The sequence below is a fragment of the Oceanobacillus halophilus genome (genome assembly GCF_003628505.1).
Classification (GTDB): domain Bacteria; phylum Bacillota; class Bacilli; order Bacillales; family Amphibacillaceae; genus Oceanobacillus; species Oceanobacillus halophilus.
Map to the genome: position 1 here is coordinate 115,343 of NZ_RBZP01000004.1, position 91,801 is coordinate 207,143.

The following is a 91,801-nucleotide window of genomic DNA, read 5'->3' on the forward strand; positions in this document are numbered from 1 at the left end:
GTGTGTAGCCTAAACGTATAATGCAGTGATGCAAGTGATCTTTATCTGGCGCAGATATTGGTTTCTTATGAATCAATCGACGCACAATTGCAAAGGTTGTATCCAGTATCGGAATAGCGAGAATCATAATTGGCACAACAAGTGAAACGATGGTTACTTCCTTATACAGCCCCATCACTGCGATAACACTTATCATATACCCTAAAAAGAGAGAACCTGTATCTCCCATAAATATTTTAGCTGGATAAAAATTATATACGAGAAAGCCCAGCGTACTTCCTAACATGATGAGACTAATTAGCGCAATAAAATAATCTCCCATCGTTATGGCTAATCCAGTAATTGTTATAAATGCGATAGAAGATACACCTGCTGCCAAACCATCCAGTCCGTCAATTAAGTTAATTGCATTCGTAATAGCTACAATCCACATAATTGTTATCGGCACCGCAAAGATGCCAAATTCAAATTTTTCATCTGTAAACAATGTAATAAAATCAATGGTTACTCCTCCTGACACTGTTACCACAGCAGCGATAACCTGACCTAACAATTTAAACTTTGCAGGGATATTATATAAATCATCTAGCAGCCCAGTTATAATAATTATAGTTGCCCCTATTACCATTGGCCATGCCTCTGTAGTACTTGGGAGGAAAAAGACCGTTCCAATTAAGAAACTAATAAAAATAGCTAGTCCACCAAGCCTAGGCATAGCTGTTTCATGTACTTTTCGTTGGTTTGGTTTGTCAGTTGCTCCGATTGTTAGTGCAAGCTTCTTAATTAGTGGGGTTATCAGGATAGCTGCTGCGAAACAAATGACAAGAGCAATATATTCCATACTTATCCTCCTGCTTAAACACGTAAATAATCTCGTTTAACTTTTAGACGAGTTTCTCTATTATGAGGTTACATTCAAATAATTAGCTGCTCCTTTTTTACCTTTAGATGAGGATAAAAGTGATTTCTGTATTTTTCTAATTCATCTGTGGTGTTTAAGATGGATGGATACCTTTGAACATTTATCATCTGTTCTTTTGTATTTACCGTCCATGCAACAAGCTGTATTCCTTTTTCCTCACATTTTTGAATGTATTTTTCTTTGATTCCATCGTACCTCACCGCTACATATTTCGCATTTAAATTTTCCATTAATCGAAAGTGTGTGCGTTTGATTTTATTTACTAATGGACCCAATTCCGCTTCCGTAGATAATTTTCTTATTTTTACAAGTGATTTATAATCAAAGGAAATGAAATATACTTGATCCATCATATTAAGGCTTTGAACAACCTGAATTACTTTTTCTTCCACTCCTTTATAAAGGTTAGGATTCTTTAATTCAATGGAAACAATTATTTTATCTTTAGCTAATCGCAGAACTTCCGCTAGCGATGGTATCTTTTCTTTCCCTTTTATTAGAAACTTACGCAATTCTTGAAATGTATAATGACGTATTTGACCTTGCCCATCTGTCATCCTGTCAATCTTGGCATCGTGCATGACAACAGGTACACCATCTTTTGATAAATGTACATCCAATTCCATATGGGTAAATCCCATCTCTATCGCTGCCTGAAATGAAGATAACGTATTTTCCGGATACTCTACTGGATAACCTCTATGAGCAACACCTCGAATATTCATTACATTTCTCCCTTCCAATAATTGTTTTACATCTTCAGTATAATTCCTCAACATTAATTCCCTGTTAATTTGTTTTGAATAGTTTGTAAATTAAATTAGGTAATATAACTTAGCTAATTTAACTCATACTAGTAGTAGAAGAACTATGTTATGGAGGAATTATACGATGAAAAAAGTAATCACCTATGGTACATTTGATTTCCTTCACAATGGTCACATTAATATACTGAGGCGCGCAAAAGAGTATGGTGACTATTTAATTGTTGGTATATCATCAGACGAATTTAACGCTTTAAAAGGAAAAAAAGCTTATTATAGTTTTGAGCAACGGAAGGCTATTCTGGAGGCTATACGCTATGTAGACAAAGTTATCCCGGAACATACGTGGGATCAAAAGGTAGAAGACATAAAAAAATATGATATTGATGTTTTTATTATGGGAGATGACTGGAAAGGTAAATTTGATTTTTTAAAAGAATATTGCGAGGTTATATATTTACCGCGAACCGTCGGAATTTCTACTACCAAAATTAAGACTGATTTAAATCAGTTTTTGAAAAATGGTTAGAGAAGCTGCTATATCCATTTATCTTTTTGCCTTTCGTGTTCTCTTTGAGTTTTTTAAACTATTTCCGCTTCAAGAAAAAACGACCTTCGTTGCTTCTTTTGGGCGAAATATTTTATATACTCTAAGAGAAGTAGAGAAACAAACCAATCATGAAATTGTTATATTAAAAACTCATCCTTGTAATATCCAATTTAAAAAGCGGCCAAACAGACGAATGATAAACTTTAAAACGGTTCACTTACTAAATTGGATGCGTTCCATCTATCATTTAGCAACTTCTGAAAAAATCTTTGTAGATAATTATTTTGGGTTTTTAGCTGTCACCTCTTTCAAGTCCGAGGTAACTTGTGTACAGCTGTGGCATGCTGCTGGGGCTATTAAACAATTTGGACTTAAGGACTTATCCATTGAAAAGCGGCCCGAAAGTGCTTTTAAACGATTTAAATCTGTCTATCAGCGGTTTAATTATGTTGTCGTTGGTTCAGAAAAGATGGCTCATATTTTTAAAGAAGGATTTGGAATTAGGAATAAGCAGATATTACGAACTGGAATTCCCAGGACTGATTTCTTTTATGATAAAGAGACGACAAAAAAAGCTGCACAAGCTTTATGCAGTTACTTTCCTATCATTAAGGAGAAGAAAGTCATTTTGTATGCACCGACCTATCGGGATAATGAATTAGATGTTCAGGAGATCAAATTAAATATGGATGAAATGTACAAACATTTCAAAGAGGACTATGTGTTATTTTTAAGTCTTCATCCTGCGGTCAAAGCGGATATTAACAATGCGTATCCTGAATTCGTCTATGATGTTAGCAGCTATAATATTAATCATATGCTTATCATTGCGGATATTTTGATCACTGACTACTCTTCCATCCCTGTCGAGTATGCCATTTTAAATAAACCCATGGTGTTCTTTGCTTACGATATCGATGAATACGCAGAAGCTCGCGGATTTTGGGAAACCTATGAGGATATGGTTCCTGGACCTATCGTAGAAAACATGAACCAACTCATTGAAGTAATCAAAAAGAAAGATTTTCATATGAAACGTATTAAGGATTTTTCAAATGAATGGAACCGATATTCCAACGGTCAATCGAGCGAGAATTTAGTCAAAGCGATCTATATGAAATAAATCCCGGAGAAAATGTCTTCTCCGGGATTTTTCATTCAGATTTATTCTTTTTTGGTGTTATTCATTACTGTAGATAGAAAACTTATAAGAATCGCTAAGTATATACTAACTGCAGGTGCTGTTAAAACATGCCCAGCAATAAAAGCTGTACCCAGCCCTAAACCAATTCCTACACCTACAAAAAATATGGTAGAATCAAAAACCTTTAGTGGGGATTTTATTAGATTGGTTAGAATTTTAATGACAAAATAAAGTAATGGGATTATCAAAAGAATCATCCCTATAAACCCATAACTAAAAAACCAATCAAAAAAATCCATCTCAATTAATTTAGCTGAATCCTCATAAATTCCAGCTGCACCCATTCCGAATGACTGTTGTATCAATGGTGCTTTCTTATAATCTTCTTGCTTTTCTTTTAAAAAGTCATCTCTTCCACTTAATGCTTCTTTCGTTAATTGTCTATCATTACCTATGTCTTCCTTTGGTGGTGTTTCTTGTTCGATATTTTTTACCGTAGGACCAAAGGATAAATTAAGGTTCTCCCCAATCGCTGTACCTGGTGCGATAGCGATCGTTCCTACTAGTAATAATGTATAAACAAGTAAATCCATCCACCCTCTTTTGTTCTTAAAGATTTTAATGACAGAATAGACTACCGTTAAACCAAGGACAACTAGAACGGCACCAAATGCTACCTTCGTTCCAACGGCCATCATAGACCAAATCGTTAGAATAATAAGTGGTAAAACAGCTAATTTCCTGCTTTGCACTTTTTTATTTATCATATATAACACCATAACGCTAAACCCCATTGCCAATATAGCACTCAATTCGTTCCCAGCATAAAACCAGCCTGATGACCCAGCTTTATTAAAATGAACATAACTAGGTTTACTGGTGTTTGTAACTTCAGAGATAAACATAACGAGAGCTATTAAGGAAATATTAATAAATATAAATCGCTCGATAAGTCCTTTCCAATGAGGCTTAATAGCATATGATTGGAATACAAATGCATATACAATTAGCATTTCTATAAAAAAGAAGTTTTTTACCATATAGGAAATTTCAAAGGATGGATAGAATGGATCTTTTACCATCCAACTCATTAGTAAATTACTAACCATAAAAATACCTATAATAAATAATATATAGAAAGCTATCGTTTTATGCTTAGATTTAGGGAGCATTACTATGTATATTAATCCAATTCCCAATGCCATAACTCGTACTAGTAATGATATAGGAACCCCTAGATAGGCCACTACATCTAAAATAGGCTGGAACAAAATAAAGTAAATAAAAAATTTCTCTAACTGACTAGTAACTTTTACATTTGAAACCATATAATATATCCTCTTTTATCAAATTTAAGTTCACACTTGATTTAGTATAGACAAAATAGATTAGATTTAACTAATAAAGTGGAGTTATTTCTAAAGTAGTTCCAGTCAGATTTCATAAATCAAACGTTTGTTTTAATTCCCCAAACAGATAAAAAGGCTGGCCAAATGAGAGCATCCCCAAACTGGACCAACCAAAGTAATCTTACTTTATCATCTTAAAAATCTAATAAGCAAACACATGCCCCCCTATCACCGTCGAAACCTCACGACTCCTCAAATAAGCACTCGACGTCTTCTTCGGATTATAAAAAAACAACGCCCCATTCGTCGGATCCTCCCCATTCATCGCCCGTCTCGCCGCTTCCCTATTTTGCGCATTAGGAGTAGCTGAGTTGATCGCACCAGTTTCTGCTGGTGTAAACTGATAATACCCGTAACTTTTCTCAAACAACACATCCTTTACTTTGTTCGGAAACAACGGACTTTTCACCCGATTCATAATAACGGCACCAACCGCAATTTGACCTTCTAGTGACTCCCCTCTCCCTTCACTGTATATCATTTTCGCCAACCACTCGAGGTCTTCTTGGTTCACTTCTGATGGTTGTTCTGCTTTAGGAGTAGCTATCTCACTAGAGGCTTCCATTGCTAAGGAAGCGCCAGAAGGGATAGTTAATGTTTGTCCAATTTGTAAGTTATTCGACGTTAACCTGTTCGCTTGTTTAATTGCATCGACAGTCGTTCCATTTTGCGTGGCTATCTTATAGAGAGTATCTCCTGGAACTACTTGATAGGTTGTACTTTTGCTTTGTACAGGAGCTGTACCTCCAGTAGGAATGGTTAACATTTGACCTACTTGCAAGTTATTTGTCGTTAATCCATTTGCTTGTTTAATCGCATACACAGTCGTTCCATTTTGCGTGGCTATCTTGTAAAGAGTATCTCCTGGGACCACCTGATAGCTTGTACTTTTGCTTTGTACCGGAGTTGTTGTCCCTCCAGTTGGAATGGTTAAGGTTTGTCCGATTTGTAAGTTGTTCGACGTTAATCCGTTTGCTTGCTTAATCGAATCTACAGTCGTTCCGTTTTCTGTAGCAATTTTGTATAGGGTATCTCCTCGGACTACTTGATAGCTTTTACTTTTGCTTTGTACCGGAGTCGTTGTCCCTCCAGTTGGAATCGTTAACGTTTGACCTACTTGTAAGTTGTTCGACGTTAATCCGTTTGCTTGTTTAATCGCATCTACAGTCGTTCCGTTTTCTGTAGCAATCTTGTATAGAGTATCTCCTGAGACTACTTGATAGCTTGTACTTTTGCTTTGAACCGGAGTCGTTGTCCCTCTAGTTGGAATCGTTAAGGTTTGTCCGATTTGTAAGTTATTTGACGTTAATCCGTTTGCTTGTTTGATGGCTTCTACAGTCGTTCCGTTTTTTGTTGCAATCTTGTAAAGGGTATCTCCTGCCGAAACGCGATAGGATTGACTCATCGTTTGTGATTGACTGACCGTTGACTCTGCCGCAGAAACCTCACTTGTAGTTAGTGTTCCAATTCCAAAGGTTGTTAGCAACATAGCACCAGCCATAATTTTAACGGACTTAACTTTTAATGAAGGAAACATTCTTTTCACAAAACTAACCGCTTCCCCTTTCATATTCGACTCTGCCGATTTAGAGACATTCCCTAATTCATCCGAGAACTCAGCTAAGTTTTGATCAAGATATAAGACTATCTCTACTCCGTTTTCTGTTTGCTTTATGTTGTAATGAGTAAATGGCTGCATCTTTTAACCATCCTTTTTTTACTCATTACTATCCCCATAGATGGGATTTTTACAAGTTATTTTGTAGTGGTGGATAAATTGTCCATACTTCGTTCATTTAAGGAATAAAATGCTATGGATGGTTGGTCGATAAACAGGAAATGGACTTATTTTATTTGCTGTATTCTATTCATTTGTTGCTTTTTGTTAAGTAGTTCGGTTTGGGTGTACAAAAATGTATTTAGAAGACAATATATCAACAGAACTCACACAGAATAACAAGGTAAAGTACATTACAATTGATAAAGAAATACGCTTGGATATTAAGTTATCCAAGCGTTCTTTTACATTGTTTTGCAAGACTAAAGCACCCTATTATGAAAGAACTGCAAACTAGAATGTTTTTTGTTTGACAAGATTAGTTTAGTTTATCTTCTTTTTACTTTATTAAAATACATTTTCGTATTGTTCGACCCGTATCTATCCGCTCGTCGCTGGGACTCTCGTTCTTCTTCCCTTTCCATAAAAAAGGCAGTTTGTGACCAATAGACATTATAAGTTTTGTTCACTTTCAAATTCCCTGATTTTATGTTGAAGATACTTTAGTCCCTGCTCTTGATTATAAACACGTCCATTTTCGCGATCTTCACGACTTTTCTGTACTTGCTTGATGAGTTCCTTATCCTTAGAAAACAGGTCTAAATCCATTTGCTCAATGGCTTCTCTTTCCCTTTTCATATTTAAATAACCAATAAAGTCATAAACCTCAGCCGTATCTTCTTCGTGGATTAAGTCACTTAGCCGTTTTAGTTCTTCACGATTAACACTCATCTCAAACACCGCCTTATTATTTATTAACACCATTATACCATTGAAAGAATCATTTTTAGAACCTATCCTTATTTCAATAGAAAATTCACTCCAAAATCTAACTCCATTAGCCTCCCATTACTTTAATAAGAATTATTTACATCTATATTCCATCTTTATAAACGCAAAGGTGCAACCATTTGTATCTTGCATAAAAGTTTTTTACATCGTTAAATCCAATTTTTCTATATACTTTTATCGCTCTTTGATTAAATGTTGCCACTGATCATGTAATGCTTTCAGGTTTATATTCTGATTGAATAAAATTAATACTATCAACTGCGACAAATAAATAGCATATAAATACAAAAATAAAATTAACATTCAGGTTTAACACCCAAAACAAAAGGGAAACTAAAAGAATAACCCTCCCTTAAAGTATCAGCATATAAATTCTCTCTAAACCATCAAAAGGAGGAGTAAATCAAACGTTTGTTTAATCAAAATCCTTTATTACCAAGGATTCTGTTCAAACAACTGTTTGAATTTCATCTAATTCCTCTGATTTGATCAAACGTTTGTTTGAAATATTTATCCCGCATATTTTAGATCAAACGTTTGTTTGAATCCTTTTTTAGGCAACACATCGGCCGACACACAAGAATTCCCCTATCTGTCGGCCGATGTTTTTTTAATATACGCGAATATCTTTTGAAAAAATAAGTTCCTAATATTATCGGAAGAACTAGGAAATAAATACATTTCCTATACGGATGGACGGCTTTTCCTTTATTCATACTTACTTCCATCTATTATATCCACGATTCTCATTATGTGTTTTTATCTGATCTTTGATGTCTTTACCATTCATATACCGCAACAGTTCCAGAATCTTTATGCGCAGCTACAAGCAAGGCTTTTTTTCGTTGGGCTATCTTCCACTAGGATAAATTCTAACCCTTCAGGCGATACGTCACCCGCTACGCCTTCTGTAAAGTCACAACTAGATAGTAAAGATACGAACTTTGGACCGACTGGTTCGAATAAATCGTAGACCATCATCCCACTGAACCGTTCAAGCACGATAAAGGCGTAAGGCACCCCATCCATTTCCCCTTGAACAACCGTTTCCGGCTCCGGACCTTTTGCATCGCTTCTGCCATCCAATTTTAATTCGTATTAAAATGCTCTGGCATTGCTTCTGCTATTATTTTTCCTAACTCATTTCCACTATCAAAAATGAGTTCCATTGTTTCTGCATCATAAATAGAGAAGCAACGGCCTCCGTATGTATAGAGAGATTCATAGGTGCCCTCTTCACTTTTTCCATTTTTAATGGTTAAATCGGTCTTCGCTAATTTTTTAGGAAGTCCTTTTTCTACTGCTTGATCCAGTTCTTCTTGCGTTTAGCCTGCATAGTGGTCTGCATTTAACTCGATTTAATCGATGATTTCTCCTATACTAGCCTCCTCGGAATAACAATCAAACCACGGGCATCCCCTTCATTTGGAGTAAGAAGATAGGTTCTTCCATTTGCTGTATTAATTGAATAGTAAAGTGGTGTAAGAATCACGTGAATTTTCTACAGCTAACTATACAGCCACCCCCTAATTTCGACAAAGTAAATATAACCTTTGTCAATATTCCCCGGGAAATGGAAATATTACGTGAATATTCCCGAAGAGTAGAACTTCCACCAGATTATAAAGTAGCTCTTCACTAAATGAGACTAAGGTGAACTTGACCGCAAAAACTTAGTACTCCGATAAAACATCCAATCCACCCTCTTAAAGCACAGACAATGCTTAAGCTATAGACCTATTGAACAAAAAGAATGTAATATCTTCGAGAAATAAAAGCACCAAACCAGCGAAGGAAATACACGAAGACTCCTTGAAAAAAGAAGACCACTTTTTTCTGCGTGCGATGTTTCGCTGCCGAAGCGTTCCTTATCCTGCGGGAAGAAGAGCATAGGTGAGACCCCGGAGTGAGGGGACTACTTGATTAATCTTCTTCGTTCCCTTGCGCCGAGAAAGCCCACTTCGAAGCGTTACTATAAGACGCAGGTGCACACGCTTTTAAGCACCAGGAGGCTCACCAGCTCCCCGTGGAAAGCGAAGTGTATTTCCGCAGCGGTAACTATTCCACAAATTCTATTTTTCTTGTTCTTATATAGCAACAAACAAAAAGCAATTTCAGTCAAGTTTCCCCAAACAATCAACTATCTCAGACATAGACTTCCTCCCCTTTTTCACCTAAAATAAAACGTAATCAAAGAAGTATATCTAATAGAACTCAGTGTATCCATTATTCATTCCCGCTTATTTGAAAGGGATTACAACCAGATGCACATCTAGCAATCTATAAAAAGGAGGTAATGAACATTTGACTGAAAAGCTTAATCTTACAATAGAAAAAGTAGTAAATTCGGCTAACGATACATTAAAAAACAAATGGAATTTCAACATTGGATGGAAGTTTAAAAAAGCAGATATACCCGGTGCCGATAAACCTGCCTTTAATGATTCCGACTGGGAAACGGTTAGTGCACCACACACCTTCAACGATATCGATACCTTCGATAATTACATGGAAGGCGGACATAATGGGGAGCGCAATATGTTCACCGGGAAAACGTGGTACCGCAAGTATTTCAAGCTGAACAAGGAAGATGAAGATAAGAAAATATTCATTGAATTTGAAGGCGTTCGACAGGCTGCAGATGTTTATATCAATGGGAAGAAACTCGAAGGAAAATACGAGAATGGTTTTATCCCATTTGGCTTTGATTTAACACCATATGTAACCTTTGGGGACACAGAAAATGTGTTAGCGATCATGGTAGATAACACGTTCCCCTATAAAACAGAAGAAACAGGAGATATCTTAAGCTGGCATGATTCGCACTGGCATCCAACGCATGGTGGGATTTATCGAAACGTTTACCTTCATATCAAAGATAAATTGCATATCACCTTGCCACTGTACAGCTTTTTAAAAACTCAAGGCACCTACGTGTATGCAACAGATATCAAAGAAGATTCCGCCGATGTTCATGTAGAAGCCGAAGTAATTAACGGACATGACACGTCCAAAACGACTGATTTTGTTACGGAGGTACTGGACCGGGATGGAAACGTTGTCTTAACGATGAATGAAAGCCGGGAATTAGCAAGTGGCGAAAAGGTTATTTTCCATACAGCTGGTCATTTAACAGACATCCATCGTTGGTTCCCAGTTCATCCCTATGTTTACACGGTTCGCTCCAAATTAGTTGTCGATGAAGAAGTAGTCGACACTCAAGAAACGCCATTCGGAATCCGGACGTTTGAATTTACCAATAATCAAGGCTTCTTTATCAATGGTCAGCCTCTGAAGCTACAGGGCTGGGGTCAAAGACCAACCAATGAATGGGCGGGCCTCGGAGCTGCTTATCCGAATTGGATGCATGGATTTATTTTCCAACAGATGAAGGATGCTGGTGGAAACTTCATTCGCTGGGGACATTCAGCTGGCGCTCCAGTGGATGTAGAACTGGCGGACAAATACGGATTGATTACCGTTCAACCTGGTGTGGATGGAGAAGGAAGTACGGTTGGCGGAGTTTATAGTGATGTTTCGTATACCATTCGTGCCAATGCCTATCGCGATATGATTATCTATTACCGAAACCACCCTTCTATTTTAGTTTGGGAAGGCGGAAATCAGAGTGTACCTGAGCAAGAAGCACAAACGCTTAAAAATATGACAGATACGTGGGACCCCCATGGAAACCGTGCCTATGCTCATAGAAGATGTAATTTAACCATGAGTGATTATGTCGATGTATCAATCGGGACAGAAGGTAGCTGGGAGTTAAAGAGCAAGGGAAAACCGGTTATCGAGGGAGAATACAACCGGGAAGAAGCTGCAAGACGAGTGTGGGACAGATTCACTCCAGGATACGAAGATTACGAGACGGCAGCTGGTTCCGCATATAATTTAACATCGGAAGAGTTTGCCCGGAATCAGGCGAAACATTATGAGAAAATTAGTCATCCAGCGCATGGTGGCGGAGCGAATTGGATTTTTTCTGACTCGACCAGTCATGGACGTGTTTATTCAGAAGTATCCAGAGTAAGTGGTGTCGTGGATGGGGTCATGCTTCCAAAAGAAGCCTACTTTTCCCTTAAAGCCATTTACAGAAACGACCCACAAGTTCATCTCATCGGCCATTGGAATTATCCAAAAGGTACGGTGAAAGATGTTTACGTGATGGCCAATGCTCCCAAAGTAGAATTATTTATCAACGGGAATTCCCAAGGTTTTGGCGCTCTCAGCCATGACTACTTATTTACATTCGAAAACATTATTTGGGAACCTGGAACTGTGAAAGCTGTTGCTTATGATGAAGAAGGAAACACCGTTGCCGAACAAGTAAAGAAAACGGCAGGAGATCCAGTATCTGTCAAACTTTCCGTTATCACAGGACCAAACGGCTTTCGTGCAAACGGGTCGGATGTGGTACTGATTGATGCAGAAGCCATCGATGGAGATGGTAATCGCTGTCCAACGTTTGAAGGTCGAATTGATTTTCAAGTAGAAGGACCAGCCATTTACAGGGGCGGTTATAACAGCGGAAAAGAACATTCAACCAATAATCCGTATTTGGACTTAGAAGCAGGCGTTAACCGAGTCGCTATTCGTTCCACCCAGACACCCGGCTTGGTAAACGTAACAGCAAAGGTTGCCGGACTACAGTCAGACTCGGTCGAAATCGAAGCAAAACCTGTGGCTGTTTGGAATGGATTGACTGAAGAAATGCCGGTTGTACCGGGAATTACGCTTGGAGAAGAGCCACCAGTAGGAGAAGGGCCAGACCCTAACCTAAAGCTTACAGATGAAGAAAACGCTGGACCTACGCTTATTAACGATTTTTCTTATTCGGGAATTGCTGTTCCTGGCGGCGTTAAAGGGAACGCACATATCGGAGCACTCATTTTCAGTGATGAGGAAGACGAATTTCCATACCTGCCTAACCATCTGATTGGCAGTGAGTATATCCAAGTGCCTAACGAGGACAGGAATTATAAAGCACTCGACTTAATGCATTTTTCCGTAGAGCAGCAAACAGAGGTCTGGATTGCACACGATGATCTCTTGGAACGTCCAGAGTGGTTAATCGAAGAATACGAGGAAACAGAAAGCAAACTTTTCGTTAAAAATCATTCACACACACTGTTCAAAAAGACGGTAGATGCCGGAACCGCCCTAACATTAGGCGGAAACCAGGACGAAACGAATGTCAAAGACTGTAATATGTATGTCGTATTTGCGAAGAAACAGCAAAACTAAGAGGCGCATCCCCTCTTGTGTATGAGGGGGGATGACATATATTTTTTAATTTCAAAAATGTAAGGGCTTTAAACATTTGTTTGTTTCATTTACAAAGTAAAGTAAGACAAAACACCTATTTCAAGGAGGCGAAAGGCATGGAAACGAGCACCGTTCAGGAAGTACAACAGCAGCAAGAGCCAGAAAAAAAGACCACAACTAAATATGATACATCCAAGCGCCCTTTTGGGAAACGCGATATTATTGGGTATTTCACAGGAGATTTAGGCGGGAATTTCAGTTTTGACCTTATCAATATGTTCATGTTTATTTACTTCACACAGTTCATAGGCATTGATCTGGTTCATTATGCCGCTATTATATTAATCATCAAAATATTTGACGGAATCAATGACCCAATTATCGGAATGATCATTGACCGCGTTCAATTGAAAACAAGAGATAAATTTAAACCATGGATTATTCGAATGGCTCCTCTTTTGGCGATTACGATGCCGATCATGTTTTACGATGCTTCCGAATGGTCCTATGGTGCGAAAATAGCGTTATTCCTAGGAAGTAATTTACTATGGACCGTTCTTTACACATTTGTCAACGTTCCATACGGGGCCTTAAGTTCGGTTATGACTACCAAGCCATCACAACGAACTGCTTTATCTACTGCCAGAAGTATTGGCGGATTTGTCCCAAATATTCTTTATATGCTATTTATCCCGATGTTTCTTTATTCAGACGTGGTGGTTAACGGAGAAACAAGAAGTGTTTTCCAAGGTGAATTGATGTTCCCAATTACCTTGATCACGGTTGTCTTGACGATTCTTTGTTACTACATTCTTTATCGAAATACGGAAGAACGAATCATTCATACCAATAAAAAAGAAGCAAAAGGAACGTACAGTTTCTTTGGCACACTGAAAGATTACTTTAAAAATCGAGCGATGATTGGACTTACGCTTGTCGCTTTTGCACAAATACTATTTATCAACGGTTCCCAGCAGCTGAATACCTTAACATTCCAGTTGTATTTCCAAGACGGAAGATTGAATTCGTTTACAATTATTATTACGATTATCCCAACAATGATTATTGGAGCGACCATTGGTAATAAACTTGTTAAACGATATGGTAAAAAAGAAATTGTTGCTTACCCGATGATTATTAGTATCGCGATTAATATCATGATGTTACTTTTACCGATAAGTAACCCATTTGTATGGTTAGCCTTACTTGCCCTTGGTAGCACCTTCTCCTTTGGTCTCGTTATGTACACATGGGCGATGGTTGCTGATGCTATCGACTATCAGGAATGGAAAACTGGCAAACGAAATGAGGGCTCCGTTTACTCCATGTATTCCATGATTCGAAAACTCGGACAAGGTTTCGGCGCAGCTATCGTTCCAGCTGCAATCGCCTTCCTCTTGCCAGGATTGGATTTGAAAGAAGCATCCACATGGACAGTGGAATATGCGACTGGTGTTAAAAACCTTTCTGTCTTATTCCCGATTATCGGTCTATCTCTGGTAATGGCAGCGATGTTCCTCGTCTATAACTTAGACAAGAAGACGCTTTACCATATGCAGAAAGATTTGGGGAATGAAACAGAATAATTGATTGCTAGAATAGGGATGGGGAAAAAGCATGCGGTGCTTTTCTTCCATCCCTTCCCCTGTTCATGAAACTTGTATAATACAGAAAAGGAGTAGTTACTGTGGAACATAACGGACAAACACCAAGCTCATACAAACTCTTTGTTACCACGCACCAAAAAGGGGTTCATCGAAATATCGACATTCACACCCATTTCCATTATGAACTATTCATCTTTCATTCTGGGACATGCAATTATTTAATTGATAACAAAGTATATCCCCTCGTTTCCGGTGATATAATCCTGATGGACGGAAGCAAATTGCATAAACCCTCGATCCAAGGTGACCCTTCGCTATATGACAGGAGCATCATCCAATTTTCCATCGACTGGCTCGCTCCCTTGCTTCAATTTCTGGATAGCTATCATTTGGTAGAACCATTTGAACGCAACCACTATTCTATCTATCGAACAAATAACACCGGCATCGATGAAGTCATCCAACTGATGAAAAGAATGGAAAAACTACTATTATCACAAAACTTCTTTGACGTGGAAATGCAACTAAAAATAGAGCTAGTCGATTTGCTCTTTACCATACAACGTTTCCAAAACAAGAAGCTCACTGAATTCGAAAACCTCGAAAATGATAAAAGTGCCTATATCCAGCAAATTGCAACCTTTGTACAGGAGCATTTCAAGGAGAAAATCACCCTGGATGATATCGCCGATCAAATTAATTTAAGCAAATCATATCTCGTACACCTTTTCAAAGAACAAACAGGTTATACGATCATGGACTATCTCATGCAATACCGCTTCACCCAATCACTTCATCTGCTTAAAACGTATCCCGATTGGACGTTTAAAGAACTATGCCAGGCTTGTGGTTTTAAGAGTGAAGCCCATTTTAGCCGTTTTTTTAAGGAACGTGTAGGAGTGACACCTAGGGAATATCGGAAGTATTTGGGGTAGAGTGGTGTTGTGGGATGGTGGGGGCGGTTGATTGAATGCGCGAGACGAGCGATAGAACGTGCGGGGGCGGTTGATTGAATGCGCGAGACGAGCGATAGAACGTGCGGCGCGGGTGATTGAGCGCGCGGGGCGGTTGATTGAGCGCGCGGGGCGATCGATAGAACGTGCGGGGCGGGTGATTGAACGTGCGAGGCGGGTGATTGAGCGCGCGGGGCGGGTGATTGAGCGCGCGGGGCGATCGATAGAACGTGCGAGGCGGTTGATTGAATGCGCGAGACGAGCGATAGAACGTGCGAGGCGGGTGATTGAGCGCGCAAGGCGGGTGATTGAATCCATGAAGCAGTCGATAGAAAGAGTGTGCTTATTTATTTTTCGATAAGTTCTAGTAAAAGAACAGATAATAATGCACAAAAACCTGCTGGCAACCATGTACCGGATATTTTCCAATTTATCAACTTTTATTTTTCAGATTGTCCCTCACTTTTTCTTGCTGTCTTTATTTAAACGCGTCTGGAGATTCTTCAAACTGTCTGATACATCTAGCTGCTTTAGAATAAGATGATTATGAAGAAGGTATCTTTGATGGGGAGATATAAGTGTAGAGAATATTCAAGAGGATGGACTCACTTTTCTCGGGGAAACTTGATAGCTACAATTATAATCTGGTTATCTAGCTTTTCATAATAAATCTTAAACTTATTAAAAACCACTCGAGATAAACCTTTATATTTCCCTTGTTCTTCTGTATAACGCGTGCTTAAATGGGGATTTAGAAGAATATTTTCTATACTGTTCATTAAATAAGCTATATAGGATCTTGTTTCCACTATCGTAAAATATTTACTCTCATATGTGAGCATTTTTCTTTCAGCTGATTCGGACCAATATACTTTCTCCATTACTTCAAATAATCCTCATTGAACATTGATTTAATAATTTCACTAGTACTTTTATATTTACCTTCTTTATATTCTCTTCTACTCTCTTGAATCATCCGTTTTAATTCTTCATCTTCATCTACTTCCTCCTTAATCGTTTTCTCTCTTTCTTCATATACTAATGTAAATCTCCCCTTCCCCGGCACCGAAAATCGGGAAATTTTATTTTCCTTATTGAGTGTTTCTAATTCCTTATACAGTTCTTCTGGGGAATTAATATTTTTCATCATAAACGCCTCCTAAGTCCATTTTTTGAAATTCCCACAACTTCACAGATGCGAGTATTCACCTTTATTATACATCTTATCATTTAGAAAGAAAGATAATGAAATAAAGTTTAATAAAGTTTATTAAACTATTTCTCCCAGGTATAAGGCGGTTGATTGAGCGCGCGGGGCGGTTGACAGAACGTGCTTCGCGGGTGATTGAGAGAGCAAGGCGGTCGATAGAATGCGCTTCACGGTTGATTGAGCGCGCGGCGCGGTTGATAGAACGTGCTTCGCGGGTGATTGAGCGCGCGGGGCGGTTGATTGAATGTGTTTCGCGGGTGATAGAACGTGCGGGGCGGTCGATAGAATGCGCTTCACGGTTGATTAAGCGCGCGGGGCGGTTGATAGAACGTGCGAGGCGGGTGATTGAACGCGCGAAACATTCGATAGAACCCCCACCCCCAAAACAAAACAAGCTGGCGCCCCAAGCGCCAGCTCATTCCACTCTTACTTATTCCCTTTCAACTTACCCTTAGCTTTTCCTTGTGGTCCCATCACAACATCTTCTGCTACATTACCTGCATGGTCCACTGCTACGACTTTCACCACTTGGCTTGGATGAATGCCATCTAACTCAAGCTCTGTTTCGCCCTCAATTGGACCGTCTGATTCGCCGTCAATGAAGACTTCCCAGTAAGCGATTCCGCTGCCGTTTTCATCGGCAACTTCTAGGGAAACTTCGCGCTTTCCGCGGTTGATATCCGCTTCTACTTCTGGTGCTTGTTTATCTAGCATGACTGGCAATTCAAATGTTTGCCATTCTGCACCTTCATAGTCGATGACTGCTTCTACCTGCAGATAGTACTGACCATCATCGGCAGGTTGTCCATTGATGGTGCCGTCCCATGCCCAGTCTGGAGACAAGGTATAATGCAGTGCTTGTCCACTATCATAATAATTTTTTCTGAAATACGAATCACTATATAGGGTTTCTACTACATCACCGTTCTCGTCCAGTACATGGAAATTAGCTTCTTTGGCATTTCGCATGAAGGATAGAATCATCATCGCATCATCTTGTATGCCGTCCCCATTTGGTGAGAATGCTGTTGTTTCTGGGTCTTCGCTTAGGAAACCATAACTTTCATCTTCGAGGGATGTTCCCACACCGGTCATTCCGTAGTAACTCAACGGATCCCATACTGGTGTATCGAAAATTGGTGCTGCATCCCATTCTCCTTTAAAACCAACATACGGAACGGTTAATTCAGGATTCGTGTCTGTTGAGTCCGTTAACGTCACAAACCCTTCTAACCAGTATCCATTTTCAAAATATGACCGTAGATCTGCATCCCACTCACTGACGTCGATACTTACTTCAAAAGTGGTCTGCCCATTGGCAGGTACTTCGATAGTACTCGTTGCTTCTCCGTTCACGGTTGCCACTTCTTCTAAATCGAATGCAGGGAAAAGATTTGGTGCAGCTACAAACACTCCGCCACCGTCAACAGGAGAATCTGTCTGTGCATTTGCCGCAACTTCATACGTCACTGCATCATCAGAAAAGTTTTCTGCCGTTAATTCAAAGCTCACTTCGTTTTCGGTTACTTCTTTCAATGCGACTTTTGCTTCACCAGTTGCTGGATCTGTTACCATTACTGGCGTAGAAAGTGCGCTGTGCAATTGCATCATTCCAGCCCCTTGACGGCGTGGAGAAACAAGAGCTTCTTCAAATTCTACTTGTTCTGACGTGTTCATTAATAGATTTTTCGTTAATAGAACGCGATCGGCTCCTTCATAGCCAAATTCCTCATTCACACGTTCTAACACTAACGCTCCACCACCTGATACGTGTGGGGCCGCCATGGATGTACCACTCATTAATCCATACTTGTTATCATTTAAGGTCGAGTAAATTTGTCCACCTGGTGCGGTAATTTCTGGTTTGAAATCTAAGTTTGGTGTTAATCCCCAGGAACTGAATGCACTCATTTGCCCTGCCTCTGGGTTTTCAATCGTTGTCTTATCCCCTGCAAATTCCAGTGTTACTGCCTGTCCATCTATTAATGCTTCCGCAAGTGCCTCTCCATCACTTTTCGCCATGAACAATTGCGGAATCACAATCGCAGCCTCGGTCGCCATGCTGACCATACCATCTTCATTGTTATAAATAATCACACCTGCTGCCCCTGCTGCTTGTGCATTCAATGCTTTTTCTGTAAAGGCTAATTCTCCACGTTGGATCAGCGCATATTTTCCTTCGACATCTTTTCCTTCTAGATCTTCCGGATATCCTAACCCTGCTTCTACGACTTCAAAATTTTTCTCATCCACATCATTCGGATGCACATTTCCCGCTGAGAGGAATGCTGCAATCTCTGGTTCCGACCCATCCATGGTATATTGAACGGAGTCTACTTCCATATAGGAATTTTCAAAAGACGCTACCTGTAAAGAGTCATAAGCAACACCTGGTGACCCATTCACTCCATAATCTGGATTGAATGCATATGGGTAGAAAAATCCGTCACCAAACATCGCCGAGTTCCCAGCAGAAATGGACATGAGGATGCCATTATCCACCGCACGTGTGACAGCCGTTTGCTCCGGAGACTCTGGATCAACAAACCCAGACGGAGAACCAAGACTCATGTTCAATACATCCGCTCCAAGCTTAATGGCATCATCAATCGCTTTAATATAAACATCGCCATATGTGGATTGGAATGCAGGATCATTACCGAAAACTTTCAAGGCAAGTAATTGTGTATCTGGTGCAATACCTTGAATTCCACCATTTTCTTCCTCGCCATTTGCGCCTACCGTACCAGCCACATGCATTCCGTGGTAGGATGCCTCTGCATGAATTTCACGCACCTCGTCATTTTCATCCATGTAATTATATCCGTATGGAACTTTTTCAGTGTAAAATTGACCAGGCAACTCATTATCTGCAATCACTTCATTTACTTCCGCCTCCGTTAATGCAGCTGTTTCGCTGTCATCAAGGACCATATCGTTATGGTTATAATCAATTCCTGTATCAATAATTCCAACTACCATGCCTTCCCCTGTATAACCATAATCACGCCAAGCTTGCTGAGCCTGTACGATTTCTTTGCTGTAATTCATATCTGGCGTTTCGATTGGCTGCTCGTATGTATTAACTACGTAAACACCTTTTACCTCAGGGATCGATTCAATTTCCTTCATGTCCCCTTGTTTCACTTCCGCACTAAATCCATTAACAACTGCCGTATACTCATTTAGGAATTTAGCCTTTACGTTTTTGCCTTTCATTTTATTCTTTACACTTTTTTGTTTCTTTTTCGCCGCTTTTTCTAACTGCTTCTTTTGGCCTTTGGAAAGTTCTTTAAATCTTTTCCCTTTTTTTGTGGCGCTCTGAATGGCTGCTTCTCCATCCATTTCCACAATAACCCTTACTTCTTTATTCGGATCGACCGATTCCTCGAATGTATCTGCTGTTAGTGTTTCTTTTGTTTTGTTTAATTCTGGTACATGAATCGTCTGCGCACTAACTGCAAACGCAAAGTTACCAAAAACTAATAAAATTGCCGCTAATAAAACGGTGACTTTTTTCAGCATGTTTCTCCCCCTTGATTTCATTTACTAGATTGCTAGATTAATTTTGACAAAAAGCCTCCTTCTTCATATTTTTCTGAGTCTTAATATTCAGATATATTCATTCTAAAGAAATTTAGGGACTCGAAAAAGTGCTAAAAGTCATAGGCAAATAGATGTGCGTTTGTTGCAGGATTCCACAAAAAGTGAGGAATTTCGTGGTTTTGGGATGAGTCTATGGGAGTGGGTAGAAAAAAACCTATCACACAAGAATATATAAAAAGAAAACCATCAGTAGGCTTATTAATAAACTACCGATGGTCATATTACAAACATTTGTCAGCTAGTATATCAGTGATATCAAATGTTATTCTGTTCTTCCAATTCTTAAAGGATTTATTATACAAACAAGTTCAAGATTAACACACCAATTAATCCGCAAACTGCAAGAATTGTAGTATAGGTTGTTCTTGATATAATTGCGTCTTTAACAGATAGGTTAAAATATTCTTTGTACAGCCAGAAACCAGTATCATTAACATGAGAGAATGCAACACTACCGGAAGTTGTAGCCAATACCATTAATGCTGGTGTAGCACCATTCATTCCTAATAGTGGTAAAACAATACCGGAAGCTGTCATAACTGCAACTGTTGCAGAACCAACAGCAATTCTTAGAACAGCGGCGATAATCCAGGCTAAAATCAATGGAGAAATCGTCCAACCTGCCATAGCCTGTTCGATGTATTCGGTTACACCACTTTGAATAAGTACTTCTTTAAAAGAACCACCAGCACCTGTTAAGAGCAGGATTACAGCAATAGCTTTTAAAGAAGAAGATATTGATTTTCCAATGTCCGTCATCTTTCTGCCGCAGCGAATTCCAAATGTATAGATTGCTAGAATAACAGATAGTAATAGTGCAATTGCTGGTTCACCAATAAAGGATAGGAAACCAAACAGTGCCGTATTTTGATCCATTGTTAACTCCGCAACTCCCAAAGTTGCCATTAGAATCACTGGAATTAATGGAGTGATAATACTTATAGCAATTCCTGGCATTTCTTCGTCTGTAAACTCTTTTGGATTATACAGTCCTTCTGGAAGGGTCGGATTCATCTTTTTAATAAAACTAGCTTTTGGGAAAAGATACCCGGCAACAAAAATGGATGGAATCGCAATAATGATTCCTAATACTAATACTTGTCCAATACTTGCTTCATAGATTCCCGCAACAGCAGTTGGTCCTGGATGAGGCGGCAAGAAGCTGTGTGTAGTCGATAAAGCAACAGCCATTGGTAAGCCGATTTTCAGCAAACTCACGCCTGTTTTTGCTGAAATGGTAAATACAATTGGAACAAGTAGTATAAAGGCAACATCGAAAAACAACGTAATACCAATTAAAAAGGCAGTGATCATCATCGCAATATGGACATTTTTTGTACCAAACTTTTGCGTTAATGTTGTTGCTATTCGTTGAGCAGCTCCACTATCTGCCATCAACTTACCTATCATTGAGCCAAAGCCAATGACTAGTGCTAAACCACCTAATTGGTCACCCATCCCCGTTTGGACAGCTTCAAAGGCATCCATTGGAGTCAAACCACTTATAAGACCAATCACCAAGGAAACTAATATCAATGAGATAAAAGCATCTAATTTAAATGCAATAATTAATACCAACAATAGTACTACACCGATAGCAACATATACTAATGGCATAATTTTGGACCTCCTTTTATTTCATCTATTTTCTTATCTGTGTATATACGAGACCTTGGAATCTATTAAAATTCCTATCGTCTTTTGTTTCGTTTCGTACTTTTAGGTTTTCCACTTTGAAAAGCCACACCAAGCAACTTTTGAATTGGAAAAGAGCAGATTGCTTGATGTTTTTCACTATTTCCATTATGATTACATTACCTAATTATTTTTGAGAAGCTGCAATCCAAGCGTTCTACCTCTATAGCGCGCTCTGGATTGTCTTTTTATAATCATTGAGCATTAAAGCTACTTTGTATTTAATTTAAATGCTCGATATGCCGACTCTCCTGCAATATTTAATAGTTTCTCTACATTTGAAATCGCTTCCACTAATGGCATTGGTTTAATAACCGTATCTAGAATGAAGTCAATTCCGTGTTTGTACACTTCATGCAAATCATAATCAGCACTTCCTACAATCGCAATAACTGGAACATCCTTACGTTTTGCCAGAGTCGCTACACCGATTGGCGCTTTCCCATAGAGGGATTGGCTATCCATTTTTCCTTCACCCGTAATAACTAAATCCGCATCCTTTAATTGGTCTTCCAACTTAATCAGTTCCAAGATTTTGGTAATGCCATTTTCTAATTTCACGTTACAAAATGCCATTAATCCAGCACCTAAGCCACCTGCAGCACCTGCTCCAACATTCTCTGCTATATCTAATTTCAATTGCTCTTTAATGAGCATGCCATAGTGAAATAAAATCTCGTCCAGAACCTTCACATCTTCTTCAGATGCGCCTTTTTGTGGCCCATAAATATAGGATGCTCCATTCTTACCACAAAGAGGGTTCGTCACATCTGATAGCGCGATGATTGGAACGCTTGCGAGTCTCTTATCTATATTCGTTGTATCAATCGTAGCAATGTTACGGACGCCGTTTGCACCATATCCTACTTCTTGGCCGTCTTTATCTTTAAAAGATACTCCTAAAGCTTGTGCCATACCAATACCACCATCATTGGTAGCACTTCCGCCAAGTCCGATGTAAATTTTCCTAGCACCATGGTCGAGAGCAACTTTAATTAGTTCACCTGTACCATATGTCGTTGCCTCAAAAGGATTCCGTTCCTTATCTTCAATAAGCTGCAACCCAGATGCTTCTGCCATCTCGATCACTGCTGTATTTCCTTCGATCATGCCGAATTTTGCATTTAACCGTTTCCCTCTAGGTCCTACAACTTCCGCATACTGATATTCGCCATTACAGCCTATCACTAGGCTATCAACGGTTCCTTCCCCACCATCTCCAATGGGAAATTTCACAACATCTACGTTTTTGTCTACTTTCTTGATTCCCTGTTCAATGTAATTTCCCACTTCAATAGTCGTTGCGCTTCCTTTAAATGAGTCACAAGCTATGATAATCCGTGTATTTTCCATATTCTCACCTCTATGTCACCGTTTTATGGGGATGAATCATAACTTATCGACTAAGCAACTCTGATTCTTCAATTTTATTTTTCATATTTTCTAAAACCTCACCCTGTGAGCTTTTAATAGGTAATACCGGGTTTCCTACATCTAACCCTAACAAATTGGACATATCCTTGGTAGCAGCAGGAAAGCTCGCATTATCTTGAGAGATACGGATAGGATTCAACGTGAATTGTGCTTCGAGTGCTCCTTGCACATCTCCTTGTACATATTTGTTATAGATAGATGTGACAAGTGGCCCAAACATATTTGCTGTGGAACAAACAGCTCCTGTCGCGCCCATGCATAATCCAGGGAAAATAAGCGTATCTTTCCCAGCTAATACGTTAAATTCTATATCTCTTGTACGACGAATATACTCACTTAATAGAGAAAAGTCACCACTTGAATCTTTCATACCAACAATATTCGGGAGATTATGCGCTAATTGATCCACCAGATTAGCTGTCATGGTGTAACCTGTTTTTCCAGGGTTATTATAAAGCAATACTGGTGTATTTGGGATTGCTTCACTTACTGCCTTAAAATGATCATATAACTCCTCATACGTTGGTTTGACAAACATTGGTTGTAAGATAGAAACTCCGAATGCTCCGTGAGCTTCCGCCATTTTAGCTAATTGAATGGCTTTCCTGGTACGAATAGCGCCAATACCGAAGTATACAGGGACACGTCCATTCGTCTGATCCATAATAATTTCAAATGCATTCTCTAATTCCTCATCATCAAACATGTAAAATTCCCCATTACTGCCAAATGCTAAGATTCCGTGAACTCCATTTTCAATGACATGGTCCACCATAAATCGTAATTTTACTTCATCAATATGTTCATTTTCGTCAACAGGCGTAATAATAGGAACAATAATACCTTTGATTTTATCTATATTCATCATTAGAATCTCCTCTGCGTCATTCTTCTTGGTACATTATCTTACCAGGGCAGGTTTTTTATTATCGAAAGTCCATCCTGGTATTAGATATTGCATAGCTAGAGCGTCATCGCGAGCACCTAAATTATTATCTACATATAGTTTATGTGCATCTTCGACCCGTTCCATATCCAATTCTACACCTAAACCATGGATGTCTTTAGAAACGGTAATTTCCCCATTTTTAATTTGATATGGTTGTTTCGTTAAATGTTGTCCATCTTGCCAAATCCAATGACTGTCAATGGCCGTAATTTCGCCAGGTGCTGCTGCTGCAGTATGACTGAACATAGCTAGAGAAATATCGAAATGGTTATTGGAATGAGAGCCCCATGTTAAACCAAAATCATTACATAACTGCGCCACTCGAACAGAGCCTTGCATTGTCCAGAAATGTGGATCTGCCAATGGAATCGATACACTTTGAAGAGCAACTGCGTGCTGCATTTGTCTCCAATCTGTTGCAATCATATTCGTTGCAGTTGGTAAACCGGTTGCTTTTCTAAATTCGGATAAAATCTCTCTTCCAGAATAACCTCCTTCAGCTCCACATGGATCTTCTGCATATGCTAAAACACCATGCATGTCTTTTAGCAAACTAACCGCTTCATTTAATGACCATGCTCCATTTGGATCCACTGTGATACGAGCTTCTGGGAATGCTTCATGCAAAGCTTTAATTGCCTTAACTTCTTCCTTTCCGTCTAAAACGCCACCTTTAAGCTTAAAGTCTTCAAAGCCATAGCGCTTATGGGCAGCTTTTGCTAATGCAACCACCGCTTCTGGAGTCAATGCTTCTTTTCGTCTCAATTTACCCCAATCATCGCTATCATCGTCATCTGAAAGATAAGGCAGATCTGTTTTATCCTTATCCCCTACATAGAATAAATAGCCTAGCATTTTCACTTGTTCCCGTTGTTGCCCATCACCAAGTAATGCCGCTACTGGAAGTTCAAAGAATTTTCCAAGTAAATCAAGTAATGCAGCTTCAATAGCAGTCATTGCATGGACAGTCGTTCGCAAATCAAAGGTTTGTAATCCTCTTCCACCTGCATCTAAATGTTTAAAATTATCTTGAACACTTTTTAAAATATTTTTATAGTCTCCAACGGACCTGCCTATAACTAAGCTTTTTGCTTCTTCAAGGGTTTTTGTGATTTTTTCTCCACCTGGTACTTCTCCAACACCGGTTTCCCCATTGTCTGCTTTTAGGATAATAATATTCCTTGTAAAATACGGACCGTGGGCTCCACTTAAATTTAATAACATGCTATCATAACCCGCTACTGGATATACCTTCATTTCTGTTATCTTTGGAATCATTTTTCTCGTTCCTTTCTAAGGTAAAATAGTTTTAATAAATTTCTATATCAAATATTCCCATTACTTGTTGCCTGGCCTGTCCCCCACTTGTCATTTTTATTTAAAAAGTGGGGATTACTGACAGGTAACCGGCAATCAATTTCCATTTTGTGAACTATTAAACATGATATTGGATAACTATTTATTCAATTATTAGATTGTTTATTTTTTCATAATATTTAGCTAAACTTGCATGGTCATCTTTTTCATGGCCATCTATTTTAAGAGCTTGCATCATTTCCATTACTTGAGAAGTCAATGGTAGGGATGTATTGATTGAATGTGATGTATCTAACGCATTTTGTAAATCTTTGATATGCAGTTCAATACGGAATCCTGGCTCAAAATTTCTAGATAACATCATTGGAGCCTTTGCATTCATCACATTACTTCCTGCTAAGCCACCTTTAATTGCTTCAAATACTAGATTTGGATCCACACCTGCTTTTTTTGATAATGTGAACGCTTCACTTACTGCTGCAATATTAACTGCTACAATCATTTGGTTTGCTAATTTCGTAATATTTCCAGCTCCAACTTCACCAACATAAGTTACAGAACCTGCCATAGTCATGAGTAAATCATAGTATTTATCAAATTCCTCTTTCTTCCCACCGACCATAACTGCAATGGTACCTTCTATTGCTCCAGGTTCCCCACCAGATACTGGTGCATCAAGAAATTCAACACCTGATTGTTCCAACTCCTTAGCAAATTCCTGGCTGGCAACTGGTGAAATAGAACTCATATCAATGACTGTCTTTCCTTCTGTCAAACCTTCTGCTAGACCATTTTCTGCAAATATTGCCGATTTCACGTGTGGTGAATTTGGTAACATGGTAATAACAACATCTGATTGTTCAGCCACTTCTTTGCCACTAGCAGCCTGGTTGGCACCTAACTCTCCTAATTCTTCAATAGATGATTGGTTGAAGTCAAAAACGGTTAATTCATAACCAGCTTTTATCACATTTTTTGACATTGGTTTCCCCATAATTCCTAATCCAATAAATCCGACTTTCATTTTATCTTTCCCCTTTCTAAAATTAGCAGATTAATTTTGCCTGATTCGACAAAATAGCTTAAAATAAAACTAGTAACGATTATTGAAACCGTTTACCACTTAACTTTCTTGTAATCGGTTTCTAATTCTATTTTATACTTTTATTACTATTAATCTATATTACATGTAACATTTTTCACAAACTGATAGATTACAATTATTTAGTACCTATAACAAAACCAATCATGTGAAGAAAGGGTGTTATCATGGAGGTATCGCCAACACTAGCTCAAGAAATCGTCACCGACATGAAGGGAATTATTAATCAGGATTTAAATTTTATTGATACAAGAGGAATTGTAATAGCCAGTACCAACATAGAAAGAATTAATACAGACCATGAAGGTGCGAGGAAAGTATTAGCTACCAAAATGGATTTAATTATTGAAAGAGATGAACAATTTAAAGGTGCGAGAAAGGGCATCAATATACCTATCTACTTTGAAAATAACATCGTCGGAGTAATTGGTATAACAGGAGAAAAAGAAGAAGTGACTAAGTTTGGTCAAATCATTAAAAAAATGACCGAGATTCTAGTTAAAGATGCATGGTTAAAGAATCTAACTATCCAACGTAGAGAAAATAACCGAATGATTGTCGACTATTTATTATTTCAACCAGAATCTGAACAAAGCAAAACAAATATTAACAAACTTTTCGAAGTTGACTTAAACAAGCCAAGGATTATTATTATTGGTAAGTTTGTGAAAAAAGTTCAATCTAGTCATCATCTAGTAGATAGGTTGAATTCAATCTTTGAAAAATATGTGCTATTTAATCAGGAAAACTTCTTCACCATAAAAGGTGATGAGATTATCCTTATCCTCGACCATCGTTTTGAAAACGATATGGAACGGACATTAAATCATATTACAAAAGAAACTAAAGAAAATCTGGGTATTGAATTAAGCTTTGGAATAGGCAGTTCCACCATTCATACAAGATCGATAAAACAGTCTTATCAGCAAGCCAAATCGGCTATCAACTGGGCTAATTCAACAAATAATCAACGTATCAATTATTTTAAAGATCTTGATATAGGACTTATTCTAAACAGGGTATCTACTACCAGCAAACAATATTATGTGGATAAAGTCCTATCCAATTTATGTCCAAAAGAATTAAGAGAGTACGGTCAGATGATAGAAGTTTATGGAAAGAATAATGGCAGCATTAACAAAACTGCAGAAGAATTATTTATTCATAAAAACACGCTTCAATACAAACTAAACAAACTAGCCAAACTTACGGAATACAATCCAAGAATCCTCAACGATTATGTCATTTTAAGAATAGCCTTTTTGTTGATTAAAAAGGATGTAGGCTGGTAGGTGAAGAGCGGTACCTAATCCAAAATTTCTCATTGATCCTGTACCGCGTCCTTCTTCTTAACTTCTTTCTCTTCTCATCTTCCGAAACCCTTTTTTAAACGTATCAATCACTGGCTTCTTCCCACCTAACACAATGCCTGCCACTTCTGCAAAAAGATGCAGGACAATTAACACAAAGACCGTCACAATGATTAATGCGGATAAACCAACATTGGAAAAGATAATGGCTAAGGCACCAAACAAGGCACTAAAACCATATATAATCAGGACGGTCTGTCGATGGGAATACCCTGCTTCAATCAGTCGGTAATGCACATGCTTATTATCCGGTTGCATGATTTTTTCCTTATTCCACGCCCGCCGAACAATCGCAAATAACGTATCAAAAATAGGCACCGCAAGCACAATTAACGGAATGATAAAACTAAAGAAGGCAATTTCCTTAAACAGGCCAAGAATTGATACAACAGCAATCATGTAGCCAAGGAAATTCGATCCACTATCCCCCATATAAATTTTTGCCGGGTAAAAATTATGAAATAAAAAGCCCATATTTGCCCCGATCAATGCAATGGAAAGAAAAGCAACAATGACCTGTGTATCCATAATGGACATGATAAAAATGCTAATCAGAGCAATGCTTGTCACACCAGTAGCCAGTCCATCCAGCCCATCAATCAGGTTAATGGCATTGGTAATTCCAACCACCCACAGCACTGTAATAAGTACACTGAAAAACCCCAGATCTACCATCCCAATTAGTGGAATGGTGATTCGCTCAATGATCAATCCGGAATTCACGAGAAAAGAGGCAGCAATAAGCTGACCCGTCAATTTTGCAGCAGGACGTATACTGTATTTATCATCCAAAGCGCCCGTAATAAGAATCACAATGGCACCTAATAAGATTTCAGGCAAATGTTCATGGTATGGCTGCAAATACAACGCACCCAAAAAAGCCCCGATAAAAATGGCCAGTCCACCAAGCCTGGGTGTAACGATTTTATGTATTTTACGATGATTCGGAAAATCCACCGCTCCAATTCGCATTGCCAATTTTTTTACAGGATATGTAAATACTAACGTTGCAAAAAAAGCGATAAAAAACGCGATGATTAAATCGACATAGTTGAACATAATATTCTCCTAATGTTGGTATGTCTTGGTCTTAGTCTTTACCTTATTCTACTAAATTATAGCGAAAAAGTAGATAGCTTACCAAAGCGAACTACTTTTAATACATTTTATTAAAGGGTCATTCGTATTGTTTGTTGCTTGTTGAGGTTGTGCGGTTGATGGGAATTGTTAATTTATTGAATTAAAAGTAAATGTCTAATATAGTGCATTGTTGATTTCCGCTCCGGTCAGTCGCTTTCCGCGGGCACGGCTTCAGCCTCCTCGGAAGAAAACCACTTCCTGCGGGGTCTTCAGACACGTGCTATTCCCGCAGGAGTCGACTGCCCTCCGCTCCAATCAACCTGCTTAATAGCGGGGATATTTCAATAGATCCTTTAACATGCTAGGAAGTTAAAAAGCACTAAATTAGCGAAGAAAATACACGGGAGACTCCTTGAAAAAATAAAACCACTTTTTCTATTTGCTGTGTTTCGCTGTCGAAGCGTTCCTTGTCCTGCGGGAAGAAGAGCATCGGTGAGACTACTGAGTGCATGAGCACGAAGGAGGCTCACCAGCTCCCGGCGAAAAGCGGAGTGTATTTCCGCAGCGGGGACAGAGCAGTATTCTGAATTAAAGATATTAGAACTCTATGTAAAATGTAACGTAAAGTCATGTTAATTAGTAACAACCTTTCAGAAAAGATGCTTATTAGAAAACTCTGCACACAGAAATTGTGAAAGTACTATTCCTTCCAGTCATTTCCTATGATATATTATTCACAGGAAAGGGGTTGGGAAAATGCAATACATACCAGTTTTAGCCGCTGTCATTGCCGTAATCGGGATTTTGGCAGTTTTCAAAAGAAGTGTCTCGCAATTAAAAGAGAATCCAGACAATCTGGAAAAAATTCAAACCAAATTATTTATCGGGGTTGCTATTAGTGAATCCATTCCAATCTTACTTATTATTTATGGATTCATCAACATGGAAACCGTCTCATCCATTGATGAGCTATTCGTCCCAATGGTTATCGTTATAGCACTCATGGTCTTTTCTATTTTCTATGTTTTCACACAGTCAAGACTCGACGTCGAGCCAGAACACAAACCAATGATCCGCACATTTGGATTCATGGGAATGGGCTTGGTTAATGCAATTCCGATTATTGCACTTGTCATGCTGTTTTTGATGGTACCTTAATAGTTTAGAGCCTTTGCTTAGTTGAAGTAAAGGCTTTTTTTGTGCGTAGTGTGAGTGTGTAGATATTTGGTTGTTTCGTGTTGATATATGCTTGGTATTCTTTGATTTCCTATCTTTATTGTAGATATAACCGCTTTTTCCGTTGATATCCTCTGCCATTGTCGATATCCTGCCTCTTTTCGTATATATATGCACCTCTTTCGTTGATTTCCTACCTCTCTTTGTTGATATATCAGCTTTCTCCGTTGATATATTCTGCTCTTGTCGATATCCTGCTTCTGTTCGTAGATATACGCACTACTCTCGTTGATATATGACATTCCCCGTAGATATATTTCCATCCCACCTCCAAATCAGTTCTCCTCCATTCCGCACACTACCCAAGCTATGCATATTTACGCTTTCTTTCCACCTTCACAGCCTTTATAATATAGGAAGATTACGACATGGATTGGCAGGCGAGGTTTGATGGAACAGGCGATGATTGAGAAGGTTTGTATGCTGGCAGGGAAAATTATGCTTGTTAGTGGTGCGGAAACTTATCGGGTAGAGGACACGATGAGTCGGATTGCGGATGCATTTGGGGCGCCGGATGCTCAGAGCTATGCCACGCCTACTGCGATTAACTTTTCTGTTGATTTTGCATCCGAGACGAAGTTCCTAAGGATTACCAAAAGGTCTACCGCAGATTTACATAAAATCGCAGAAGTGAATAGCATTTCGCGGAGAATCACTGCTGGAGATTTAGATTTAGGGAATGCGTACACTTTATTGAAAAACGTGGAAAATGACAAGCATTATCCTGCTTGGCTGCAGATTTTTGCTTCCGCCCTTGTCAGTGGTTGCTTTTCTATTATGTTCGGTGGTACTTGGAATGACTTTCTCCCCGCCGTCATTGCTGGTGGTATTGGGTTTACTGGCATGCTTGGATTTGAACGGTTTTTGGAAATTCGCTTTTTAGCTGAGTTTTTCGGAGCCTTTTTCATTGGTTTATCATCTTTATTGTTTATTAGCTATGGCTTCGGAGATTCGCTGGACCTTGTCATTATTGGTGCGGTGATGCCACTTGTTCCCGGACTCTTAATTACAAATGCGGTTCGTGATTTGTTGGCTGGTCACTTGATAGCCGGTGTTTCTAAAGGGATTGAAGCGCTGCTAACGGCATTTGCCATCGGGGCTGGGGTCGCGATTATTTACACGTTTCTTTAAGGAGGTTTTCTGCCTATGACTATTGTTGCGCAGCTTGTTACCAGTTTCATCGCATCCGCAGGCTTCGGAATCATTTTTAATATCCCAAAGAACGCCATCATTCAAAGTGGACTCGTCGGCATGTTTGGCTGGATTTTGTATTATCTATTGGTTGATCAAGGTGTCGATGTTGTTCCGGCAACACTTTTCGGAGCCATGCTCGTTTCTATATTGAGCTACATTAGCGCAAAAGTGTGGAAAACTCCCATTATCATCTACACCGTTTCCGGCATCATCCCCCTTGTCCCGGGTGGAATCGCCTACAATGCCATGCGGCAATTCGTGGAAAATAACTATGATTTAGCCGTGCAATTATCCGCTCAAGCGATGCTGCTTGCCGGTGGAATTGCAATCGGACTGATGTTTTCGGAAGTAGTAAACCAAATTGTGAAGAAAGTTTTTGTGAGGAAGTAGGCTGGAAAAAAGCTCTATAATATTCAAAATAAACTTTTTACCGTCTTCGAACCCACAACATTTGATATAAAATTCTGTTTTCTATATTATAGAAGATATATATTTTATTAAGTGAGGGGATCTGAAATGAGTGAAAAACGACAACCTAAAGCTACAATTGTAATATTCGGGGCAACAGGAGATTTGGCTAAGCGAAAATTGTTCCCTTCCATCTATAACTTGTATAAAAAAGGAAAATTAAGTGAGAATTTTGCTGTAGTTGGACTAGCACGCCGTCCTTGGACAGATGAGATATTAAGAGAGAATGTAGAACAATCAATTAAACAGGCTTCTTTCTCTTCTGCAGACGAGGATTTACGCGAGTTCACCTCCCATTTCTACTATAATTCCTTTGATGTAACCGATGACTCTACCTATGATGGATTAAATAAATTAATGATAGATCTGGAAGATAAGTATCAGACAGAAGGAAACCGTCTCTTCTACTTGGCCATGGCTCCTAATTTCTTTGGTTTAATCGCAAAAAAACTGAAAGAATACGGATTAAAAGAATCCAGCGGCTGGACACGCTTAATCATTGAAAAACCATTCGGAACCAATTTAAGTTCCGCAAAAGAACTGAACAATGAAATTCGAGAGGCGTTTGATGAAGACCAAATTTATCGTATTGACCATTATTTAGGAAAAGAAATGGTACAAAATATTGAGGTTATCCGTTTTGCCAACGGGATTTTCGAGCATTTGTGGAACAACCAATATATCTCCAACATCCAAATCACAGCTAGCGAAACACTCGGCGTGGAAGAGCGCGCACGCTACTATGATGAATCCGGCGCTGTCAGAGATATGCTGCAAAACCATATCCTACAAATGGTTGCACTGCTCTTAATGGAGCCACCAATTAAGTTAACAACCGATGAAATCCGTTCGGAAAAAATCAAAGTACTCCGCGCCTTACGTAAAATCGATTCAGAAAAAATCGATAAATACTTTGTCCGAGGACAATATGATTCAGGCGAAATGAATGGAGAAGCCCTTCCAAGTTACCGTGAAGAAGATGAGCAGCTTGCCAATTCTACCACAGAAACCTACGTAGCCGGCAAACTCGTCATCGACAACTACCGCTGGGCTGGCGTTCCAATTTATGTCCGAACCGGTAAGCGAATGGCTAAAAAGACCATCGACATCACCATTCAATTTAAAGACTTGCCAATGAACCTATACTATAAATCGGAAAAAGAAAGACATCCAAATCTGTTGAGCATTAAAATCCAGCCAGACGAAGGTATCACGCTGTCGATTAACGCCAACAAAGCCGGAGCCGGTTCCTTAGCAGAACCAGTTCAACTATCATTGAATAATAATGACGTACCAGGAATCAACACTCCAGAAGCATACGAAAAATTATTGTATGACTGCACCATCGGCGACGCAACCAACTTCACACACTGGGATGAAGTAGCCCTCTCCTGGGAATTCGTAGACCCAATCCTAGAAACATGGGCAGAGCAACAACCTAACTTCCCAAATTACAAATCAGGATCCATGGGACCAAAAGAAGCCGATGAACTATTAGAACGAGACGGAAACCATTGGTGGGACGTTTAATAAAATGATGTGATGAGCACCACACGCTTTGGGGCGTGTGGTGTTTTTGTGGGTTTGTTAACTGGTTTGGGTTTTGTATTGTATCGAGCTCCTGGGGTTTCTATCGATTGACTTGGACTCCCTATCAATCGACTTGAGATCCCTATCAACCGACTCGAGTTCCCTATCAACCGACTCGAGTTCCATATCAACCGACTTGAGATCCCTATCAACCGACTTGAACTCCCTATCAACCGACTTGAGTTCCCTATCAACCGACTTGAACTCCCTATCAACTGACCTGAACTTCCTATCAACCGACCTGAACTTCCTATCAACCGACCCGAGACTCCTATCAACCGACTTGAGTTCCCTATCAACCGACCCGAGACTCCTATCAACCGACTTGAGTTCCCTATCAACCGACTCGAGTTCCCTATCAACCGACTCGAGTTCCCTATCAACCGACTTGAGTTCCCTATCAACCGACTTGAGATCCTTATCAACCGACTTGAGATCCTTATCAACCGACTCGAGTCCCCTATCAACCGACTCGAGTTCCCTATCAACCGACTTGAGATCCCTATCAACCGACCTGAACTTCCTATCAACCGACCTGAACTTCCTATCAACCGACCTGAACTTCCTATCAACCGACCTGAACTTCCTATCGACCGACCCGCAATCACTCCTCTCCCTCTATCTACTCACCCGCTCTTTTAATGCTTTCCGTTTCGTATCTAGTTTCAGTTTCCTATAATCCAACTGGTATCTTCTCCACCTATTTTTCCCCTCCGCTGTTTTACATACCTTTTTTAATATCCTTTGTACCACAGTTGGGGAGGCAATAAGCAAAAATTCCCTTGCAATTTTATTGGTTATCCAGTCACCATAAAACAGCCGATAATCAAGTAGGGCATATTTATAAGCTTCATCAGAACTGTATTCACATTGCTTACAATGCCATTTTGTATTGATTTTTGTCATCAGAACAGTGCCACATTCTGGACAAAACACACCTTTTATTAGGTCACTGTCGGTAAAATTATATTTTGACAGGATATTTTTTGGCGGCACATGGGCATCTGCAAGGGTTTTGGCTAATCTTTTTAATTGACCCATGTTGCGAATCTGCTTATCATATTTGGATACTATTTCCTGGACTCTGAAGATTAATTTGCTATTGTGTATGACTTCGTGTGGGATTGTTACATTTGGGGAAGATGGTTTAATAATGGTCTTTGGGAAGCTGATTACAACCAAATACTCAAACGGGATGTCAGAGAGGTTATGCTGGAGAAGCCATTGTTGAAGGCGATAGCTCTGGGTTTCTGCTTGGTCAACCGGATTTTTATACCCTTCTTCACTACCATCTGGTGGAATTCTTGTTACTTGTCCATTTTCAGAAAAAATGACGGTTCCCTGCCAGTTTTTCACTTCTACGACAAGAAAAACTTTCTCCGTAAGAATTAGCGTATCAATTTGAAAGTGACCGTTATGATCGGGGAGCCGCAAATTGTGCATTACTACAAATTTACTTTTATCCAGAAAATCTAATGTATATGCTACCTCCCTTTCCCCTTTTAATTCTGCATACTTAATTTTCAAATCTGATCTTACTTTTTCCTTTTCAGGATGATCTGCCCTTAGCCTTATATCCAAAACTTTTAGACTAAGTAATTCCAAAAACTTACTTCGTGGATGTTCCATCATACCTACCACTCCTTTTCTTTAGTCTATATATAAAATACGACACAATATGACAAACTCCTTTTATTTTTTATAAAATATAGAAGAATAATTGAGAAACAGCTAGGATATCCAATGAAATTTAGAGGTATCTCTTCCTCCTATCGACTGACCTGATCCTTCTATCAACCGACTCAGCCATCCTATCAACCGCCCCACTCCTTCTATCAACCGCCTCACTCCTTCTATCAACCGACCCGCTCCTTCTATCAACCGACTCGCTCCTTCTATCAACCGACTCGCTCCTTCTATCAACCGACCCGCTCCTTCTATCAACCGACCCGCTCCTTCTATCAACCGCCACGCTCCTTCTATCAACCGCCTCACTCCTCCTATCAACCGACTCATCCCTTCTATCAACCGCCCCGCTCCTCCTATCAACCGCCTCAACCCTTCTATCAACCGCCTCACTCCTTCTATCAACCGCCTCGCTCCCTCTATCAACCGACTCACCCTTTCTATCAACCGCCTCATCCCTTCTATCAACCGACTCATCCCTTCTATCAACCGACTCATCCCTTCTATCAACCGACTCAACCCTTCTTTCAACCGACTCACCCCTCCTATCAACCGACTCACTCCTTCTATCAACCGCCTCAATCCTTCTATCAACCGACCCGCTCCTTCTATCAACCGACCCGCTCCTTCTATCAACCGACCCGCTCCTTCTATCAACCGCCCCGCTCCTTCTATCAACCGCCCCGCTCCTTCTATCAACCGCCCCAACCCTCCTATCAACCGACCCGCACCACATCACACCCCCACTCCCACCAAAAAAAGGCCAAATCCCTAAGATTTGGCCTTTTTTCTACACACATTTCATTACGCTTCTTTTTTCTTCTTCCGTTTCCTTCTTCCAGTTACCTTTGCAGTTAAATCATCAAACAAGGTATAAATAACTGGTACAAAGAACAGTGTAAACAGGGTTGATACGCTCAATCCAAAGATGATGGTTACAGCTAATGGCTGTTGCATTTCGGCTCCTTCGCCTAGTGCGAGTCCTAGTGGAACCATGGCTAATACGGTGGTTAGTGTGGTCATTAGGATTGGGCGCAGCCTGTTTCGTCCTGCTTCGATAATGGCTTGTTTTCTGGTCATGCCACGGCGCCGGAGAATGTTTATATAATCCACTAGTACGATTGAGTTATTCACGACTATACCGGCGAGCATGATGATCCCGATAAAGCCTGGGATACTTAGTGGTAATCCAGTTACAAACAGTCCGACCAATACGCCGATTACGGTTGTTGGTAATGCAAACATGATAATGAATGGGAACAGGAAGTTTTCAAACTGAACCGCCATGACTGCATAGACTAGGAAAATCGAGAATACAAGGGCTAAAGCTAATTGCCCAAATGATTCTGCCATGTCTTCTGCCTGGCCACCCATGGAATAGCTGTATCCTTCAGGAAGGTTCATCGCCTCCAATCGAGTTTCCACATCTGCTACTACACTTGCCAAGTCACGTTCTGCAATGGCACTTGTCACATTGGTTTGTGGTTGCTGATTTTCCCTTGTTAGTGTTGCTGGTCCTTGAACCTCTTCAAACGTTGCAACTTCTGTTAATGGAATAGTTGCTCCGTTTGCTGTTTGGATTTTCAAGTTTTTCGCATCACTTATGGTACCTTGTTGATCATCAGGATACGTAAGGACAACATCCATCTCACGCCCTGCTTCACGATATCTTGTTGCGGTTTGGCCATTAAATTGCATTTGGATTTGGCCGGTAATTCCTGACTCCGTCAAACCGTACATAGCTGCTTTATCTTCAATAATGTTAATTTCCATTTGTGGAATACCTTCTGATGCAGAGGAAGTTGGATTAAACACTCCTTCTACCGTGGAAATTTCATCGACGACTTGTTCCGATAATTCCTGTAATACGTCATGTTCTGGCCCGGTTAACGCAATTTGAATCGGGTCACCCATACTCATGGTGGCACCCATCGAACTGGCCGTAATTTCCGCGCCCGCTATTTCACGGAACTTTTCATCCATTTCCTGAACGATTTCATCTGTTGAACGATCTCGTTCTGTCGCTGGGATGAGCTGTAAGGTGTACGTTGCTCCACCTGAACCTCCACCCATCATCGCGTTTCCGTCAGAACCACTTACTGTCACATAACTAACGTCCAATACATCTTCATAATCCACTAATACTTCGTTCACTTGTTCGGCAATGTCATAGGTGTATTCAAACGTCGTTCCAGGTTCTGTCTCAACCGAAATTTGCGCTTGCCCTTGATCAGATGCCGGAATGAACTCTGCTCCAATCATTGGAATGAGCGCCAAACTTCCGATAATTATAGCAATAACTACTGCAATGGTTGTTTTCCTAAATTTCACTACTGCTTTTAATACGCTCGTATAGCGATCTCTTAACCAATCAAGGAAACGGTCAAACCAGTAACGGCGTCCGTGGTCTTCCATTGCTTTTGCAAGTAATTTAGAGGAAAGCATTGGCACAAGGGTAATTGCAACAATTAAGGAAGCAATTAAGGAAAAGACAACCGCTAAGCCAAGTGGCATGAATAATTCTGCTGCCATTCCTTCCACGAATACCATTGGCAAGAACACAACCAATGTCGTCGTTGTTGATGCAATAACGGCTGGCGCAAGTTCGGATGCACCTTTTGTTGCGGAATCAAATAAGCTGTTTCCTCGTTTTCGGTAGGAATAAATATTTTCCAAAATAACGATGGAACTGTCGACCATCATCCCGATACCCAACGCTAACCCGCCTAATGTCAGTACGTTCAATGTTTCGCCCGTAAAGTACATCAAAGCGAATGTGGTAATCAATGCAATTGGAATCGATAGTCCGATAACAAGAGTTGCCCGAATACTTCTTAGGAATAATAGCAAGATAAAGACGGATATGATACCACCGATGATGATATTTTTCATCACGGAATCAATCGACATCTCAATAAATTCCGACGTATCAATCAGTACCTCTAAATCAATATCCCCAAGCTCTGATTGGATGTTTTGCAGGTTATCCCGAATGGTTGAGGCCACTTCCACCGTGTTCGCATCGGTCTGTTTCATAATTGATAGAACGAGGGATTCCTCGCCATTTACCAGAGATGCAGAACTCGCTTCCTGGAATGTGTCCTTCACTTCTGCAACATCTTCTACATGAATTGTTGCTCCTGCTTGTGTCTGGATAATGGTTTCTCTAATATCATCAAGGGACTCAAACTCTCCAGAAACGCGCATTTGCAGATCCTTATTTCCTTTATCGACCGTCCCAACACTTGCAGACTGATTCGTTTCATTTAATGCCTGCATGATCATTTGTGACGAAACCCCATATTGCTGAAGCTTCGCCGGATCTAGTTCCAGCTGAATTTCTCGATTTTTTCCACCTTCAACAGTGACAGAAGCAACGCCCGCTTGTCTTTCAAAGAAAGGAACAATTTCGTCGTTTGCAACGGCTGTTAGGGTGGCAGCGTCTTTTCCTGTTACACCAACATACATAACAGGCATCGCTTCAGGGCTGAAACGTAAAATGCTTGGATCTCCCGCTTCTTCTGGTAACATGCCTTTTACTTGATCCACTTTTTCCCGGACATCAAGTAACGCCTGGTCCAAGTCGGTCCCATTTTTAAACATCATAATAACTAGTGAAGCACCAGATTGTGACTGAGACTGAATGGTATCAATCCCTTCTACTGTGCTCACAGCGGATTCCACGGGACGGGAGATTAAATTTTCAATGTCCTCTGGCGCTGCATCCGAGTAACTGGTTGCGACCACTGCGACGGGTAAATCAATTTTCGGAAAAAGATCAACTGCCAAATTTCGAACGGACATAATCCCGAGCGCTAAAATGGCCAGCACTATCATGATGACGCCAACAGGACGTTTGACGGATGTATTTACAAGTTTCAAGTTCTATTCGCCCCCCGTAACATCTACCTGAATGCCATCAGTTAATGTGATTTGACCAGAAGTGACAACCTGATCTCCTTCTTGAATTTCACCTTCGATAGCTGTTACATCTGATTGGGTTTCTAAAATCGTAACTACCTGTTTGGTTGCTGCATTATCCTTTACGATGTAAACAAATGATTCCTCATTTTCCTCCACGATTGCTGCGGTAGGTACGATTAAGGCAGATTCATATTTTTCTTCTGGAATGAGAACTTCACTAACCATACCAGGTATGATTTCATTCTCATCATTTTCTACTGTTGCCACAACTGGATATAATCCTGTGTCATCAGGCAATGTATCTATTTTTGTTATCGTTGCTTCATATTCTTCACCATCTATCCTTGTATCCACGGTATCTTCCAGAGAAATCAATGAACGAACATCTGCTGTTACGGAAAATTGAACTTTCACCGTATCCAAATCTGCAATCATAGCGATAGGCTCTTCCGTACTTGCCATGTCCCCCTCACTAACCTGTAAGTTAATGATTTCTCCGTCTTTAGAAGCACGGATATTTTGTTTTCCAGCAGGAGTTGAAAGTCTAACAAGGATATCGTCTTCTTCCACTTGCTCCCCATCTTCTACTTCCAGTTCATCCACTTCACCGGGTGTTTGGACCATGATTGGGGTGGAACTGTTTGGTGCTGTACGTCCGAAAACAGATCTCTCCACGGTCATATCTTTTTCTTCCACCTCAGCAACTTCTACGGTTACCACTCTTTCTTCTTCCTCTTCGCTCGAAGTATCATCTTCCTCTGCACAAGCGGCAAGTAATGTCGTCAGCAAAATAATGAACATGATTAAGCTCCATCTTTTCTTCATTCGAAAAAGCTCCTCTCCTTTTATCGTGCATTCGTCCTACCAATATGTGATAGATATAGTTTTTTACGAAATATATTCCTTCATGCAAAGAACGATTTTTATATGTAAGTATCCCTAACTGCACATCTGTTTAACGTTTCCTATTATCCCACGTTTACTCCTCGCTTTCCACTTTGATGCAGTAATTTGGATAAAGAAAAAAAGAGGACAAATTATCCTCTTCCTGTCTATATGCTATACGATTTTAGTATGTGATTGGTTTCGTTATTTTTAAGTTTCTTTTTGTAGTTTTTTTGTTTTTGCGCATTCGCTCTCTATGGAAATACACTCCGCTTTCCGAGGAAGCTAAGACCGTGCCCATAGAAAGCGTCGTATTCTTCCGGAGCAAATTGTAATCAACCTAAATCTAGAACAAGCTAGAATCAATAATAACCGATTTTAACTACCTCAGACTTTCTACTCCTAAAAATCTCACCACAATTTCGGTCCTTTCCCGAAGAGTGTGTTTCGGTTAAAGTAGACGATAACTTGGCTTGCGCGTTTATACTGTTTGTCGAAAATGGCTTTGGATGTATGTATGATTTTGCTAGTGCCATCTATGAAGGTGACGATGGTTTGGTTTTTGTTATACTCTTCATAATTTTTTATGTGTCGATACGATAACCAAATGCAATTTTTATTTTTCGAAGATGTAGTTGGGAAGATATATATACCTTGCTGTGGGATGATTGGGATAGGTATTTTACTGGAGGATTTTAATATATCCTTAACAACTTCTTTCCTTCCGCTAAGAGTGGAACCTGAAAGTTTACAGTTAAAAGAAATGATTTGCAGTGGCTTTAATCCGGTGTAAACTTCTTTCGTCTCCTGCGCCTTGTAACCATAACTCTCTTCAATAATACACGATCGATAAAAGGTTGAATCGTTTGACATAATCATCTTCGTCCTTCTAGTTATTTGATAATAATGCTTCATTACAAAAACCCCTTTTCCATTTTTTAGTTTTTTTATGGTTCGTATTTTGCTGCATTTTGTCATTTCGCGCGTTTTCTAATACTATTTTACTATATTGAACAAAAAATTCAATATATTATTTAAAATTGTTTTAAAATTTTTATTTATTGGAAATTTTTAGGAATACTAGTCTAACGGGAACAAGGGGGAATCTTTTTAGAAAAATACGCTAATTTCCTTGAGAAAATTCAGATTCACAACTAGGTAATTAGTCGCATTTTACTTCCATTTCATCCTAGCAACCAAAATAGGATGTATGCTATACTAAAATCAATCGAGGAGGGATATTTTGGATATTGCAGGACTTTCCGTAGTGATGGCACAAAGTGAAGTACGAGCGAATGCTGGTGTTGCATTGATGGACAAAGTAATGAATATGGCCGATCAGCAAGGTAGTCAGTTAGCTAACATGCTTGGAGAATCAACCGAGTCAGCCAGTCATCCGACATTAGGCAAAACTATCGATATACATATATAAAGCAGAACCCCCTAATAATCGAATAGGATGTTCTGCTTTTTTTTGCTTAATTAAGTATAACTGAAGCTATCGCCTGTAATTTCTTGCGATAGCCAAGTTTTTCTCATATGTTCATTATTCTTCTTCGTCTTCACCAATGTCATTTGGTTCTTCTAATACTTCATCGTCGCCATTATTGTCGGCACCATTTTCTCCATCATCTTCCATGATATTTTCATTGCCATTGTCATCTTCCTGGTTTAATGGCGCTTCATCTTCATCCGTTAATGGAGCTTCTGTATCACCATTTTCTCCATCAGGAGCTTCATCCTCAACTGGTGCATCATCTTCAATTGGATCTGGATCATCGTCATTACCACATGCAGCAACTAAAGATAATGCCAGGATTGGCGCACCTAACTTAAATAAATATTTTTTATTCACATTAGTTTCCTCCTTTGATGTACGTTTCTCCATTAGGTTGTCCATTCTGAGGGAACTAATACGTGTTTTTTGTAAGTTTTTGTAAAAATTTCTCGTTAACTTATGTATTAGCTATTTGATCGCAAAAGTAATCTCTGCCTCACAGGCAAGCTCACCGTCAACCGTGGCGATTCCTTTTCCTTTTCCGATAGGTCCTTTCATGCGAGTAATTTCCACTTCGAGCTTTAATTGATCGCCCGGTCTTACTTGGCGTTTGAAACGGCATTTATCCACGCCAGCTAAAAATCCTAGTTTCCCTTTATTCGCTTCGATATTTAACACCGCAATCGCTCCAACCTGTGCAAGTGCTTCGATAATCAAAACTCCCGGCATTACCGCATATTCAGGAAAATGTCCTTGGAAAAAAGGTTCATTTGCGGTTACATTTTTCAACCCCACAACGCGCTTACCTTCTTCCATCTCCGTCACCTTATCCACTAATAAAAACGGATAGCGATGCGGAATAACTTCTTTAATTTGTTCGATATCCATCATCATTATCGTACTCCTTCTCATTGGTATTTACTTGGAGTTATTATATCATTTCAGCAGTTGGGAAGGAAGTTGGAGTTGTAGTTTGGGAAGGTATGAAAGATGATAATGGGAATGGGTAGAGGTATATCATCGACTGAAGGGAATATCGACGAACTTGAGGTCGATATCAACGAAACTTGCTTTTTTATCTACACGAATTAGCTTGTTATCAACGTTCACTTGCACCTTATCTACGTTCTGGGCAGTTATCGACGAACTTCAGGCGGATATCAACGAAACTTGCACACTTATCTACATGAAACAGCATATTATCAACGTTCACTTGCAACTTATCTACGTTCAAGGTAGATATCGACGAACTTGAGGCGGATATCAACGAAACATCCATTAACAAGTAGATCGCTTTACCCCATCACACACCCCAATACCTTCTCCCTCCCATAAACACGAAAAAGCACAGAATATTCCTTTTCCAGGAACATTCTATGCTTCTTTAAATACGATATCGATTATGTGTTGCCAGGTTTCAGTTTTTAAAATATCTGTTGGGTTGCCATCTCCCATAATTCCATACCCGACCATTAAACCTGCAACTAACGCTGCGGCTGCAAAAATGATAAGAAGAATGATACGGAGCCAAATGGGAAAGATACGCCTTCTAGGACGTTTGTTTTCACGCTTGGCCGCTTTTCGTTTCTCCTTTTGCTGCTTTCTCGTTTGTTTATCTGTTGCTTGAGATTCTTTTTCCACTGATTTTTGCTTTTTATCCTTTAGCAATTTTCGTGATGGTTTCTCAGCAACTTTTTCTAATTGGTTTGTTGACATGGCAGTTAACTCCTTAATCCCTGACAAACAGTCCTATTAGTTTTTTCAGGACAATCTTATTATATAAAAGTTTATCACAAGATAGTCATATATATCTAGAATTTTTTCAATTTTTTACTGGTAATTAACGGAATTCCCCATTCTTTTTTTAGTATATTCGTCTTATTTTTAGTTTAGAAGTTAATTTTTATTGCTTGTTTCTTAAGAGTTTATTTAATCGCACTTTTTACAGAAGGCTCTTTTCACATAGTTTGTTGCTTTTGAAGTTTTACAGTTGACAGAAACTGTTGATAATCTGAATTCATAGTAATGTGCTTAACCCCGCTACGGAAATACACTACGCTTTCCGCGGGGAGCTGGTGAGCCTCCTTTGTGCTGACGCACAAAGCAGTCTCACCGATGCTCTTCTTCCCACAGGAGTCTCCGTGTATTTCCTCCGCTGTGCGTCTGCTCTACTTGTATAAACAGGAAATAAGCTATTTTCAAGAATAAAAATGATCTTAAACGTGATTTCAAGAACTTTCTCTCAAATATATCTTGTGCATCTATCTTAGCGGAGGCAGAATACGGAGTCTCCTCGAAAATAAAAGGCAATTTTCTTCGTGCGATGCAATGCTGACGTAGACTTCCTAGTCCTGCGGGAGAAAAGCACGTGTCCCAAGACCCCCAGTAAGGTGACTACTTGATTAATCTTCTATGGCCCTTGAGCTGAGGAATCCTACTTCGAAGCGGTACTTGTGGACACAGGTGCAGTTACGGTTTTCAGCGAGGAGGCTGAGGCCGTGCCCGCGAACCACAAGTATTCTGCCGGAGCGTTTCACCGCACAAACTAATCATAAGAGTGAGCGAGAGCAATACTATTCTTAATAAAAGTAACCCACAGTCTATACAAGATGTAAGGTAAAGTCATGTTAAAAAAAGCAACAATCTTTTTGAATAGAGCTTTACAGAAGAATCAAGTTTAAGTCATCAAGATCTCAATTGATTCACAAGCCCCATCATTTGATCACTCATGGAAATCGTACGAGAATTAAACTGGTACGATCTTTGCGTTAAGATCAAATCAGACATTTGCTTAGCGACATCGACATTGGATTGTTCCAATGCTTGGCTCTGTACAAGTGCACGATTTTGTTCTGGATTTTGAATAATCTCTTCAAAATCAAGGCCAAGTTCTGCTAAGTCAGGAAGCCGAAACATGTTTCCCCCAGTTGCTTCTAGCAAATTAGGACGAACTGCTTGTACAACCTCGATTGTTCCAGCAGTTTCCGTCTGATTCCCACGTTTCACTTGTACTTGTCCGTTTTCCCCAATCGAAATAGCTTCAAATCCATCTGCTATGACAATTGGACCATCAGCACCCAGAACGGGATGTCCGTCACTTGTTGTGAGCATGACTGTTTCATTATCTTCCATCGGACTCAAATAAAAGGCGCCATCACGTGTGTATCTTGTTTCGGTCACATCATTCTCGGTCACTTGAATCTGGTAAAGGTAATTTTCCTCCAGCAATGCTGTATCCAACGCCCGACCAGTGTTTTTGATTGCTCCTTGAGTCAGATTCATGTTCTCAGATCCCAGCCGAGCGCCGGAGCCAATTCGAATACCATCTGGAGTCATACGCACTTCATCATTTTCCGGATTTTTCAAGTTATTCATCTGCTGAAATAGTAGCGAGGAAAATTCTGCTTCTCGGGTCTTATATCCAGTAGTCTGACTGTTAGCCATGTTATTGCTGATTAAATCCAATTTATTTTGCAACTGATTCATCGTAACTGCAGCTTGTATCATCGTTCGTGACATTCATTCCCCTCCAATCAACAAAGATAGCAAATGTTAAGTTCCCGTTCGTTCCTACCATTTGCCTCCTGTTTTTCTATTACCCTAGTTTCCCTATGTCATTAACCGCTTTTCCCATACTCTCATCGTATGCCTTCAGTACTCGCTGATTCGTTTCAAATAAACGGTACGCAGTCATCATATCTGTCATCGTTTGCATTGCATCTACATTGGATCCTTCAAGAAAACCTTGCTTCACCGTAAATGTCGTTCCCTCTGGGACAGCAGCTGCTTCCCCGTTAAACAAATCATTACCCTCTTTTACCATGTCAAGAACGTTATCCGTGTAGGAAATTCCCAGTTCAATTGTTTGTCCATCTGCCGTTTGCAACGTTCCATCTGGATCCACGATAAATTCCATTCCATCTGTTTCAATTGGGTTACCTGCATCATCTAACACATAGTATCCTTGACCAGTCACAAGAAAACCTTGTCCATCCACCGTGAAATTCCCGTTTCTTGTATAACGCACTTCACCATCTTCGTTTTGAACGGTAAAAAATAAGGCGCCATCTTCATCCGGAACATTTCCTGGAACAATTGCCAAGTCTGTTTTGATAGATGTTTCCCTTATATCTCCTTGGGAAAAGTTCGGAATCATTTCCTGTACATACACACCAGTGTTTAAAGAACCGATAGTTTTTTTCGAGGTGATATTCGACCCATTTGAAGCAGGAATTTGCTTCGAACTCATCTGCTGAATTAACAGTTCCGGAAAAGCTCGTTTAGCTGCTTGATCTGCTTTGTAACCAGGAGTATTCATATTCGCGATATTATTAGACAATGCTTCCTGAGATCGCTGCTGGGCAATCATCCCACTTGCAGCTGTATAAAAACCTCTTAACATTTGGATTCCTCCGTTACTTGAAAAAAATGTTTATGTAAGGATCATTTCTTTATTTCAGCTTATCAGTTGATAGAAATTAATATGAATTCATAGTAATGTGATTAACCCCGCTACGGAAATAGAAAAGAACCTTATAAAAGAGCAAAAGGATAAAAAGGGCACGTGAAATTTCGACGTTAGCTGTGCAACCCGCAAATTTCTCGTTCCTTTTCATCCTCCTTTTGAACCCTATTTAGATGGCTTTTCTTTCCACTTTGTCAATGTTTTCAAGCATAATGCCTGTACCTTTTGCAACACAGTTCATTGGCTCTTCCGCAATAAACACAGGGACTTTCAATTCTTCTGCAAGCAATTGATCGATTCCGTGAACCAATGCTCCACCGCCTGTTAGAATAATTCCGCGATCAATAATGTCTGCAGATAGTTCAGGTGGTGTGCGCTCTAGTACGGATTTTGCAGCTTGTACAATTAAATAAACGGATTCGCGCAGTGCTTCTTCAATTTCTACCGAGTTTACAGTAATGGTACGTGGAAGCCCGGAAACCATGTCACGACCGCGAATATCAATCTCTTCGTTTCTTGAGCCTTCAAAAACCGTTGCAACTTCGACTTTGATATCTTCCGCCGTACGTTCACCGATTAGAAGTTTATATTTTTTCTTGATATATTGGAGAATTTCGACATCGAATTTATCCCCAGCCATTTTAATCGATTCAGAAGTAACAATTCCTCCCATCGATAACACAGCTACATCCGTCGTACCGCCACCGATATCTACAACCATATTACCGCTAGGCTGGAAGATTTCCATTCCTGCCCCAATTGCCGCTACTTTCGGTTCTTCTTCTAAGTACACTTTTTTCCCGCCAGATTTCTCCGCTGCTTCCTTGATCGCTTTTTGCTCCACTTTGGTAATGTTTGTTGGGCAACAAATAAGCATTCTAGGTTTAGAAAGAAATCCTTTCACATTGATTTTATTGATAAAATGCTTGAGCATTGCTTCTGTAACATCAAAATCAGCTATTACGCCATCTTTAAGAGGGCGAATTGCCTCAATGTTCCCTGGTGTTCGTCCAACCATGCGTCGTGCCGCTTCACCAACTTCAAGGACTTTCCCTGTGTTACGATCCATAGCAACAACGGATGGTTCGTTCAAAACAATTCCTTTACCTTTAACATGAATTAAAACATTCGCCGTTCCAAGGTCAATTCCAATATCCCTAGAAAACATGTGTGTAGATCCTCCTAAGCTTAACTATCTTGCATCTGTCCGAAAACATAATGCTACTAGTACAATATTTTACCACAAATTTCAACAATTAACTGCTATAATGAAAAGTTTTTTGTCGAATTTTTGTGAACTGCGGCAAAGGTGGTGATAGGTATACAAAGTAGATTTCCCACTGTTTGATGTTGATACAAATATTTCTCGTTGATAGGTGCTTAGAAGTCGTTGATTTAGCATTTGCTTTCGTTGATATCTGGCTGAGTTCCGTTGATATCCTGGGCGTCCGTTGATTTACCACTTTTTATTGTTGATATAATCTCATCGAACGTTGATATACGCTTAAGTATGGTCGATATCTGGCTGGGTTCCGTTGATATCCTAGGCCTCCGTTGATTTACCACCATTTATTGTTGATATACTCTCATCGAACGTTGATATACACTTAAATATGGTCGATACCTGGCTGAGTTCCGTTGATATCCCGGTCCTTCGTTGATTTACCACCTTTTTGTGTTGATATAATATCATTTAACGTTGATATACAACTAAATATGGTCGATACCTGGCTGGGTTCCGTTGATATCCCGGTCCTTCGTTGATTTACCACCTTTTTGTGTTGATATAATATCATTTAACGTTGATATACAACTAAATATGGTCGATATCTGGCTGAGTTCCGTCGATATCCCGGGCCTCCGTTGATTTACCACCTTTTTATGTTGATATAATCTCATCGAACGTTGATATACACTTAAATATGGTCGATATCCGGCTGGTTTCCGTCGATATCCATCCCCACACACTTCCATTAACACCCATCCACCAAAAACCCGCCCTCCCACACTACCTTACCATTCCACACCCCCAAAACCACATAAAAAAGCCAGCCTCCAACTTCAACAGGCTGACTTTTTTCACCTATGTTTTTCCTCCTACCTTATCCTACTGGTTTTGCGGTGTCTTCGCTTTTGGGATTAACTTTGTATTTTTTCCTCGTGGCCTCACCTCCTCTAAGATGTCTAATTGCTTTGTGGTATTCCAGGACTTCTTTAACTTGATTGGCTAATTCGGGGTTAATTTCTGGTAAGCGTTCTGTAAGGTCTTTGTGGACGGTACTTTTGGAAACGCCAAATTCCTTAGCTATCGTACGTACGGTTTTCTTCGTCTCTACGATATGTCTTCCTATCCTAAGCGTTCTTTCTTTGATGTAATCGTGCACACCGTTCGCCTCCCTAAGTTGATAACTTCCGAGGTGCATAATTGAGACAAGGTGTTCAAGTAATGCGGCTTGTTCATTCATCGGAGAATCGTTCGGATCTGCAAATGTGTCTATGTACAATATATATTTAAAGTTCTTTTTTATAAAATTAATTACAAGAATTTTCTGTATTTTCATCGAATAAATATAGAAAGGTAGCATTCATTTTACATATGTCCTACCAGCCACATGAGCTCTCACCTCAGATGTTGCTAAATGACTGATTTGTAATCATTTTATTACACTTAACTCATGTTTATGATAAAATTTGAACATTTAGGACAACGGACAAGAAGTATTTTTAAACAATTTTTAGATAAATCACCGCCAAACATAAAATCATGAAAATAGGATGCCGCATTTTCGTGCAGCATCCTTCGTTTTTACCTATGAAAATAAATCCCCTAATCCTGGATCATAAGCTGTATCCCAGGCTCCAGTCACAACTATAACTCCTACAACTACCATCAGTAAAAGAAATTTGTTTCTTTTCATGAAACCTCTCCTTTTCCATTTTTAAATGGACTTTTTATATACAAACCCTTTTAGAAAGGACTTGCAAACTCTCATACATATAACTTTCTTAGCTCATTTAGCGGCAACCTGCTGAAAAAATAGTCGCTGCGCTTATGGACAAAATCCTTATATGATTGTACTAATAAGGTTCTATCCTGTTTTGCTTTTCCCAAATAGTATTTGCGAAATGGTGTATTTAACGGGATATTTTCTAACAATTCAATCGCCTTTTGTTTATTTCCTTTGGCTATTTCAAGGTGGGCTTGTTCGCTTTTTTCAGTGGTTGATATATGTTCTGCTTTATTGAAGTGGGCTGCTAAAAATGGGATATTTTGTTGTTCAATTAAGTAAATAGCAGATTTTATATTATATTTTTTGGCTATGCTTAGCGCTTCTTTCATATGAAACATAGCTTGAATATAGGATTCAAAAGTATAGGATAATCCAATTTTTATGTGAGTATCCATGCGTACACTTGGGTTACTAGTTTCATTAAATATTTTATAGGCTAGCCTGCGAGCGACAATGATTTCATTCCTCATTAACGTATAGACGAGTGCTACTTGGTTATATCTGATTTTTAGACTTTTTAAAAAGAAAAAGTCATCTATTTCCTTTATTAATTCTTCATATGCTTTTAAGGAATTTCCGAGATTATAATAATACTCCATATTGTATTGTACGTTTACTTTTGCAAACTCCAGTAAGCAAAGAAGTTCAGGTTCACTCGTATGGATCCTTTCCATCTTATCAATGAGCTGGTTAGGTTCGTAATCACGACGCTTTAATGCTAGAAAAATTTTATATACCTCTGCCCACTGTCGATTGGACCATTCCGGAGATTGTTCATTTATTTTAATTAGCTTTTTCAGATCTTCATAATAACCATTCATCAGAAGAAATTCCATGCCTTTTTTCTGAATGTCGTTAGAAGAAGATTGTAAGCAAAAATCTTTTATTTTATCCAATAGTCTATCTTCGTCATGCTCCATTTCAAGCGCAACTATAAGCTGTTCAAAGGTTAAATCATTGGTATCTGATATTAATTCTACAGCTGACAACTTCATTCCTATTCCCCTTTCCTACACGATGAAAAATGATCTCTATCTTCTCTATTTATCATTTGTGTAAACTTGACTGAGATTCTGCAAAAAAATGAATAATAAATCATTTTCTGACATCTTTATATTATCATAATTATTGCTCAAAAATAGAATAATCGTTCGACATAATTTGATGTTCAGACTTCTAAAAGCCTGTAACCATGCACTTTGAACAGGTCTATACAAGTGAAAAAATATTTAATAAATAAAAATACTCTAGCAAGAGATTGCTAGAGTATTTTCCTCCTATCTAGTAAAATTTAGGAGTTATCTGAAGAATCTTCTTCTTCCTTGTCAGAATCTGTTTCTTCTTCATCCGCAGATTCTTCAGTTTCATCTGTTGATTCTTCATCGGTCACATTTTCAGAGTCCGTTGGCTCAGAAGCTTCTTCGGATTCTGCTTCTTCACTTGCTGCAGATTCTTCGCTTCCTTCTGATTCTTCACTAACTTCTTCGCCTTCAAGCTCATCTAGAGCACTAACTGGCTGATTGAAGAAGCTTTCTGGATTGACTCCTTTGTCACCTTTTCTTAGTTCAAAATGTACATGCGTTCCGTTATCTTTTCCGAAAATATTCTTCCCAGCTGTTCCTAATTGGTCCCCTTGTTTTACTTCGTCACCAGCAGTTACGGCAACTTCACCAAGGCTTGCATAGTATGTTGTTACATCATTTTCATGCGACAATATGACAACATTACCTAACAATGGATCTTCTTTCACTTCCGTAACCGTACCACTTAGTGAAGCTTGTACTTCAAATGGTTCTTCTGAAGCAAAGTCAACTCCTGTACTTTGGTAATATCTATTATTATAGAATACCAAAGCATTTTCTTGATCTTCTTCTGATGCATTGTAATCATAAAATTTAGTTACGATTTCTGCTTGATCTGGATCTGTTAATGGGAACTTAATAGTTTCTTGCTGATCGAGTACTGGCTGTGCTTCTTCCCCATCTGGAGTTGGCTCGTAATTATCTGTCACTTGCTCGTCTTGCACTTCTTCATCCGCACTTGGTACTTGATTATCTAGATTTTGGTACCAAACGACAACTGCTAATAGAAGAGCTGCAATGGTTAAATATAATGCTGGGAAAAACCATTTCTTCCGGAAAATACGACTCCATTTATTTTTTGGAGTTCCTTGTTTTTCTTCACTCATTAGAACATCACCTCAAAAACCATTGTTATCAGAAAAGAAGAAATATATACATTTCCGCAAAAAAATTATGATATTTTATGCATTTTTTTATAAAACATGGGTAAATTAAGGGTTTATATGGTTGTGAGAGGGTGTGTTTTTATAGAAAAGATTATCCTCTAATAGATTATTGCTCCTCCAAGACTGTAGACTTCATTTAGAATAGTGGAGTTCTCGCTCGCACTTATGATTGTTTTGTGCAGGTATTCGCTCCGGCAGAATACTACGCTTTCCGCGGACACGGCCTCAGCCTCCTCGCGGAAAGACCATCGCTGCGGGGTCTTCGGACACGTGCTATTCCCGCAGGAGTCTTCGTATTCTGCCTCCGCTTTGATAGGTGTTCATGTTTAGTTTTATAACTCATAAGATCACATTTAAGATTATTATTCTCCTTAAATATATAATGTAGAGCAGACAACATAGCGGAGGAAATACACGGAGACTCCTGCGGGAAGAAGAGCATCGGTGAGACTGCGTAGTGCGTTAGCACGGAGGAGGCTCACCAGCTCCCCGCGGAAAGCGGAGTGTATTTCCGCAGCGGGGTTATGCACCTTACTATGAATTTAAATTATCAACAATTTCTACCAACTGTAAAACTCAATAAAAAGCCTCCATCTCAAAAGACAGACAAAAAAACCCCCCGCCTTATTTCGAGACGAGGGTTGGTGCGGTTTCATCTACGGAGCTGATTTGTACACCTTGGTAATAATGATTGATAATGTCTTCATATGTTTTTCCACTTTGCGCCATATAATGGGCACCGTACTGGCTCATGCCAACTCCATGGCCATAGCCTTCTGTCGTGATGACAAAGTGTCCATTGTTTTGTTTAATGGTAAAATCACTTGATTTCAATTCTAATTTCTCCCGTATTTCTCTCCCTGAGAAATTATTTCCTTCAATTCCTATTTCTTTTACCCGACCGCTATCTGTGCGAGCCTCTTCTATATAGGAAGGTTTATCATTAGGCAGATCGATTTCTAAAGCTGTTTCAATTTGTTCTACTGTAAAAGTATCCTGGCTTAGGAATTTAGGGGAATCTTCATCCCACGGACTTTCCACACTTCTTAAGTAAGGCAATTCGTTTTCCCAATAGTCTTCCGAGTTTTCCGTGTAGCCATTGCTTGTTGAAAAAAATGCTGCTGTTATTGGTGACTCTTCATACGTTAGTATCTGTCCTTTGGTTGCATTCACCGCTTTTTTTATCTTGTTCATTTTCTCTGGGTATTCACTGCCCCATTGTTTAATTAAATCTTCTTCACTTAAGTACACTTGATGAGTAACTGTATCGGTAACATCATATTCAACTGCTTCATCTCCATGAAGCAAGTGATTAACTGTATACGTTCTTGCCGCCAGCGCCTGGGCCTTTAAAGCTTCTAATTCAAACTCCGCTGGCATCTCAGCAGCAACTACCCCAGCCACATAATCTTCTAGCGGAATATTCTCCACCGTATCTGTCGATGAACGCATCACCTCTACCGCAAATGGCGAAGATGCAGTTTCTACCGTTGTATCCATTGTTTTGGTGACTGTAGCCGCTTCCTGTCCTTTACTGCCAAATGGAACGACAATCATTGTCGGGATAACTAGAATAATTAGTACGAGCACCATTATAGTAAATGCCGTCGGAAGACTCCATGGTCGTGATGTGTTTGTCGTTTTCATTGGAATGACTTTTTTAAAATTTGCTTTCGTGTTTTTCGTTTTATAGTATGTTTTCCCATAAGATGAGTGTTTCTTCTTTAATTGCTTGATCAATATCGAGTTTTTTCGTTTCCATCGTCTGACTGGTTTGTATGGATATTTACGTCCGTTCACAGCTTACCTCCTCTTTTGTCTTATGAATTTTGTCTAATCTAGCATCCCTATTAAACAATTTATTAAGAAACTCATTTCAATAGAACCAAAAAATGAAAAATGTTTTGCAGGAACGAATGAGCTCCTATGTAAGAATATGATGCTGGAGGTATTTGCAGAACTTATTTTTGCTAGAAGTGTATAGGCCAATGTTCCCAACATAAAAATACCCATACATCGCGCAAGCTAATGTATGGGGCACACTTATTTAATTCATAACCGGTTCCACTTTTTCTTTTTCCTTTTCATCTAATGTATCATCGTATAAATGACAAGCAACATAATGGTTTTGTCCCACTTCCTGCCATACTGGTTTAACCTTGGAGCAAACTTCCATTGCCATCGGACAACGCGTCCGGAAAACACAGCCACTTGGTGGATTAATAGGGCTTGGCAATTCGCCCTCCAGGATAATCCTTTCCCGTTTTTCCTCCATATCTGGGTCTGGTATCGGAATAGCAGAAAGTAATGCCTTCGTATAAGGATGAAGTGGATTTTCATACAACTGATTGCTGTCCGTTAATTCCACCATATTCCCTAAATACATCACACCGATTCGATCAGCAAATTGACGTACCATCGCCAAATCATGGGCAATAAATAGAAAGGTTAGGCCCTTTTCCGTTTGCAAGTCCTTTAATAGATTCACCACCTGTGCCTGCACAGAAACATCCAAGGCAGAGATTGGCTCATCAGCAATAATAAATTCTGGATCAAGCGCCAGTGCTCTGGCAATGCCAATCCGTTGTCGCTGTCCGCCACTGAACTCGTGAGGATAGCGATTCACATGATCGCGATTTAAGCCTACCTCTTCCAACAATTCATATACCCGATCCAATTGTTCTGTTTTCTCTTTATACAGACCATGGATTTCCATCGGTTCTGAGATAACTTCTTTAACCGTCGATCTTGGATTGAGTGAAGCATAAGGGTCTTGAAAAATCATTTGCATTCTACGGTGAAATTTAAACTTTTCCTTTTCATTTAATTCATGGATATTAACGCCATCAAAAATAGCATCTCCGCTTGTTTTATTATATAGCCCCATGATTGTTCGGCCAATGGTGGATTTACCGCATCCAGATTCCCCCACCAAACCAAACGTTTCCCCTTTGTTCACATGAAATGTGACATCATTTACCGCCTTTAAGACTTTCCCTTTCCCCATCTCAAAGTTTTTGGTTAAGTTTTTTACTTCCAAAATCTTTTCATTCATGAATATTCCCCTTTGCACCAGAAATAAGAAAACAAAATTTCACCGGATTCCATGTTATATCTATTTAAAAATCTTGCTATACGGCGGTGTCCAAGTTACTTCCAATACCGTCTTGCTGCACAAAGCTCTTTTTCATATTTTGTTCCTGCAAGTGGCGTAATCTCGATGCCTTTTCCAGTTTGAGGCGAGTGAAGCATTTTGCCATCTCCATAATAAATCCCTACATGATGGATTTTCCCTTTTCCTTCTTCATAAGCAAAAAAGAGCAAATCACCGATTTCTAAGGAATCTAACGGTACCTCGCTTCCCGCATTTGCTTGATCACCAGCATCTCGAGGAATCTTGTAGCCATTAGCTTTGTGGGTTGCATAGGCCAAGCCAGAACAGTCATAGCCAAACGCACTCATTCCACCCCAGAAATAAGATAGGTTAAGATACGGTTCTCCAGCTTTTACAATATTTTCTCCGCTGCCCGGTTCGATTCCTTCTTCGGTTTGAAAAATACGAACATCTTGTAATGGCAGAAATCTGTTTCCATGGGCTGTCTTCACTTCCACACGATTATCCCCAACCGCTGCTACTGGTAATAACGTTTGGTAACTAAGCTTCATTACTTTTTCGCCTGTTTCAGATTCCAGCCAGGCTTTCCCTGTATTCACAGCTGCCGTCTTAGGTTGAACCCAATCCGCTTTATTTACCTTTTTCAATTGACTCAAAGGTACCCAGCCTGGATAACCTCTCTCATCCTTTTTCGATGGCTGACTTGGAATAATCACATGCGCAAAGTCATCTTTTATTTCCGTCACGAGGACTGGTTCTCCATATAATAACTGGCTTTGCACTCTATTTTCATCGCATAATGCAAGACTAGCTTGATAATCTAGTGAATCTATCCAACCTTCTATATTGGTTGGATTGGTTACTCCAGGCTGATCGATTTCCCGTACTGATTCCGGTTTCGTCCACACGGTTGCTACCTGAACAGCGGTTACCCACATCTCTTCTGGGAATAGATCAAACGTTTGTTTAAACATCATCATGCTCCTTTCCTGTTTTTCATTTATTCGATCAAACGTTTGTTTTAATGGATTCTTTAAAACAAACGTTTGACCGAAATTCGTGCTTACTATGTTTTATACCCGATACAGTAGGAATGGCTTGCACTTATTTTTCTATCAAGAACGACTCATCCATCCCGCGAATTCCAAGCCCCGCTTGACTTCCTAGCTCTATCACTCGGCCCTTATACGTAATCCCACCATCTGCTATATCCCCTGCTAACATGAGTGGCGCGTCAAAATCAAAGCGTGTAACGTTTGGCTGACTTGCTGCAAAATGTGCTGCAGCCGTAATGCCAATTTTCGTCTCAATCATACTTCCAACCATACATTCTACCCCATAACTATCAGCGAGTTTGGCTATTTTCACCGCTTGATGAATACCGCCAGCTTTCATTAATTTTATATTTATTAAATCAGCCGCACCCATTTCAAGAATTCTTTTCGCATCATAAGAGGAAAAGACACTTTCATCAGCCATAATGGCCGTTTCCGTATTATCCGTCACATACTTCAATCCATCAAAATCATGTGCTTTCACCGGCTGTTCAATTAGTTCAATATTTAATCCGCGCTCTTCCATTTTTCGAATCGCCTGAACCGCTTCTTTCGGTTTCCATCCTTGGTTCGCATCCAAACGGATCACTACCTCCGAACCTATTTCCTTTCGAATGGCTTCAATCCGCTTAATATCCGTTTCAATAAGATCCTTCCCTACTTTAATCTTTAAAACAGAAAATCCATTATCCACATATTTTCTCGCATCTCGAGCCATTTCTTCCGGACTATTCACACTCACCGTATAATCCGTCTCAATCGTATCTTGATAACCACCAATAAACTGATAAAGTGGCATATCCGCACGTTGAGCAATACAATCATATAATGCCATATCCATCGCTGCTTTTGCACTGGAATTTCCAACCATACTTCCATGAATCTTTTCGAATACCTCTTCCCGATTAGCAAGAGACTCATCCATTAATAGCGGTTTAAAAATCCCATTAATCGCAAATTCAATGCTATCTAAGCTATCTCCCGTGATTACATGTGTCGGAGGTGCTTCCCCCCATCCGACAACCCCATTATCACACGTAACTTTTGTTACAATTGTCTCAGCCACCGTCACGGTACGAAGTGCTGTCTTAAAAGGTGTATGTAATGGAATAGCCACTCGGAATGTTTGGATGTCTGTTATTTTCATTTTCTGTATCCTCCTATGTTCATTGATCTTTTATTAGGTCCGTTCGCTGTTCTGGCAACCGGCTCAGGGGGCTCTATCAACCGCGATGGCTGTTCTATCAACCGACTCAGGGGTTCTATCAACCGCGATGGCTGTTCTATCAACCGGCTCGAGATCCATATCAACCGCGTTCTCCGTTCTATCAACCGGCTCGCGCTCTCTATCAACCGACTCGAGATCTCTATCAACCGCGTTCACCGTTCTATCAACCGACCCGCGCTCCATATCAACCTCGGCCCCCTACAACAACCATCACCCAACCCCAGGCTCAATCTCCAACGTTTTCCTACTTGTTGACAACCTTGCCTTCGTTCCTAATGGCACAGCGAAGTGTGGGAAACAGTGGCCGATATTAAATCCACTCATTACTGGTATAGATAGGTCAGCAAAATATTCTTGGAAAACCTGCTCTAGTGTAAGAGAAGAGGTTAGTTCGGTCTCTGTTTCGGCAAAATCACCAACGATAATTCCGTTTGCATCCTCTATTTTACCAGATAATTTTAATTGGTTAAGCATGCTGTCCACTTGATAAGGTTCTTCTCCTATATCTTCAATTAATAGCAGTTTATCTTTCACATCAATTTCATACGGCGTTCCTAATGTGCTATTTAATAGGGATAAGTTCCCACCAACTAATTGCCCTTCTGCTTCACCGGGAGCGAGTATTTGAAGTGGGTTAAGATTAATAGAATTATTTTCCGAATAAATCAGTGTCTCAGGGTCGAAAAGTTGCTGAAACAAAGACAGGGAATATGTATCAAAATCTTCTTTTCCAAGATCGGATGCAAGCATTGGACCATGAAAAGTTACCAAGCCAGTTAATTGACGAATGGCTGTATGTAAAAAGGTAATGTCGCTATATCCCCAGATGATTTTAGGATTATTTTTAACTAATTGATAGTCTAAGAAAGGAGCAATCCGTCCCGTTCCATAACCACCACGCGCAAAAATGATTGCCTTTATAGTTGGATTGGCAATCATATCATGAAAATCTTCCAAACGTTGTTGGTCCGTGCCCGCTAAATAGCCATGAACTTTATCCACATGTTTCCCTAATTGAACACGAAGTCCAAAGCTTTCAATAAGTGGAATTGCTTGCTTCAGTTTTTCCATTTTTGGAGGCCCTGCAGGCGCAATCACACCAATCGTATCTCCCTTTTGCAATCTATTTGGTTTAATCATATGTCAGTCACTCCTTCGATGTATTTTATGTAGAAATATTTTTTCTTTTAAACTTAGTGGGGGTTTTTCCGGAGCGATTTAAAGCCCCCCAGTTACCATATAGTAAAATTATGTAACAAACAATCAGTAAAATATATGTAAAAAATCCAAATCCATTACTTCCATATAACCACGACAAATTCCTATAATCAATTAAAATATAATAGGAGGGCCCATTTGCATTCAAATGAGCCTCTCCACACAAAACTTAAATTATTGTTTATCGGCATACTTAAGATCAAAGTATCCTACTGGATGACGAAGTATTCCAGATACACCGTCTGATTCTAGAACAACGGTATTGTAGTAGCGAATTGGCATGGCAATCATTTCTTCAGCCAATAATTTTTCTGCTTCGTATAAATATTCCCAGCGTTTCTCTTGATCTGTTTCTGATTTACCATTAGCAATTAGCTCATCATACTCTTCATTAGAGAATCCAGTACGATTCATGTAAGAGTCAGTGATGAAGCTTTCCAGGAAGTTAACTGGGTCATTGTAGTCATTAATGAATGAACTACGAGAAAGTTGAAGTTCAAGGTTTTGCTGTGCTTCAACAAAAACTCCCCATTCTTGGTTTTCAAGTGTTACTTCCACACCTAAATTCTCAATAAACATATCTTGTAACGTTTCCGCTACTGCTTTATTTGTATCACTCGTGTTATACGACAATGTAATAGCTGGTAACTCATCATAGCCTTCTTCAGCCATTCCTTCTTCTAGCAATTGTTTCGCCTGTTCTGCATCAAAGGATACTAAATCTCCATTAACATCACGGAAGTCTTCACCAGTTGGCGACGTGAAACCAGGAGAGATGAAGCCGTAAGCAGGTTCTACCCCATTTTTCACTACATATTGCGCAATATCATCACGGTTTACTGCATAGGAAAACGCCTGTCTGATTTTCTTGTTTTGGAATGGTTCTGCTGTTACATTAAAGCGGAAAAATTCCAAACCACCATATGGACCAATGAAAACATCGTCTCCATCAATTAGCTGATCAGATAATTCTGGTGGAATACTTGCTGTGTCTAGTTCTCCACTTTCAAACATTTGGTACTGTGTATTGGTATCATTAACCATGGCAAAATGGATTTGATCTAATTTCACGGTGTCAGCATCCCAATATTCCGGGTTTTTCGCAAATACCATTTCTACGTCATGTTCCCAAGATTCAAGCATAAATGGTCCATTACCCACAAATGAATCTGCTTCTGCATGCCAGTCTGGATTTTCCTCAGCAACCTTATGGTTAACCGGGAAGAATGCTGGATTGGTTAATACATCTAAGAAGAAACCAGCTGGTGCTTCCAGTTTCACTTCCAATGTTTTTTCATCAACCGCCGTTACGGCTACATCATCAGCTGAACCATCACCTGCATTGTATGCTTCAGCTCCTTCTATAAAGTACCCTAAGAAAGCAGCTGGAGATGCTGTTTCTGGATCAAGCATGTATTTCCATGCATAAACAAAGTCTTCAGCAACAACCGGGTCCCCATTCGACCAGTTGGCATCCTCGCGAAGATGGAATGTATAGGTTAAACCATCTTCAGAAATGTCCCAGCTCTCTGCTGCACCTGGAGCAGCTACATGCTCTTGATCTAGACGCGTTAAGCCTTCCATTAGGTTATTTAATGGATCCCATGATACTTGGTCAAAACCAATAGATGGATCAAGTGAAGTCGGCTCAATTCCATTATTTAGACGAAGCACTTTGTCTCCACTCGATTCTTCCTCTGTACCTTCCTCTGTTTCTTCTGTTCCAGATTCTTCTGGCGCTTCTGTTTCACTCTCATCTGTTGTTTCTTCCCCTGCATCTTCACCAGTTGTACATGCTGCAAGAACAGCAATAGTTAATACGGTGAGAAGAAATACGAGAAACTTCTTCATGCTTTTTCCCCCTCTTAAAAAAATTTATTTGCTAGCTGTTTCGGCTAGTAAGTGTTTAGCCCGTTCATCCTGTAGCCAACAGTTCACTTGATGTGTATCTGATCGCTCGGATTTAATGGGATAAACTTTATCACACACCTCCATAGCAAGTGGACATCTAGCTGCAAAAGGACAACCTTGTGGAGGTGAGAATAAATCTGGTGGTGTCCCATCAATTGGATGCAGTTTGCCTTTTTCATCCAAACGTGGAACGGAGTGTAATAAACCTTTTGTATATGGATGCTGCGGGCGGTAAAAAATATCCCGCTTCGTGCCAGTTTCGATAATCTTACCTGCATACATCACTGCAATTCGATCGGCTATTTTAGCCACCACCCCTAAATCATGGGTGATTAATATGATAGAGACTCCTGTTTCTTCTTGAATTTTTGCAAAGAGCTCCAGGATTTGCGCTTGAATGGTTACATCCAAAGCAGTTGTTGGTTCATCTGCAATGAGAAGTTCAGGTTCACAAATCAAGGCTATGGCAATAACAATCCGTTGCCTCATCCCACCACTAAATTGATGTGGATACTGTTTTAGCCTTTCTTCTGGATTTGGTATTCCAACTAAGTTCATCATCTCTATCGCTTTTTGTTTGGCTTCTTTTACCGATACATCCTTATGCTGACGTAACCCTTCCATTAATTGCGTTCCAATTGTTAGCGTTGGGTTTAACGCGGTCATTGGGTCCTGAAAAATCATAGATATGTCAACACCACGGATAGACCGCATCTTTTTCTCCGATACTTTGGTTAAGTCTTGCCCTTTAAAATGAATCGTACCGTTGGAAATTTTCCCTGGCGGACTTGGAATCAAGCGCATAATGGCATTGGATGTCACACTCTTCCCGCACCCTGATTCACCAACAATGGCTAATGTTTCTCCTTTATTCAGATATAAATCCACACCTCTAACAGCCTGGACGGTTCCTCCATAAGTTGTAAACGTAACATGTAGATCTTTAATATCTAGTATTTTTTCCATGATCGTCACCTACTTCCTAAGCTTCGGATCCAGTGCATCCTGAAGCCCATCACCTAAGACATTAAATGCAAACATTGTAAAAGATATAAAGAAGGCTGGGAAGAATAACGTCCACCAATTACCGGATAAAATGGCGCCAAGTGAATCATTGGCCATCACACCCCAACTCGCATATGGCGATTGTATTCCTAACCCTATGAAACTCAAGAAAGCCTCCGCAAAAATAGCAGATGGTACAGATAAGGTCATTTGAACAATAATCGGTCCCATTGTATTTGGCAGCAGATGTTTTCGAATAATCCGTGCCGTTTTTCCTCCGAATGATTGAGAGGCAAGGACATATTCATAGTTTTTGATTTGCAGCACCTGCCCCCGAACAATTCGGGCCATTCCCACCCATCCGGTTATCGTTAAGGCGAGAATAATGGTAAACAAACTAGGTCCCATTACCACAAGCAATAGAATAGTTACTAGTAAACTAGGGATTCCATATAAAATTTCAATAATACGCATCATGATATTATCGGTACGTCCACCCTTATATCCAGAAATCCCACCATAAATAATTCCGATGAATACATCAATTAGTGCTGCTACTAACCCTACGAACAGGGAAATTCTCGCCCCATACCATGTTCTAGTAAAAACATCTCTTCCTGCAGAATCCGTTCCAAACCAGTGTTCCGATGACGGTGCTTGATACTGATTCGGCAGGTCCTGTTTATTCACTTCATAGGGTGTCATGACTGGTCCAAAAATTGCCATGAACGAGAGTATGACAAGAAAAACCAGTCCTAACATAGCCATTTTATTTTTTCGTAATCTTCGCCATGCATCCTGCCAATAGGATAAGGAAGGTCGAGAAACAACTTCAGATGCATTTTTATCCTTTTCTTTTAATTGAAACCACTCATCAGGTATCTTGGAGGAAGAATGCTGAGCCTCTACTTCAGCTGTCTTCATCTTACTCCCCTCCCTTTTTATGTAATTTAATTCGAGGGTCTATGATTCCATAAACAATATCCACTAGCAGAAGCATGAAAATCAAAAAGGTACTATAAAAAACGGTTGTTCCCATAATTACGGGATAGTCACGCTGGTTGATACTTTCAACAAAGTATTTACCCATTCCCGGAATGGCAAAAATCTGTTCAATAACAAATGTTCCCGTTAATATCCCCGCAAGCAGTGTCCCCATAATCGTCACAACAGGCATCAACGCATTTCTAAGTGCATGTTTAAATGTAATTTTCCATGGAGATAAACCTTTCGCACGAGCCATTTTTATGTAATCTTGTGTTAAAACTTCTAACATCGTAGACCTTGTCAGCCTAGCGATAATCGCCATCGGCCCCGTGGCAAGTGCCGCTACTGGAAGTACCATATGCATTGGGCTTGACCATGTAGCAACAGGGAAAAACTCCCAATCTGCTGCTAATTTTTGTATAAATAAGGTAGCTAAAATAAAGTTCGGGATGGAAATACCCAATACTGCAAACCCCATGGACAGATAATCAAGCACTCCATTATGTCTCAGTGCAGAAATAATTCCTAAAACTACTCCAGAAACAACTGCAAAAATAATCGTTATCATACCTAGTTCAAAAGAGATAGGAAATCCCCTTCCCAATAAGTCATTGACAGTCTGATTGGGTTGTTTTATGGATGGACCTAAATCAAGCATAGAAATATTTTTTAAATAAAGTAAATACTGCATATAATATGGATCATCTAAGTTGTAATGTGCCTCCAAATTTGCCTGAACTGCTTCATTGGATGAGCGTTCATCACTAAATGGTGAACCAGGCACAGTGACCATCAGGATAAATGTAATCGTAACAATAATCCAAAGTGTCACAAGTGCAATTAACAATCTTCTTAACATGTAACGGAGCATATCCATGCTCACCCCCCATATTCTACGTTGTAATACTAGCAATCTATTTTTTATACTTACTGATAGAATGAAATGAATGTTGAATATCTTGTGGCGTGAAGTAGTTTTCGAAAAGTCACTAAGAGGAGTCTTGCTTCTAGATGGATTTTTTTAGATAACATTTACCTTTTCATCTGTACGTCTTCTACATAATTTCCTATAATTGGTAATTTTCTATTAACTTTAACATGAAATTTACAAAAAGGGAATATTAATTTTGCGTTAATACAAATAACATAAATATAAAAGGGCTTACATTTTAGTTTTTATTTTTAGCAAAACATACAAAGAAGAGACACTACTATTATTGGATTAAGTCCTCTTCTATGGGTTGCATTTTGCTACCTAACTATTTAGGTCGTTTATCCAAGAAATTCTGATAAGCAAATCCCCTGACTTGCTCTTCTGTATAATGACGGAGCAGTTCATTAATTAAATTTTGATAGTGGGAAGCATTTTCCAAATCATCTACAAATAAGGAAATACCATCAAAATCCGAACCAAACCCAATATTTCTAACCCCACCCAACGAACAAATATGTTCGATATGGCGAATTAAATCGGTCAGATTAGCCTTTTTGCTGTCTTTATTTATAAATGGTGGCGTAAAAACTACATGCATAATCCCATTTTTTTTAATTAACATCCGTATTTGTTCATCATTTAAGTTACGTGGATGGTCACACAATGCTCTAGCATTCGCATGGCTATCAATGATGTAGTCAGCAATTTCCGCCATATCCCAAAATCCTTTAATGGTCGAATGTGCAACATCGGTAAATACTCGGTGCTGATTGTTTAACTTCACTACTTCTTTTCCAAGTAAAGTCAATCCTCCACCACGCGGCTCTTCAGCCCCATCAGCACATAGATTTGCATTATTCCAGGTTAAACCAATGGAAAGAACTCCTAACCGATAAAGGTGATTCAATTTTATTAGATCATTCCCAAAAGCATCAGCACCTTCTAATGTAAGAACAGCACCGATTTCACCATCCTTCAATTCATCGATATCATTCCAATTTTTGATGTGCTTGATTTCTGGATTCTTAGCAATGATCTCCGTATAAAATAAATCAATTTGTTCTAATGCATGCTGCCACTTTTCATCAGAGGGAATATCAGGCATGATAAAAATAGCATAAAACTGTACCTTCACCTGGCCTGCTCGTAATCGCTTGAGATTCGTATGTAATTCATCGGAACTTTGATAATCAAGGGGTTCCCTATTATAATATACACCTCGTTTTGCTAGTTGCAGCTTTAATAATGCATCGCAATGTGTATCGATTATTTCCATGATGTTTTCTCCTTTTATGAAAACTATAGCCAGTTACAGTATCGCAACCTAATTAAAAACAATAAAACATTTCATCATCTTTAATAATTGTTAATTTTCTATTAATTTTATCATGATTTAGTTTAAAAATAAATAATATTTTTACTAAAAGACGAAAATCGTTTCTGTTTCTGTCACTGTTTATCGAAATTTGATGTTTTTTATAGAGAGGTAAATCAGGTTTAATTTCTATTGATTCAAAAAAAATACTTGCAGGCGTACAGCTTCTGCGCTATTATATTCTATATATTCTTAAAATTGATTTTATTGCTCAACTATTTTCCCTTTTACATCCGTTACATATTTGTTGTTCCCTCAAGCATCTGTTAAATTAAACCATCCCCCAGCTGCAACGTCGCACGTTCGTAAATAAGTCCATAATAAAAATCGCACAGCTCTCATTTTCTAGAAAGCCATGCGATTTCCATTTATCTATTGTACGCCTAATTATTGTTGTTAAGATAATCTAGCTATCATTCGTTTGTTTTTTTGGTCTACTTTCACCATAACCTCACCGTCTTCATCTACGCGTTCAATATCAGCACCTAGTGAAGCTAATTTGCTTGCTAAGTCTACATATCCACGGTCAAGATGTTTCAGTTCCGTTACTCGAGTGTAGCCATCTGAACATAGTCCAGCCAATATCAATGCAGCCGCAGCACGTAAATCCGTAGCAGCAACTTCTGCACCTTGTAATTCGGATGGACCTTCAATGATAACACTGCGTCCTTCAATTTTCATTTTTGCATTCATTCGTCTGAATTCTTCTACATGCATAAAGCGATTTTCAAAAACGGTCTCCGTGATAACACTTGTGCCTTTTGCTTGCAGCATCAATGCCATTAATTGGGATTGCATATCGGTTGGAAATCCAGGATATGGCAATGTTTTAATATCCGTAGCTTTTAATTCGCTTTGTTTTGGCCCAATTACTCGAATGCCACCAGCTTCTTCTCGAATAGTAACGTTCATTTCTTCTAATTTCGAAATAACGGAACGAAGATGATCAGCTTCTGCATTTTCAATTAAGATGTTTCCACCAGTAATTGCAGCAGCAACCATAAATGTACCTGCTTCTATCCGATCTGGAATAATTGGATGATTCACCCCGTGTAATTTATCTACACCTTTAATTCGAATCGTTTCTGTTCCTGCACCAACAATTTTGGCACCCATTTTATTCAGATAGTTAGCAAGGTCAACTATTTCTGGCTCTTTTGCACAGTTTTCAATGACGGTTTTTCCTTCAGCTAAGGCAGCAGCCATCATAATATTTTCAGTTGCACCTACACTTGGCATATCTAAATAAATTTTAGCTCCTTTAAGGCGTCCATCCACATTTGCTTCTACAAAGCCATTGCCAACGTGGATTTTGGCGCCCATTGCTTCGAAACCTTTTAAGTGTAAATCAATTGGACGTGATCCAATCGCACACCCTCCAGGCATAGCAACCTTCGCGTGACCATAACGGGCCAATAATGGTCCCAACACTAACACAGAAGCACGCATTTTACGAACATACTCGAATGGTGCTTCTGTCTTTAATTCATTGGAAGCGTCTACTGTTACCGTATTTTTATCAGGATCAAAATTAACTTCAGCGTTCATATTTCGTAAGACTTCATTAATCGTATATACATCAGCTAGGACAGGAACTTCAGTAATAATGCTTTTGCCTTCACTCGCTATCAAGCTTGCAGCAATAACCGGAAGTACCGCATTTTTGGCACCTTCAACTCGAACAGTACCATTTAATTGGTGTCCGCCTCTTACGATGATTTTTTCCATGTTACAAATCTCCTTCAGATCCATTTTCACTATATTAATATTCATTTATTAGGATAGGTGTTCCTAACGTCATTTCTGGAATGCTTTTGTCATTTTTGGTTATTGCGACTTGGATGTTAATCGGGGTGTTTTCAATGGTGATTTTTTCATTCCATTTTTGTGTATACCCATAAATATATTTACTACACACAGAATTTGAAACTTTGTCTAATTGTGTAGTTTGATGTTGCAAATTGAAGTGATTTGTCAAATTATGTTCAAATGCACCTCCACTGATTATATCACTACCAGTAGTACGAAGCCAAGCAAATTCGCGTTGACTTTTTGTGAAATATTTTGCAGAAATGGAATCTTTTATCAATCGATAATCAGACTGAACAGATTCATCCCATGCTTCCCCTTCGATAACTACTGTCAGTTCAGGATAAGAAACCTTGTCCTTAGGTAGTACAACACTATATATTACGTTAAAGCTTGCTTCTTTATGAGTGTCTCTAATGTGATATTTTATTATATTTTCATCTTCGGTCCTAGTGACTTTATAACTATTTTTAAGTTCTTCTATTATTTCTCTTATCGCTTCTTCTTCCATTTTCTCTTTCATGACAACTTGCCATTTACTCACAGTTAAATTTTGACTATCAACGAAAGATACCATATCCTCCAGCTCATCCATTTCTAACCCCTGTACGGTTGCATTAGCTGTAAACAAAATGAATATTGTAGTGAAAATAATACGTAACATGAAAAAACCCCTCCGTTTATACTGTTAGTAACAGTATGAACAGAGGGGTCTATTAATATACGATTCAATTTACTAGATTTATAGAAAAGATATACGAAGAAAAACTCGTTTTCTCTCTTCTTCTCTGGGTGAACTAGTTTAAAATTATTTTATGTTTTACTAAAACCAAAGAATTAGTTTCGTTAACATAGTTGTTGCATCACTTTCAATGAAAAGAATTTTTTCAACCGAATATACGGTTTATATAACAAAACTAATATTTAACCATTAAAAAAGGCAGCTCCATCATTCAAGAAACCACCATTTAAATTCCTATCTAGAAAAGGTAAATTAAATCACTGGACCATTGTACGATTTCCAGGAAAAACCTACTGACACCAGCACCGATCACAATGGCAACAAAGAACAATAAAATCCTCGCTTCAGTAACTTTGCCTTTTCGAATAATTGGATCGAGATTAATACCTATTAATATTTTCCAAGTAATATATATAAATAGGAAATGTGAAAAAATACTAACTAACGCCCATTGCCCAATTGATAACATAAAAACCACCTTGTTTTATTTACTACTAGCTACTTTGCCATTAATGAAGTGAAAAGTCAACGGATTGGGTGCAACGACAAAATTATCACCTAATTTCGATGGTATCTCTGATTATAACCTAGCAACTTATGTAGAAAAATGATTAGATTTCCCAGGAAATACCGATAAAGTACGAAGTGTGGAAACAAATAATGTAGAAAAACGGGAAGCTTCACATGCACGTGACCTATGTAAGTCATCATTGGTCGAATATGAAAGCATTTTATAAGCCAGGTTTGCCGTATTGGGTTTACCATGTGGAGTATTTTTTGATATCTTTATTTGCTTTAGTGAAAAGGACGTACTTTGAGTCGAGTTCTTACTCGTTCGTTGATATCGGCACTTATTACGTTGATATATCCCTAATCTCTGTTTTTTTTTGTTCTTTTCTCGTTGATATGTCGTGCACTTCCGTCGATATCCTACTCGGTCGTTGATATAGCTACTTCTTCCGTTGGTATATCCCTATTCTCTGTTGATTTATGCTCTGTTCTCGTTGATAATAGCACGCTTCCGTCGATATACTTCCCACCATTAAACATAGACCTTACTCCAACTGTTATGAACCCAAAGAATCCCTTACAACATTTCTGCCATAAGGGATTTCCTCAGCTTATGCAGCATCACACTGCATATATTATTTGTCTATAACGTTTAAACGATTCGTCGCTCGTCGGAGTGCTAATTCAGCCCGTAGGTAATCAACATTATCCTGTTTGGATTGCAGGCGGCGTTCTGCTCGTTCTTTTGCCTCTCTTGCACGTTGTTCATCGATATCTTCAGGTTTTTCTGCAGATTGTGCAAGGATGGAGACTTGGTTCGAGCTAACTTCCATTACTCCTCCATTAACAGCTAAATGTCGTTCATCATTACCCTTTTTCAAACGAACAGCAGCAATGGATAAAGGAGCTATTAGCGGAATGTGATTTGGCAAAATACCAATCTCACCACTTTCTGCTCTAGCAACAACCATTTCATACTCTTGTTCTAAAACGGGACCATTAGGAGTAACAACACTCACAGTTAGTGTTTTCAATGTAACCCCTCCTATGATTGAGGAGAGGAAAGATAATAAATTATTATCCAACCTACTCCTCTTCCATACCAATTTATTCTAGCTCTTTCACCCAAAGACCTCGCACCTAACAAGCTAGCTTGGCCAGGCACAGTCTCTAACAGGGCAATTTCGCTTTTCTTATGCCATTTGTTCTGCTTTTTCAACCACTTCTTCAATACGTCCTACAAGACGGAATGCATCTTCCGGTAGGTCATCGTATTTACCATCCAAGATCTCTCTAAATCCTTTTACCGTTTCTTGTACAGGAACATAGGAACCTGGTTGTCCTGTAAACTGTTCCGCAACGTGGAAGTTTTGAGATAGGAAGAATTGAATACGACGGGCACGAGCAACAACTAGTTTGTCCTCGTCACCTAATTCATCCATACCTAGGATTGCGATAATATCTTGTAATTCTTTGTAGCGTTGAAGTGTTTGTTGTACTTCTGTTGCTACTTTGTAGTGTTCTTCCCCTACAACTTCAGGGTCAAGGGCACGGGATGTTGATTCTAATGGATCCACCGCAGGGTAAATACCTTGCTCGGAAAGTTTACGATCCAAGTTAGTCGTTGCATCCAAGTGCGCGAAAGTTGTTGCTGGTGCCGGATCCGTATAGTCATCGGCAGGTACATAGATAGCCTGAATCGATGTTACGGAACCTTTATCCGTAGATGTAATACGTTCCTGTAGGGCACCCATTTCTGATGATAGTGTTGGTTGGTAACCAACGGCAGATGGCATACGTCCAAGTAGGGCAGATACCTCTGAACCAGCTTGTGTAAAGCGGAAAATATTATCGATGAATAGAAGCACGTCTTGTCCTTGTTCATCACGGAAATATTCAGCCATTGTCAAACCAGTAAGTGCTACACGCATACGTGCACCAGGTGGCTCGTTCATTTGACCAAATACCATGGCAGTTTTTGTAATAACGCCAGAGTCTTTCATTTCATAGTAAAGGTCGTTACCTTCACGTGTACGTTCACCAACACCAGCGAATACGGAAATACCACCGTGTTCTTGCGCGATGTTGTTAATTAATTCCTGAATTAGAACGGTTTTACCTACTCCGGCACCACCGAATAGACCGATTTTACCACCTTTAATATATGGCGCTAATAAGTCTACAACCTTAATTCCCGTTTCCAAAATTTCTGTTTCAGTAGACAGATTTTCAAACTTTGGTGGTTCACGGTGAATTGGGTCTCTGCGTACATCCGTTGCCAAGTCTTCATCTAAGTCGATCTTGTCACCTAATACGTTAAATACTCTTCCTAGTGTTACATCACCAACTGGTACAGAAATAGGTTGTCCTAAACCAGTTACTTCTGCTCCACGTTGTAATCCATCCGTAGATGACATCGCAATTGTACGAACAACATTATCGCCTAATTGAAGAGCAACTTCTAACGTTAGATTGGTCGTTGTTTGTTCATCTACATCAATTTTAACAGTAAGGGCATCATAAATTTCTGGGAGCGCATCGTCATCGAACTTTACGTCAACAACCGGCCCCATTACTTGTGTTACATGTCCTTTGCTCAAAAGAATTCCCTCCTAGCTTTTAGATGGTCTTAGAGCTACTCAAGCGCTGCTGCTCCACCAACGATTTCAGTGATTTGCTGTGTAATTTGACCTTGACGTGCGCGGTTATAGGACAATGTTAAATCATCGATCAGTTCGTTTGCATTATCCGTTGCACTACGCATCGCCGTCATACTTGCAGCGTGCTCACTCGCTTTACCATCTAGTAATGCACCGAAAATTAAGCTTTCAGCATATAGTGGTAAAAGTACTTTTAAAATTTCTTCCTGATCTGGTTCATATTCGTACTGTCCAGTGATACTTCCATGTTCGTGCATATCTTCAATAGGCAACAACTTTTTCATAGTTGGTACTTGTGAAATGGCACTTACATAATGATTGTAGATAATATTTAATTCATCTATTTCTTCATCCGTAAACATTTGAACAGTAGATTTGGCAATATCTTTGATATCAGCAAACACCGGGTGATCTGCTACGCCCAGAATACTGTTAGTAACAGGAATATTCCGTTTTCTGCAATAATCGTAACCTTTTCGTCCTACAACAATAACGGTATATTCATCAGGTGATTGATGACGTTCCTGGATCGTGTTTTGCAATGTTTTTAATACGTGACTGTTATACCCACCAACTAATCCACGGTCAGAAGTAATGACCAAGTACGCCGTCTTCTTGACTTCGCGTGTTTCTAGCATGGGGTGAGATACGTCGGTACTGCTATTGGCAATGTTAGCAACAACCGCCTGCATTTTCTCACTGTAAGGGACATAACCTTTTGCGTTTTGTTCTGCTTTGTTCATTTTTGAGGCAGATACAAGTTCCATTGCACCGGTAATTTGTTTTGTTTTCTTTGTCGAATCAATTCGCGCTTTAATATCTCTAAGTGATGCCAAACTTATTTCACCACACTTTCATACCAGAGGTTAGATGTCAGAAATCGACATTTATCATCGATTTCTGCATCACTATGCTCTATTAAAAGTTACTTCTCAATTTATGTTACTATATATGACTGCGGAGTAAGAGTGTTGGGTGCGTTTACCCGCTCCGGAAATACACTTCGCTTTCCGCGGGCGGCTGGCGAGCCTCCTCGAGCTAAAGCTCTTCGGGGTCTCGCCGATGCCTTTCATCCCGCCGGAGTCTACGTGTATTTCCTCCGCTAGTGTATGTTTTTCTACTATCTTTTAGTAATAGATTTTTTTACAATGGCACTATTACTGATCAGACGGCAAGAATGTTTTCTTGAATGATTCAATTGCATCGTTCATGTCTTCTGCTTCTGGTAAGTTACCAGTTTCGCGGATGGAAGCAAGAAGCTCTGCACGGTTGGAGTCTAACCAAGTATTCATTTCTGTTTCAAAACGTAGTACGTCTTCTACAGGGATGTCATCAAGGAATCCTTTGGTTAATGCATAGATGATCATTACTTGTTTTTCAACAGCTAATGTTTGATGTAATCCTTGTTTTAGTACTTCTACGGTACGTTCCCCACGATTCAGTTTTGCTTGGGTTGCTTTATCCAAGTCTGAACCGAATTGACTAAATGCTTCTAGTTCACGGAAAGAAGCAAGGTCAAGACGTAATGTACCGGCAACTTTCTTCATCGCTTTAATTTGTGCGGAACCACCAACACGAGATACGGATAAACCAGCGTTAATAGCTGGACGTACACCTGAGAAGAATAGATCAGATTGCAAGAAGATTTGTCCGTCCGTGATGGATATAACGTTTGTTGGGATATATGCTGAAATATCCCCTGCTTGTGTTTCAACAAATGGTAGTGCAGTTAAGGAACCGCCACCTTTTGCATCACTCAATTTCGCTGCACGTTCTAGTAAGCGTGAGTGCAAGTAGAATACATCCCCTGGGAATGCTTCACGACCTGGTGGACGACGTAATAGCAAGGAAAGTTCACGATACGCTACCGCTTGTTTGGATAAGTCATCGTAAACAACTAGTACGTGTTTTCCGTTGTACATGAATTCTTCACCCATCGCTACACCTGCATATGGAGCAAGGTATTGTAATGGGGCAGGATCAGATGCACCAGCACTTACAACAATGGTATTTTCTAATGCACCGTAACGGCGGAATGTTTCAACCGTAGCACGTACAGTAGATTCTTTTTGTCCAATTGCAACATAGATACTAATCATATCCTGATCTTTTTGGTTAATGATTGTATCTACTGCCAATGTTGTTTTACCAGTTTGACGGTCACCGATGATTAACTCACGTTGTCCACGTCCGATTGGTACAAGCGCGTCGATCGCTTTAATACCTGTTTGAAGTGGTTCGTCAACTGATTTACGATCCATAACTCCTGGCGCAGCAGCTTCAATTGGACGTGTTTTCGTTGTTTCAATTGGACCATTACCATCAATTGGTTGTCCAAGTGGATTCACCACACGACCTAATAAATTGTCTCCTACTGGTACTTGCATAATACGACCTGTACGGCGAACTTCATCGCCTTCTTTAATTTCTGTGTATGGTCCTAAAATAACGATACCAACGTTACTTTCTTCCAAGTTCTGAGCTAGACCCATAACACCGTTGGAAAACTCAAGTAGCTCACCAGCCATTGCGTTGTCAAGACCGTGCGCACGTGCGATACCGTCCCCAACTTCTGTAACTGTTCCAACGTCACTAACTTCTATATCCGCATCATAATTTGCGATTTGCTGTTTAATCAGTGAGCTGATTTCTTCAGCTTTAATGCTCATACCATTTTCACCCCTATCCTATATGTTTGCAGTTAGAATATTCCGTTCGAAACGCTTCAACTTACCGCTGATGGAACCATCGTAAATGGTATTGCCGACGCGGATTTTAATTCCACCCATTAGAGATGGGTCTACAATATTTTGAATACGAATTTCTTGTTTATTTAAACGTTTTACGAAAGACTCTTTTACTTTCAGTTTTTCGTCGTCCGTTAATTCGCGAACAGAATAAACAGTTGCATCTGCAATTCCTTTCGCATCGTTCACTCGTTGTAAGAATGCATCAATAATGGCCGGAATAACTACCGTATGATGTCGTTCAACCAACAGTTTTATTGTGTTAACAACATCTTTCTGAAAGCCCTGAAAAGACTTATCTATTAGTTCTTTCTTTTTGCCATTATTAATCCCAGGATGCGTTAGGAATGTGACTAGTTGTTCATTCGTTTCAAAAACTTCACGAACAACCGAAAATTCTTCGACAAATTTATCTAGATACAATTTCTCTTGTCCGAGTGTAAAAAGAGCCTCTGCATAACGTTTGGCAACTAGTGCTTCACTCATCGCTCTTCTCCTACCTCTTTAAGATAATCGTTAATCAATTTCTCTTGATCCTGTTCGTTAATTTCTTTTTCAATCACTTTGCTTGCAATCAGTACAGATAGTGATGCAACTTGATCTTGAAGTGCTTGCAATGCTTGTTCTTTTTCATTTTGAATCTCAGCTTGAGCTTGTTGTTTGATACGCTCTGCTTCTTTTCGAGCTGTATCTATAATATCTTGCTCTTGCTTTGCTCCAGCATTTTTTGCATCTTCAAACATTTTCTGTGCTTCTTGCTTCACTTGATTCAATTCAGCTTGAGCTTTTTTCGCTGCTGATTCTGCTTCTTTACGACTCTGTTCCGCTGATTCAATTTCATTCGCAACATATTCTTCACGCTTTTGCATCATGTTCATTACTGGTCCCCAAGCAAATTTCTTGATGAGAGTCAGCAATACGATGAAGAAGAACAATTGCGTCAACATATCTCCAATATGCAGTCCACCAAGAGCTGCAAATATATAAGAATTACCCGCAAATACGTGCACAGAATTCACTCCTTTCACTTATAACAGTGAATATTACAAGAATCTCGTTTAAGGAAAAGTTCAAGTAAGTCGGCCTGTTTCATCGACTTTTGAACAGACAATCGTTATGTAATGACCTATTACATAATATGAATTAGTTACATGAAAACAACGGCGAAGGTCCTTTAGAAGATTAACTTCGCCATTTCTATTTAATCGAATAATCTCTATTAAATTTAATTACATTACCATTAATGCGATAACTACCGCGATAATCGGCATCGCCTCAACTAGACCTACACCAATAAACATGGTTGTTTGTAATTGCCCTCTAAGTTCTGGTTGACGAGCAATCCCTTCTACTGTACGACTAACGATTAAACCATTACCAACACCTGCACCAAGTGCTGCTAAACCTACTGCTATTGCTGCTGCTAAAGCTCCCATAATATAAATCCTCCTCATAATTGTTAAAAATAATTTTATTAATCCAATTTTAACGGTTAGCTAAAACTGGCTGATTACCTTTTTTAATGTTCCTCACTAACTTTGTGTGAAATATAAACCATGGCTAGCATTGTAAAGATAAATGCCTGAATCCCACCTATAAACACACTAAATCCTTGCCATGCCAGGAATGGTATTGCTCCTCCTAAGAATCCAAGGACACTAGTGGTAGTTAATCCTACCAATAATGATAGTAATACTTCTCCTGCATAAATGTTCCCGAAAAGACGTAAACCTAGCGTTAACGTATTTGAGAATTCTTCTACTAGTTTGATTGGGAAAAGTGGCCACATCGGTGTGAAGTAATCTTTCACATATGCTTTTCCACCTCGTAACTTCACTCCATAAAAATGACTTAGAACAATCACCATCGTCGACAATGTTAATGTAATACCTGGATCAGCTGTTGGAGATTTCCACCATAGGTCATGACCGACAACCCCATTGGTTATTACCCCTAACATATTCCCTACTAGAATATACGAGAATAAAGTTATAGCCAACGGAAGAAATAGTTTTCCTGTTTTCCAATCCATCGTATCGTTGACGATTCCTTTTATGAAGTCAAGAACCCACTCCATGACGTTTTGAGCACCCGTAGGTTTCATTTGTAACTTTCTTGCACCTAAAACACTAATAATGAAAACTATTAATGATGTTACAGCTATCATGAAGACATTAGCCAAATTAAAATCAAGCCAGGAAATTCCAAATACATCTTCAACTATTGGAGCTGTATGATCCAAATCTATCACCTCTTTTCATACTTTTTGTTAGAAAACTAAGGGTTGCCAAGGTTTTCTGGCGCTATTCTTAGCTTCCTCATGCAGAAACTGCAACTATCCACCATAATCATACGGCTATCTTATGAATTATTCGGTTTCTTCTTTTGCGTGATGATAACAATAAGCATATCAAATAGAATGATAAGATAAGAAGATAAAATTCCGATAGCTACGGCCATGATATGGAAGATTTCTGGAAATCGGAGTGCAAGTAGAACCCCTATTGCTGCTGCTGCTAATCTCGAGAAAACTCCTAGGCCCCCCCGAGCTGTTCCAGACTCAGCAACGGATTTTCCAAATGCATTGGTCTTTTGCTGTAATAACCATAGATTGTAGAAACTGATGACTGTCCCCAGGATTAGGCCATTAAAGATTTCAGTGTAGGGTGTGAAACCAGTCCCCAGAACCAAAATAGCCAGAAGGTAGAGCATCCATTTTCGTTGTCGTCTTATCATGCTTTCATACTCTGACATGTTACCCTTCGCTCCTAATTCAAGCTAAATTTTTCACTCACTGGATATTCTAACCTAATAGGGGATTAATGTCGATTTAAAGCTACGGTTAAACAGCACTTTCCCTTTTGTTAAGAGGAATGTAAAGATGATGAATAACTTCCTATTACTATGTATCATAGGTTTTCACTATATACACAGTGTGTATACTTTTATTGAAAACCTTATCATCTCACACTAAGTAAGTTTACCTTAGCTTGACCTCCATTGTCAATTGCTTTAGTTAGATAATTTACATTAATTTAAACCCTCTAATATCTGCTGAAAACGTAGGCATGTAGCGCATTATTTCCGTTCTTATAGACATTGGATAAATGGTGCGGGAACGTCTCTATATAGTAGAGGTTACCTTTTAATAATTGACAATTGTGTGAACAAACTGATAATAGGAAATTGTACTTAGGATTTACTGTTTAGTCTGATGATAGAATGTGCGTATAATTGAGTTCTTTGTAATGCGCTTAACTCCGCTACGGAAATACAAGCGAGAGCTAACTATTCTTAATTAAGTGAATTCGAAGTTTCTATCAACTATGACGTACTAAAAGCAACAAAGTATACGAAATGAGCCTATAGAAAAGAAGCCTTAACATAAGATAGAAGACCCTGCATGCAGAGTCTTCTATTTCCATCACTCGATAAACAACATGGTCTCATAGCTTTCATAGGTCCCATCTTCTAAATAAACTGTTACGATAACGGCATATTGTCCCGGTTTACCGACTTCTGATTTTTTCATTTCGCCTTCATTCATTCCAACGTCTAGGTCTTCTGCCACGAGTAAGGTTCTATTAAATAGCAACGATTGGGGGTCATATAAATCCACCTCTACTCGTTTGGCTTTCTCTGTCAAATAGATATTATATGCGAAGGAATCTTCCGAGAATGTTTTTAAGGAAAATTCGAATCCCATTGCTTTTGGATTTTCTGCTGCTTGGTTAATAAACAGATAGGGCAATTGATAGGATGCATGGTCCCCATTTTCTTTGTTTAAGGTGAGCCAGCCTTGATGTAACCCTTTATCTACTTGCGGAGTTGTGATACTCAGCTCAATAGGAATGTTTTTCGTTTCTTGTTTTTTCACTGTAAAAGACTGTGGCAGATTCCAGGTCACTCCCCTTTGCTTGTTTGGAATATCAAAGGAATAGGTTTGATCCTGATTCGTGGTATTTTCTATCTCCACCTCTAAGGTTTTCGTTTCGTTATAGTCTTCTATTTTTCCAAAAGCAAGTTGCGCATCATGAATAATGGTTTCTGTGTCAATCGCTTTTTGCGGTTGGATAATTCCCATCCCTTGAATTATTGGATCTAACAGTTTCCCTTCCTCTGATACTAACGGAGAAGCTGTTGTTTCAATGGCTCCATATAGTTGTTCAATCGACCAATCCGGATGTGCTTCTTTCATAAGTGCCATGACACCAGCTACGTGTGGAGCAGCCATGCTTGTCCCTTGCAGCGCCTGATAACCGCCAGGAACGGTACTAATAATATTCGTTCCAGGCGCAAGAATATCCGGTTTAATATTCCAATTAACCGTTACTGGTCCTCTCGAGCTAAACGGAGCAATAGTGGTGGCAACTTCCTGGTAGGATGTATCTAAAAAAAGACTTCTCTCCTCCTTTTCCTTCAACAACCACTCTCCGTCTTCTTGTGAAAGCATTGCAACGGGGATAGAAACTGGATCCTCAGCATTTTCAATCGACCCCCGCACCAATTCTTCTTCATTATTAGCAATGAGTACGGCTTTAGCCCCTTTATTTTCTGCTTCTTTTGCCAATTCATAAAAAGGAATCTCGCCGCCACGTTTAAGAAGTGCAATTTTTCCTCTTAAACCCATATCCGATTGACCATCTACTACCGGATAAGGCCTTTCCAAATTCCAAGCCTCTGACCCTACCATCATTTGCAGTGCAATTGGCTTATCTTCCAAACGTTCATATAAAAAAGGGACATTTTGCGGATTAGTAGAAGCTCCTACAGAAAATGCCTTCGTTGCCGTAGCCGGTGCGCCAACCGTCCAATTATTTGGTCCACTATTTCCGTTGGCAATCACGACAGGAATTCCGAGTTCCACCGCCTTATTCACAGCAACACTAGTGGGATAATCCGGTCCATTAACGGTATTTCCTAAGGATAAATTCATCACATCGACATCATCACGTGCAGCCTGTTCCATCGCTGCAATTACTTGGACGGAAGTACCAGCACCACCTGGGCCAAGCGCACGATACGCATAAATTTCTGCATCTGGTGCTACTCCTTGCAAATCTCCATTAGCAGCAATAATCCCCGAAACATGGGACCCATGCAATGTTGGCATTCCTTGTTCCGCCTTCGTTTCCATCGGATCATCATCCAAATCCACTAAATCAAAGCCTGATCGATAATTTACAGCAAGGTCCGGGTGCTCATAGTCAATCCCTGTATCAATCACTGCCACTTTCACACCTTTTCCCGTATAGGACGTATCATTTAATGTGGAAGGGGTAACGAGGTTTTCATCTTGCATCGCTTTAGATGGATCGGTGATGGGTGCTGCGTCTTTGGAATCGGATAAATTAGAAAAAGGTAGTGCCTGGTATGTTTGAACCGAATGTATGGCCTTAATAAATTCAAGGGACTCCATCTTCTCCAAGTGTTTTGGGTCTCCCTGAATGGCAAGCCCATTAAACAGCAATTCATACGTCTCTATCACTTCAATATACGGGTGATAGGATTCAATATATTTCTTATGCTCTTCCGGGTCTCCATCCACTTCAATAATAATGGATTGCAAATCATCTTCTGCTTGTACAGACAGGGGGAAAAAGACAATTAAAATAGCTGATATAATAAGTAGATATAGACGCATGAACAAAATCCCCTTTTTTTCTTCCTATTTTTTGTTCATGTGGAGAAAATATACATGCAATTACGTTTGGCTCTCGTCTTTATCCTTGGACTCATAATCATAATGAGAAGCGACTCCAATCCCTCCTTCATTGATCATGTTCTGAATTTGCTCATCTAATTGCACTTTATCCTTCATACATAACCCTCCTATCCTTCTTGATAAATTATATTTTAATAGGAGGGTTTCTGTTACTTAAGGGAATCTGAATGAACCAGTATTGATGATTTCCTAATACTAAAAAAATTACTCAGTTTAGTTTTTGAACCCAACATAAAGATGATTTCTGCGTTTATCCGCTACGGAAATACACTACGCTTTCCGCGGGCGCTGCTGAGCCTACTCCGAGCTATCCGCTCTCCGTAGTCTCACCTAGGCTTTTCTTCCCACAGGACAAGGAACGCTTCGGCAGCGAAACGAAACATCGCACGCAGAAAAAAGTGGTTTTCTTTTTTCAAGGAGTCTCCGTGTATTTCCTCCGCTAATCTATACTAATAAAATCTATATTCGCGTCGTTAACATATTTGTAGTATCTCCTTAAATGAAAAGATTCTTTCAAACGTACCTATACAGTTTAAAACGATACAACAATCAGAAAACTAGAACTAGCGAAGGCAGAATGCGGAGACTCCTCGAAAATAACGATCTATTTTCTTTGTGCGATAGAACGCTTCCTTAGCATTCCTTGTCCTGTGGAATCAGCACGTGTCCGAACCCCGCAGCTAGGGTACTACTTGAATAACCTTCTTTGGCTCTTGCGTCGAGAAAGCCTACTTCCAAACAGACAATGGTGCAGTTATGATCTTTCCACGAGAAGACTGAGGCTGTGCCCGCGGAAAGTGTAGTATTCTGCCGAAGCGAATCCAAGCACTTCACCATATTTAGAACGAACGAGAGTTCAAATAAAAACACTGTAGTAGGTATAAATGTTAAAACTTCTTATCTTTCAATAAAAGAACTGCTATCCATTAAAAGGAAATAGCAGTTCTCTCATACTGATTATTTTGTACCGAAAAGTCTGTCTCCAGCGTCACCAAGTCCTGGTACGATATATCCGTGGTCATCTAGTTTTTCATCTAAAGCAGCTAGATAAATATCCACATCAGGGTGTTCTTTCTTAATTAATTCCACACCCTCTGGCGCTGCTACCAAGCACATTAATCGGATATTTTGCGCTCCGCGTTTTTTCAAGGAAGCAATCGCATCATTTGCAGATCCGCCCGTTGCAAGCATTGGGTCAATAACAATCAATTCACGTTCATTTATATCAGAAGGTAATTTAATATAATATTCCACCGGCTGTAATGTTTCCGGATCACGGTACAATCCAACATGCCCAACTTTCGCTGCAGGAATCAGCTTACGAACACCATCAACCATACCTAACCCTGCACGTAAAATAGGTACCAAACCAATCTTCTTACCAGCAAGTACTTTGGCCTTAGCAGCAGTCACAGGTGTTTCCACTTCCACATCCTGTAATGGCAAATCTCTTGTAATTTCAAAAGCCATTAACATCGCAACTTCATCAACTAACTCCCTAAATTCCTTCGTCCCGGTGCTTTTATCTCTTATGTACGTTAATTTATGTTGAATTAACGGATGATCAAAAACGAATACATTACCCATTATTCCGTTCACTCCTTATAATTTATATCTCTCAAATTGTACTGAAAAAATGACAGGTATTCAAGCTTAGTGGAAAGATTGTTGGAGAAAATACTTATTTTTTGTAGGTTGTGGAGTGGGCTGTGAGGGGAGCGAGTTTGTGTGGCGGGTTTTGAGATTTATAGTATAGGCGGTATGTCTGTTTCATAGGCGCTCCTCTCCTTTTATAGGCGCTCCTCACATTTTATAGGCGCTCCCAACGTTTTATAGGCGCTCCCAACGGTTTATAGGCGCTCCCAACGTTTTATAGGCGCTCCCAACGTTTTATAGGCGCTTCCACCGTTTTATAGGCGCTCCCAACGGTTTATAGGCGCTTACACCAATTTATAGGCGCTTCCACCGTTTTATAGGCGCTCCCACCGTTTTATAGGCGCTTCCACCGTTTTATAGGCGCTCCCACCAATTTATAGGCGCTCCCAACCTTTTATAGGCGCTCCCAACCTTTTATAGGCGCTTCCACCAATTTATAGGCGATCCCACCGATTTTTAGGCGCTCCTCCCATTTTATAGGCGCTCCCACCGGTTTATAGGCGCTTCCACCGATTTATAGGCGATCCCACCGTTTTATAGGCGCTCCCACCAATTTATAGGCGCTCCTCCCGTTTTATAGGCGCTCCTCCCGTTTTATAGGCGCTCCCACCGGTTTATAGGCGCTCCCACCGGTTTATAGGCGCTCCCAACGTTTTATAGGCGCTCCCACCGTTTTATAGGCGCTCCCACCGGTTTATAGGCGCTCCCACCGGTTTATAGGCGTTCCCACCGTTTTATAGGCGCTCCCACCGTTTTATAGGCGCTCCCACCGGTTTATAGGCGCTCCCACCGTTTTATAGGCGCTTCCAACGTTTTATAGGCGCTTCCACCGATTTATAGGCGCTCCTCTCCTTTCACAGGCGCCCCCAGTCACAACCACCCCCCACACAAAAAAGGACGCTCCCCAATAAGGAACATCCTCCAAACTCCACCATTATGCTGTATACAACGGAAACTTCTCCGTTAACGCACTAACACGTTCTTTGGCTTCTTTTAATGTTGCTTCGTCTTCGTGATTTTTTAATGTGTTAGAAATGATGGATGCGATTTCTTTCATTTCTGTTTCACCAAATCCGCGTGTGGTTACTGCTGCTGTGCCAATTCGGACACCGCTTGTTACGAATGGGCTCTTTGTATCAAATGGAATCGTATTTTTGTTCGTTGTAATTCCTACCTCGTCCAGAACATGTTCTGCTACTTTTCCAGTAAGTTCAAGCGGGGTAACGTCAACAAGTAATAAATGATTGTCCGTCCCACCGGAAACGATACGCAAACCTTCTTCGACAAATGCTTCGCCAAGCACTTTTGCATTTTTAACGATTTGTTTCGCATATGCTTTGAAGTCATCGGATAATGCTTCTTTAAAACATACTGCCTTGGCTGCGATGATGTGCATGAGTGGGCCGCCTTGAATTCCAGGGAATACGGATTTATCCACTTGTTTCGCATATTGTTCTTTGCATAAAATCATTCCACCACGAGGGCCGCGCAATGTTTTATGGGTTGTTGTTGTAACAAAGTCAGAATATGGAACTGGATTTGGGTGCAATCCTGCTGCAACAAGCCCAGCAATATGAGCCATGTCCACCATTAAATAGGCTCCTACTTCATCAGCAATTTCACGGAATTTCGCAAAATCGATTTCACGAGAATAGGCACTAGCACCAGCAACGATTAGTTTTGGTTTTACCTCTTTTGCTTTTTCTAAAACCGCTTCATAATCCAGTGTTTCTGTTTCTTTATCCACACCGTATTCCACAAAGTTATATTGTTTTCCACTGAAATTTACTGGGCTTCCATGTGTTAAGTGCCCACCATGGTTTAAGTTCATTCCTAGTACAGTGTCACCAGTTTCTAAAACAGAGAAATACACGGCCATATTAGCTTGCGCTCCAGAATGCGGCTGTACATTGGCATGATCTGCTCCGAATAATTCTTTTGCTCGATCACGCGCTAAATTCTCCACCACATCGACATGCTCACAGCCACCGTAGTATCTTTTTCCTGGATAACCTTCCGCATATTTGTTTGTTAAGACAGATCCCATCGCTTCCATTACCGCTTGTGAAACAAAGTTTTCAGATGCAATCAATTCAATTTTATCTTGCTGGCGAGTCGTTTCTGCTTGAATCGCTGCGAAAATTTCAGAATCCTGTTGTTTTACATGTTCCATTTTATTAGCCCCCTATGTAATAAAATCCATTAAAAAATCCAATCATGTTTCTATTGTATCTGTTATCGTTCGATTTTTAAATAGAAATTTTAAAAATTATCTTAAATCACCTGCTTTGCTGAATCAAAATCCGCACATTGAACTATTTACAGCTGTCATTCAGCCTTGTATTTTCATAATTAGCACGTGCACCACCGATTAATTTGGGCCTTGTGTAAGCAGCATTGACTCTGGCATCCCCAATTATCCGATGGTTCAATCTTAATGGAACTGCCACATGCTTGAGATGCATCCCAATCATGGTTTCACCAATATCCATACCTGCATGCGCAGTGATAAACTCTACCACTACTGGATCATCCATATGTTTAAAGGCATAAGCCGCCATGGATCCGCCCGCTTTGGGTACAGGAATAACGGAAACCTCATCCAAATTCTGCTCAAGCATTGTTTCTCTTTCCACAACAAGGGATCGGTTTAAGTGTTCACAACATTGAAACGCCAGCTTTACTCCGGTTTCCCTTTGTAATTCTTTCATCTCTTCAAAAATAACACTCGCAATCTCTTCACTTCCTGAAGTGCCAATATGCTTTCCGGCTATCTCGCTTGTGGAACAGCCAAGGACAAACCTATCCCCTTTTTGCAAAAGACCAGAATTTAACCATTCCATCGTGACAACATTCATATCCCTTTTTATCCTATCCATGAAAATTACCCCCTGGATTGTAGAATAAGGCTGTTTTACGAAGGATGAACCTAACATAAAACAGCCTCAGTCAAGCTATTCATCTACTTGTTTATCTGCCACTTCAAACTTGCGAATCTGTTTGTTTAGATTTTTCGCTTGCTCTTCTATATTATACGCTAAACTATCAACTTCTTCGATGGTTGCGACTTGCTCTTGAATAGCAGCATTTACTTCCTGCGCTCCAGCAGAAGTTTCCTCCGCAATTGCCGCCACTTCCTGAGACTGGCGAACCGTATCTTGAATCGATTCAATCTGTTTATCTACTAACTTAGTTATTAAATCAATTTCCTCTGCAACGTCCGTAACGGATCCTGCCATTTCCTCAATAGCTACATTGGTTTGTGCACCATTTTCTGACTCTTGCTTCGCATAATTTAGGTTAGCATTAATCTTCTTCACAACTCGTCCGACATCCTCTTGCATGGTTGTTATCAAACGGGATATCTGTTGTACAGCTTGCGCACTTTGATCAGCAAGCTTGCGAATTTCTTCGGCAACAACGGCAAATCCTCTTCCATGTTCTCCAGCTCGAGCTGCTTCAATCGAGGCATTTAATGCAAGTAGATTGGTTTGTTCCGCAATTTCACCAACCATACTAATAATCGACTCTACTTGCTGTGCATTTTGTTTTAAGTGTTCTACATCTTTCAAGGAAACTTCCTGTTCATTCGCTAACTTCTGGATACCTACTACCAATTGATTCACTACCTGCTTACTATGATTTAATGTATGTAACATGGTCGTAGATTTTTCTTTGGATTGACTGGCTTTTTCCTGAACTTGTCCAGCTAATTCTGTAGCCACTTCTATTGCTTCTGCTGTGTTTTGAATAGCTTCCGATGAATTCTCTGCCCCTTTGGAAATTTCATCAATGGAAGTACCGATGATGGTGGAATGATTTGCTGCCTTACTGGAAGCATCTCTCATGTGCATCACAGCTTGATTAGTGCTTTTAAAATTTTCATCAATGTCATGTACCATGTTATTTATATTTTTCAACATCGTTTCAACCGAGACTGTTAGTGCCCGAATCTCGTCATCGGATTTAGGAATTTCTACTGTCTGATTTAAATTGCCTTCCGCAGCTTTGGAGGCAATTTCCGTTAACTTTTCCAATGGTTTGGTAATGACGAATGCCGCAAAAAAAGCTAAAAGGCCTGACCAGAAAATACCGCCCAGCAATGTCAAAATAGTATACCACTCAAATGGTATTTGAATATATTCTTGTATATAGTCATATAAAACGTATAAAAAGAATGCACTGGTTCCATAGGTAATGAGTGCTAGAATAGTAGTGAAAAATACTAATTTGACCCGCAAACTGAATCGGTATTTCCTTTGCATGTTCCTTCCTCCAAGCTATTCTTTGATTTTTCTAATAAGCTGATCTATATATTGATTTAGCTCCTCCAACGTTTGTTGATACACTTTCAGATCGCCTCCGAATGGGTCAGAAACGTCATAGTTAATCAGATTCGACTCCAAGCTGCGAATCTCAGCAATATCATCCCGTAACTGTTCTTCCAATAATTTATCTATCATATGGTGTTTATCTAATTTTTTATTTTGCTGAACAATCTGTAAGCGTTTGTCCTCTAGTTCAGCATATGCTCGTTTTAACTCTTCCCATATCTTTTTATCGGCATCAGAGACATATTCTTTAAGGGTAAAATACTTTTCTTGAAACTCTGGAAAATCCATGATTAAAGATTGTTTATGTTTCGAAGTCATTGTTAAGACAACATCGGCCCACTTTAATCGTTTTTCTGTTACTGGCTTCGTTTGATGATTCATTGGAATCTGTTGCTGTTCCAATACTTTCATCGTATTATATGTTGCTGGCTGACCTGTTGCAGCGAAAATGCCTGCAGAATCTACTTTTGCTTCTGGCCATTTGTTTTTCAACAAAGCTTCAGCCATCGGGCTACGACATGTGTTTCCAGTACAGACAAATAATATTTTCATAATGGGATCCACCCTCCAGTAATGACGTTATATCACAGAATTATAGAAGTAATTTAAAAACATGTTTATTAGTTCAAATATACCATAATAACGGCCATCTTGTTAGGTGAAATCAGAAAATCCACCAGGCTTAACCTAGTGGATGGGGTAAATTTTTATAAAAAAGATCTCTACCCAAGCAGAGATTTTCTACATCATTAATATGTTAATTCCAAATCCACATAAAATGCTGCCACCTAGGATTTCGCTGTAGACTCCGAGAAATCCTCGTACTTTTCTTCCTAGCAATAGGCCTGTCCAAGTTAGGATTGTGCTAGCTGCACCAAACATCATAATAGCTAATGCTGTTTTCGCTCCTGACATTCCAAGGCCTAGGCCGACGGAAAAACTGTCCAGACTGACCGTTAGTGCAACAACAAGCAAACCGAATCCAACTGGTTCAATAAGTTGTTTGGTGTCCTGAATAAAAGCGTTAATAATCATTTGGGCGCCGATTCCCAAGAGTAGCACTCCTCCAGCAATCGTAGCGAAATCTCCAATTCCCTCTGAAATAAACTTACCTAGAAGAATACCGATAAATGGCATCATTATATGGAACAAGCCAATTGCAAGTCCGATGATTGCAATTCTCTTCAGTCTTAATTGTTGCATTCCCATTCCGAGACTCACAGAAAATGCATCCATTCCCAAAGCAAATGCCATAAATAGTAATGATATAATTTCTCCAATATAATACTCCGCCATAAAGTAACCCCCTCGGACATGCTTATAAAATATATGCATGTCCGAGGGGGAATATGTTTATTGTTGATTCTCTTTTCTTTCTACGACTTTGTCTATTCTATGATGAAAAGGCAGTAAAATCTGGGTTGTTCTATCATTCGTTCGTAACCTCATAATGAAGTTCTACAAACTGGTTGAAATTTCTCATTCCCTTCAACGAAAGGTCTAATTGATAGTCTCCCTCTTTAAATAATGGAATTCCTTTACCAAGTAAAGTAGGGGCAACTGTTATTATGATCTCATCCACTAATTTTTCTTGGATAAATGAATGTAACAAATCTCCTCCACCGACAATCCAAATGTTTTTTCCATCTTGGCTTTTTAGTTTTTCCATGAATTCAGTTACATCGTCATTCACAAATTTCACATCTTCGGTATCCCTGATAGAAGACCTTGTAAACACATAGCAGTTTTTATTTTTATATGGGAATTCGTCGATATCTTACCTCATTACCCAATCGTAAGTTCTTTTACCAAGTAAAACTGTATCTACCGTGTCATAAAACTCTGAAAACCCATTATCGCCTTCCCCGTCAACGTTATAAAGCCACTCAAGTGACTCGTCTTTTGCAGCAATATATCCATCTAAACTGGATGCAATAAATAATAACAACTTTCTTTTTTTATCCATAAAAATCCTCCGTCTAATAAGAATCTTGCATTTTTTATCAATCTTACACCAGTTAGAAATAAATGGTTATGCTTTTTCAAGTTTTTATGCTTATTTAGAAAGTAATTGCAGTCCCAATCTATTAGAAAAGAACCTTAATCTCAGAAATGAGAAAAGACTAAATCATATACGATTTAGCCTTCTAATTACTACACTATTTAATATGTTTCCCGAATAGATTCACTAGCTGCTTTTTTCAATCGATTCATCACCGCTTGTCCGATGCCCTCTTCTGAAAAGGCCTCACAGACGATGATATCCACATCTCCTTGCTTAAATTTGCGGAGCCCATCGTATAAATGGGTGGCAATTTCATGGATATTTTCTCCCAGTGAAAGGATTTCGTCGGCTTTTAGTAATTCAGCTGTTTGTTTACTGGCTAATATACCTACTTTCTTTCCTAGTTCCCGCTCCTGGTCAGTAACGTTTTGTATCATTTTCGCTGAGCCTTCCACTAAGAGCATCGGTACATCTGGGGAATAATGGCGATATTTCATTCCAGGTGCTTTTGGTTTTTCCTTTTTATTTGCAAGTGCCGGATCTATCATGACAGTTCCCACTACTTCTTCCAGCTGCTCTTTCGTAATTCCACCAGGTCGTAGGATAATGGGGATATCTTGTGTACAATCCACCACCGTTGACTCCAGCCCCACCCCTGTTGGTCCTCCATCTAATAATCCAGCAATTTTTCCATACAAATCATCCCATACATGGTCCGCAGTTGTCGGACTTGGCTTACCAGAAATATTGGCACTCGGGGCGGCAACTGGAATATCACATGTTTCTAGTAAATCCTGTGCCACTGGATGATCAGGGATTCGTACGCCGATTGTGGACAACCCGGCAGTTACGTTTTCCGCACAAGTACCATTTGTTGATAAAACATATGTAATCGGTCCTGGCGAAAAGATATTGATAAGTTCTTCCACGTAGGTTGGAATGTTATCCACAAGCCTTTTCAATTGATTTATTGTAGCTACATGTGCAATTAATGGGTTATCTTGCGGCCTACCTTTTGCTGCAAAAATTTTGGCAACCGCTTCCGGATTTGTCGCATCTGCTCCCAATCCATAAACAGTTTCTGTTGGAAAGGCAACGGTTTCCCCACTTTTCAGCAATGCAGCTGCTTCTTCTATCGCTTTCCAATATTGATTTTGTTCATTATTAACGTTCCATCGTTTCGTTTCAACCATCACTGTTACCTCTTTTCTATCATACATTGTAGAGGAAACGGACCTATTTCGCAAAGAACAAAAGCTCATTACTGCCAGTGGACAAATAAAAACCCTGCAGATTCACTTATCCACAGGGTCATCCTTGATATTAACGTAATCTTATGCGAAAAATGTCGTTTTATACACAATTAGGACCAATTACTCACAGTTTTCCAACAAGTTATGCACATGGTCTTGTGGATAGTGTGCATATCTATCAGTTTTTCCAAGATATTCTGAATAAACACGATATACAGGCAACTTATGAAACGTTGTAAGACCACCAGTTCCCTTTATCAATTGGATGTTTATCCACAAAACTTGATTTTTTCTGTGGGTGAAATTGCAAAGCTTCCAGGATTATATCCACAACTGGTTGATGACTATGTACATAGACACTTCTTGCTTGTTTGGACTTGGCAATCGTTAGAATCGACTCAAGAAGGACGGGTAATTTATTTGCCTCTGTCCTTGTAATATACAGTTGCTTCAGCCAATAAACACCTTCTTCCACTTGATTAAGGATAAAGCAGCCTTCTATTTTGGAATCCATTTCTACAACAAATCCATTTTGTATCAAGCCGTCCCTATCCAAATTATCATTTCTCGTAAAGAAATCGTCAAGCTGCTCTTTGTTAGCCTTTTTTGCCGGAATAATATTCATCCTTCTCACCTCTTCTATTCATTTAAAGATTTGATAGAATCATTATTTACCATTTCTACCATCCTATGCATAAAATAGAGAGTTATGACAAACCTAACCATTCAAACAAGAAAAATTTCACTTCCGTTTCCTCTTCTTGCTCTTCTACTGTTTCTTCCGCTTCTAATTCTTCTGCTTCACTTGCATCAGCCGCTGAAACGCTTGATCCAAAGGAGAAATCCAGGAAGCATAGTGGTGGAAACAGCACACACCACCAATTATCTCCTTTCCCTTCACCAATGGTAATGAGAATAGCTTCATATTGACCTGCTGGATAAAGATAAGAATCATAAAGCTTTGTTGGAAATTCCACGTTCTTCCCATATTCTACGGAAAAGTCATTTTCAAAACCTTCTTCTTCTATTACTTCGCCAACCATTTTATCAATTTCTGGAATTCGTTCCTCTATTAACTGACGTGCATCATTAATATCCGTCATATGCTCAACCCAACCTGAAACTTCCTCATTCACACGATCACGCACAAGTTGTTTCAATGCTTGGTCTTTATCATTATCGCTATTTGCTAGGATTCTTAATCGGATTGCTTCATCTGGAATTACTTGATAATCCTGATCAATGCCTTCTTGGCTAACTCCTTTAGATGGGAATGACAAAAATAAAATTAAAAATATAAATGCAATAAATACTAGTTTTTTCATTTGTTCGTTCTCCTCTCCCTCGGTTTAGTCTTCATTATGGACAGAGGGATTGGATTTTAAACTAGTAATCTATTATTTTTTATTTTAGGGCTGTTTTTAAAAGATAGATTGTGCTTTTGATATGACTTTACTTTGCATTTTGAATAAAGAGCGAATATCCTTAATTTAGAATAGTGCTCTGTCCCCGCTACGGAAATACACTACGCTTTCCGCGGGGAGCTGGTGAGCCTCCTTCGTGCTGACGCACAAAGTAGTCTCACCGATGCTCTTCTTCCCGCAGGAGTCTTCGTGTATTTCCTTCGCTTAGTTCCTGTTCTACTTAAATTTTACTAGAAAAATTCTGTATTCTAGGAGGACCAACTACCCTAAACGTAAAATTATGAAGTATAGCTTTAAAAATATCTAGTGCATGTAATATAGCGGAGGCAGAATACGGGACTCCTCCAAAATGAAAAGCACATTTTCTTCGTGCGATGCTTCGCTGACGTAGTCTTCCTTGTCCTGCGGGAAAAGCACGAGTCTGAAGACCCCGCAGCGGCGCTTTTTCCCCGAGGAGGCTAAGGCCGTGCCCGCGGAAAGCGAAGTATTCTGCCGGAGCGATTGCCAGCAGAAAACATTCATAAGTGAAATCGAGAACTACTATTCTGAATTAAATATATCAACAGTTTCTATCAACTGCAAAAGTTCCAAAGTAACAACATATTCGAATGGAGTCGTATTTTTTTATTAGATATCGGAAGAAGGCCGTGCAGCTTTTATAATTTCGCTGACACTATTCGGTCTTTTTTATTTATGTCTTGAATCGTTTGAATCCTGGCTGTTGGGAACGTTTTACGGATAAGCTGGTGCAGTGCTTCTCCTTGTGTATGGCCAATTTCAAAAACGATCATTTCCAAATGCGGGAGTACCTTGGCCTGTTGAATGATTTCACGATATGCAGCCAATCCTTCTTCATCCGCAAAAAGTGCCAGCTCCGGGTCGAAGTTCTTTACCGTATCGGAAAGAAGTTCTTCCTCTGCTCTTGCAATATAAGGGGGATTCGAAACGATGACATCCACCTGGATGTTTCCTTGTATAAATGGTTTGAGAAAATTACCTTGTAGAAAGGTAACATCGGCATCAAGTTTTTCAGCATTTTCACGTGCAGTTGCAAGGGCAGCTTCAGAGATGTCAGAAGCATACACAGCAGCTTCCGGCAACTCCAGTGCTAACGTCGCTGCGATGATTCCACTTCCTGTACCTATATCTGCAATCGTGACCGTTTGATTTTTCACCTGATTGATCACGTGCAAAACCAACTCTTCTGTCTCAGGTCTTGGAATAAGTACATGCTCATTCACGGCAAATTCCCTACCATAAAACTCCTCATAGCCAGTAAGATGCTGCACAGGGATACCGGTTTCCGCATGTTTTTCGATATCCTTTTCAAAATTGGCTATCGTTTCTTGCGGAATGGAATCCTGCATCATCATATAAAACTGACTTCGTGACACGTTCAGGTGATGTTGAAGGAGGATTTCAGCTACTCCTGGCTCCCGATGATGCTCTTCTAAAAAAAGAGAAGCCCGTTTAAGGACTTCATATAATTTATCGCTCATATTATTCACCAATTTGCTCCAGTTTTTTCGCTTGTTCTTCTACTTGAAGGGCATCAATAAATTCATCTAATTTCCCTTGCAAAATCTGATCCAATTTCTGAATCGTTAAGCCAATGCGGTGATCCGTTACACGGTTTTGCGGAAAATTATACGTACGGATACGTTCCGAACGGTCTCCCGTACCAACCGCAGATTTTCTGTTTTCATCATATTCCGCCTGTGCTTCCTGCTGGTATTTATCATAAATACGAGCACGCAGTACTTTCATCGCTTTTTCTTTGTTTTTAATTTGTGATTTTTCATCCTGGATCGAAACAACGATACCAGTTGGAACGTGGGTCAAACGCACAGCTGACATTGTCGTATTAACACTTTGCCCACCCGGACCACTGGAAGCAAACGTATCAACACGAATATCTTTCTCATGAACTTCTACTTCTACTTCTTCTGCTTCTGGTAAAACAGCAACAGTAGCAGTCGAAGTATGAATACGTCCACCAGATTCGGTTTCCGGAACACGCTGCACACGATGCGCCCCATTTTCCCATTTGAGTTTGGAGTACGCACCATTCCCATTAATCATGAAAATAATTTCTTTATATCCACCAACACCAGTCGTATTAGCTTCCATTATATCAGTTTTCCAACCTTGAGCCTCTGCATAGCGGGAATACATACGATATAAATCCCCAGCAAATAACGCAGCCTCATCTCCACCCGCGGCACCACGGATTTCCATAAACACGTTTTTGTCATCATTCGGGTCTTTAGGAAGAAGCAATATTTTCATCTTCTCCTCTAATTCTTCTTTCGCATCCGTTAACTCTGAAATTTCCATCTTCGCCATTTCATACATTTCATCATCCAAGTCATCCTCCAGCATTTCCTTCGCATCTTTCAACTGCTGAGTGACATCTTTATATTCACGATAAGCCTGAACGACATCCTCCAAGCCCGACTGTTCCTTCGAATAATCACGCAATTTCGTTGTATCATTCACGATCTCCGGATCACTTAAAAGCTCATTTAATTTATTATAACGATCTTCCAATGTCTGTAAACGATCTATCATCACGTACACCTCTTTCTGATTACCAGTCTTATTATATTATACACAGTAGGGTGGGGTCAAAGTTATTTTGGATGTGGTGGGAGAGAAGCGCTTGGGTTTTGTAGGTGGGTTTTCCAGTATTAGAGACGTTTCTCTCTTGTTTATAGGCGCTCCTTCCTTTTTATAGGCACTCCTTACGTTTTATAGGCGTTCCTCACTTTTTATAGGCGCTCCTTCCTTTTTATAGGCGCTCCTTCCTTTTTATAGGCGCTCCTTCCTTTTTATAGGCGTTCCTCCCGTTTTATAGGCGCTCCTCTCTTTTTATAGGCGCTCCTCTCTTTTTATAGGCGCTCCTCTCTTTTTATAGGCGCTCCTCTCTTTTTATAGGCGCTCCTCTC

At 39.6% G+C, this 91,801-nt stretch carries 80 protein-coding genes and 1 pseudogene (1 of these 81 only partly in view); 13 read left to right on the forward strand and 68 right to left on the reverse strand.

Annotated elements, in window-relative coordinates; all coding sequences use genetic code 11:
• Together D8M06_RS08055 and D8M06_RS08060 are read right to left on the reverse strand one after the other, a co-directional pair.
• On the reverse strand, nucleotides 1–841 hold the 5' portion of the coding sequence (locus D8M06_RS08055; protein ID WP_121203883.1) for a glycosyltransferase family 4 protein. 212 nt of this gene lie to the left of the window's left edge; the window shows 841 of its 1,053 coding nt (coding positions 1–841); the start codon lies at nucleotides 839–841; the stop codon falls past the left edge of the window.
• 74 nt (nucleotides 842–915) lie between these two features.
• Nucleotides 916–1,647: a glycerophosphodiester phosphodiesterase gene (locus tag D8M06_RS08060; protein ID WP_121203958.1), complete on the reverse strand. Its 732-nt coding sequence runs from the start codon at nucleotides 1,645–1,647 to the stop codon at nucleotides 916–918.
• A 166-nt stretch (nucleotides 1,648–1,813) separates the two neighbouring features.
• On the opposite strand from D8M06_RS08060, the gene tagD reads away from it, so the two are divergent.
• Both tagD and D8M06_RS08070 read left to right on the forward strand, forming a co-directional pair.
• On the forward strand, nucleotides 1,814–2,215 hold the full coding sequence (tagD, locus tag D8M06_RS08065; protein WP_121203884.1) for a glycerol-3-phosphate cytidylyltransferase: 402 nt from the start codon (nucleotides 1,814–1,816) through the stop codon (nucleotides 2,213–2,215).
• A complete protein-coding gene (locus D8M06_RS08070) occupies nucleotides 2,208–3,359 on the forward strand; it encodes a CDP-glycerol glycerophosphotransferase family protein (RefSeq protein ID WP_121203885.1) in 1,152 nt (383 codons plus the stop codon). The genes tagD and D8M06_RS08070 overlap by 8 nt, the downstream gene beginning before the upstream one ends.
• 41 nt (nucleotides 3,360–3,400) lie before the next feature.
• Here the strand turns inward: D8M06_RS08070 and D8M06_RS08075 are convergent, their stop codons facing one another.
• From D8M06_RS08075 to D8M06_RS08095, 5 genes and pseudogenes are all read right to left on the reverse strand, one after another.
• The gene (locus tag D8M06_RS08075) at nucleotides 3,401–4,708 is read right to left on the reverse strand and encodes an O-antigen ligase family protein (RefSeq protein WP_121203886.1); all 1,308 of its coding nucleotides are present in this window, start codon (nucleotides 4,706–4,708) and stop codon (nucleotides 3,401–3,403) included.
• Between the two features lie 223 nt (nucleotides 4,709–4,931).
• Nucleotides 4,932–6,488 carry a LysM peptidoglycan-binding domain-containing protein gene (locus D8M06_RS08080; protein WP_121203887.1) on the reverse strand — a complete coding sequence of 519 codons (1,557 nt, stop codon included), beginning with the start codon at nucleotides 6,486–6,488 and terminating at the stop codon, nucleotides 4,932–4,934.
• A gap of 531 nt (nucleotides 6,489–7,019) precedes the next feature.
• Nucleotides 7,020–7,298, reverse strand: coding sequence for a hypothetical protein (locus D8M06_RS08085; RefSeq protein ID WP_121203888.1), 279 nt, complete (start codon nucleotides 7,296–7,298; stop codon nucleotides 7,020–7,022).
• Nucleotides 7,299–7,430: 132 nt separating this feature from the next.
• A pseudogene (locus D8M06_RS20445) lies at nucleotides 7,431–7,602 on the reverse strand (GNAT family N-acetyltransferase); the annotation flags it as partial.
• 569 nt (nucleotides 7,603–8,171) lie between these two features.
• A complete protein-coding gene (locus D8M06_RS08095; protein ID WP_121203889.1) occupies nucleotides 8,172–8,444 on the reverse strand; it encodes a choice-of-anchor I domain-containing protein in 273 nt (90 codons plus the stop codon).
• 1,218 nt (nucleotides 8,445–9,662) lie between these two features.
• Here D8M06_RS08095 and D8M06_RS08100 point away from each other — a divergent pair.
• From D8M06_RS08100 to D8M06_RS19680, 4 genes are all read left to right on the forward strand, one after another.
• Entirely contained in the window at nucleotides 9,663–12,611 is a 2,949-nt protein-coding gene (locus D8M06_RS08100) for a glycoside hydrolase family 2 protein (RefSeq protein ID WP_121203890.1), read from the forward strand.
• A gap of 137 nt (nucleotides 12,612–12,748) precedes the next feature.
• The gene (locus D8M06_RS08105) at nucleotides 12,749–14,218 is read left to right on the forward strand and encodes an MFS transporter (protein WP_121203891.1); all 1,470 of its coding nucleotides are present in this window, start codon (nucleotides 12,749–12,751) and stop codon (nucleotides 14,216–14,218) included.
• A gap of 101 nt (nucleotides 14,219–14,319) precedes the next feature.
• Nucleotides 14,320–15,174, forward strand: coding sequence for an AraC family transcriptional regulator (locus D8M06_RS08110; RefSeq protein WP_121203892.1), 855 nt, complete (start codon nucleotides 14,320–14,322; stop codon nucleotides 15,172–15,174).
• Between the two features lie 70 nt (nucleotides 15,175–15,244).
• Entirely contained in the window at nucleotides 15,245–15,553 is a 309-nt protein-coding gene (locus D8M06_RS19680) for a hypothetical protein (protein WP_147404957.1), read from the forward strand.
• Between the two features lie 519 nt (nucleotides 15,554–16,072).
• Here the strand turns inward: D8M06_RS19680 and D8M06_RS08120 are convergent.
• Complete coding sequence (locus D8M06_RS08120; protein WP_121203894.1) at nucleotides 16,073–16,339, reverse strand: hypothetical protein; 267 nt, start codon at nucleotides 16,337–16,339, stop codon at nucleotides 16,073–16,075.
• Nucleotides 16,340–16,491: 152 nt separating this feature from the next.
• Here D8M06_RS08120 and D8M06_RS19685 point away from each other — a divergent pair, with 152 nt between their 5' ends.
• Nucleotides 16,492–16,857 (forward strand): hypothetical protein, encoded by a 366-nt coding sequence (locus D8M06_RS19685; RefSeq protein WP_147404958.1) that lies wholly within the window; start codon nucleotides 16,492–16,494, stop codon nucleotides 16,855–16,857.
• Here the strand turns inward: D8M06_RS19685 and D8M06_RS08125 are convergent.
• The 6 genes from D8M06_RS08125 to garR form a co-directional block, all read right to left on the reverse strand.
• Nucleotides 16,829–19,927 carry a S8 family serine peptidase gene (locus D8M06_RS08125; protein ID WP_121203895.1) on the reverse strand — a complete coding sequence of 1,033 codons (3,099 nt, stop codon included), beginning with the start codon at nucleotides 19,925–19,927 and terminating at the stop codon, nucleotides 16,829–16,831. The genes D8M06_RS19685 and D8M06_RS08125 overlap by 29 nt on opposite strands.
• Nucleotides 19,928–20,302: 375 nt before the next feature.
• Nucleotides 20,303–21,625, reverse strand: a complete 1,323-nt coding sequence (locus D8M06_RS08130) for a gluconate:H+ symporter (protein WP_121203896.1) — start codon at nucleotides 21,623–21,625, stop codon at nucleotides 20,303–20,305.
• A 288-nt stretch (nucleotides 21,626–21,913) separates the two neighbouring features.
• Nucleotides 21,914–23,056 carry a glycerate kinase gene (locus D8M06_RS08135; protein WP_121203897.1) on the reverse strand — a complete coding sequence of 381 codons (1,143 nt, stop codon included), beginning with the start codon at nucleotides 23,054–23,056 and terminating at the stop codon, nucleotides 21,914–21,916.
• Nucleotides 23,057–23,099: 43 nt separating this feature from the next.
• Complete coding sequence (locus tag D8M06_RS08140) at nucleotides 23,100–24,002, reverse strand: dihydrodipicolinate synthase family protein (RefSeq protein ID WP_121203898.1); 903 nt, start codon at nucleotides 24,000–24,002, stop codon at nucleotides 23,100–23,102.
• Nucleotides 24,003–24,038: 36 nt separating this feature from the next.
• On the reverse strand, nucleotides 24,039–25,364 hold the full coding sequence (locus D8M06_RS08145) for an enolase C-terminal domain-like protein (RefSeq protein ID WP_121203899.1): 1,326 nt from the start codon (nucleotides 25,362–25,364) through the stop codon (nucleotides 24,039–24,041).
• A 181-nt stretch (nucleotides 25,365–25,545) separates the two neighbouring features.
• The gene (gene garR, locus D8M06_RS08150) at nucleotides 25,546–26,427 is read right to left on the reverse strand and encodes a 2-hydroxy-3-oxopropionate reductase (RefSeq protein WP_121203900.1); all 882 of its coding nucleotides are present in this window, start codon (nucleotides 26,425–26,427) and stop codon (nucleotides 25,546–25,548) included.
• A gap of 245 nt (nucleotides 26,428–26,672) precedes the next feature.
• Here garR and D8M06_RS08155 point away from each other — a divergent pair, with 245 nt between their 5' ends.
• Nucleotides 26,673–27,797 (forward strand): CdaR family transcriptional regulator, encoded by a 1,125-nt coding sequence (locus D8M06_RS08155; RefSeq protein ID WP_121203901.1) that lies wholly within the window; start codon nucleotides 26,673–26,675, stop codon nucleotides 27,795–27,797.
• A 57-nt stretch (nucleotides 27,798–27,854) separates the two neighbouring features.
• Here the strand turns inward: D8M06_RS08155 and D8M06_RS08160 are convergent, their stop codons facing one another.
• Nucleotides 27,855–28,934, reverse strand: coding sequence for an MraY family glycosyltransferase (locus tag D8M06_RS08160; RefSeq protein WP_121203902.1), 1,080 nt, complete (start codon nucleotides 28,932–28,934; stop codon nucleotides 27,855–27,857).
• 777 nt (nucleotides 28,935–29,711) lie between these two features.
• Here D8M06_RS08160 and D8M06_RS08165 point away from each other — a divergent pair.
• The 4 genes from D8M06_RS08165 to zwf all read left to right on the forward strand — a co-directional run bounded on the left by D8M06_RS08165 (nucleotide 29,712) and on the right by zwf (nucleotide 33,383).
• Nucleotides 29,712–30,113 carry an ATP synthase subunit c family protein gene (locus D8M06_RS08165; protein ID WP_121203903.1) on the forward strand — a complete coding sequence of 134 codons (402 nt, stop codon included), beginning with the start codon at nucleotides 29,712–29,714 and terminating at the stop codon, nucleotides 30,111–30,113.
• Nucleotides 30,114–30,611: 498 nt separating this feature from the next.
• Nucleotides 30,612–31,322 carry a threonine/serine exporter family protein gene (locus tag D8M06_RS08175; RefSeq protein WP_241558906.1) on the forward strand — a complete coding sequence of 237 codons (711 nt, stop codon included), beginning with the start codon at nucleotides 30,612–30,614 and terminating at the stop codon, nucleotides 31,320–31,322.
• A gap of 15 nt (nucleotides 31,323–31,337) precedes the next feature.
• Nucleotides 31,338–31,775 (forward strand): threonine/serine exporter family protein, encoded by a 438-nt coding sequence (locus tag D8M06_RS08180; RefSeq protein WP_121203906.1) that lies wholly within the window; start codon nucleotides 31,338–31,340, stop codon nucleotides 31,773–31,775.
• A gap of 126 nt (nucleotides 31,776–31,901) precedes the next feature.
• Nucleotides 31,902–33,383 (forward strand): glucose-6-phosphate dehydrogenase, encoded by a 1,482-nt coding sequence (zwf, locus tag D8M06_RS08185; RefSeq protein WP_121203907.1) that lies wholly within the window; start codon nucleotides 31,902–31,904, stop codon nucleotides 33,381–33,383.
• Here the strand turns inward: zwf and D8M06_RS19690 are convergent.
• The 6 genes from D8M06_RS19690 to D8M06_RS08210 form a co-directional block, all read right to left on the reverse strand.
• The gene (locus tag D8M06_RS19690; RefSeq protein WP_147404959.1) at nucleotides 33,380–34,051 is read right to left on the reverse strand and encodes a hypothetical protein; all 672 of its coding nucleotides are present in this window, start codon (nucleotides 34,049–34,051) and stop codon (nucleotides 33,380–33,382) included. The genes zwf and D8M06_RS19690 overlap by 4 nt on opposite strands.
• Nucleotides 34,052–34,061: 10 nt before the next feature.
• A complete protein-coding gene (locus tag D8M06_RS08190) occupies nucleotides 34,062–35,075 on the reverse strand; it encodes an NERD domain-containing protein (protein ID WP_121203908.1) in 1,014 nt (337 codons plus the stop codon).
• A 99-nt stretch (nucleotides 35,076–35,174) separates the two neighbouring features.
• The gene (locus D8M06_RS08195) at nucleotides 35,175–35,849 is read right to left on the reverse strand and encodes a phage tail family protein (RefSeq protein WP_147404960.1); all 675 of its coding nucleotides are present in this window, start codon (nucleotides 35,847–35,849) and stop codon (nucleotides 35,175–35,177) included.
• Nucleotides 35,850–35,933: 84 nt separating this feature from the next.
• On the reverse strand, nucleotides 35,934–39,011 hold the full coding sequence (locus D8M06_RS08200) for an efflux RND transporter permease subunit (protein ID WP_121203910.1): 3,078 nt from the start codon (nucleotides 39,009–39,011) through the stop codon (nucleotides 35,934–35,936).
• Nucleotides 39,012–39,014: 3 nt separating this feature from the next.
• Complete coding sequence (locus D8M06_RS08205; protein ID WP_121203911.1) at nucleotides 39,015–39,878, reverse strand: efflux RND transporter periplasmic adaptor subunit; 864 nt, start codon at nucleotides 39,876–39,878, stop codon at nucleotides 39,015–39,017.
• Nucleotides 39,879–40,349: 471 nt separating this feature from the next.
• A complete protein-coding gene (locus D8M06_RS08210; RefSeq protein WP_121203912.1) occupies nucleotides 40,350–40,853 on the reverse strand; it encodes a competence protein ComK in 504 nt (167 codons plus the stop codon).
• A 328-nt stretch (nucleotides 40,854–41,181) separates the two neighbouring features.
• On the opposite strand from D8M06_RS08210, the gene D8M06_RS08215 reads away from it, so the two are divergent.
• Nucleotides 41,182–41,370, forward strand: coding sequence for a YjfB family protein (locus D8M06_RS08215; RefSeq protein ID WP_121203913.1), 189 nt, complete (start codon nucleotides 41,182–41,184; stop codon nucleotides 41,368–41,370).
• Between the two features lie 114 nt (nucleotides 41,371–41,484).
• On the opposite strand, the gene D8M06_RS08220 is transcribed toward D8M06_RS08215, so the two are convergent.
• From D8M06_RS08220 to prfA, 47 genes are all read right to left on the reverse strand, one after another.
• Nucleotides 41,485–41,793 (reverse strand): hypothetical protein, encoded by a 309-nt coding sequence (locus tag D8M06_RS08220; protein WP_121203914.1) that lies wholly within the window; start codon nucleotides 41,791–41,793, stop codon nucleotides 41,485–41,487.
• Nucleotides 41,794–41,904: 111 nt separating this feature from the next.
• On the reverse strand, nucleotides 41,905–42,327 hold the full coding sequence (gene fabZ, locus D8M06_RS08225) for a 3-hydroxyacyl-ACP dehydratase FabZ (protein WP_121203959.1): 423 nt from the start codon (nucleotides 42,325–42,327) through the stop codon (nucleotides 41,905–41,907).
• Between the two features lie 483 nt (nucleotides 42,328–42,810).
• Nucleotides 42,811–43,152 carry a DNA-directed RNA polymerase subunit beta gene (locus D8M06_RS08230; RefSeq protein WP_121203915.1) on the reverse strand — a complete coding sequence of 114 codons (342 nt, stop codon included), beginning with the start codon at nucleotides 43,150–43,152 and terminating at the stop codon, nucleotides 42,811–42,813.
• 969 nt (nucleotides 43,153–44,121) lie between these two features.
• Entirely contained in the window at nucleotides 44,122–44,955 is an 834-nt protein-coding gene (locus tag D8M06_RS08235; protein WP_121203916.1) for a flagellar hook-basal body protein, read from the reverse strand.
• Between the two features lie 76 nt (nucleotides 44,956–45,031).
• Nucleotides 45,032–45,838, reverse strand: coding sequence for a flagellar hook-basal body protein (locus D8M06_RS08240; protein WP_121203917.1), 807 nt, complete (start codon nucleotides 45,836–45,838; stop codon nucleotides 45,032–45,034).
• 232 nt (nucleotides 45,839–46,070) lie between these two features.
• On the reverse strand, nucleotides 46,071–47,069 hold the full coding sequence (gene mreB, locus D8M06_RS08245) for a rod shape-determining protein (protein WP_121203918.1): 999 nt from the start codon (nucleotides 47,067–47,069) through the stop codon (nucleotides 46,071–46,073).
• 542 nt (nucleotides 47,070–47,611) lie between these two features.
• Nucleotides 47,612–47,875 carry a hypothetical protein gene (locus D8M06_RS19695; protein ID WP_158591763.1) on the reverse strand — a complete coding sequence of 88 codons (264 nt, stop codon included), beginning with the start codon at nucleotides 47,873–47,875 and terminating at the stop codon, nucleotides 47,612–47,614.
• Nucleotides 47,876–48,003: 128 nt separating this feature from the next.
• Nucleotides 48,004–48,285, reverse strand: coding sequence for a sporulation transcriptional regulator SpoIIID (spoIIID, locus tag D8M06_RS08250; protein WP_121203960.1), 282 nt, complete (start codon nucleotides 48,283–48,285; stop codon nucleotides 48,004–48,006).
• A 605-nt stretch (nucleotides 48,286–48,890) separates the two neighbouring features.
• Nucleotides 48,891–49,907: an AimR family lysis-lysogeny pheromone receptor gene (locus D8M06_RS08255; protein ID WP_121203919.1), complete on the reverse strand. Its 1,017-nt coding sequence runs from the start codon at nucleotides 49,905–49,907 to the stop codon at nucleotides 48,891–48,893.
• A 296-nt stretch (nucleotides 49,908–50,203) separates the two neighbouring features.
• On the reverse strand, nucleotides 50,204–51,100 hold the full coding sequence (locus D8M06_RS08260; RefSeq protein WP_121203920.1) for a stage II sporulation protein SpoIIQ: 897 nt from the start codon (nucleotides 51,098–51,100) through the stop codon (nucleotides 50,204–50,206).
• A gap of 684 nt (nucleotides 51,101–51,784) precedes the next feature.
• The gene (spoIID, locus tag D8M06_RS08265) at nucleotides 51,785–52,807 is read right to left on the reverse strand and encodes a stage II sporulation protein D (RefSeq protein WP_121203961.1); all 1,023 of its coding nucleotides are present in this window, start codon (nucleotides 52,805–52,807) and stop codon (nucleotides 51,785–51,787) included.
• Nucleotides 52,808–53,207: 400 nt separating this feature from the next.
• Complete coding sequence (locus tag D8M06_RS08270; RefSeq protein ID WP_121203921.1) at nucleotides 53,208–54,215, reverse strand: ABC transporter ATP-binding protein; 1,008 nt, start codon at nucleotides 54,213–54,215, stop codon at nucleotides 53,208–53,210.
• A gap of 95 nt (nucleotides 54,216–54,310) precedes the next feature.
• The gene (locus D8M06_RS08275; protein WP_121203922.1) at nucleotides 54,311–55,249 is read right to left on the reverse strand and encodes a C40 family peptidase; all 939 of its coding nucleotides are present in this window, start codon (nucleotides 55,247–55,249) and stop codon (nucleotides 54,311–54,313) included.
• Nucleotides 55,250–55,379: 130 nt separating this feature from the next.
• Complete coding sequence (locus tag D8M06_RS08280; protein ID WP_121203923.1) at nucleotides 55,380–56,477, reverse strand: dipeptide epimerase; 1,098 nt, start codon at nucleotides 56,475–56,477, stop codon at nucleotides 55,380–55,382.
• The gene (locus tag D8M06_RS08285) at nucleotides 56,474–56,704 is read right to left on the reverse strand and encodes a hypothetical protein (protein WP_147404962.1); all 231 of its coding nucleotides are present in this window, start codon (nucleotides 56,702–56,704) and stop codon (nucleotides 56,474–56,476) included. Before D8M06_RS08285 ends, D8M06_RS08280 begins: the two co-directional genes overlap by 4 nt.
• A 64-nt stretch (nucleotides 56,705–56,768) precedes the next feature.
• Entirely contained in the window at nucleotides 56,769–57,698 is a 930-nt protein-coding gene (locus D8M06_RS08290) for a S66 peptidase family protein (RefSeq protein WP_121203925.1), read from the reverse strand.
• 252 nt (nucleotides 57,699–57,950) lie between these two features.
• Complete coding sequence (locus D8M06_RS08300; RefSeq protein ID WP_121203927.1) at nucleotides 57,951–59,627, reverse strand: peptide ABC transporter substrate-binding protein; 1,677 nt, start codon at nucleotides 59,625–59,627, stop codon at nucleotides 57,951–57,953.
• A 24-nt stretch (nucleotides 59,628–59,651) separates the two neighbouring features.
• The gene (locus D8M06_RS08305; protein WP_121203928.1) at nucleotides 59,652–60,653 is read right to left on the reverse strand and encodes an ABC transporter ATP-binding protein; all 1,002 of its coding nucleotides are present in this window, start codon (nucleotides 60,651–60,653) and stop codon (nucleotides 59,652–59,654) included.
• Nucleotides 60,654–60,662: 9 nt separating this feature from the next.
• A complete protein-coding gene (locus D8M06_RS08310; RefSeq protein ID WP_121203929.1) occupies nucleotides 60,663–61,616 on the reverse strand; it encodes an ABC transporter permease in 954 nt (317 codons plus the stop codon).
• A gap of 1 nt (nucleotide 61,617) precedes the next feature.
• Entirely contained in the window at nucleotides 61,618–62,550 is a 933-nt protein-coding gene (locus D8M06_RS08315) for an ABC transporter permease (RefSeq protein ID WP_121203962.1), read from the reverse strand.
• Between the two features lie 388 nt (nucleotides 62,551–62,938).
• A complete protein-coding gene (locus D8M06_RS08320; RefSeq protein WP_121203930.1) occupies nucleotides 62,939–63,889 on the reverse strand; it encodes a dipeptidase in 951 nt (316 codons plus the stop codon).
• A 495-nt stretch (nucleotides 63,890–64,384) separates the two neighbouring features.
• Complete coding sequence (murA, locus tag D8M06_RS08325; RefSeq protein WP_121203931.1) at nucleotides 64,385–65,716, reverse strand: UDP-N-acetylglucosamine 1-carboxyvinyltransferase; 1,332 nt, start codon at nucleotides 65,714–65,716, stop codon at nucleotides 64,385–64,387.
• A 34-nt stretch (nucleotides 65,717–65,750) separates the two neighbouring features.
• On the reverse strand, nucleotides 65,751–66,461 hold the full coding sequence (locus D8M06_RS08330) for a YwmB family TATA-box binding protein (protein WP_121203932.1): 711 nt from the start codon (nucleotides 66,459–66,461) through the stop codon (nucleotides 65,751–65,753).
• A 316-nt stretch (nucleotides 66,462–66,777) separates the two neighbouring features.
• The gene (locus D8M06_RS08335; protein WP_121203933.1) at nucleotides 66,778–67,008 is read right to left on the reverse strand and encodes a DUF1146 family protein; all 231 of its coding nucleotides are present in this window, start codon (nucleotides 67,006–67,008) and stop codon (nucleotides 66,778–66,780) included.
• Between the two features lie 676 nt (nucleotides 67,009–67,684).
• Nucleotides 67,685–68,083 carry a F0F1 ATP synthase subunit epsilon gene (locus tag D8M06_RS08340; RefSeq protein ID WP_121203934.1) on the reverse strand — a complete coding sequence of 133 codons (399 nt, stop codon included), beginning with the start codon at nucleotides 68,081–68,083 and terminating at the stop codon, nucleotides 67,685–67,687.
• Nucleotides 68,084–68,242: 159 nt separating this feature from the next.
• Nucleotides 68,243–69,649, reverse strand: a complete 1,407-nt coding sequence (gene atpD, locus D8M06_RS08345; protein ID WP_121203935.1) for a F0F1 ATP synthase subunit beta — start codon at nucleotides 69,647–69,649, stop codon at nucleotides 68,243–68,245.
• Between the two features lie 35 nt (nucleotides 69,650–69,684).
• Complete coding sequence (gene atpG, locus D8M06_RS08350; RefSeq protein WP_121203936.1) at nucleotides 69,685–70,545, reverse strand: ATP synthase F1 subunit gamma; 861 nt, start codon at nucleotides 70,543–70,545, stop codon at nucleotides 69,685–69,687.
• A 321-nt stretch (nucleotides 70,546–70,866) separates the two neighbouring features.
• Nucleotides 70,867–72,378: a F0F1 ATP synthase subunit alpha gene (gene atpA / locus D8M06_RS08355; RefSeq protein ID WP_121203937.1), complete on the reverse strand. Its 1,512-nt coding sequence runs from the start codon at nucleotides 72,376–72,378 to the stop codon at nucleotides 70,867–70,869.
• A gap of 18 nt (nucleotides 72,379–72,396) precedes the next feature.
• The gene (locus tag D8M06_RS08360; RefSeq protein WP_121203938.1) at nucleotides 72,397–72,942 is read right to left on the reverse strand and encodes a F0F1 ATP synthase subunit delta; all 546 of its coding nucleotides are present in this window, start codon (nucleotides 72,940–72,942) and stop codon (nucleotides 72,397–72,399) included.
• Complete coding sequence (gene atpF / locus D8M06_RS08365) at nucleotides 72,939–73,403, reverse strand: F0F1 ATP synthase subunit B (RefSeq protein ID WP_121203963.1); 465 nt, start codon at nucleotides 73,401–73,403, stop codon at nucleotides 72,939–72,941. The genes D8M06_RS08360 and atpF overlap by 4 nt, the downstream gene beginning before the upstream one ends.
• A gap of 282 nt (nucleotides 73,404–73,685) precedes the next feature.
• A complete protein-coding gene (atpE, locus tag D8M06_RS08370) occupies nucleotides 73,686–73,892 on the reverse strand; it encodes a F0F1 ATP synthase subunit C (protein WP_085994045.1) in 207 nt (68 codons plus the stop codon).
• Between the two features lie 83 nt (nucleotides 73,893–73,975).
• A complete protein-coding gene (atpB, locus tag D8M06_RS08375) occupies nucleotides 73,976–74,698 on the reverse strand; it encodes a F0F1 ATP synthase subunit A (protein WP_121203939.1) in 723 nt (240 codons plus the stop codon).
• A gap of 119 nt (nucleotides 74,699–74,817) precedes the next feature.
• Nucleotides 74,818–75,210 carry an ATP synthase subunit I gene (locus tag D8M06_RS08380; protein ID WP_121203940.1) on the reverse strand — a complete coding sequence of 131 codons (393 nt, stop codon included), beginning with the start codon at nucleotides 75,208–75,210 and terminating at the stop codon, nucleotides 74,818–74,820.
• A 670-nt stretch (nucleotides 75,211–75,880) separates the two neighbouring features.
• On the reverse strand, nucleotides 75,881–78,100 hold the full coding sequence (locus D8M06_RS08385; protein ID WP_121203941.1) for a S8 family serine peptidase: 2,220 nt from the start codon (nucleotides 78,098–78,100) through the stop codon (nucleotides 75,881–75,883).
• 1,038 nt (nucleotides 78,101–79,138) lie between these two features.
• Nucleotides 79,139–79,768 (reverse strand): uracil phosphoribosyltransferase, encoded by a 630-nt coding sequence (gene upp, locus D8M06_RS08390; RefSeq protein ID WP_121203942.1) that lies wholly within the window; start codon nucleotides 79,766–79,768, stop codon nucleotides 79,139–79,141.
• Nucleotides 79,769–80,771: 1,003 nt separating this feature from the next.
• Nucleotides 80,772–82,010, reverse strand: coding sequence for a serine hydroxymethyltransferase (locus D8M06_RS08395; protein ID WP_121203943.1), 1,239 nt, complete (start codon nucleotides 82,008–82,010; stop codon nucleotides 80,772–80,774).
• A 142-nt stretch (nucleotides 82,011–82,152) separates the two neighbouring features.
• Complete coding sequence (locus tag D8M06_RS08400) at nucleotides 82,153–82,716, reverse strand: TIGR01440 family protein (protein ID WP_121203944.1); 564 nt, start codon at nucleotides 82,714–82,716, stop codon at nucleotides 82,153–82,155.
• A gap of 75 nt (nucleotides 82,717–82,791) precedes the next feature.
• On the reverse strand, nucleotides 82,792–84,102 hold the full coding sequence (locus D8M06_RS08405; protein WP_121203945.1) for a methyl-accepting chemotaxis protein: 1,311 nt from the start codon (nucleotides 84,100–84,102) through the stop codon (nucleotides 82,792–82,794).
• A 15-nt stretch (nucleotides 84,103–84,117) separates the two neighbouring features.
• Nucleotides 84,118–84,723, reverse strand: coding sequence for a low molecular weight protein arginine phosphatase (locus D8M06_RS08410; RefSeq protein WP_121203946.1), 606 nt, complete (start codon nucleotides 84,721–84,723; stop codon nucleotides 84,118–84,120).
• A gap of 189 nt (nucleotides 84,724–84,912) precedes the next feature.
• Complete coding sequence (locus tag D8M06_RS08415) at nucleotides 84,913–85,467, reverse strand: manganese efflux pump MntP (protein ID WP_121203947.1); 555 nt, start codon at nucleotides 85,465–85,467, stop codon at nucleotides 84,913–84,915.
• A gap of 133 nt (nucleotides 85,468–85,600) precedes the next feature.
• Nucleotides 85,601–85,873 carry a dihydrofolate reductase family protein gene (locus tag D8M06_RS20335; protein WP_338322964.1) on the reverse strand — a complete coding sequence of 91 codons (273 nt, stop codon included), beginning with the start codon at nucleotides 85,871–85,873 and terminating at the stop codon, nucleotides 85,601–85,603.
• A gap of 75 nt (nucleotides 85,874–85,948) precedes the next feature.
• On the reverse strand, nucleotides 85,949–86,137 hold the full coding sequence (locus D8M06_RS20340; RefSeq protein ID WP_338322965.1) for a dihydrofolate reductase family protein: 189 nt from the start codon (nucleotides 86,135–86,137) through the stop codon (nucleotides 85,949–85,951).
• Between the two features lie 197 nt (nucleotides 86,138–86,334).
• Complete coding sequence (locus tag D8M06_RS08425) at nucleotides 86,335–87,369, reverse strand: L-threonylcarbamoyladenylate synthase (protein WP_121203948.1); 1,035 nt, start codon at nucleotides 87,367–87,369, stop codon at nucleotides 86,335–86,337.
• A gap of 283 nt (nucleotides 87,370–87,652) precedes the next feature.
• Nucleotides 87,653–88,054: a GNAT family N-acetyltransferase gene (locus D8M06_RS08430; protein WP_121203949.1), complete on the reverse strand. Its 402-nt coding sequence runs from the start codon at nucleotides 88,052–88,054 to the stop codon at nucleotides 87,653–87,655.
• Nucleotides 88,055–88,136: 82 nt separating this feature from the next.
• Nucleotides 88,137–88,754 (reverse strand): stage II sporulation protein R, encoded by a 618-nt coding sequence (spoIIR, locus tag D8M06_RS08435; RefSeq protein ID WP_121203950.1) that lies wholly within the window; start codon nucleotides 88,752–88,754, stop codon nucleotides 88,137–88,139.
• A 755-nt stretch (nucleotides 88,755–89,509) separates the two neighbouring features.
• Nucleotides 89,510–90,352 carry a peptide chain release factor N(5)-glutamine methyltransferase gene (gene prmC, locus D8M06_RS08440; RefSeq protein WP_121203964.1) on the reverse strand — a complete coding sequence of 281 codons (843 nt, stop codon included), beginning with the start codon at nucleotides 90,350–90,352 and terminating at the stop codon, nucleotides 89,510–89,512.
• A 1-nt stretch (nucleotide 90,353) separates the two neighbouring features.
• Nucleotides 90,354–91,424: a peptide chain release factor 1 gene (gene prfA, locus D8M06_RS08445; RefSeq protein WP_121203951.1), complete on the reverse strand. Its 1,071-nt coding sequence runs from the start codon at nucleotides 91,422–91,424 to the stop codon at nucleotides 90,354–90,356.
• Nucleotides 91,425–91,801 lie beyond the last annotated feature (377 nt).

Bases quoted from the DNA above. Each gene is read 5' to 3' on its own strand.
- mreB (WP_121203918.1), bottom strand. From the start codon at position 47,069: ATGTTTTCTAGGGATATTGGAATTGACCTTGGAACGGCGAATGTTTTA.
- upp (WP_121203942.1), bottom strand. From the start codon at position 79,768: ATGGGTAATGTATTCGTTTTTGATCATCCGTTAATTCAACATAAATTA.
- D8M06_RS08385 (WP_121203941.1), bottom strand. From the start codon at position 78,100: ATGCGTCTATATCTACTTATTATATCAGCTATTTTAATTGTCTTTTTC.
- D8M06_RS08240 (WP_121203917.1), bottom strand. From the start codon at position 45,838: ATGTTAAGAGGTTTTTATACAGCTGCAAGTGGGATGATTGCCCAGCAG.
- D8M06_RS08230 (WP_121203915.1), bottom strand. From the start codon at position 43,152: ATGTCAACAAACCAATTAGAAAAAGTTGCTGAGAAACCATCACGAAAA.
- D8M06_RS08305 (WP_121203928.1), bottom strand. From the start codon at position 60,653: ATGGAAAAAATACTAGATATTAAAGATCTACATGTTACGTTTACAACT.
- D8M06_RS08125 (WP_121203895.1), bottom strand. From the start codon at position 19,927: ATGCTGAAAAAAGTCACCGTTTTATTAGCGGCAATTTTATTAGTTTTT.
- D8M06_RS08175 (WP_241558906.1), top strand. From the start codon at position 30,612: ATGCTGGCAGGGAAAATTATGCTTGTTAGTGGTGCGGAAACTTATCGG.
- D8M06_RS08425 (WP_121203948.1), bottom strand. From the start codon at position 87,369: ATGGTTGAAACGAAACGATGGAACGTTAATAATGAACAAAATCAATAT.
- D8M06_RS08330 (WP_121203932.1), bottom strand. From the start codon at position 66,461: ATGTTACGTATTATTTTCACTACAATATTCATTTTGTTTACAGCTAAT.
- D8M06_RS08120 (WP_121203894.1), bottom strand. From the start codon at position 16,339: ATGAAAAATATTAATTCCCCAGAAGAACTGTATAAGGAATTAGAAACA.
- D8M06_RS08060 (WP_121203958.1), bottom strand. From the start codon at position 1,647: ATGAATATTCGAGGTGTTGCTCATAGAGGTTATCCAGTAGAGTATCCG.
- D8M06_RS08085 (WP_121203888.1), bottom strand. From the start codon at position 7,298: ATGAGTGTTAATCGTGAAGAACTAAAACGGCTAAGTGACTTAATCCAC.
- atpE (WP_085994045.1), bottom strand. From the start codon at position 73,892: ATGGGAGCTTTAGCAGCAGCAATAGCAGTAGGTTTAGCAGCACTTGGT.
- D8M06_RS08235 (WP_121203916.1), bottom strand. From the start codon at position 44,955: ATGTCACGAACGATGATACAAGCTGCAGTTACGATGAATCAGTTGCAA.
- D8M06_RS08070 (WP_121203885.1), top strand. From the start codon at position 2,208: ATGGTTAGAGAAGCTGCTATATCCATTTATCTTTTTGCCTTTCGTGTT.
- D8M06_RS08430 (WP_121203949.1), bottom strand. From the start codon at position 88,054: ATGAATATTATTCCGGCAAAAAAGGCTAACAAAGAGCAGCTTGACGAT.
- D8M06_RS08210 (WP_121203912.1), bottom strand. From the start codon at position 40,853: ATGAAGCATTATTATCAAATAACTAGAAGGACGAAGATGATTATGTCA.
- D8M06_RS08405 (WP_121203945.1), bottom strand. From the start codon at position 84,102: ATGCAAAGGAAATACCGATTCAGTTTGCGGGTCAAATTAGTATTTTTC.
- D8M06_RS08255 (WP_121203919.1), bottom strand. From the start codon at position 49,907: ATGAAGTTGTCAGCTGTAGAATTAATATCAGATACCAATGATTTAACC.
- atpA (WP_121203937.1), bottom strand. From the start codon at position 72,378: ATGAGCATTAAAGCTGAAGAAATCAGCTCACTGATTAAACAGCAAATC.
- D8M06_RS08360 (WP_121203938.1), bottom strand. From the start codon at position 72,942: ATGAGTGAAGCACTAGTTGCCAAACGTTATGCAGAGGCTCTTTTTACA.
- D8M06_RS08395 (WP_121203943.1), bottom strand. From the start codon at position 82,010: ATGGAACATGTAAAACAACAGGATTCTGAAATTTTCGCAGCGATTCAA.
- D8M06_RS08165 (WP_121203903.1), top strand. From the start codon at position 29,712: ATGCAATACATACCAGTTTTAGCCGCTGTCATTGCCGTAATCGGGATT.
- D8M06_RS08315 (WP_121203962.1), bottom strand. From the start codon at position 62,550: ATGCTCCGTTACATGTTAAGAAGATTGTTAATTGCACTTGTGACACTT.
- D8M06_RS08415 (WP_121203947.1), bottom strand. From the start codon at position 85,467: ATGGCGGAGTATTATATTGGAGAAATTATATCATTACTATTTATGGCA.
- D8M06_RS08075 (WP_121203886.1), bottom strand. From the start codon at position 4,708: ATGGTTTCAAATGTAAAAGTTACTAGTCAGTTAGAGAAATTTTTTATT.
- D8M06_RS08140 (WP_121203898.1), bottom strand. From the start codon at position 24,002: ATGAATATAGATAAAATCAAAGGTATTATTGTTCCTATTATTACGCCT.
- D8M06_RS08260 (WP_121203920.1), bottom strand. From the start codon at position 51,100: ATGAGTGAAGAAAAACAAGGAACTCCAAAAAATAAATGGAGTCGTATT.
- D8M06_RS08145 (WP_121203899.1), bottom strand. From the start codon at position 25,364: ATGATTCCAAAGATAACAGAAATGAAGGTATATCCAGTAGCGGGTTAT.
- D8M06_RS19695 (WP_158591763.1), bottom strand. From the start codon at position 47,875: ATGGAAGTGTGTGGGGATGGATATCGACGGAAACCAGCCGGATATCGA.
- zwf (WP_121203907.1), top strand. From the start codon at position 31,902: ATGAGTGAAAAACGACAACCTAAAGCTACAATTGTAATATTCGGGGCA.
- spoIIR (WP_121203950.1), bottom strand. From the start codon at position 88,754: ATGAAAAAACTAGTATTTATTGCATTTATATTTTTAATTTTATTTTTG.
- tagD (WP_121203884.1), top strand. From the start codon at position 1,814: ATGAAAAAAGTAATCACCTATGGTACATTTGATTTCCTTCACAATGGT.
- D8M06_RS08275 (WP_121203922.1), bottom strand. From the start codon at position 55,249: ATGTTTAAACAAACGTTTGATCTATTCCCAGAAGAGATGTGGGTAACC.
- D8M06_RS08160 (WP_121203902.1), bottom strand. From the start codon at position 28,934: ATGTTCAACTATGTCGATTTAATCATCGCGTTTTTTATCGCTTTTTTT.
- D8M06_RS08400 (WP_121203944.1), bottom strand. From the start codon at position 82,716: ATGGATAGGATAAAAAGGGATATGAATGTTGTCACGATGGAATGGTTA.
- D8M06_RS08080 (WP_121203887.1), bottom strand. From the start codon at position 6,488: ATGCAGCCATTTACTCATTACAACATAAAGCAAACAGAAAACGGAGTA.
- spoIID (WP_121203961.1), bottom strand. From the start codon at position 52,807: ATGAAAACGACAAACACATCACGACCATGGAGTCTTCCGACGGCATTT.
- D8M06_RS20340 (WP_338322965.1), bottom strand. From the start codon at position 86,137: ATGGATAAAAAAAGAAAGTTGTTATTATTTATTGCATCCAGTTTAGAT.
- D8M06_RS08320 (WP_121203930.1), bottom strand. From the start codon at position 63,889: ATGGAAATAATCGATACACATTGCGATGCATTATTAAAGCTGCAACTA.
- D8M06_RS08380 (WP_121203940.1), bottom strand. From the start codon at position 75,210: ATGTCAGAGTATGAAAGCATGATAAGACGACAACGAAAATGGATGCTC.
- D8M06_RS08105 (WP_121203891.1), top strand. From the start codon at position 12,749: ATGGAAACGAGCACCGTTCAGGAAGTACAACAGCAGCAAGAGCCAGAA.
- D8M06_RS08270 (WP_121203921.1), bottom strand. From the start codon at position 54,215: ATGAATGAAAAGATTTTGGAAGTAAAAAACTTAACCAAAAACTTTGAG.
- D8M06_RS08300 (WP_121203927.1), bottom strand. From the start codon at position 59,627: ATGAAGAAGTTTCTCGTATTTCTTCTCACCGTATTAACTATTGCTGTT.
- D8M06_RS08135 (WP_121203897.1), bottom strand. From the start codon at position 23,056: ATGGAAAATACACGGATTATCATAGCTTGTGACTCATTTAAAGGAAGC.
- garR (WP_121203900.1), bottom strand. From the start codon at position 26,427: ATGAAAGTCGGATTTATTGGATTAGGAATTATGGGGAAACCAATGTCA.
- prmC (WP_121203964.1), bottom strand. From the start codon at position 90,352: ATGAGCGATAAATTATATGAAGTCCTTAAACGGGCTTCTCTTTTTTTA.
- D8M06_RS08290 (WP_121203925.1), bottom strand. From the start codon at position 57,698: ATGATTAAACCAAATAGATTGCAAAAGGGAGATACGATTGGTGTGATT.
- D8M06_RS08155 (WP_121203901.1), top strand. From the start codon at position 26,673: ATGGAGGTATCGCCAACACTAGCTCAAGAAATCGTCACCGACATGAAG.
- fabZ (WP_121203959.1), bottom strand. From the start codon at position 42,327: ATGATGGATATCGAACAAATTAAAGAAGTTATTCCGCATCGCTATCCG.
- D8M06_RS08190 (WP_121203908.1), bottom strand. From the start codon at position 35,075: ATGATGGAACATCCACGAAGTAAGTTTTTGGAATTACTTAGTCTAAAA.
- prfA (WP_121203951.1), bottom strand. From the start codon at position 91,424: ATGATAGATCGTTTACAGACATTGGAAGATCGTTATAATAAATTAAAT.
- D8M06_RS08335 (WP_121203933.1), bottom strand. From the start codon at position 67,008: ATGTTATCAATTGGGCAATGGGCGTTAGTTAGTATTTTTTCACATTTC.
- D8M06_RS08130 (WP_121203896.1), bottom strand. From the start codon at position 21,625: ATGCCATTAGTATATGTTGCTATCGGTGTAGTACTATTGTTGGTATTA.
- D8M06_RS08280 (WP_121203923.1), bottom strand. From the start codon at position 56,477: ATGAAAATAACAGACATCCAAACATTCCGAGTGGCTATTCCATTACAT.
- D8M06_RS08410 (WP_121203946.1), bottom strand. From the start codon at position 84,723: ATGAAAATATTATTTGTCTGTACTGGAAACACATGTCGTAGCCCGATG.
- murA (WP_121203931.1), bottom strand. From the start codon at position 65,716: ATGGAAAAAATCATCGTAAGAGGCGGACACCAATTAAATGGTACTGTT.
- D8M06_RS08180 (WP_121203906.1), top strand. From the start codon at position 31,338: ATGACTATTGTTGCGCAGCTTGTTACCAGTTTCATCGCATCCGCAGGC.
- D8M06_RS08205 (WP_121203911.1), bottom strand. From the start codon at position 39,878: ATGAAGAAAAGATGGAGCTTAATCATGTTCATTATTTTGCTGACGACA.
- D8M06_RS08310 (WP_121203929.1), bottom strand. From the start codon at position 61,616: ATGAAGACAGCTGAAGTAGAGGCTCAGCATTCTTCCTCCAAGATACCT.
- atpF (WP_121203963.1), bottom strand. From the start codon at position 73,403: ATGTTGACGCAATTGTTCTTCTTCATCGTATTGCTGACTCTCATCAAG.